This is a genomic window from Bacillus sp. FSL K6-3176 (assembly GCF_038003325.1).
In the GTDB taxonomy this organism is placed as follows: Bacteria; Bacillota; Bacilli; order Bacillales; family Bacillaceae; genus Bacillus; species Bacillus altitudinis.
Genome location: NZ_JBBOOX010000001.1, coordinates 3,104,141 through 3,219,483 on the forward strand (window position 1 = coordinate 3,104,141; position 115,343 = coordinate 3,219,483).

Here is a 115,343-nt window from a genome sequence, read left to right on the forward strand (position 1 = left end):
CTACAACGCCGTTTTTTCTCAACCCGCTGAAAAAGCCTAGTGGAATACTGACGCAAATTGCGATCAGCAGACTAGTGAACGCCAATTGAATCGTCGCAGGTATTCGATAGATCACCTCATCAAGCACAGGCTGATTGGTCATATACGACCGCCCAAAATCAAGACGGACGACTTTTTCAATCGTATGAAGGTACTGCATGTAAAAAGGTTCATCTAAACCAAATTCACTTCGTTTTTGGGCTAATACCTCATCAGTAGGCTGAATATGAGCCGCTGCTAAATATGCCTCCGCTGGATCAACTGGTGACAGATGAATCATGCCAGTTGTGAACAGTGTGGCTAGTAGAAATACAGGAATGATAGATAACATTCGTTTGATGATATAGCGGCTCATTTGCTTACCTTCCTTCTGTTACTTCAGCTTGATGCCTGTGAAAGGGTGTTCATCTCGATTCGCAGGGAAATCAAAGTCCTTCACATCTTTTTGATAAACAGCTGTCTTTTTAAAATAAGAGATTGGCACAATCGCCCCTTGATCTTGCAAGGAAGATAAGACGGACGAATAAAGTGCTTTGCGTTTGTTTTCATTTGTTGTCGATGGAATCTCCGTCATTTCTTTGATCAGCTTATCTTTATTCGGATACGCTGAGATCGCCTCTTTGAATCCAAAACCATCTGATGAGACAACGTTCATAAATGTATGCGGATCATACGGCGCTCCGTAATTGCTAAAGAAGTTCATATCAAATTTGTTCGCTTTAAACCGCTGAACCTGCGTCGCCAGCTCGACACCTTCAAGTTTGACGCCAACGCCAATGGTTGCCCATTCTGCCTGCAGTGTTTCAGCCATTGTTTTTTGAATCGATTCTGCTGAGTCATACATCATACTAAACTCAAGCGTTTTTCCGTCTTTTTCCCGTATGGTTTTTCCTTTTGGAAGCGTCCAGCCCGCTTCTTCCAGTAAAGCCTTCGCTTTGTCCACATCATATTGGAAAGATTTCACCCGGATGCCTGACGTATATGGCATGTTTGTCGGCAAGATGTGATCTGCTACATCCTCTAAGCCAGAGGTCACACCTTCCACCAATGATGTTTTATTGATCGCATACTGAAGGGCGTGACGCACTTTCTGATCTGACAGCTGATCGACTTTTGTGTTCATGACAAGCTGTCTTGTGGCTACAGGCTCTGACATCTTCGTTTCATACTTGCCGCTCGCCTCTAGTTGTTTAAAAGCATCAAGGCTAATCGTTCCTTCTCCATAAAGTAAATCTACATCGCCTTTTTCAAATGCCATCACTCTTGTTTCGGCATCTGGAATGACCTTCACTTTGATTTCTTTGACCTTTGGTTTCTCTCCCCAGTAGTGGTCATTTCGTTCAAAAATCGCGTAATCATCTTTTTTGTACGTCTTTAATACCCAAGGACCTGTCCCCACTGGTTTTTCGATTCCTTTTGATGTATCTCCGTTTTTCGGAAAACCTGCTTCTCCTAGGAAACGAACAGGGCGCACAACAGCTAACTCCTGAACAGTTGGATAATAAGGCTCAGTTAATGTGAGTTTAAACGTTTGCTTGTCCACTGCTTCTGTCTTTTTGATTTTCTTTATGACACCTAACCAGCTATGTACTTCTTTGTTTTTTAAAATCGTATCAAAATTCTTTTTCACAATGTTCGCATTAAATTTAGATCCATCTGAAAACGTGACATTGTCTCTAAGATGGAACGTATACACCTTGCCATCCTTGGAAACATCCCATGATTTTGCTAATTCAGGTTTAAGCTTTCCATTTTTCTGATAGCTCACCAATGGTTCGTAAATCATGGATTGGGCAAACAATTGTGATGGATTGTATATGTGTGGATTCATTTCGCCAATATCTCTTGGCCATGCCATGGTGATCATATCAGGATGATCCTTGTCTCCACCTGCTCCATTATTTGCTTGAGAACAGCCTACTAGTAAGAAGATCAGTAGGATAGGTAATATTGTATTTATTTTAATTTTCGGAAAATTACTCCAAATCGACATAAGTTGGTTGCTCCTCCTAATTGATGCTGATAATCATTTTCATTTTAAGGAGGAAGGACTCTGTTGTCAATATCATATTTGAAACGAAATAACAATATATATTCCTTATTATTCCATAAATTAAGGGATTTGTTAAAAAGAGAGGCAGGCTGCTGATGAACGAGCAGCCTATGAGGAGGGTAATGCTTTCTTTTGCAGGGCGTTGTACAGTGTATCAATGACCAGCTCCTGTTCCGCGTCTGTCATGCTTGTACCAGATGGCAGGCAAAGACCTGTCTCAAATAACAACTCAGATGCAGGGACTTCATCGGCTGTTGTATAAAAAGGATAACCATGAAAGAGCGGCTGCTGGTGCAGTGGCTTCCATACACGCCTTGCTTCGATCTGCTTTTGTTCTAAAGCATCTATCATCTCTACTGGAGACATCTGTGCATGATGATCAATGGTGAATGTGGTCAGCCAGCGGTTTGATGTGGTTTCTTGATATTCTGGCATAAATTGAAGGCCTTCAATATCGGCTAAAGCATCTTGATAACGCTCGAAAATGCGGCGTTTTTGCTGAACACGCTCCTCTAACACTTCCATTTGTGCAATTCCTACACCTGCGAGCAGGTTACTCATCCGATAGTTATATCCCTCCTCTTGATGTTCATAGTGTAGGGCATGTTCTCTTGCCTGTGACGCGAGAAATCGGCAGCGGTCGATGGCTGCTTCATCATCACTGACAAGCATTCCGCCTCCTGATGTTGTAATGATTTTATTTCCGTTAAAAGAGTACACACCGAACCTGCCCATTGAACCACTTTTTCTTCCTTTATATATACTGCCTAACGATTCAGCCGCATCTTCAATGATTGGCACATCATATGCCTCACACACCGCTATGATTTCATCCATTTTCGCACTTTGTCCGTATAAATGAACGACAATAACCGCACGGGGTCTTTTCCCAAGTCGTTTTGTTTCAGCAAAGGCTTTCTCTAACGCCAGTGGACACATATTCCATGTCTCTTTTTCTGAATCAATAAAAACAGGCGTCGCTTGTTCATATAAAATAGGATTTGCACTGGCAACAAATGTGAGAGTGGAACAAAAGACCATATCTCCCTTTTGAACGCCAAGGAGTTTTAAGGCAAGGTGAATGGCTGCTGTTCCTGAAGATAATGCCGCTCCACACTTCACGCCTGCATAATCCGCGACCACTTGCTCAAATTCATTTACAAGCGGTCCTAATGGTGCAATCCAATTGCTTTTAAATGCCTCCTCTATTTTCATCTGTTCTTTTCCACTCATATGAGGAGGAGATAAGTAGATTCGTTTCCTGTCTCTCATGATTTCCCACCTTCTCTTCGATCTTTGATCTCAATTGCAGGAACGCCTACGGCGACTTTCTGATCATGTATATCTCGGGTCACTGCCGCTCCTGCGCCGATCACTGCCCAGCTTCCAATGGTTCTGCCAGGTATGACAGCAGCCCCAGCTCCAATATGAGCACCCTCTCGCACAGAGACACAACCGGTGAGCACGGCTCCCGGGGATAGGTGCGTAAAGGATTCGAGAAAGCAATCATGCTCCACGATAGAACCGGTGTTGATAATGGCATGCTCACCAATCACTGCATCTGCTTGCACAACAGCCCTTGCCATCACAACCGTTCCCCGGCCAACCTTCGTTGACGAGCTCACAACTGCCTCTGGATGAATCAGTGTGGCAAATGCCCTCTCTTCAAATGCGAGACGTTCTTTGATCCCCTGTCTGATTTCGTTTTGCCCAATGGCGATCAGCCATTGCATATCAGGTATTTCCTCACTTACCTTTTGACTCATAGAAATCGGACCATACAGAATGCCGGTTCGAGTGTAAGCTTCCTCAAATCGATCGTCTAATACCGCACACAATGAGTAATCAGGATGCAAAAAAATCAACTCCTGAATGACCTTGCTGTGTCCGCCAGCCCCTATTAAGCCAATGGGCTGCTCTTTACGTATCGGTTCCTTTGAATTTTTCAGCTGTTGCATGATTTGGTTGCTGCACCCCTTCTGTTTTGATGACTTTCAGTAAGGTCATCCATAAGATTTTTATATCGAGCCAAAACGATTGGTGCTCTACATACCAGAGGTCATAGGTGAATTTCTCCTCCCAAGAGAGAGTATTTCTCCCATTCACCTGGGCCCATCCAGTGATACCAGGCTTCACAAGATGACGCTTCGCTTGCTCCTCTGTGTACATTTGTAAATACTCCATTAAAAGCGGTCTTGGTCCAACGAGACTGATTTCCCCTTTGAGTACATTGACAAGCTGCGGCAATTCATCAAGACTGAGCTTGCGAATAAAGGCGCCGGTTTTTGTTAATCGAAGATGGTCTGGAAGCAGTACGCCATGTTCATCGCGTTCCTCGGTCATCGTCCGAAATTTATAAAGCATAAACGGCTGTCCGTACAGACCAGGCCGTTCTTGTCGAAACACCACAGGAGCTCCGATTTTCCACCGAATGAGTCCATAGATGAGAAGGAAAAGAGGACTCCCTGCGATGAGCAGTGTCAGTGCCACGACCACATCTATTATTCTTTTCATCATTGCTTCTCCTTTCCACACTAGCGGGAGACAGCTCGTTCAATAGCAGCTTGTTTCACCTTACGCATGAGCTGTATCCGCTCTTGTTTTGTTCCTGCAAATTGATACAAATAGCCTAAGTAGAGAACGAAACATATTCCGCCAATACAAAATAGCTCCCACCATCTCGTCACATCATACACAGCCTGAATGCCGGCACAGATCCCCCATATGAATAGAGCCCCAAACAGCGGAATGACTGTATGTTTGTAAAAGATGGTGCTTTTCTGTTTCGTGATCTTGGCTGTATACAATGGGAGAAAAACGATATTTTTCATCAATAAAACAACGGCCCCTGCTGATGCAATGCCATATAACCCAAGCTGAAGTAGGTGAGTCAGTCCATAGGCTAAGAGGACATTGGAACCGCCTAATATGAGTGTCACAACCGCCGGCACTTTAAATCGGTTAAAGGCAGTCGGTACATAGGTCAGCGGTAAAAACATCAATGTGAAACACAAATAAGCCGCATGAATCATCAGCAGCCATTTCAGTTCCTCAAAGGCTGGTCCAAGCCATAACAGCATGAGCGGACCGGCAAGACCTCCTAACAGAGCTGCGGGGAATGCCACAAATAAACCACTCCATTTCATGGCATTGGCGGCGTATTGAATGAGCCCCTGCTCGTCTTGGTTTGAATATAATTTTGTGATCGTTGGCGCAAACACAATCGCAAGTGTCCCTGCAAGGGTGCGCAATAATAATGGAAATTGTAAAATGGCGGCATACTGTCCAGTCGCTTCTGCCCCAATCAGTAAGTTGGTCATCAATAAATCGATTTGTAAAAACAACAAAATGCCCATTTGCTCAAATGAATGCCACACCCCTGATCGAACCAGCGTGAGACTTGAAGATAAAGAAACGTACCGCCACTTAAACGAAAACCAAGGAATGAGTTTCTTAAAATAATAGAGACCCATTCCCAAAGCGGCGAGACTCCCCATAATGGCTGCAAGTGGAATATGCCAAATAGCTGGTGTCGTCACGGTAAATAACAGCACAATCACAAGCGCCCTGCCAAACATCTGAATGGCCTGTCCAACACTCGATACATATAATTTGTTCGCATAAAACGGTGCCGCCCCAATACCAGACATGACGAAATTGAGCATAAATAAAAGACCCCCTAACACAAAGGCGATCTGTGTATCTTTTGCAAGATGAGCAGGCACATGGAGCCAATCAATCAGCTGCTGAGACATGAATAGACAAAGTAAAAAAAGACAGATGGATAAAAAAAGAGAACTGACAAAATAGGAAGCGAGATAGCGCTGCGCTTGTTCCATCTCTCCTTTATGAGCGGCAACAGAAAAAAAACGCACCACCACAGCACTTAATGAAGCCGTAATGACCGATAAATAATTGATCATATTTTGCGTCAGATGAATCAGACCAAACGCTTCCACTCCAAGTGTATGAACAATGTAAGGCGTTAAACAAACAGACATCAGCATCATCAAGATAAACGTCATCACATTTGCACTGACATTGTAAAGAAACGCACGGTTCATGGTGATTTCACGCAGTGTTTAAGGGCCTTCATCCAGCTTCCTCTCCCTTTTGTCCGCTTGTTTTCATATGCTGATGAATGGCCTTTTTCACCGCTTCCTCCGTTGGTTCCTTCAAAAGGGTCATAAATGGCAAGTGCGCTACCCATTCATATCCTTCCATGACTTTATGATCAAACGACCTGATGACAACACACGGTGTATGTGTGATCGCACAAAAGATCATGCCATGCAGTCGATCTGTCACGACGACTTGTGCCTGTCTCAACTGCGTCCATAACGTAGATAATTCCTCTAAACGAGTCGTTCGATTCACTCGCTTCCCAATGGTTGTTGTGATAAAACCAACTTGATCATACGTTTCTTTGATATGCTCCTGCAGTTGTTCTCGTTTCTCTTTCGTGAGATATGCCTCCTTATCCTCACGCAGACAAAGCAGCACTCCTTTACGGGTTTGACTCTTTGATGTTTCGTCTAATGTCAGGACCATATCAGGCTGTTTCCACACCTCTTTATTAGGAAAATGCTGCTTCATCCATTGATAGGTGGTTTGATCTCTTGCCATCAAGAGAAGCCTCGGGTGTTGCTGATATGCTTGAATAGCGCGGCGTTCTTCTCTTTTCCCTCTCTTTGTTTCTGTAAAATGAGCAGTAGCGGGCAGCTGAATGACGGGATAGGACTTAAAGGCGTTCATGATAAATTGTCTTGTCCATTCTTCATATCGATATAAATCGCCCATGTTGCCCCCGCCGATGATACAGACAATGTCCTCTGGGTGCCGCGCGTGCTTCAGCGGACGTGCTAGACGATACATCTCCTGCATGTCTATTTCTATGATTTGATAGTCTGGAAAGTGCTTTTGTAGAAAACAGCAGCTGGCATAGGCAATCGCATGATCACCTAAGTTGTCATGTGCCGGCAGCAGCGTGAGAATGATTTTCTTCTGATGACGCAGCTCTGGCAGTCTTTGGCGGCTCAACCTATATTGAAGTGGATATTTGACCTTTAAGAGCAGCCACTCTGCGGCATGTGCTTTTAATTGCTGCAATGTCACACTCATCACCCCGATTTTCTCGTTTGATATTCAATCCATTTTTGATAGCTTGAAGCTGCGGCAGAGAGCGGATACACCCACTGCAGCCTAGCAAGGAATAAGATCATTCGCTTTCGCACAGTCAGCTTCGATGGTTCCACTTGTTTCACAGCCTTCTGAAAAGCTTCATGTGTCACCATTTCACGCATATGATCAAGCTTTTTTTGAAAGGAAAGGGAATTTTGGCTCTTCCATTCATTGAGCATACAATGCAGCGTATGATTCACGATAAAAAAATAAAAAGCCTTCTCATATGGTGTCAGCTCATCATGCTCTTTTAAAAACAAACGCTGCGCATCATAAAACGCCAGTCCATGCTGAAAATACTGCTTTTGATATCGCTGGACAATGGATGACAAATGAACCCGGTAATAATAAAGCGGCTCATGAACAAAGGCAATGACACGTGATAAAGAAAAACAGCGCAGCGTGACATATTGATCTTCAATATTCTCAAGCTCACCTCTCAACGGAAAACGGATATGATGCTTTTCGATAAATGCCCGCCGATACAGCTTGTTCCATGAGAATCCCGTGATCTCACCATGTAATAACGATTCTATTAAACTTGTCTTATCGGCTTCCTGCTGAGCTAACAGCGTCGTCGGTATGATCCGTTTTGACTGTTCAAACTGAATCCAATATTCACTGACAACAAGATCGGCACCGGTATTTTCGGCTTCTTGATATAAAGCCTCACAGTATTGAGGAGCGAGAACATCGTCTGAATCAACAAAGGCAAGATACGCTCCTCTTGCTTCTTCTATGCCCCTGTTCCTCACCGCTCCCAGCCCTTGATTGGTTTGGTGAATCACCCGAAATCGCTCATCACGCGCAGCAAACGCTTCAAGGATGTCTCCACTGTGATCGGTAGATCCATCGTTAATGAGGATGACCTCTATATCTGAAAAGCTTTGGTCTGCAATCGATTGAAGACACTGCTCCACATATTGACTAGTGTTATAGATTGCGACCAATAGACTGATAGCTGGCATGACAGCAAGCCCCACCTTTCTTCAAATCTACTTTGTAAAAATTGTTCGGTACGGTAAAACAGAAGAATCAAACGGCATCAGCATGATGCTGTACAAAATATAGCAAACCGCAATTCCGATATACATAAAGAAATTGGTTCGCTGATCAAAAATCCGTGTGAAATAAGGCAGTAAAATGAGCTGATACAGACCAAAGTAAATATGAAATCTTGCATAAATGACATCCTTCGTTGCAAGGATGCCAAACAAAAATCCAAGCAAGCAAAAATTCACAATATAATCACTCTCTGGCGTCAGCTCACGAAGTCGTTTTCGACAAAAGAACGCAAGCAATAACGGTAAAATCAAGACACCAATTTTCGTCACGTTCATTCCATTCGTATTCGTTGTCAGCCACTCCTCGTAATGACCATAAGAACTCCCTTGCAGCATCACCACAAACACGGAAACAAAGCGGTCATACAGAGCGGTTAAGCCGAGAAAAATCATGCATAACACAAGCATCATCCAAGACCATGCCTTTGTTCTGACGATGAAATAGACTGGAATCATAATGAGTGCCGAGGAATGAAACAGCGCGCATACAAGCACGAGCGGAAAATACCATTTCCACTGACCTTTGATGACAAATCGGATGGCATAAAAAAGAATCGCCGCCACCATATACTGCCGCATGCCATTAAACGAAGCGTAATAATGAAATGTGCCGAGAAATAGCAGCATACTAAGCTCAAATGGCCGTCCATATCGCACAAGTGTTTTGATAATAAAAAAATAGGTGATGATCCCAACTGTGATATACATGATTTGCGGCTCATGTGACAGTTGATTGAGCATCCACAAGATCAATGTAAAGCCCGGATCAGTGGCCGCCTTATCCACACCAAATCCAAAGATATGCCAAGGCTTGTCATAGTTGACGGAGAACTCATACATTTGTCCATAGGTGACGAAATCAGTTCCTACTTTGTAGCGTATGCCCGCCACAATACAAAGAAATAAAAATGGAAAAAACACCAGAAGCTTGTTCGGCCGCCAGCCGCTTTGTATGGTATCATCACGTCTGCCATAAAATGCAGCAAAGCTCGACCATAAATAGACCATGATCATGTTCACCAAATAAACCGCCATCTGCCAATCCTTCCTTATAATCCATACACATTCATCACACGGGTGATGTTCTGTTTCACATCAAATCCTCTAAGGCCAAGCTGAGAAATAATCGTCTCCTGAAGAGGAGGGTCTGCATGGTAGGCTTCTAGTATGGCTTTCATCCACTCATGTGCTGAATCTTGCAAGGATTTCCGTTTCACAAGCCCACAGCCTAAATCGACTTCCTTTGTGATATGATCTGAAATCACACATGGGAGTCCAGATGCCTGCGCTTCCACTAATACGAGAGGAAGACCTTCAAACAAAGACGGCATCACAAACACATCAAATGCTTTCATATACTTCGGAACCTCTGAGACAACGCCCGTAAACACAATGTCTTCCATTAATCCGGCTTTCACTGCATATGATTCAACCACTGGCCGGAGCGGCCCATCTCCTATGAGAACTAGCTGAAAGGAGACCCCTTGTTTTTTCAGTGTCTGCGCTAATTCGATGAAAAAAACATGGTTTTTCTGCTCATGAAATCGGCCAATATGTCCAATGATCAGTTTTCTCTCGTGAAGATGGAGGTCTTTTTTCATCATCACCTTCGCTTCTGGCTCCAACTGAAAAAAAAAGTCCAAATCAATCCCATTTGGTAAAATGTCCACTCGTCCATCGTGCATTCTTTTTTGTCCAAATAAAAAGACACCGGCATCTTCACCGCATGCAACAAGCTGCGTAGAAAAGGCAAAGATCAGCTGACGAAATCCTTTGAGCATCAAATGATCAACCCGGCTAGGAGACTGTTTCCAAGCCGTATTATGTGAATGGCAAATGCGTATCTTCACACCTGCGAGTTTCGCAGCAAGGGCAGAAAAGCCCGTTTGAAAATCTGTATGTGCATGCACCGCCTGATAAGGTCCCGTTTGCTTGATCGTCTTCGTCAACGTTTTGACAAACGTCCATGGAGAGGACGTTCCAATACTTGGGACATAAAAAATCCGCCCGCCAAGCTGATGAATTTCCTCATCGTAATCACAGACATCCTCCCGGTGGGTAATGAAATCAAATTGAAGAACATTTCGGTCGATTGCACGATAGATATTCATGATCATCGTTTCTGCACCGCCTCTGTTCATTCCGCCCACAACATGAAGTACACGCTTTGGCTCACTCATCCCGAATCGTCCTCCTTTTCACCATAGATCCTCCAAGTTTCCGCTGATGATAAAACCTCATGATCTTTGGTGACATACAGGCACGGATGACCGGCTTAAGCGCAAAGAGATAATCAAACGGCGACAATTTTAATTGCTTGCATGCTTTTAACACAAGCCAGGCATTGTCCATGGAATATCGGAATTTCCGGCGCTGAAAGGCCGCTTCATCCTCCCTTACAAGGTATAAGGGCTCTTGCAGATTAAAGCCTTTTCTCCCCCCAGCAAAAAAACGAATCCAAAGATCGATATCTTCCATCCGTCTGGTTGTTTTTACAGAACGATAGCCATTTAAAGCCTTGTAGGCAGACGCTCTCATCATAATCGTCCCATGACAAAAAGGCGTTCCTCTTGCTAGCACCCTTCGATCAGGCTCTGAGACAAGTGCTCGAACACCCTTCGCCCCTGACTCATCAAACACCGTCATCGCCGTCCCAACCACATCATATTCCGGATGTGCTTCAAGGAAATGAACCTGTTTTTCTAATCGTGTAGACACCGATATATCGTCGCCATCCTGTCTTGCAATCAGTTCTCCATTCGCTTCAGTGAGACAACGATTTAAACTGGCGGCAAGTCTTTGATTGTGTTCGTTTCGGATGAGGCGAATTCTATCGGGATCACGCATGGTATAGTGCAGCACTTTTTCATAGGTGCCATCTGTTGATGCATCATCACATATGATGAGCTCCCAGTTTTCATAGGTTTGACGGAGAATCGATTCAATGCTTTCTTCTACTGTCTCTTGGCAATTGTAAACACCCATGATAATCGATACTTTCGGCTGACGCATGCTCACATCACCTTCTCTTTTTGGTCCATATACGTTGTGTAAATTTCCTCCATTGCACTTACCGTCTGCTCCTGTGCAAATGCGTGAGCCATAGAACGTCCCGCTTTCCCCATTAGGTGAAGCTGGTCCTTTTTATGATAGAGCTGCTGTAAATAAACGGCTAAACCATTCACATCATGCGGTTTGACTAAAAAGCCGTTCACTCCATGTTTGACGAGCTCACAATGCCCTCTATTTTCTGTTGCAATCACCGGCTTTTCAGCAGACATCGCTTCAAGAAGATTCATCCCAAGTCCTTCTCTCAAGCTGGTTGATACACATACATCGCTCATATGCATCCAATCTTCGATGTGTTTGCAAAATCCCGCAAACTGTACATGTTCCTCAAGATTCAGCTGACAGACCAGCTTTTCATAGGACGACCGACTTGTCCCTTCTCCAGCAAATACAATTTTCACTTGTGGTATATTCCGATACACCTGCGCGCAAGCTTTGATGAGCATACCTTGATTTTTATTGTCATTTAATTCACCAGCACACAGCACGATAAAATCTTGCGTGGTAAAACCATATGCTTTGCGAAGGCGGTCTTTTTCTGTGTCATCAACTGGTGCAAACCGCTTCATATCCACACCCATACCGGGAACATAATGCACAGCTGCCTTCTCTTTTGACAGACGATCGGCTCTTTCATAGTCTTCTCCATTAATGGTGATGAGTGCATCTGTATATTGAACGAACCATCTCTCAACTGGATAATAAAGCAGCCAATTTTGAAGCGGTGCCCCCTTCCAAAAGTGAAAGCCATGCGCTGTGTAAAGAACTTTCGTCCCTTTTTTGCGCGCTCCTTTGGCCGCTAGCCTGCCAATGACACTCCCCATCGGTGTGTGACAATGGATGAACTGATAATGCTCTTTTTCTAACAGCTTTTTCAGCTTCACATAAGCAAGCCGGTTGTGCAGATGAAAAGGGGAACGCTGAATCGGAATGGAATGCGCTTGATCCACATACGGCAGCTCCAGCTGGCCATTTGCCGCTGTATGCACTTCCCATCCTTGTTCCTGAAACCATCTGAAATACGGGAGATGGAACGCCTTAAAATGATAATCAACCGTTGCGCAAAACAAGACTTTTTTCTTCATTAGCAAGTGGCTCCTCCTCTCGTTGCATCGGTTCAGGCAATACATCATGCGACTCAATGGCGGCAAACAAGGCCTGTCTTAATTGATCGTCACTCATCATGTTAAATTCGTGAATAAAGCGGTTCAGCACATACGGATCTCCATCCAAGGCATGGCCGATATGGATTTTTGGGAAAATTTGCTCCTGTGCTTTTTCATGCTGGTTGAGTAACTCCTCGTACATTTTCTCTCCGGGACGAATACCCGTAAATGTGATTGGAATCTGGTCTGTGGTGTAGCCTGAGAGGTGAATGAGGTTTTCTGCGAGGTCGACAATTTTGACTGGCTCCCCCATATCTAAAACAAAAATCTGCCTTCCTTCTGCTAGTGCACCAGCTTGAATAACAAGCCTTGATGCTTCTGGTATCGTCATAAAATATCTTGTCATGGCTGGGTGCGTGACAGTCACTGGCCCACCTTTTTCAATTTGTTTTTTAAAGATCGGAATGACACTGCCCCGGCTTCCGAGTACATTCCCAAACCGGACGGCGACAAATTTCGTTTCACTGCTTGCCCCCATTTGCATAATCACCATTTCAGCAAACCGCTTTGTGGCTCCCATCACATTGGCAGGGTTGACCGCTTTGTCAGATGAGATGAGGACAAATGTTTCAACTCCGTGCTCATGTGCAGCTTCTGCCACATTTTTTGTCCCGATAATATTGTTTTTTACCGCTTCTTTCGGGCTAATTTCCATGAGCGGGACATGTTTATGCGCGGCGGCATGATAAATCATATCCGGCTGAAAATGACCAACGATTTCACTCATTTTTTGTTTATCTTGAATATCCGCAATTTGTGGATATAGGCTAATGCTATCTCCATACAATTCTTTCAGCTCTAGTAAAATAGAATGAATGCTAAATTCTCCATGTCCCACAAGCACAATCGCCCGAGGGGCAAATACACAAATTTGACGACAGATTTCTGACCCGATAGACCCGCCAGCTCCTGTCACCATAATCGTTTTTCCTTTTAGGTGAACGGATAGACGGCTTGTATCTAATTGAATCGGCTCTCTTCCAAGCAAATCCTCTGGCTGTACATCCCGCAATTGATTCAGCGCATGGGTTCCTTTTAAAATCTGTTCCATTTCCGGCATAATCTGTGTTTTGATTCCAGTCGCTACACATTCCTTATACAGTCCTTTTAATGTGTGACTGCTTTTGGATGGAATGGCGATAATGATTTTTTGAATATCCATCATCGCAACAGCCGTTTGAATATGTTCTTTTCCCCCAAGAACAGGCAGCCCCATAATTTCAAGCTTATGCTTTGTTTTGTCATCATCAATGAAAGCGACTGGCTCAATATGTACATCACTTGACTGCTGAAGCTGACGAACGATAATGGTCCCGGCTGATCCAGCACCAATGATTAGTGCCCGCTCCTTTTCAACTTGATACCGCTTCGCACCATCATGAAACAGCCTGGATGCCATACGAGATGCACCGATGAATAACACATGGAAAAGCCAGACAATAAATAAAAAGCGAAATGGCCATGTCTGCACAAAAATGTACAGCATCGTCATGGAAAATAAAAATGAACACGCGAAGGTCTTCATTAAAGAAAATAGCTCTCTAACCCCTGTATAGGCCCATACTTGCTTGTACACGTGAAAAATATACGAAAACAAATGGTGCCCGATCAGTAGACTGAGCGAAGAAATGACGAGCATTTCAAATGTATATACGGTTAACGCTGCCTCTTGGACAAATTGAAAGCCAAAAAAGACGGCAACTAAAATGAGATATGAATCTAGTGCCACGATGATTGATAATCTTTGGGCGTAAGTCAACGCTCCTCCCCCTTTTTAAAGCATCACTATTCTTACATAAAATGGGCATCAAACCCGTCCTCACATCCCACTACCGATGACGAGCATCTAAGGCATATGTCATGCCCACAGCAGGATCGAGTGCCTCCGTTGTTAAAGATTAGGAGACATCACCTATCAATCTCTTTAATACATATAGTGCCTTCCCTTTTTCACTTTCTTGCCATTTAGCATCGCCCCAAGCAGTTTCCCTGTCGTCCCCTCTAATACTTCTTTTGATTTCTTCACAGCGGCAATCTTCGTTTTACCGCTTAAAACCACAAGAATGCTTCCATCCGTTCGGTTCGCTAATATTTTTGCATCGGCTACAGGCAGAAGCGGTGTGGAATCAACAATCACCATGTCATACTGCTGCTCAATCTCGTAAAATAGCTGCTTCATCACAGAGGAGGAAAGCAGCTCAGCGGGATTTGGCGGAATGGTCCCACTCGGAAGCAGCTCTAAATGCTCAATTGGTGTAGGCAAAATGGCTTCTTCCAAACTGCAATTATTTAATAGCACATTGGTCAATCCGGTGTGCGGACTCAGATCAAAATATTCATGAATGGCTGGTTTACGTAAATCAGCATCCATGAGCAAAACCCGTTTTTTCTGCTGTGCAAAAACAGCTGCCAAGTTTGCAGCCGTAAATGATTTTCCTTCCTTCGGCAAGGAGGATGTAACCAATATCGACTTCAGCCTCGTTTGAATCGACGTGAATTCGATGTTCGTTCGGATCGTTCGGAATTGTTCCGCAATGACAGAGTGAGGATTTAATACAGAAATACAGGATAAATCTCTTTTTTCTCGTTTTTTCCTCTTAAAAATCAATGTTCTGTCCTCCCGTTATGACGGACTGCTTGTCTTTTTTTGCCCTCCTGTCTGCCTGCATCTGATAGACACTGCCGAGCGACGGCAATCCGATCTCTTCTCTTATTTGATGTGTTCGTTTTACCGTATCATCGAGTAAATTCATTAAGAAAATGAGTGTCATTCCCCCTAATACAGAGGCGCCTAGTGCCAGAACGATGTGAACGAATTTACGTGAGTTCATCAGTATCGTGTTGGACAGCTTGGCTTCAGACAAAACATTAATGCGATCCATATTCATGGTTTTTTTGATTTCTTCTTGCAGCACCTCTGTGGCTGTATTCGCAATGGCTACTGCCTTCGCTCGGTCCTCATCTTGTACAGAAATATTTATGACCTCTGACTCATTTTCTGTACTTGTGGCAATTTTGTGTTTTAATCCTTCCGCCGATTCTGTAAGATTGAGTGTTTCTTTTACTTTTTCAATAACGATTGGACTTTTTAATAGGACTTGAAAGGTACGTGTATATTGAAGGTTCATCTGAATATCGTTTAAATTCGCTTGTGCATCATTGCTTCGTTTATGAACAAGAATTTGAGTGGTTGCCTGATATACAGGAGTCGAGACATAGAACTGATAGTAGGCTGAAATGCCCGTTACGATCAGGACAATCAGGATCAGAAGGGCCATTTTCTCTTTTATGACAGAAAACAGCTGCTTAAAACCTATATTCTCATTCATAGATACCTCCCGATTTCATCATAAAAAGGTTATATATGGTTTCTTTTTGTTAATGATTGGATTATAAAAGATAATACCCGCAAAGAAAAATGTCATAATAGGTCTTATAGTTCTTTTTAAAGAACGAAATCGTTCGTTTTCTTTTGTTTACTTCCTGTTTCTTACGTTTTTGAATTTTATAAAGAACAATTTATTTCTTATAATGAACGAAAAGGTCGCAGTACGATTCGCCGGGGAGAAGGGAGATCATATATCGAATGATAGGCAAGGTGATACGAATTTACCGAAAGAGGAAAGGATACTCAATCCAGCAATTGGCTGAAGATGCCCATGTCTCTAAATCGTATTTGAGTAAAATTGAGCGTGGTGTCCACCGTAATCCATCTGTCCAGTTTTTAAAAAAGGTATCCTCATCACTAGACATTGATTTACAAGAGCTGTTTGATGCAGAAACGATGATGTTTCATTACGCTGAGGGCGGTGAACAGGAGTGGCGGGATCATATCGTTCATGCCGTCCAATCCGGCATGCCTAAAGAAGAACTGTATCAGCTGCTCCAAACCTACAGAAAGGAGCAGGAAGGAAAGACGTTACATGTCCATCAGAGAAAGCTGACCGACTCAAATATGTCAGAATGGAAGCGTCTCATGAGTGAAGCAAAGGCCATTGGCTTAACCATCGAGGAAGTGAAAGCGTTTCTTACCAATATGGGAGAACACCGGGCGTAAGCCACTGAGATCAAACCAATTTGCGGGGAGAGGCGCTTGTCGCTTCGATGAAATAGAGCCTTTTTGTATGAAAAGGCTCTATTCAGTTTATGGACAAAGGGCTAAAATGAACTTATTTTAGCCCTTTGTCTTCTTTTCAGCGTGATAGCAGTCTAGGAAGGACAGCTACTTTTGCGGAGCGAATTTGACATTCGTGAGTACCCGCGCAGGACTGACACCGAATGCGAGGGTTTCTCTACACGCTGAGAGCCTTTTTGCATGAAAAGGCTCTGTTTTCTATTATTCTTCTTTTTTTGTTCGTGCTTTTTTCGTAATATCATTGTTCTTCCAATAGGCCCATAGTGATGTGATGCCAAGAAAGGCTAACGTAATGAATTGTTGCACACCTTCTTCATCAATTGGAATTGGGCTTTTTCCTGCAGCGGTGAGAGCGCTGTTCACAAGTGCCAATAAAAGCAGCACAAGCCTCGCTATAGTGCCTGCACTAATTTTTTGAACCTTCAACTGTAACCCCTCCCCTTGGACGATACTGCTCGTTCCCTCTCATATGTATGCAAAAAGCGAATGAATAGAAGAATGAATCAAAAAAAGAGACATCATTCCTAGATGCGGAATGATGCCTTGATTTATGTGCTGATTATTTAGAGAACATCTTTTTTGCTTCATCCATTGCCATTTTGTTGCCTAAAGCTGAATAATCTAGCCATGGCTGATCGGCAATCGGATACACTTGGTTTTTCTTCACAGCTTTTAGGCCTTTCCAAATCGGCGTCTGCTCTAACTGTTTGAATGCCTGTTGCGCCTTATCATCACGGTTCACGACGACAAAAATAGCATCTGCATCAAAGTCAGGAAGCACTTCTTGAGAAATGACTTCAAATGGACGTTTGCTGTCCAGTTTTTTCACACCATCTACAGGTGTCAGTCCTAAATCATCGTATAAAATTGGCCCCATCGGACGTTTCATACTAAATACTCGAAGCTCTTTTGCTGTTACACGAATTGCCATCACTTTTCCATTTCCAATCTTTTTCTGGATGAGTGATTTGACTTCTTTTGCTTCTTGATTGTAGTCCTTAATATATTGATCGGCTTCTTTTTCTTTATTGACGAGCTTGCCGATTTTTTTCAAATGATCACGCCATGTGCCATCATTTAAATTAAACACTTCGGTTTTGGCGATTTTCTTGTATTTTGATAAGTCTTGTCCAGCTAGTTCTTCATCGACGTAAATGACATCTGGTTTTAAAGCAAGCAATGACTCCATATCAGGATCTGCTGCAATGCCCAGCTTTTTCGTTTGGCTAAGCTGCTTTTTCGCATGTGGAAGGAAATCTTTTAAGTCTCCCCCTACAACAGAGCCAGCAGGTTTTATACCGAGTGCTAATAAATCATTTGTTAAATGAATCGACAAGGACGCAATCTTAGGTGTTCCGTTTTCATCTTGATTTGTTGTCTTCTTTGTTTCCTGTTGACCACAAGCGGCCAGAATCAAGAAACAGAGCGTTAAACCAAACACAAGTACTTTTTTCATGATGAGTTCCTCTTTCTTATTTTGTTTTTGTTAGTAAATAGAGAAAATAAGGTGCTCCGATAAAAGCCACAACCACACCCGCTGGGATGGCATTTGGGGCAAATATGGAACGTCCGAGTGTATCAGCACTGACCAAAATCAACAATCCAAGCAAGGCGCTCACTGGTAAAAAATATTGGTGCAGTGAGCCGACAAGACGCCTTGCCAAATGAGGTGCAACAAGGCCAATAAAACCAATTCCGCCTGTCATCGATACACTTGCACTCGCTAGACCAACAGCTAAGGTGAGAAGAAAAAGTCGTTTGCGCTCTACACGTACTCCGACACTTGAGGCGACGGCATCACCTAATGTTAACGCATTGAGTGTGCTGGACTGCATGAGCGTAAGCGGGACAAGACATACGATCCAAGGCAGGAGCGCAAGCACATGAATCCAGTCTCTTCCCCATACATTTCCCACAAGCCACCTTGAAGCGAAGGTGTATGTATCTTCATCCAGTTTCAATGACAAATATAACGTCAATGCACTAAACCCCGCAGCTACGGCAATTCCAACAAGGATCAGCCGGATAGGTACAAGCCCTTCATGCCTGTCGTACGCAAGAAGAACGATGACTGCCGCCGCAAGTAGGCCTCCACCAAATGTAAAGAGCGGAATGAGTAAAGATGGATTTCCTTCTAGTACGTGAAAATACGTCACAAAGATGATTAAGCCGAATGCGGCTCCTGCATTCAGACCGATAATCCCAGGATCGGCCAGTGGATTGCGGGATAAACTCTGCAAAATACCACCTGCGATACCTAGACCTATTCCAGCTAGTATCGTCACGACGATTCGAGGCAGACGATAATCAAACAGCACCGTCTCACTTTGGAAATCTCCAAAGCCAAATAACGTTTTGACGACAACGAGAGGACTGAGTTTCAGCGTGCCGGTATTTAAACTATACAGCACGACAGCCGCACTCAGACAAAGCAAAACGGCTGTCACGACAAGAGCACGCCGTTTCTCTTTCATGACAGGTTCCTCCCTTCTTTTCTGGCAATATATAAGAAGAAAGGAACACCAACAAGTGCCACCATGACGCCAATGGCAAGCTCTCTTGGCGGATTTACTGTCCGGCTGGCAAGATCAGCGAAGACGAGAAGCATTGCGCCTAAAATCGCTGACATCGGAATGACGAAACGATAATTGACCCCAACCAGCTTTCGTGCAATATGCGGAATGACAAGCCCGACAAACCCAATAGACCCAACCGCCGATACAGAAACGCCTGCCAGCAGAACCGCAGCTGCCATACCTAGTATTCGCACTTGCCGGGTTTTCACCCCTAAATTCGCAGCTACATCTTCACCAAGTGATAATAACGAGAGGGATCGTCCTAATAACATCGCCCAAACGATGACAATGAGAATGACTGGAGCAAGGATCATCAGCTGCGGCCATTTGACACCTGCCACACCCCCTGCATACCAAAAAGCTAGATCCTGACTGAGATCAAAGTAAATGGCGATACCCGAGCTTAGCGCATGCAGCAATGCGGCAACAACAGCTCCAGCTACAGTGAGCCGAAGTGGGGTCAGCACGCCGCCAGCCGCCCCAATGGCAAAGATCAGCAGCGTACTGAGAACGGCCCCAAAAAAAGAAAATAACATCAATGCGGAATAAGGCATTCCTGGAAAAAAAGCAAAACAGAGAGCGACTACAAACATCGCACCGCCGTTAATGCCTAATATCCCGGCATCTGCCAGCGGATTTCTTGTAATGCCTTGCATCAGCGCACCTGCCACAGCAAAGGCCGCTCCAACAAGTGCAGCTCCTAGCACACGCGGAAGCCTTATTTCATGAATGATCTGCTGCTCTGTCACATGAGACTGATAGTCAAACACAGCTGTCCAGACCGTTTGCAAAGACAATGACTTTGCACCGTATGAAACAGCCAAAAACATAGCCGCCAATAAACCAATGACCGCGAGAAAAAACAATAAAAAGAACAAAATAGGTGATGATCGTTTTTGTTGAGATGTTCGCTTATCCGGCAAAATCGGTGTCATCCTTTTCTTCATTAAAAGTCAGTTTGAAAATGAGAATCATAATCATCAAAATTATAGCCGTCAGCCTCTGAAAAATCAATGTGCGGCTCATTTTTTAATTATTGAAGGTATGTGTAGACGGCAAATAAGAGAATTCTTTCCTTCTGCTTTTTCTCGTTCTGAAAGACCTATCATTTTTTACAGTAGTTTAATAGGAAAATAGTTGACATTCCGCATGAAAATCCCCTAAAATTACAAAAGTAAGTCAATTGTTATAAAAATATTACAAAAAGATGTCAAAGGAATAAAGAATGACCCGTCATGAGAGGAGAATTGAAAGTTGTGTCAGTAAAGGGAAAATGGAGTATCATCCTATTTGCGCTTGCCATCGTCATTGGAGCAGTTGCATTCTTTCAAAATCAGCAAGCAAGCGGTACAGAGAAGAAAAATGTGAAGCAGGATACGAATTATAAAAATGTTGAAATTGTCACTCTTGTAAATGACGGGAAGTTTATGAGATATGCGGTGAACTATCCACTTTTTCATCAAAAAAAGCTAGATGACAAGATTCAAAGCTATGCGAATTCAGCATTAGAGCATTTCAAAAAGACATTTAGTGAAGCAAAGGACATTGATGAAAACAAACGGTTTGAACTGAATATTGACTATGACATGGTGCACTATGCAAAACAATCTGCGGCCATTTATTTTACGACCTACACATATACAGGTCAGCAAAATGGGACCACTCATCACGTCACAATCAATTTCGATTTTCAGAAAAAAGACTTTCTTGACACAAAAGATTTATTTCAACCAAAAAAGGACTATTTGAAAAAATTATCCTATATTACATACACGGAGCTTAAAAAAGATAAAACCTTGTCTAAGGATCTATCACTCCTTCAAAAAGGAACAGCCCCTACTGATCAAAACTTCAGTCAATTCGCCTTAAAAGAGAAATATATAGAGTTCTATTTCCCAGCTTCTCAAGTAGCCGCAAAGGACTTAGGTCCGCAAACGCTGGCGATCAAAAAGACGCTGCTAAAAGATATCTTGAAGCCTGAATATATGAATAAGACCAAAAATCAGAATGAAATCAAAGAACCGAATCCAAAAAGAAAAGCCGTCAAGCTGCCGCAAAAGCCAAAGCTTGATCCGAATAAAAAAGCCATCGCACTCACATTTGATGATGGTCCAAACCCAGCCACAACGTCAACCATTTTAGCAGCGCTGAAGGAAAATAAAGGACACGCCACCTTTTTCGTATTAGGAAGCAGGGTTCAGTATTATCCTGGAATGCTTGCCGACATTTTAAAGAGCGGAAATGAGATCGGAAACCATTCATATAACCATCCTTTATTAACGAGACTCCCTCTAAAAGAAGCGGTCAAACAAGTAAAAGACACGCAGAAGCTGATTGAAAAGGCCAGCGGTTATACTCCTACGCACTTTAGACCGCCATATGGAGGAACAAATCCCGACATCAATCAAGCGGTGGGCATGAACGTTTCATTGTGGGATGTCGATCCTGAAGACTGGAAAATTCGCAACAGCCAGCAGATCACAAGCCATGTTCTCTCACATGCAGCAGATGGCAAAACCGTACTCATGCACGATATTTATGACAGCTCTGCTCGAGCAGCAGTGAAGATCATACATGAACTCACCAAACAAGGCTACCAGCTTGTCACAGTCAGCGAACTTGAACAATTGAAAAAAGAACGAAACGAACAGACCCCTGTGCAGTAAACACAGGGGCTTTTTTTTATGACTCTAACAACTTCTTTCTTTTTAACAATGCTTGAAACGTCTCTTCAAGCTCACGAGAAGGCTCGATGCTTAAACGACTGAGCACTTCAGACAGCTGCATATCAATCAGCAGGAGCTCTTCTTCTTTCTTTGTAGCAGCTGGCTTTTCTTCCTTTTGTTTATATTCTTCATAGGTGCCATCAAAGCGTTCAATGGTACCCTCGTGCACATGAAGAATACGAGTAGCCACCTGCTCAATGAGCCTCCTGTCGTGGGAGACAAACACAACTGTGCCCGGGTAATCTTTTAAAAGTCCTTCAAGCGCTTCTACTGCCGCAAGGTCTAAAAAGTTCGTGGGTTCATCAAGCATCAGAACATTGGCATCACTGACGAGCAACTTTGCAAGCATCGTCTTCACCCGTTCCCCGCCGCTTAATACGTTCGTCAGCTTATACACATCGTCTCCCCGAAACCCAAGTCTCGCTAAAACGGTGCGAACGATCGTCTCATCTTGAATCGCCTGTTCCAGTGCATTTTGTAAGATCGATTCATCTAGATTCAGTCCTGAAAGATCTTGGCTGAAATAACCAATCTTCACGGCTTCTGAACGAAAAATCCCGGGATGTCCGTTTACAAGCATTCGGAGAAATGTCGTTTTACCACTCCCATTCTTTCCAATGATCGCGACTTTGTCTCCGCCTCTTACTTCTACATTCGCCTTTTTCCAAAGGACTTTATCTCCTGCCATGCCATCTACATGTTCGACACGAAAAATGGAGCGGCTTGCCACTTCCTTCATGGTGTGCTGCGTCATTTGAAGAGGCTGGACTTCCTTCACCTTCTCCACCTTTTCTAATTTCTCCATTCTTGTTTCAATAGATTTGGCTGTTTTTTGAAGCTTTTTTTGCTTGTTTGCATAATAAGGCTTCGCAATTTTAGGCCCCGAGGATTTCAGCTTTGGAGATGGCTTTGTCGCTTTGTCGGCCTTTTTCATTTTCTTTTGCATGGCATATTCTAACTGTTTTTTCTTTTGGGTATACGCCTCGTACGCCTCCACTTGCTGACGATGTTCGAGTTCTTTTTGCCGGGCAAAATCGCTGTAGTTGCCTTTGTATGGTTTGAGTTTCCCATCCTCCAATTCCCAAATGTCTGTACATAACGCATCTAAAAAAGCACGGTCATGCGAGACGACAATCAGAGCACCTTGATGATAACGAAGCTTTTCTTCTAGCCACTCAATATGCTCCGTATCTAAGTGAGTCGTGGGTTCATCGGCTAATAAAAGGGCAGAAGGCCGACTTAAAGCTCTCTCAATATAAGCTTGAGTCATCTCTCCGCCACTTTGTCTGCCATCTCCTGTCTTTAGTTGAGGAAGCAGCGTACAAGTTGTAGTGTGTGCAAATGTGCCGCTGTCTGGTTTTTCCCTACCCGCCAGTACATGGAGCAATGTCGTTTTCCCACTGCCATTCGTTCCCACAAGGCCGATTCGGTCCCCTGGATGAATGGCCAGCTCCTCTATATCAAATAACAAGCGATCCTTTCTAAATACTTTTAATTGGTGGGCTCTCAGTAACATCCAACCCTCTCCTTTCGTATCAGGAGACATGAAAAAGCCTCCTATTCTCAGAATAGGAGGCAAAATGGTGTACAAAAATAAGCGTATCGATACAGAATGACATGCGGTTCATCAAATGAGCACACATATCCCCCGTATCCATCACTTCAATCTTTGATTCCCAAGCTGTACCATCCTATTCCGAAGCTAAAAAATGAAAACGCAGCAAACATAGCAACACATATCGTTTGCTCACTGCCTTCGTTCTTTCATTTTGCTTACAGGTCATAGGATTAGTACTTCATTGCATTGGGTCACCCTTCCGTCATTTATTACGTATACGATAAAAGATTGGTTATTTTTTGTCAAGCTGAAAAGGCATGAGTGAGTCTATTAGCTTGAGCGTAAATGGATGAGTCGCTTCAAACAGCTGGTCACTTTTACATTCTTCCACAAGTTTTCCCTCATGTAAAAAAAGAAGTCGATCACATAAATAAACGGCTGCCTCTAGATCATGGGTAATCATGAGAATGGTCATATCTAACTCTTGCTTTAATGTCTCAAGAAGCTCCAATATTTGAACTTGGACAGAAACGTCAAGTGAGCTAAGGACTTCATCTAAGATGAGAATGGCTGGATTCGTCGATATGGCTCTTGCTATGCATACACGCTGGAGCTGACCGCCGCTTAGCTGATGAGCATATTGATTTAGCAAAGACGATGGAAGTCTTACTTGCTTGAGCAGGGACAACACTTTTTGGTTCATATTCATGTTTCGCTTTATTATTTGCATGGGTTCTGCTATGATCTCTTTCACTGTAAAGGAAGGATGGACAGAAGATAGATAATCCTGAAAAACAACACTCATTTCCCCCCGGTTCATCTTACGCCATGTATGAGCTGGCCATCCATCTATCTTTATCTCTCCGCCGTCTAATGTTTCTAAACCAAGCAGCGTACGTGCTATTGTACTTTTACCACTACCGCTCTCACCGACTAACCCGACACATTCACCTTCTCCAACCTGAAATGAAACCTGAGCTATACGTGCTATGGATTCCTCTTTATGAAAAAAGCGCCCTTTATCTTCTCCATGTTTAAGTAGTTGATTTGCTGTGATCAGCATGGGAATGCCCTCACTCTCTTCTGCTGCCTCAGTGCTTCAAGGGGTGCCGATAAGCGAAGCCTCGTTTCTAGTAAATGCCTCGTTTGAGGATGCTCAGGTGATGTAAATATCTCTTTTGCATGACGATGCTCAAGCATCTTCCCTTGGTGCATCACCAACAATTCATCAGCGATTGCCTGAACGACGCCTAAATCATGAGAAATGATGATCAAGGCAGCTCCTGTTTCTTCTTTCAGCCTCTGTAATTGTGTGATGACTTCGCGCCGGTTATATGCATCTAATGATGCTGTAGGCTCATCGGCAATGATCACGTCAGGAGAAAGCATGATCGTAATGGCAATCATGACACGTTGAAGCATTCCTCCCGACAGCTCATGAGAATATTTTTTCATTAACATATGCGGATTGTTTAAATGGACACGTTCTAGCCCAGTGATCGCATGTGCTGTCCCTTCTTTTCCACGTAAACCCAAATGCCGCTGGAACGTTTCAAGTATTTGATGACCAATTGTTTCAATTGGATTGAACGCATTCATAGCATCTTGTGGAATGTAGCCAATTCGCTTTCCTCTCCACTGCTGTGCAGTCTGACTTGTCAATTTTTCACCGTCAAACAAAATGGTCCCAATCATCTCTAGCGAAGGAGGGATAAGGCCAATTAATGCTTTTGCAACAGTTGATTTTCCGCTTCCACTTTCTCCAATAACGCCTAAACAACGTTGTCTATGTAATGTAAACGTGATATTTGCCACTAAATCCTTTTGTTGAATCGGATCATGTACGGACAGATTTTTTATCTCGATGAAAGGCAAACCGTCTCCCCCCTTTTTTGTTGGTAAGGTGCATGGCAGGGTTCATGACCTGCTGAAGACTGTCTCCTAAAAAATTCAGTGCCATGACCACAAATAAGATCGCAAGTCCAGGCGGAAGCATGTGAGCCGGGTGCGTCACCATGACATTCTTCGCCTCGTTGAGCATCATGCCCCATTCCGGTGTAGGTGCACTCACACCTAATCCAAGAAAAGACAGAGCAGAAATATTTAAAATGACCCAGCCTGCGTCAAGTGTAGCAAAGACAGCAATCTCTCCTGAGATGCGAGGAAATAGATGTTTTCGAAGGATATAAAAAGGTGAACCCCCAGATACTTTCGCAAACTGAACAGATGGTTCATTCGTATATTGCAGGACTGACGAACGAATCATCCTTGTATACCAAGCCCATTTTGCAAGGACATTGGCCAAAATAATATTGAAAAGCCCAGGTCCCATAATGCCCACAACGGCCAAAATCATCACCTCTGCTGGAAATGACAGCATGACATCACATATTCTCATTAGAGCTCCATCAACTTTCCCTCTAAAAAAACCAGCCATGAGTCCAAGTATCGTGCCAATGAGCATCGTGATACACATTGTCAGCACGGCAGCAAGCATCGTTGTCCGAATACCATATAAGAGCCGCGACAATACGCATCTCCCCAGCTGATCCGTTCCGAGCGGATATGTTAGACTCACACCGGCATATTTTTGAAGAATATTCGTGTCAGTTGGATCATGTGGCGCTAGCACTGGTGCAAACAGCCCAGCTAATGTGACAAGTGCCAAAAACCAAATAGACAGAATGGCTATGCGATCTTTTCTTAATCGATTCCATCCGGGCAAAGTTCTCAGACCTCCTTTCGCAACTGCGGATTCATGATCATTTGTATGACGTCCGCGATAAGGTTGCACACAACGAATAGAATTCCCATCACAAACAAATAGGCTTGAATCATAGGAAAATCGGCGTGAAAAATAGCTGTTACACACAAACGGCCAACCCCTGGCCAAGCAAAGAGATTTTCAATAATGACGGTTCCTGCAATGAGCTTTGGTATTGACATACCGAGTGCTGTTACCGCTAGTTGAAGGGCATGTCTCATCACCTTCAATTGAATGGTTCGTTCCTTTAAACCACGAGCTCTTGCATAAAAAACAAAGGGCTCGTGCTGAAACTTTAGGATTTGATTTCGAATGAGTCTCACATAGGTCGATAAGTAGCCAAACGATAGAGTCATCGCTGGCAAAAGAAGCGATTTAAACCCTTCCATTCCACTCGTGTTGACCCAGTTAAATTTGACTGAAAAAAGCCAGATAAATAAAATGCCCAACCAAAAACTAGGCATGGAAGCTGCAATAAACACAAATGCTCTCACGATTCGATCCAACCATGTATGTGCCGCATATGCACACACCATTCCGAATAACAAACTCAGCACAATAATAAACAAAAGGGACATCCCTGCAAGCTGTAAAGTCGCAGGAAGTGCCTCCATCATCAGGTCAAGTACAGGCTCATGTGTGACATAACTACTGCCAAAATCACCTGTTAATCCGTCTTTAAGCCATGTGACATAGCGTATGAAAAAAGGTTGATCTAAGCCTAACTCTTGACGCATAGATTCAACCATCTCTTCCGTTGGGGTTACTTGGTTCACACGTAAAGCGACCTCAGCTGGATCACTCGCACGCATCGCAAGTAGCACAAACGCAAAAAACGTAATGAATACAATGAGCGGCAAAAGAAGCAATAATCGTTTTATGATATAGCGTGTCATGTCTCAGCCTCCCATTTATGACGAAAAATACATTCGATCAAAGGGAATTTCATACTGAGATACATGAAAATCTACACCTTTGAGGCGCTTATTATAAACGGCCTTTGTCACAGAATAGGAAATAGGGATATACACATTTTCATCATGAATATACGTCAAAATATCTCGGTACATTTGTGCCCTCTTTTGCTCATCCGGCTCCACCAATACTTTCGTAATGGTCTCATCCAGCCACTTTTTCTTTTTCAATCCTAACTGAGCTTGATAATCAGCATGGGATGCAACACGGAATGAAGAGACGTATGTTTGAGGGTCATAAGGAAGTCCCCAAGATAGAGAGTACATAAGATCGAACTTTCCTGTTTTTTGACGATCTAAAAATGCCTGTTTTTCTTCACCTCTAATATCCAGCTTGATTCCAACCTGCTTGAAGTCCTGCTGAATCGATTCACTAATCGTTCTTTCACCTGCATTATCCGAATTATAATAAATGGTCACGCTGAGCGGCTTGTCTTTTTGATAGCGATAGCCGTCTTCTTTTAGCTTCCAGCCTGCCTCATCTAATAATGCCACTGCTTTCTTTTTTTGATAGGTTTTCTTTTTAAGCGGAATATCTGCGTAAGGGACTGATGGGGCGAGCAGTGTATGTGCCACCTGTTCAGTTCCATTTAAAATCCCTTCTGTAATCATCTCTTTTTGAATGGCATATTGAAATGCTTCTCTTACTTTTGGATCTTGTGTTATTGGTTCATTGGAGTTGATCACAATAGATCTTGATCCAACAGGAGGACTCACGGTTACCCCATATTGACCAGCTTCTTTTAAAGCCTGAAATGAATCTCCGTCGATCATGTCACCATCAGCTCCAAATAAGAGGTCGATCTCCCCTTTTTGCAGAGCGAGTAAAATCGTTTGGTGATCCGGCATGACCTTCCATTTCACTGTTGAAATCTTTGGCTTCTTTCCCCAATAGTGATGATTCACGTCAAAAATGGCATATTGATTTTTCTTATGTTCCTTTAACACATAAGGACCTGTACCTGCATAACCTTTGACGCCTTTTGATGTGGTGCCATCAATAAAGCTTTTGGGAGAAATAAAACGGAATGGACGTGTTAAACCAAGTTCTTCTAATGTTGGATAATAGGGCTCCTTCAATGTGAGAACAAATGTATGTTCATCTACAGCCTTTGTGGATTTAATTTCTGACACGAGATTGAGCCAAGCATTTTTTTCAATATTTTTGACAACTGCATCAATATTCATTTTGACAGCCTTCGCATTAAATGGCTCACCATCTGAAAAAGTCACGTTTTCTCGAAGATGAAATGTGTAGGTTTTTCCATCTTTAGAAATATCCCAGCTTTGGGCCAGGGCAGGTTGAATGCCTTTTTCCGTATTCACAACAAGCGATTCAAACACCATATTTTGAGCGGCCATCTCCCCGCCATATAGATGGGGATTAATGTCTCTTATATCTTTTGTACTTGCATACACCAGTTCATCATCTTCTCTTCCACTTAAACTGGAAGAAGTCTTATTTTCAGAACAAGATGCCAATAGAAAACAAGCCATGACTGAAAACAGCATCAAGGTATATGTCACAAAGGACTGCTTTTTCTCGTCCTTTTTCTTTATGTAAACAGGTTGATGATTCATATGTACTTCCCCCAAATGTTCATTTTATCGTAATCATTACGATTATTAATCGAAATGATTACGAATTGAATATTAGCATACAGATCTGGGAAATACAATGTCTTTTTTCACCGAAAAAACAGACTCATGATTGAGTCTGTTTCGCTTGCATAAGCTGATCAATGACACGTAATGCTTTTTCTGTTCCACCTGCTGTTTGGAAACTTTCTTCAATCTTTTCAATTCCAGCACGGTACGTGTCACTTCCCAGTACACTTTCTACAGTATCTCTCAACTGCTTTGCTGTCAGCTGGTCTTTATCGAGTGCACGAGCAGCAGAGAGATCCGTCAGTCTTTTTGCCACCATCGGCTGATCTTTGTCAACCGGGATGACAACCATTGGAACATGATAATGAATACCTTCATTGACACTGTTCATCCCGCCGTGGGTGACAAACACATCTGTCAGTTCAAGGACTTCAAGCTGCGGCACATAAGGCTCGATGAGAAAATGAGATGGCGCTTCTTTTAGGAGAGACATGTCGATTTTTTCACCAGTTGCGAGAATCACTTTTCCATCAAAGTCGGCAAAGGCATCAATACACATATTAAAGAATGCTTCAGTATCTCCAAGAACCGTTCCCATTGAAATAAAGACGACCTTCTCTCGCTCAAGCGTTTCTAACGGGAAATCATGCTGGTCAGCACGTTTTAGAAAGCTCGGTCCAATGAAGACAAACGAATCATCCAATGCATCAACAGACGGCTGAAAATATTCACTTGTATACACCATATTCAGTTCTCCGCGGTTTTTCATGAATTGCATCAAATGGGTTGGCTGAACGCCAAAACGTTCATGTATTTCTTCTAACAGATGAGCCGCCTTCTCATCTTTTCTGTATAGAGGTGTATCAAAATGTGCCTCTTGCAGCACAAAAGAAGGATTCGAACCGATGCCTGGAATCTGTAAGTAATCCCGCACAAGCTCACCTGCTCCAAACATATCAAAATAGACCAAATCAAATGAATGCTGTTGAGAAAGAGTTTCCACCACTTCTAAAATGTCTAATGACGTTTGTAGCATGGCATGAAAAAATGGCTGCATGGATTCCAAATCGTCTTCTTCCACACTTAATGTCCGAATATAATCTGGATGTATATGTATGTGAGCGCCTAAGCGTTTGATCCGCTTTTGATAATGTTCAGTTGTGACCACATGCACTTCATCACCTCGATCAACAAATGCTCTTATCATTCCTAACATTGGGTTCACATGTCCTTCAGCTGGGAACGTAATCATTAAAACCTTCGCCACAAGAATCCTCTCCTTATTGTCAATTCCCTTCCATGTTAATCTTATACAGTGATCGGGCTCAACAAATACGCCTGAAAAGAGCAGAAATGAGTCTTATGGCTAGTATTTTAAGAGGATAGCAGAAAAAAAGACAAAGCCTCCTGTTTAAGTGCTTTGTCTTCTTTTTATTAATTTTTAAGTAGCATTTGTTTAAACGCAGCAGACTGTTTTTCAATTGAGATTGGATCAGCATAGATAAATTCATTGATTGAATAGGATAAAACATGTCCTTGTTTCACTGCTTTATTCTTCTTCCATACACCGCTGCCTGTGATATCAGGATTCGGTGCTTTTCCATCCTTTGTTGGTACAAGTAAATAGTCACCTGTATACTCATTCATCTCTTCTAATGAAATACCGAGATACCCTTCTTTCGGAAGAGCCTTATCCGCTTTTTCAGGCAGGCTAAATCCATACCCTTGATAGATGACCTCCCCACCGCGGCCAAAGTCTGTACCAAATAAATACACTTGCTTAGGCTGCACATCCATGATGGAGAACGTCTTGTCTTCACCAATTTTTGCTTTGACCTCTTTGCCGTCTTTTTTCAGCTGCTCGTCCATTTCTTGTATTTGTTTTTTCGCTAACGATTCTTTTCCAAGAATCTTTCCGATTTCAATATGCATCTCTTTAAAGCTATGTTCACTTGTTGTGAAAGTGATTGTTTTTGCGATCTTTTTATATTTTTCAACTTGATCATTTTGTGAATAAGCAATGATGAGATCAGGCTTCAGTTTGGCGATTGCCTCCACATTTTCTATCGGCACCCTCTTCACACCTGTTTCATCTAAAAAGGATGATTTAGGATAAACATCTGTCATGCCAACAGGTGTCACACCTAACTTTTTAAAATTTCCAAGCTTTGCTGTTAACACAACAATTCGTTTAGGCTTGTCAGGAATGGTGATCTTTTCACCCGTTTCAGTTGTATATGTACGAGTATTTGATTCTTGTTCTTTATTGTCTTTCTGCCCACAAGCCACCAACAATACTGCCAGCAGACTCATAAGCCAAATCATTTTTTTCACTTACGAAACCACCTTTAATTGAGAATGATTATTAATTATAACATAAACAGTGTTAAAGTTTTAGAAGTGAGCGCCACTCACAAAAACCCTCTTCTGATGGAGAGGGTTCGAGAAACCTTTTTCTATCGTGAACCAGGTCAAATGCACACGTGGAGAATGTATCCCCCGACACGATAGGTGTTATTACAGGGTCTTATTAAAGTAAAACACCCTTTAGTTGAAGAACATCATTCAAACATTAAAATTTTGGGGTCTTGATTGTAACAGTGAACAAGCATAGCATGTAATTGTCCCCTATGATGATAAACATGTGCTAATATCTCTAACAACCATTCATACCTTGTATATGTCACACCCCAATAGGAAGTGGTACGAGACAGTAGTTCTGTGTCCGATAATTTCATATAATTATTTTTTAATGAATGAAAATTAGTCATTAAGCCTTTTTCTATCGACTTTACAGTTTTATATGATACATTAGCATAAAATTTTTCCATCTCTTCTTGGGTCGCCTCATTCGCAATACGCCAGTCAGCTTCACAAATAATCGCAATGTGTTCCAGCAACTCTCCGATAGACTGCTTATGAGGTGTTGGTCTTTTTCGTAAATCAGCTTCTTCTAATTGACTGACTATTTTTATTAATGTTTTAACAGCTACTTCAATTTGATGTAAAACACTTTCACAATTCATTAGTGCCTCCTTATTAAGGAATTCTGCCCTTTTCGTTGAACAAGCTTTGAGAATATTGATGCACTGACTTTATACTCCAATAATAGATTAAGTTTACTTGATTGCTATCATAAAGAAAATTTGTCTTTTTAACAATTTTAATCTGTGCTTTTCGATACAAAATGAACTCTCTAATAAATAGTGAAGTTCCTCTCAATTTACTCACACAATACCACTCATAAAAAACAAAAAAACCCTTTATATTTCAAAGGGTTTTCAGCTTTTTCACACATTATAAATCCAATCCTATCGGATACTATAGACGCGCTCGGAGGGATTCGAACCCCCGGCAGACGTGGTACCGGAAACCACCGCTCTATCCAACTGAGCTACGAGCGCACGATATGTTTTTTAAACGTCAGCATATCAAATTATAAGGGAAATGCTGCAAGAAAGCAATGATTAATCGCCAGCCCTGTCGATGTATCTTCTTCATTCCCATACATATAATCATATGATGGTTTGAAGTGAAAGGATTTTGGGGAAAATGGATAGGGGTATTTGATTTTAGGTCAGCATTTTGTTTGACCTTTATTGACCAAAAATGTATCATTGAATTACATACTTACCTAAAAGGTGAAGGAGGAACATTATGAATTTAATACCTACAGTCATTGAGCAAACAAATCGTGGGGAAAGAGCTTACGACATTTATTCTCGTCTTTTAAAAGACCGTATTATCATGCTTGGTTCTGCGATCGATGACAATGTTGCCAACTCCATCGTATCACAGCTTCTCTTCTTAGAAGCCGAGGATCCAGAAAAAGATATCTCTATCTACATTAACAGCCCTGGCGGTTCGATCACAGCTGGTATGGCCATTTATGATACGATGCAATTTATTAAACCAAAGGTATCAACTATTTGTATTGGTATGGCTGCATCTATGGGTGCGTTCCTGCTTGCTGCTGGTGAAAAAGGTAAGCGTTATGCCCTTCCAAATAGTGAAGTGATGATTCACCAACCACTAGGTGGTGCGCAAGGTCAAGCAACAGAAATTGAAATTGCGGCAAAACGAATCCTTTCTTTACGCGATAAACTGAACCAAGTACTTGCTGAACGTACTGGTCAGCCAATTGAAGTCATTGAGCGTGATACAGATCGTGACAACTTCAAAACAGCGGAAGAAGCACTTCAATACGGACTCATTGACAAAGTCTTGACCCGTAATACAGAAGAACAAAAATAATCACAAAACAAACCGTCTGCTCTTTGAACAGACGGTTTTTTGTTATGCATCTATTTTAAGACAGCTCCGTCCATTTCTGCTGAAGAGACGGTGTTTGATAGGAAGCCATCTGTGAAATCAATTCTTCCGGTTCTCCAGAGGCATGTAGCAATTGAAGGTGTGATTCATTCGAAAAACCTTCCTGTACACTAAACTTCACCATGTCTATGAGCGGATTGAAATAGTCATTCACTTGATACAATCCGATTGGCTTTTGATGGATGCCAATTTGCGCCCAGCATAGCACCTCAAATAATTCTTCATATGTACCAAAACCACCTGGCATGGCAATAAACCCATCGGCCAGCTCGCTCATTTTCGCTTTTCGTTCATGCATCCCTTTGACTTCAATGAGTTCAGTGAGCTCTTGATGCACAACTTCTCCTCTAAAAAGCCCTTTTGGCATGACTCCGATCACTTGCCCGCCGTTTTTCAATACCTCATCCGCTATAGCTCCCATTAAGCCAATTCGTGAGCCACCGTATACAAGGCGGATTCCTTGCTCTGCCATATAAGCCCCTAGCTCGACAGCTTTTTGTTTGTAGATGTCATTCACACCTGGATTCGAACCAGCAAACACACAAATCGTTTTCATCAAAACAGCTCCATCTCTCTCTATGATTTCTTCACCCACTCATTCTACTATAATTCATTGTAAAGAAACAGCCGCTCCATCTATATATAGTGTAAAATCAGAAGATGAACACCATATAAGGAGCTGTATAAAGAGAATGCAAACAACTGAAATGGAAAAATGGATCAAAGATTTCTACAAAATGAGAAATTGGACAGAATACGGGCCGTTTATCAGGTTAGGTTTCCTGATGGAAGAAACAGGTGAACTCGCTCGCGCAGTCAGGGCGGTCGAAATTGGACGCGATCGACCTGATGAGAAAACACAGGAGGATGCCGCGTTAAGAAAGGACCTTATTGAAGAAATGGGAGATGTCTTAGGAAATCTACTTGTTCTAGCTGATCTCTATGATGTAACAGTAGAAGAGGTCTTCTCTTCCCATCAACAGAAACTCACACAACGGTTTTCTAGTGAAAAAGAGCAGGTAAAAAGCACGTGACCGACATGTCACGTGCTTTTTTTAGCCTTTTATAGCTGCTGTGGTGTAATATCATCCGTTCGTTCAAAGAAATGCTGCTTTCCAATGTGATGGAAAAGACCGGTACGATGCAAAAGCTCTTTTGGCTGTGATTGAAGCCCTACAATCATCAATTTTCCATTGTGATGCTTTAAACGATTGGAAATGTTCATCAGAACCGCTTCTGCCGAGGTGTCCATATAATTCACTTTGTTCATAAGCAAAATGAGTGTTTTCGGCTTTGTCTGAACATGATCCAAAATCGAATTTTCCAATGAATCGGTTGTACCGAAAAAGAGTGGCCCTTCAATCGAATACATACTAACCCCTTTCTGATCGGTCTCCCTTTCTAAGGCAGCCGCCGTTTCGATTTGAGGAACAGCGACATTTGTGTGGATATTCGTTGTCTGGCTCATTTTTTTGATAAAGGCGATAAACGCTAAAATGAGACCTGCAGTCACCCCAATTATCAAATCACCGATGACCGTTAGCAGGAAGGTCACGACAAGCACAAGGGAATCCGCATTTTTGACTTTGACAATATTGATAAACTCTTTTTTCTCACTCATATTCCACGCCACAAACATCAAAATCGGTGCCATGGCAGCAAGTGGAATCATCGATGCATATGGTGCAAATAACATTAAGATGAGCAAGACAACGACACCATGCACGACTCCTGAAATGGGGCTTGCTCCACCATTTTTAATGTTTGTTGCCGTACGAGCAATCGCTCCCGTCGCTGGGATCCCTCCGAAAAGCGGTGCCGCCATATTGGCAATTCCTTGCCCGACAAGCTCCTTGTTGCTGTCATGCTTTGAGCCTTTCATATTATCAGCAACCATAGCTGACAAGATGGACTCCACGCCGCCTAAAAGGGCAATGACAATAGCCGGAGGCAGCAGATAAATCATTTTTTCAATCGTCAATTCAGGAAAAGCGAAAGTTGGCAGCTGACGAGGGATTTCGCCATATGCAGAGCCGATGGTTTCAACTTGTCCTTGAAAAAAGAGAACAGCTATAAATGTTGAAACGAGTAGACCTAATAGAGCACCAGGTATTTTGGGAATGTATTTTTGTGCCGCCAAAATCACGATGAGCCCAACAATCGCTGTGAGAATGGCGAAACTGTTTGCGGTACCAAGATGGACCACGATTTCTCTCATATTGAGGAAAAAGCTTTCATGCTTTTCAACACCCTTTAATCCGAGGAAGTTGGCAATCTGTCCTGAAAAAATAATGACAGCAATGCCGGCAGTAAAGCCGATGATAACCGGACGAGGAATAAATTTCATGAGCTTCCCTAGTTTGAATATTCCGAATAATACAAGCATACAGCCTGCCATAAAACCAGCAATGAGTAAGTTTTCAATACCGTACTGACTGACGATCCCGAATAAAATTGGAACAAATGCCCCGGTCGGTCCGCCGATCTGATACTTTGAACCACCAAACAATGAAATCAAAATGCCGGCAACGATGACTGTGTATAATCCGTATTCTGGTCCGACACCAGATGCAATGGCAAAAGCCATGCCTAAAGGAATTGCCACAACGCCCACGACAAGCCCAGCGATTAAATCGCGTCTAAACTTTGATGAATCATAACCTTCAAATCTTCCATAAAAACGCATGGTATGTGTTGGCCTCCTTCAAGTATGTGTAGATGATTTAGGTATACTGTGGGTCGATCTGTTTATCTTTTATAACGACATCCAGCTTTCCTGTTGCCGGATGAATCACTAGTCCATGAACAGCTACATCACTTGGCATGAGCGGGTGCTCTTTGACTAATTTCACACTTTGGGATACGCTCTCTTCCACTGAATCAAAGCCTGTCAGCCAGCCCTTTAAATCGACACCTGCGCTTTTCACAATGCTCAAACACTTTTCCTCAATTCCCCGTGCTTTTGCCTTTTCAAGTAAAGGGTCTGCCGCAAGGCCTGCCATTCCGCATTCATGATGGCCGACAATGCATACTTCCTCTGCTTTCAGCTCATAAATGGCTAGTAAAATACTCCGCATGACACTGCCAAATGGATGTGTGACGATGGCTCCTGCATTTTTAATGATCTTCGCATCACCATTACGAAGCCCCATGGATTGCGGTAATAATTCCAACAGGCGTGTATCCATACAAGTTAATATAACCAATTTCTTCTCAGGAAATTTTCCCGCCTTGAAAGGCTCATACTGTCTCTCTTTCACAAAATCTGCATTGTGCTGAAGAATCTGTTCTAATGTTGATTCCATCCTGTCATCTCCTATCTTTTTTAAGTGATTGTAACGCCTTACCTGGCCTCCTTTTCCCTTGTGTGTTCTCAAGCATAGAGAAGAAAAATGATAGAAAAAAAAGAAAAAAATGAGAAAACGATGAGAGAATATGTAAGCATTTTCTCTATTTTGCTCTTTGTTCCGCTTCAGCACAGGGGATATGCGGCTTTTGCTTACAAACGATGGCTCACATTTCACCAAAAGACGATGAAAAGGTTTAGTAGAAAATGACCGTCCCGTTTAATACACTGCAAATATAATAAATTTTCTATCAAAAAGTCTCGATCTATTTTCCAGTTTGTCAGATTATCTCCCGAAACATCTAGCATTTTTCTATGACTCATCTACTAATCACTCGTTTTTCTACATCATAAAAAGACATCAGATGGCCATGTCATTTACTCTTTCACTATAAAAATCTCTCCTTTTCCGTTATTTCAGTATATTAAATATTGAGCAGCTCATATTCAAACGTGTACTGCCAAAATGGTTGCTTTATAATAAAAAGAGAAAGATGACCATGTGAAAGGAGCGAGTTGATGATGAAACCACATATTTTTGTCGCCAAACCCTTACCTGCCACTTTTGAAGACATGTTAAAAGAACATTGTACATACGAGGTATGGCAGTCAAAGGACCCGATCCCAAGAGATCTATTATTTGAGAAGCTGCAGAAGGCTGATGGCCTTTTAACATCAGGTACGAAAATTGATCAAGATTTATTAGATCATGCACCTCAACTCAAGGTGGTAAGCAATAATTCAGTCGGCTATGACAATTTTGATCTAGAAGCCATGAGACAAAGAGGCGTGATTGGTACGCACACGCCTTATACACTCGATCATACCGTTGCTGATCTTGCCTTTTCGCTCATTCTCTCTTCTGCGAGGAGAATTGCCGAGCTTGATCGTTTTATCCGCAAGGGAAAATGGACAAAATTTGTTCAAGAGGAAGATATATTCGGCATTGATGTCCATCATCAAACGCTTGGGATCATTGGGATGGGACGAATCGGTGAGCAAGTAGCCAAACGAGCCGCTCATGGTTTTGATATGAACGTCCTCTATCACAACCGGAGCCGAAACGAGAAAGCCGAATCGGCCTATGGCGCTGTATATTGTGCACTGGATGACTTGCTAAAGCAAGCTGATATCATTGTGTTAATCACACCGCTGACGGATGAGACGTACCATATGATAGGAGAGCGGGAATTGAAATTAATGAAGCCGACAGCTTTATTCGTGAACATCTCCCGAGGAAAAACCGTCGATGAGAAAAGCCTCATTCAAGCACTGCAGGAAGGGTGGATTAAAGGAGCTGGTCTGGATGTGTATGAGCAAGAACCGCTTCAGGAAGATCATCCTTTCAAAGAGATGGACAATGTCACGCTTGCCCCGCATATCGGTTCCGCTACTGAAACGACAAGAGATCTTATGCTGAAACGAGCCATTCATAATGTGATTCACGGAATTGACGGTAAAGCCCCTGTTGATATTGTGAAGGAGCTTGCCTCATCTTAATTGAAAAAAGGCGCAGGGAACTGCGTCTTTTTGTTTACGTCATCTAGAGACAGTAGGTCAAAAAGCCTCATTTTTTCCAATCTCCTGATTCTTTACATTCTCTTCATATGCCGGTGCTATAATATGAGGTAGACAAGCATCAAGAGGACGGCATCCCATTTCCTTTTGAGGAGGATCAAGATGAAAAAAATAAGTTCGATTTTTACTCTGTTCGCTCTGATTGCTGCCATTCTGTTTTCTGGATTTATCCCGCAGCAAGTCCATGCAGAAACACCACTTACACCCACAGCCACAAATGAGACTGCTTCCGTACAGCTTGCACCAGACCTTCGTACCCTTGCCGTCATTAATACCTTTGATGGTGTAGCAGATTACTTAATCCGCTATAAACGACTACCTGATAATTACATCACCAAATCACAAGCGAGCGCCCTCGGATGGGTTGCATCAAAAGGAAATTTAGCTGAAGTCGCGCCGGGCAAAAGCATCGGTGGAGACGTATTCTCTAATCGGGAAGGACGCCTTCCATCAGCTAGTGGCCGTACATGGCGTGAAGCCGACATCAACTACGTCTCCGGTTTCCGTAATGCTGACCGCCTAGTATACTCAAGTGACTGGCTCATTTATAAAACAACCGATCACTATGCGACATTTACGAGGATTCGTTAATCATTGTAAAAAGACAGCCCTAAGTCAAAAGGGCTGTCTTTTTTCATATTGTTTACGGAAGCAGTTTTTGTACGTACTCCTCAAACGGTTGTGAGAGTGGTTTCTTCGATACTTCGTCCTGTTCATGTATCGTGACATGATCCTCTGTCACGATCACACGACCTGTTGGTGTCAGTTTGGATGCAAGCGGTCTTTTGTTAAAAGGAGAGGCTTCATTTTCATAAATCTCATGCCGCAATTGCACAAGTGTATCTTCACCGACTTCTTTTAATGTGAAAGCATAACCTGTTTCAGCACCCGCTCCCCTATCCAATTGGAGTAGATGGGTTCCTTTTTCTGTTTCCTCTTCGTTCACTCGAAAACGAAGGGACGGTGCTTCCACCCATTCACCTGTAAAAGGGACGGGCTGAAGGGGTAAATTCACACCAAATCCTGCATCAATGAGGTAGCGCTCATGGTGATGTTGAAGGACGATGGCTACATGCGTCCCATCCAGTGCCCACTTCTCTGCTTCTTTGTTATATACGGTCCCTTGAACGAGCTGTACAGCGAGACCTGCCTCTTTTAAGACATAATATAAGAGCGGATTGAGGTCATAGCAAAGCCCACCTCTGCTGCCTTCCAGAAGATGATGCTTCAAACCTTCTGGATCCAAAGCATAGGCGTGTTTACCCACCACAGATCTATTTTCAAAAGGAAAGGTATAAGCCATCTTCCTTAGTAAATCCGGCAATTGATCAAACGTAATGGACACGGCTTCGTATCCAATTTTCTGTAAAAAGGCTGATTGAATCACAACTTTCCCTCCTAAAAAAACTGAGCCCTTGAAGAGACTCAGTTTTCTTGATTGATAAAATCCGTTAACGCATCGATGGCTTCTTGTTCATCTGCTCCATCAGCTATTAGTTTGACGGTGACCCCAGAGCTGATCGCAAGGCTCATCAGTCCCATAATACTCTTCGCATTGACCTTTTTCCCATCTTTCTCTAGAAAAATATCAGCACCAAAACGATTGGCTTCTTGAACGAACAAAGCAGCCGGACGTGCCTGCAAACCCGTTTTCAGCTGAATTGTGACCGTTTTTTCCACCATATGATCTGCCTCCCTTTTTTATTTCCCTATTTGAGTGTAACAGCTTGTCCGTTTCTTAATTGTTCTGCAATCTGATCTAGCTTTCTTAAACGGTGATTAATGCCTGATTTGCTGATCTTGCCGCTTTCCACCATTTCGCCAAGTTCCTTTAGTGTGACTTCTTGGTAGTCAATACGCAGTTGCGCAATTTCACGCAGCTTATCTGGCAGAGCGTCTAATCCAATCTTTTCGTCAATGAATTGAATATTTTCAACCTGGCGCAGTGAGGCACCGATCGTTTTATTCAAGTTTGCTGTTTCACAATTGACGAGCCGGTTCACAGAATTCCTCATATCTCGGACGATGCGCACGTCTTCAAAACGAAGCAATGAGTTATGAGCACCCACAACACTTAAGAATTCCGTAATTTTCTCCGCTTCCTTCATGTATGTGATAAAGCCTTTTTTGCGTTCAAGTGTTTTACTATTAAGATGGAATTGATTCATGAGCTCACAAAGGGCATCATTATGTTCTTTGTATAGTGAAAAAATCTCAAGGTGATACGAAGAGGTTTCTGGATTATTCACAGAACCTCCTGCTAAAAAAGCACCTCTCATATAGGAACGCTTGCAGCATCTTTTCTTCACAAGTTCTTCTGAAATGTTGCGTTCAAATACAAATTGTTCACCTAATATCTTTAGGTCCTCTAAAATGGTTTTCGCTCGTTCTACCAGTCTGACAATATACACATTATTCTTTTTTAATCTCATTTTTTTACGAACGAGCAGCTCCACAGTCACATCGTATTTCTTTTTCAAAAGGGTATAAATACGTCTTGCAATGGCTGCGTTCTCTGTCTGTATATCTAAAATCAATTTTCGATTAGAAAAAGATAATGAACCGTTCATACGGATGAGGGCAGAAAGCTCTGCTTTTGTGCAGCAGTCCTTCACTTCCAGATTAGTCAGCTCTTTTTTTGTTTCGGATGCAAATGACATCCTTGCCACCCCCATTCCTATTTTTTCTGATGCAGCAAATCGACAAGCAGCGCAGCTACTTTCAGCGTATCATGACGAATCACATGCTGGTCATATGTAATGATTTCCCCAGGGATGACTTCTAGTCCCATGGCTTTGAGTACATCTGTGTCGAATTGTACAGGCTGCGCCTGTTCTTCTGCATATTTTGCTTTGATTTCTTCTGGAATTTCTTTATTGTTCACAAATATCGTATCGATAAATGGTCGGTCCATATGATCGTTTAGTGCCTGCACATGATCAGCTGCACTGTAGGAAAGCGTTTCCCCCGGCTGTGTCATGACATTGCAAATATAGACTTTTTTCGCCTTAGAACGAATCACTTCTTCGCCAATATGCGGTACAAGCAAGTTTGGCAAGATACTTGTATACAAGCTGCCAGGTCCGAGGACGATCAAGTCGGCTTCACGAATGACTTGAATCGATTCTGGGAGCGGTTCAATCGTATCGGGTGTGAGGAACACTCGTTTAATTCGCTCACCATAGGTTGGGATTTTTGATTCTCCTGTTACCACTTGCCCATTTTCTAATTCAGCATGAAGAACAACACTTGAATTCGCTGCTGGCAATACTTTTCCTCTCACATTTAAGACCTTGCTCATTTCTGTGACGGCATGAAAAAAATCACCGGTTATATTCGTCATAGCCGCAAGAATGAGATTGCCGAGAGAGTGGCCTGTTAAGTCATTCCCTTTATTAAAACGGTGCTGAAATAAATCTTCTACAAGCGGTTCGACATCAGAAAGTGCCGCAAGGACATTCCGAATATCGCCTGGAGGCGGAATATTCAAATCATGTCGCAGTCTGCCTGAGCTGCCTCCATCATCAGCAACCGTTACAATAGCGGTAATATCCACTGGCTTTGTTTTTAGCCCTCTGAGCAAAACAGATAAGCCAGTGCCTCCGCCAAGAATGACCACCTTTGGAAGTGTCGTCATCTATTTTCTGCTTCTCTTTTCAATGTCCCGGTGAGTGACATGAGTATAGTAGTCATTTTTAAAATACTCCGATAAGTAGTTCGCTAGCGTCACTGATCGGTGCTGTCCACCTGTACAGCCAATAGCGATCACCAGCTGACTTTTCCCTTCTCGTTTATAGGACGGAAGCATAAAGCTGAGAAGGTCGATTAATTTCTCTGTGAACTTTTGCGTTTCACTCCACTTCATGACATAGGAGCGTACTTCTTCATCATTTCCAGTCTGTGGACGCATGCTCTCTATATAGTAAGGATTCGGCAGAAATCTCACATCAAATACAAGATCAGCATCAATTGGCAAGCCGTACTTAAAGCCAAATGACATCACATTCACTGTAAACACTTGCCCCTGATTCGTAGCAAAGTGTGTGACAATCTTTTCTCGAAGCTGTTTCGGTTTCAAATCCGATGTATCAAAAATCATTTGAGCTCGGCCTTTTAACTCTTCTAACAGATCGCGTTCCATCGCGATTCCTTCGAGCGGCAAACCTGTTGTCGCAAGAGGATGCGAACGTCTCGTTTCTTTGTATCTTGAGACAAGTACCTTATCGTTTGCATCTAAGAATAATATTCTTGGTGTGATCCAACCAAGATCACTCATTTCATCTAAGGCTGCAATTAAGCTATCAAAGAATTCGCGTCCGCGCAAATCCATCACAAGGGCCACCTTGCTCATCTTTGAATTGGATTCCTTCATAAGCTCTAGAAACTTCGGTAAAAGTGATGGCGGTAAGTTATCCACACAAAAGTAACCTAAGTCTTCAAAGCTTTGGATGGCAACGGTTTTCCCCGCACCTGACATCCCTGTAATAATCACAAGCTGAATATCATCTTGTTTGTGCGTATTCATGCCTGCTCCCTCTCCTTCTTTATGAAAACGGTTCATTTATTAGTCTCCTTGAGGATCTAATCGATAAGCAATCAGCTCAAAGTCTGGTGTATACGTAAAAGTGCCGTGGAGAAGTCCTTTCCCTTTCAACATGAAGTCAAGAATATGGGAATCTCCTGGAGCCATCGGCAAGCTGGGTACATCTTTTACATCATGCCATTTTAAAATGCCTTCCTCCGACTCTGATACGTTTTTTCCTGTAAAGGAATCTGCCATAAAGGTGAACATCATCCACTCTTGAACGATTTGATCGCCTTCTTTTATGATAAAGGTAAACACGCCTTTTAGCTGCGGATTTAAAATATAAATGCCTGTTTCTTCTCTAAATTCTCGAACGACTGAATCCTTGACCGATTCTCCGCTCTCCATTTTGCCGCCAGGTGCTACCCACCAGCCTCGTCTTGGCTTTTGCAGCAAGAGAACTTGATCTTCGTGATGCAGCACACAATTGGTTACTCGTTGCATCAGCTGTCACCTACTCTTTTATGTCTTTTTCTTATTATACAGGTTCATCATGACTCCCACAATGAACATGCCCGTTCTTCACTGAAAACAGACAGGTTTTCGTATGAATATGGTGACGGGCACTTTCTCTATTCTTTATTTTACAACATCTAACGGTTCTCCATGCGTCATTTGTGAACATCTCGTGAATTTCTGATTTTAAGCAAAAAAAAGGACACGGATTCACATCCGTGCCAAACATGTATTCCTTATAAAAGGGGGTCAATTACTAGTTTCATCATAACGGATAATTGTTTCACCCGTGTTACATTCCAGTTAAAAGCCCGTGACGCAATATTAAGGATTTACGACAGCTGTTTATTTCATTGCTTTTAGCTTTTCAGCAAGCTCTTCTACATAATGCTGTGCACTCTGTGCTGCAATACTTCCATCACCTGTTGCTGTGACGATTTGACGAAGGGTTTTTTCACGAATGTCGCCAGCTGCGAAGATTCCTTCAACTTTTGTTTCCATTCTTTCGTTTGTCTCGATGTAGCCCTCTGCATTTGTAATCCCTAGATTTTCAAATGGTTTAGACAGCGGCAGCATACCGATGTAGATAAAGACGCCGTCTGTTTTGAAGTCTTCTTCCTCACCTGTCACGGTATCAATTAATGTCACACTGCCGACTTTCCCGTTCTCTTCATTGATTTCTTTGACGGTTTTGTTCCACATAAAGTCGATTTTTTCATTATCAAATGCACGTGCTTGTAAGATGCTTTGGGCACGCAGTTTGTCGCGTCTATGGACAATTGTGACTTTAGACGCAAAGCGAGTGAGGTAAACACCCTCTTCTACTGCTGAGTCTCCTCCGCCAATCACCACAAGCTCTTTGTTTTTAAAGAAGGCTCCATCACATACAGCGCAGTATGATACGCCGCGGCCGCCAAGTTCTTTTTCGCCTGGTGCACCGATTTTTTTGTATTCAGCACCTGCCGCAATAATGACAGAGCGTCCTTTGTATTCTTTTGAACCAGCTTTGACGATTTTGTACTCTTCACCATCTACAATTTCTTTAATATCGCCATACGCATACTCGGCACCGAATTTCTTTGCATGCTCAAACATTTTATTTGAAAGTTCCGGCCCTAAGATGCTTTCAAAGCCCGGATAGTTCTCGACATCTTCCGTATTCGCCATTTGGCCGCCTGGAATTCCTCTTTCAATCATCAGTGTTGAAAGATTTCCCCGTGATGTATAAACAGCGGCTGTCATTCCGGCAGGACCCGCTCCAATGATGATCGTATCGTAGATTTTTTCTTCTGACACAACTGTCACTCCCTCTTCAATTGCTGCTAGCATTTCTTATTAGAATGCCCTTGGGTGATGCTTCCATTCATGACAGAGAGCATCATTTCCACTCTTAGCTTTTATTCCTTACCCATATCCTATTAAATCTGCGGATAATAAGCGAATCATTTGCTCATATCTTCAAAAAAAGAAAAAGCTTCCTTAAACTGCTGTTTAAGGAAGCCTGTTTACGGTTATATAAGAAGTAATGATTTATTCAACGACTCTTCTGACAACGCCATTGAAATATCTCTTCCAATAAGGATTACTCATTGAATCAACTGAAACGCCATGGGAGCTATTATCGTTCAAGAATGTACCGTTTCCTAAGTAAATACCAACGTGTCCATTTACTTTATACGTATCAAAGAACACAAGGTCTCCGCGTTTCATGTCAGATGCACTTACAGCTCTTCCTTTACCTACAAGCGTATCTGTTGTTGTACCGCCAACTGGTCCAAGGTTGATGCCTGCTGATGCAAATGCCCAGCGAACGAATGAAGAACAGTCAAAACGACGTGCGTCAATATCGGCTTGTGATCTGCCGCCGCCCCATTTATATGGAGATTGTCCTACAATGGTAGAACCTGTGCTGATCGCACCTTCGATTCCGCCTACGTTATTGCTGACAGGTGATCCACCGCCAGAAGATGGCTTCTTGCTCGGTGAACTGCTGCTATTGTTATTTGAAGATCCACTGTTATTTGAAGAAGAACCGCTGTCGTTATTAGAGCTGTTGTCTTCAGCTTGAACAGCTGCTTGACGCTGCTGTTGTCTTTGTGCTTTTTCTTCTTTTGCTTTTTGAGCAGCTTCTCTTGCTTCTTTTTCAGCTTGTTTTTGAGCAGCGATTGTTGCGTCTTTTTCAGATGCAATGCTGTTTGCCTCAGTATTTAACTCGCTGATTTGAGAAGAAGCACTTCCTTTTTGCTTTTTCACTTGCTTGAATAGCTTGTCTTTCTCATCAAGCTGTTTATTTAAGTCAGTTTGAAGTGTTTCAAGCTTTGCAAGCGTCTTTTGAACATCTTCAAGCTTTGTGTTTAATTCGTTTTCAGACTTTTGTAATTCCGCTTTGTCTCTTTCTTGTTCTTTAATGATTTCGCTGTCTGCGTTGATTAATGTAGATACAGCACCTGCACGACTGATGAAATCGCTAAAGCTTTTTGCTCCTAGTAATACATCTATGTATTTCGTAGAACCACCGCTTTCTTGAAGCGCACGTACACGCTTTTTCAAGAATTCGTTTCTTTCTTCGATACGTTTTTCTGTATCAGCAATTTCTTTTTTCAGTGCTTTGATTTCTTTTTTTGTTTTTTCGTTTTCTTTTTGTTTTTCTTCGATTTGATCACTTGTTTTTAAAGCTTTTTCGTCAATTTCTTTTAGCTTTAGCGCAAGTGCCTCTTGTTTTGCCTCAAGCTTTGAAAGCTCTTCTTTTTTCTTTTGAAGATTCTTGTTTACCTCTGACTGCTTGCTGTCTAGTTCTTGTTTCTTTTGTTCAAAGTTCTGTGCATTTGCTTCATGAGTAAATGGAATAAATAAACCGCTCGCTCCAATCACCGAAGCTAAACCGAAAGTAATAAACTTTTTCACGTATAGTTCCTCCTTTGACAATTTCCCAAGCGACATGAGAAAGCAGCAAATTCTCTGCGACCAATCTGTGCTTCCTGTGTCTTTCTTCCTGATGATTCAGTCAGATGTTGACCAGATTGTTTCTATCACTAGGTGTTGCATTATGTATAGTAAAATATTTAAATATATGTCTTTGTTTTAATCCACGAGTTTCATTATACATGACACATCGACAAAATGAGCTAATATTTTTATTACATTTATGTTTCAAATAGATGTCGAGATTGTCATACTTCGCCAAATCCTAGCAAATCCCACCTTTTTATCCAAGAAAAAAGCATGACCTTTTCGGCCATGCTGCTGTTATCTGAATCTATTTACCTATTCAAACCATGAACGTACAAATAACATTCTCATATTTTGACAGCGTTTGAACGCTGATCTGAAAAGAAGCTGCGATCTCTTTTTTGCTGACAGCTGATTCTTCTTGTTCATTCATCCATAGATAATAAGAAGCTGCTGCCCATGCAATGGCATTTTTCTTCTCTACGCCTGAAGCGCGTGCTTGCTGAATAATATGGAATAACCAAAAATATGGCATGTGGCTATCAGGCTGCACAGCTTCTTCCAAAGCAGATGCCGCCTGTTTTGCGAAGACCGCATCTTCTGAAAACGATCGTTCTTCCATTTGACCTTCATATAAAAGTAACTCAATAAACTGCTGTTCAAAGGCCGTTTTCGCAGCGCGGGAATCCAGAACAGATTGCAAGACGTCACGTTCACCTTTTTGTTTGCTGACATAGTAGGCAGTGAGTCGTTCCTCAATTGAAACCATTGGCTCAGACTCCTCTGGTTTGTCTTGCCACGGCTTGATTTCATCTGCATCAATATCTTCTTCCACCATCTTATCCCAGACGGTTTGCGCCAGCGTTTTGTGACCCGTATAATAGGCCGCACTTGCTAGCCAGTATAAAAACGTACTATCGCCTTGGAAACCCGTTTTATACAAAGAATAAAGCCATTTAAATGCCCATTCAAATTCTCCAACAAGGGCAAATGTCGCGCCAAGCTTATAACGCTGTTCACTTAATATTGGATACACGTGCGTTAATTGCTTCGCTAACAGATTGACCTTTTCTTCTTCTTTTTCATAATGATAGAAAACAAGCTGATTACAAAGGGCATGCAGATTACCGGGATTTTCATGAAGGACCCGGTTCAACATTTCTTTTGCCTGATCGATTTGGCCAGAATAAAAATAGGCCAAAGCGAGATTATTATACGCTGACCAAAACTCTGGATACTCAACAAGCATCTGTTCCAGCATCTCGATTGCTTCATCCAGCCTGCCGCTTTCTAGCAAATGGTTGGCTTGATCCTGCTTTACAATCAGATCATCCTGATCATAAGGAAAATCTTCATCAACATCGTCACTCATATCAAGCAGATCGAGGAGATCGTCATTTTCATCTGCAAATTCCCCGTCTTCTTCCAGCGCAGCATAAGCAGTGGCGCATCTATATGCCTCTTGAAACAAACCGAGATTCGCATAATTATTGGCTTTAAAGTAGTGACACTCTGACATATTCTCATCCAAGTGTTCAAGGATAAAATCAAGCAGTTCATTTGATTGTTGGTAATGACCCATTTCAGTATAAATAATGGCAAGTTGCGACAGCATTTCTACATTTTCAGGCTCAAGTACGATGGCCCGCTGTATCAGCTTACTTGCCCTAGACAGATTTCTTTCTCTATATGCTTTTAGACCTTTATGAAAAAAGTAATGCCCATCTTGGAATAGCTGTACGACTTGTGTGTGATTATTTTGAGAAGTGTATTTACTCACCGATACCCTCCATTTCGAACAGTGTACCGTGTGTAGTATAACATACTTCATGAGTCGTCACATAGAACAAAAGGAAAGGAAGGATTTGTTTTTCATTTAAAAGCAAAAAGCCGGGGGTACCCCCAGCTTTTCATTCCGCTTGATGACGCTTTTTCAATACCTTTAATACATCATCAAGAGGCAGCTGCTGTTCACGTAATAACACAAGAAGGTGATAAAGGAGATCTGCTGTTTCCCATTTCAATTCTTCTTGATCACGGTTCTTCGCTGCAATGATGACTTCAGAAGCTTCTTCCCCTACCTTTTTCAGGATTTTGTCGACTCCTTTTTCAAAGAGATAGGTTGTATAAGCTCCTTCTGGCATTTCCATCTGACGCTTCGCAATGACCTGTTCAAGTTCATTTAGAATGGCAAAGCGGTCTTGTTCTCCCCTTTGCTGTTTCACGCCCTCTTCCGAAAAACAGCTATAGCTGCCAGTATGGCAGGCTGGACCGCTTGGTGTCACTAGAACAAGCAGGGCATCTTGATCACAGTCATAGCGAATGGATGTGACACGCTGGGTGTGTCCAGATGTGGCTCCTTTGTGCCAAAGCTCATTTCTCGACCGGCTAAAAAACCATGTTTCCCCTGTCTCTAATGTTTTTTCATAGGATTCTTGATTCATATACGCCAAAGTAAGAACTTCCTTGCTTTGAGCATCCTGTACAATGGCAGGAATGAGACCTGCATCATTAAAGGTTAATTCGTTTGCCTGTTTCATCTTACCTTCACCCCGTGTTCTCTCAAATATGTCTTCACCTCTTGAATGGAGGTTTCTTTATAATGGAAAATAGAGGCTGCGAGTGCGGCATCAGCTTCACCTTTTGTAAAAGCCTCCAGCATATGCTGCGCATTGCCAGCACCTCCTGAAGCAATAACTGGCACTGTGACTGCTTCTGATACAAGCTTCGTCAAACGATGCTCAAAGCCCGTTTTCTCACCATCGGCATCCATGCTAGTCAGCAAGATCTCGCCTGCTCCTCTTCGCACGGCTTCTTTCGCCCAGTCACTCACTTCTAAATCCGTTTGACGGCGTCCTCCGTGCGTATAGACCATGTATGCTTGTTTCTCTTCATCGTATTTCGCATCAATCGCAACAACTATGCACTGTGAACCAAAAAAGTCGGCTCCTTCTGTTATTAGCTCCGGTCTTAAAACAGCCGCTGTGTTCACAGACACCTTGTCTGCCCCCGCTCTTAATATACACTTCATGTCATCAAGGTGGTTAATCCCGCCGCCCACCGTGAACGGGATAGCGAGAGTGGATGCCACTTGTTTGACCACATCCACCATCGTTTTTCGGCCTTCATGAGAGGCAGATATATCAAGAAAGACGAGTTCATCCGCACCTTCCTCGTCATAGATCTGCGCTAATTCGACCGGATCACCAGCATCCTTCAACCCTAGAAATTGGATACCTTTGACCACACGCCCTTCCTTTACATCAAGACATGGAATGATTCGTTTTGTCATCATATGCTGTCAAGCCCTTCAAACGCTTCAGCTAAAGTAAATTGCTTTGTGTACAGCGCCTTGCCAATGATTGCACCAGACACACCTGTCTGCTTTTGTGCTGACAGCTTTTGCAGATCACTCACTGCACTGACACCACCTGAGGCAATGACTTGTTTGCCAGTTGCTTCTGCTAATCGAACCGTACTTTCCACATTTGGACCAGACAGCATGCCATCCATTTGAATATCCGTGAAAATGAAGACCTCTGCGCCTTCCTTTGCCAGTTCCTGACCAAGTTCCTCCGCCTTCACTTCCGACGTTTCAAGCCAGCCTTCAGTCGATACAAAACCGTTTCGTGCATCAATGCCAATGGCGATTTTCTCTCCATATTGCGCCAGCATTTTTTTCACAAAAACCGGGTTTGACACCGCTGAACTGCCAAGAATGACTCTCGATACGCCATTGTTTAAATAAAATGCAACATCTTCTTCTGTCCGAATGCCGCCGCCAATTTGGACATTCACATCTAATGAGGAAGCAATCGCCAGCACATGCTCATGATTCACGCGTTTTCCTGCTTTTGCGCCATCTAAATCAACGAGGTGTATCCATTTTGCTCCTTCATTTGCAAACAGTCTCGCCATGTCTAACGGTGAATCTCCATAAATGGTTTCTTGGTCATAGTCTCCTTGCACAAGTCGTACACATTTGCCATTTCTCATATCAATTGCTGGATATAATGTAAAATCACTCATTTGCTCACCCTCTGTTCGTTTGCTAATTGAATAAACTGTTTCAACAGTGCCATTCCTGTTGTACTGCTTTTTTCAGGGTGAAACTGCGTTCCAAACACATTCCCCTTCCCAACAACGGCAGGTACTTGCACACCATAGGGTGCACTTGCCAATAGGTCTTCTGGATTCATGCCACTCACATAATACGAGTGAACAAAGTATGCAAATCCTTCTGGCACACCTTTAAACAATGGAGAGGGCTGATGAAATGTGAGCTCATTCCAGCCCATATGAGGCACCTTCAGCCTTTGTCCATCCTGATCACGATCCTTCAAAAGAACGACACGTCCTTTTAAAAGGCCTAGCCCTTTTGTTTTTCCTGCTTCTTCACTTTCTTCAAACAACAACTGCATGCCAAGGCAAATGCCAAATAACAGCTTTCCTTCCTGCACGACTTGGTGGATAAACGCCTCAAGTCCTGTCTGTCTTAACAGCTGCATCGCATCACGAAATGAACCGACTCCTGGCAAAATATACGCATCTGCCTTTTTCAGCTCCTCTGCTTCAGAAGACACGATATAAGACGCTCCTGCTCGTTCCAGTGCTTTTGATACGCTAAACAAATTTCCCATTCCATAGTCAATGACGCCAATCATTAGAGCATCCCCTTTGTCGACGGAATCCCTTTCACACGCGGATCAATGGTTGTTGCTTCATCTAAGGCGCGTGCCATCGCTTTAAAAATGGCTTCAATCATATGGTGGGTATTGGTTCCATAGTGAACGATCACATGCAGATTGATTCGTGCTTCAAGGGCAAATTTCCAAAGAAACTCATGAACCAGCTCCGTATCAAAGGTGCCGACCTTCTGACTAGGGAAATCGGCTCTCATTTCCAAATGAGGACGATTGCTTAAATCCACGACTACTTGGGCGAGTGTTTCATCCATTGGAACAAAACTAGAGCCGTAGCGCTTAATTCCTTTTTTATCACCGAGCGCTTCTTTAAACATCTGCCCAAGCACAATGCCAATATCTTCTGTTGTGTGGTGATCATCGACATCTGTGTCTCCTTTTGCATCTACAGTTAAGTTAAAATGTCCATGCTTCGTGAATAAGTCGAGCATGTGCGTCATAAAAGGGACATCTGTCTGAATATCTGCTTTTCCTTCGCCATCAATCTCTAGCGCTAACGAAATGTTCGTTTCATTTGTCTGTCTCGCTGTTTCCGCCTGTCTCATTTTGATTCCTCCCGCTTTCTCGCTTCAATCGATCTGGCATGTGCTTCAAGCCCTTCTAATCTTGCAAAAGCCGCAATGCTTTCCCTATGTGTTTCAAAGGCTTCTTTACTATATGAAATGATGCTCGTTTTCTTTTGGAAATCCGTGACGCCGAGCGGACTAGAAAACCTTGCCGTCCCGTTTGTTGGCAGCACATGGTTCGGTCCTGCGAAGTAATCCCCTACCGGCTCTGGGCTGTAACGCCCTAAGAAAATTGCTCCAGCATGCTTGATTTGACCAAGTAGTGATTCTGGATACGCCGTCAGCACTTCTAAATGCTCTGGGGCTAACTGGTTCACGATATCAACTGCACGATCCAAAGATTCTGTTACGTAAATATAACCATGGTCTTGAATAGATTGTGCTGCAATTGATTTCCTTGGCAAAGTATCAAGCTGCGCTTGCACCTCCGCTTGCACTCTTTCAGCCAATCCTTTAGATGGTGTCACCAAAATACTGGATGCCAATGCATCATGCTCTGCCTGTGAAAGCAAATCAGCTGCCACCTCATGTGCAGTTGCCGTTTCATCTGCTAAAACAGCAATTTCACTTGGACCCGCAATCATATCAATGTCTACTTGACCAAATACTTCCCGTTTGGCAAGTGCTACATAAATATTTCCTGGACCGGTGATTTTATCAACAGGCTGAATACTTTCCGTTCCATATGCAAGAGCGGCTATCGCCTGAGCACCGCCCATTTTGTACATTTCTGAAATGCCCAACTCCTTCGCAGCTACTAGCACAGCGTCAGACAGACGGCCGTCATTTCCTGGCGGTGTCACAAGGACAATTCGCTCAACGCCGGCAACAAGTGCTGGGATCACATTCATTAAAACAGATGATGGATAGGCGGCCGTTCCCCCTGGGACATATACACCGACCGCATCAAGCGGTGTTACTTTCTGACCTAGCATTGAGCCGTCCTTTTGGTGATAAAACCAAGAGGAGGTTAGCTGACGCTCGTGGTATGTTCGAATATTCCGGATCGCCGTTTGGATGATTTGGATCATCTCCGGGTCCAAACGTTCGTAGGCTTTTGTCTTTTCATCCTCCGTCACAAGTGGCTGTTCAATAGAGACACCGTCAAATTGCTTCGTGAAAGACCGTACGGCTTCGTCACCATTTTTTCTCACTTCTTCGATAATCCGCTGAACAGCCAGTCGCTGCTCTTCCGTTCCTGTATCTAGAGAACGCTTGAGTGAGAGAGTGTCTGTCTCACCTTCTTGTATGTAGGTGATGTTCATGATGTTTCCTCCCCTTCTCCTTCGATGATTCTTGCCAGACGCTGCGCCATTTCATCGATTACCGCATCCTTCATTCGATAGCTCACAGGATTGACAATAAAACGTGACGTAATGTCACAAATATGTTCCGTTTCGACAAGCCCATTTTCCTTAAGTGTTTGACCGGTGGAGACAATGTCAACAATTCGATCGGCAAGTCCGATGAGCGGTGCTAATTCAATGGAACCATTTAGCTTAATGATCTCCACCTGCTCACCTTGTTCTCTAAAATAAGAAGAAGCGACATTTGGGTACTTTGTGGCCACACGCGGCGCAACACCGCCCCAGCTGGCTCCCGGCAAGCCCGCTACAGCTAAATGACATTTGCTAATGTTTAAATCGAGCACTTCGTACACATCCCGTGCTTCTTCAAGCATGACGTCTTTCCCTGCAATGCCCACATCCGCTACACCATGCTCTACATATGTCGTCACATCCATTGGCTTCGCTAAAATAAAGCGGAGATTTTCTTCCGGTACATCAATGATTAGTTTTCTTGAATCTTCAAATTCCTCCGGCAGCTGATATCCAGCCTGTCTTAATAGCCCTGCTGCTTCTTCAAATATCCGCCCCTTTGGCATTGCCATTGTCAACACTTTACCCATTTTGCTCTTCCTTTCTAGCGCCGATAAAATAAGTCACTTGCTCAAATGCCTTGGTCATGGCATCGATATTTTCAATACCTGCTAAGTCTTGGAGAACAATCCTTTTGCCCTTTGTCCGCTCTTTTTCTGCAAAATCAAATGCTTCAAGCCGTTGTTCTTTACTAAAAATCACAGCCTCTTGGGGCTCATTTATTTCTTTTGCGTCGAGTGCCTCAAGAAGACGGTCTAATCGAAGTCCGAAGCCTGTAGCGGGTGCGGGTGCATCAAAGTGAGCAAGCAATTGATCATACCTTCCTCCACTTCCGATCATAGACCCAACATGATCTGCAAATACTTCAAACAAAATTCCCGTATAGTAGCTCATATGACTGACCATGCTTAAATCCAAACGGATATATTCTGTACAGCCGTAATCTTCAAGTGTCTCCCACAGCGCCTTTAACTCCGCCAGCACTTCTTTTCCCTCTTGTGACACCACAATTTCTTCAGCCTGCTGGGTCACTTCTTGACCGCCGCGCAGCTCTAAAAGCTGGAGCAGCCTTGTTTTATCGATGGATGAGAGCGGCAATTGTTTGACATGCTGTCTGTATCCCACATAATTCTTTTCATATAAAAATCGGCGCAATACGTTCGCCCGCTCTGTATTCCCTAGTACATCTAAAAACAAGGTCTCAGCCAAAGCCACATGCCCGATCGCAATTTTGAAGGATTGAAGTCCAGCATTTTTTAATGCAAACACAACAAGCGCTATGACTTCAGCATCTGCACTAATCGAACCATCACCGATCAATTCAATACCGACCTGCTCAAATTCAGAAGGTCTTCCGCCTTCTCTTTCCTGTGCCCGAAACACGTTGGCTGCATAACCGACTCGAAGCGGATATGCCTGTTCGTGAAGCTTTGAGGCCGCCACTCTCGCAATTGGTCCCGTCATATCAGGTCTAAGCACAAGGGTTTGACCATTTTGATCAAGAAGCTTAAACAGCTGCGTATCTGTAATCGCCGATTGAACACCGACTGTATCGTAAAATTCAAGCGTTGGCGTTTCCATTAAACGATAACCCCAACCATTCATGACCTCTGTTAAAGAATGCCTGACTCTTTTCTTCGTCTCATACAATCCTGGTAATGAATCTCGCATACCATATGGTTTTTCAAACATGAACATGTTCTTCCGCACCTCCAACACATTAAAACAAAAAATTCCGAATCCTTTAGTTCGCTAATATGATAATATGCTAACAAAATAAAGTGATTAAATCAATCATTTTTATTTTCCCCTTTTTTTCCTTAATCATTTGTTCATATATTACATTAAAATGACACCTAATCCTTTTTGATCTCTTTGCTTTAGGAACATGCTATAATACTTAAAAATATTGAATAACACAGGAGATTACAGTGAAATTCATCCAGACATTAATCTTAACTTTGTTGTGCGCATGTCTTGTTTATTTCGGCTTTATTTACGTTTCACAATTCGACCAAGTCAAGAAAACAACGTCACCGCAAGAAGCCAAAGAAAAAGAAAATGATACCGCACTAGCAGCAGAAGAAACACGTTCTACGAAGAAAACAGAAACGACACATTCTAGTTTAAAAGGAAATAAAAAAGCCATGGACGTCATCCTCTTTAATCAAATGGATGCACCAAAGCTTTATAACGGATGCGAAGTCACGAGCTTAGCCATGCTTCTTCATTACAGCGGCTATGAGCATATAACGAAAAACGCATTGGCAAACGAGATGAAGCGTATCCCACTCAATTATGAGAATGGCTTAAAAGGAGACCCTCATGACGGGTTTGTAGGCGATATGGAGAATGGGCCAGGTCTTGGTGTGTACCATGAACCCATTTATCAGCTTGCGAAAAAATATGCAGGTAATCAAGCGGTGGACTTGACCGGCAAGCCAGTTAAAAAAGCCATTTACCAATCACTTGAAAAAGGTTATCCTGTCTGGGTCATTACAACTTCGACCTTTGCCAAAACAGATAACATTGAAACATGGAATACACCAAATGGAAAAATAGATATCAGCTTTAATATGCATAGCGTGGTCATCACTGGCTACGACAAAGATCATGTCTACTTAAATAACCCTTACGGAGAGAAGAATCAAAAAGTCGATCGTGAACAGTTTGAGGATTCTTGGAAACAGATGGGTAGCCAGGCGATTATCATTATATAATTAAACAGAAAAAGACAGTGAATACTCATCGTGGAGCTTTCACTGTCTTTTATTTATAATGTATTTTTAAATGACTTTCTAGGCATAATCTCAAGTAAATTAATAAAATCATTGGGACTTGTTACAAAAAAAGTATATAGTTGTCTTTTTTGCCCACCCATTGAAGCTAGATAAATCTCATGATTAGGTGCTTTATCATGACTACCACTTATCACCAAAGTTGAATTTGTCATCGTAAGTTTCCAATTTGAATCAATAGAAGGATAAGAAACACCAGGAAAATTTGTATTAAATGGGATTTTCGCAGAATGATAAAACTTAAACCCTAATTTTTTACTACTTGTGTCAGTTACATCTATAAAGATTGCCTTATTAGACGCAACTGCACTTTCTATAACTTTTTTACATGCAGCATCTGAGCATCTATAGGATCTGCCAATTTTTTTTGTTGGCATCCATATAGAAAGGGGATTCTGAAATTGCAAGTTTACTACTGAATGTGTACGACTACTTGTAGCATTTATGTTAAATCCCCGATTATCACCCTTTAAATAGCCTCCTTTTATGAAGTTTGGATCTTTAACAGATTTATATGGGATGAATGTGTTATAAATAATACTATATGCATCATTTTTTGGAAAAGATGCTTTTGTTGATAAAGCTTTAGACTTTCCTTGTTCTCCTTTACTTGTTAATAACCCAAGTGGAGATTTTAATGAGTCCTCTGTCAACTTTGGGATTTCAACAATGCTTGAAAACTCTGCACTAATATTATAGAGTTTTGATTTTTCACTTTTAGATAACTTAGATTTATTAATTTTCCTTTTAGCTAACAACTCGTTCACTTTATTTTGAGACTTCTTGCTTAGTGGAACATTCGTCTCGACTTTATATGTATAATTTTTTCCAGGTGTCACATTAGAATCAAAATAGGTTTTTGACTTTGTCTTTTTCAAAAGTTTGTTATCTCTGTATATAGAGTAAACTCCATTATCTCCTTGTATTTTCCCCCACTTCAGGCGAACACCATCTGAGCTTGAATGAGTATCTAACCCATTTTGATTAATTGAGTTATCTACTATTTCTTGTTCAGGATATAACTCATTTTCATTGTTAGACGAAAAAGCTTTGCTTTTCATATAACTTTTTGACTGTTTTGGTTCCAAATAAGAACTATTGTCGATTTTGATAGCTATTACTTTTTTTAATTTGTTACTTTTATAGACACCCAAATTATATTTTTGTATTTCATCTTTAATTTTCACTTTTATTTCATCTTTTTTACCTTCATAAACTAATTTATCATTATCATAGAGCTTATAATAATCTCCCTTTTCTTTAGCAACAATAGTTGCATAAGTACTATTCTTGCGAATAGATATACCTTGTTCATTAGACGCATAAGCATGTTGGGAAACTAAACAAACAGCAATCAAAACACTAAAGTAAAATATTATTTTTTTCAACATTAGAACACCTCAATTAAGCTTAATATGTTACAATTATTACGTTACCATAATTTAATTTATATTACAATAATTCCTAAGGAGAATAGCGTATGAATAATGACAAGTTTTTCAAAATATTATCTATAATTTTTAAATTTATTTCATGTATGATAATTAGCTCTATTGCATTAAGCTTATTTATAACTATCTATCAATATTTATTTAATGGATTGAGCATCTCCTATTTTATAATTTATTTACCATTTATATCTCTATTTTATTTAATCTTTTGTGTTCCTCTACAATTAATACTTTATAATAAAGTAACAAAATACAATTTGAAGTACCTTCTAATTTATATAATAATATCAGCTATCGTAAATGTATTAATTATTGATGCAACATTTAGAAACAAATTTGAGGTGATATTAACCATAATAGTTAGTTCACTTATTTATTGGTTTTTTGATTCATTATTACTTAGAAAAAAAAAATAAAAAAGCACCTATAGAAATAGAAGATTCTTGGGAACAGATAGGCAGTCAGGCGATTATCATTAAAGCGTAAAAAAACAACCTCTATTCACGTAGAGGTTGTTTTTAATGCTTCATTTTTCTAGTAATTCTTTCTATAATTCCTTCAGGTGGTCTTCAAGCTTTTCAACCGTCATTGCACCTCCGCCTAGGCTGAAGTATTCATCCCCTCTTTTTAATAAAAGTGTAGGATAGCCGTTCACATGAAGTTGATGAACCTTCGCAAAGTCGGCATACGCATCGTTGATCCCTTCTTTTGTTTTCATGCGTTCAATGACTGCCTCAGGATCAAGACGATGCGCCAAAGCGATCTCCCGATACGTTTCTTCATCACTTAGGCTTTTTCCGTCTTGATAAAAGGCCTTTTGCATAGATGAAGCCAAGTACAATGCATGCTCTGGTGCGATGGATCTTAATGCTGAAAATCCAATTGCAGCAGCCTCAGAGTCTAAAATGAATGTTCCGTTTTCTAGCAACTCTTCGTAACGGTCTCCAAATTCGACACCTGTCAGCTGACTGATACGCTCATTTGCTTCTGAAATGTGTGGATAATTCTTTATCGGTAGACGACGCTCTCCTACAAATAAACCGCCCGATACAAGTGTCAGTGGTATCTCAGGGTGATTTTCGTGTAAAGTACGGATGCTGTTTGAAAATCCATAACACCAGCCACAATACGCATCCCATACATAGATAAAAGATTTTTCTTGATCATTCATAAGACAGACTCCTCACTCATCGTTTTTTAGCGACAATGAAACGCATGTTATTCTACTTATTCTGCTTCAGAAACCACAGTAAAACGTTCTCCAACATGAGCAGCTTGTTCTATCTCATCGACAAGCGCAACGGCGTAGTCAGCATAACTCACATAGCTTTCACCCTTCGAATTGACGATAAGATGGTCTTTGCCTTTCACATAAGCACCTGTCCGTTTGCCTGCTGGATCAAAGAAGGCTGCTGGACTTAAAAATGTCCATTTTAATCCTTCGGTCTTTTGAAGATCTATTAAATTTTCTCCTTGCTGTGAAGCAGTAGCAAAGTATTCCTTTGGAAACTCCGGTGTGTCCATCAGTCTAGTTGTTTTGGCCTCATCTACAAATAAACTTCCAGCACCTCCCACGACGATTAAACGCGTTTCTGGTGTCTCTTTCAAGAGATGAATGAGTTTTTTCCCTGCTTCTACATGAAGGTGCTCTTGTCCTGCTGGTGCACCAAATGCGTTTACGATCACATCAAAACCTTTGACGTCTCCTGCCTCTAAGTGAAAAACATCCTTTTCTAAAACAGCTGCTGATGAATTGGTCACTTTTTGTGCATCTCGAACGATTGCCGTTACTTCGTGCCCTCTCGATTGAGCTTCTTTTAAAATGTGTTGTCCTGCTTTACCTGTTGCGCCAATGATTCCAATGTTCATGTAAATTCCTCCTACAATATATTGTTATTTTGATCACTTAAGATGTAACCAAAATGGTTACAACAGAGGTAAAAAAAATTGAATAGATCATCCAATTTTTTTGATTAAAACCTGCGTTAATTCACTTAATTTGATCTCAGCAAGCACTTGCTCCATCGCACTTTGAGCACGGCACAAAATTAATTCTAGTACAGCTTGAATATTTGCACCGATCGGACAGTCAGGGTTTGGGCTTTCATGAATTTGAAACAACTCTCCCTCATCCACCACTTCAACCGCTTTATACACATCGAGCAGTGTAATGTCATCCTCACTTCGGTTTAATTGAGAACCGCCTTTGCCAAGACTCGTTGAGATTAGGCCTGCTTTTTTGAGCTTACTCATGATACGGCGAATGACCACTGGATTTGTATTGACACTTCCTGCGATATCCTCCGATGTCTGTAATGATCCTTTTTCAAGTGATAGCAAGGCCAGAATATGGACAGCGACAGTAAATCTGCTGCTGATTTTCATGTTTTCTCACCTCTGTTGTAATCATTATAGTTACACCATGTTAGAATGTCAACAAAAAAGTCTGCCGAGCTACTCAGCAGACGTAGATTGACGTGCTTCCATTTCCTCTTTTGTATATATCATCCGCATTGGATTACCTCCAACAAAGGAGCCTGCCGGAACATCTTTGTTCACAAGAGTTCCTGCCGATACAATCGCACCATCACCAATTGTCACTCCAGGTAGAATCGTTGAATTTGCCCCAATTAAGACTTCATCACCAATATAGACTTCCCCAAGCCTATACTCTTTAATCAAATACTCATGGGACAAAATGGTCGTGTTATAGCCAATCACACTATTTCGACCGACAGTGATTTTCTCAGGAAACATGAGATCGACCATCACCATTAAAGCAAACGCCGTATCCTCCCCGACTTTCATTCGAAGGAAGGTGCGATAAATCCAATTTTTCATTCCCATAAAAGGCGTATACCTTGCCATTTGAATAAAGATAAAGTTTTTCACAACCTTGAGAAAGGGGACCGTCCGATAGACTTGTCTAAGCGAATTGACCCCTTTGACAGGATAACGATCTGTTTTTCTCAACTTAATCAGCTCCAACAATCGCCAAGAGATCACTCATTTTCTGCAGCATATAATCAGGTCGATGCTTTAACAGGGCTTCTTCTCCCTTAATAGACCAAGCAACACCTGCTGTTTTCGTCCCTGCCGCTTGACCAGATAAAATGTCGTGATAGTTATCGCCAACCATGATCGCCTCATGCGGATCACTGCCGAGCTTGGATAATGCCAGCTGGACTGGTTCTGGATGCGGCTTTTCATTTTGTACATCATCAAGTGTGACAATGACCTCAAAAAAAGGCTCCAAACCAGTCAGCTTTAATCCCATTAAAACCGTATCACGTATTTTTGTAGTCACAATACCAAGCTTAAACCCTCGATCCTGAAGAATTTTCAACGTATCTAACACCGTCTCGTACTCCGTCACAAGCAGGTCATGCTGTTCATGATTAAACGTTCGATACATCTGAATCATGTCATCTGTCAGATTCGGATCCATTGCAGAGAATGTATCAAATAATGATGGACCAATGAAATGAAGGATATCCTCACGGCTGTATTGACCAGGGTAATAATGATCAAGCGTATGCTGAAATGAAGCAATAATTAATTCATTTGTATTGATTAATGTGCCATCTAAATCAAATAGCACTGTGTTAATAGTTGATTGGTTCATATAGCTTCCTTTCTAACAGCTGAATGTTCGCGCCTCCGCCAGATATAGCTGATGGCAGCTGTCAATAAAATAGCAGAAATAAGGCGAATAAGAAGAAGCGGCCAGACTGGAATACCTAAAGGAATGAAAATGAGTGTATCTTCGACCACCGCATGACACGCCACAAGGAAAATGAAAGCAAGCGTTAAATCCTTTTTGCTGACACCGTCCTCTTCCACTGCCTTCATCATGACGCCTGCCCCGTAGGCAAGACCAATGGTTAAACCAGCCACCATCGTCATAGACGTATTTTCTTTCATTCCAAGCATTCTCGTAAAAGGAGACAGCCACTTAGACAGCGTATGGAGCCACCCTAAGTCTCTCATAAATTGAATGATGATCATGAGAGGAATGACAATACAAGCCAGCTGCAGCACACCAAGAACAGCTTTCTGTAAAGCAAGAAGTACGATCATATACCAGCTAGAAGGCACATCAGCCGACTGAGCAGCTGTCAGCAAACCATATTGCGCCGGCTCCTCGCCTCCCTGCCAAACGAGGTGAATGACAATTGCTGACACGACGGCAAGACTGATTCTCACCAGCAAAATGACAGACACCCGCAGCCCAACCTTCGCCGCCACTGTTGATTCGATGATCAAGTTGTGACAAAAGGAGAGCATGACCGCTAAAATGAACACTTCCTTCACAGGCAGCTCTAATGTCAAGATGGCTGCAATACCCGCATACAAGTTCAGCATATTTCCTAAAACAAGCGGAATGGCCGCTTCCCCTGAAAGACCAAACAGGCCCATAAAAGGACGGATGAATTGTATCATCCAATCCATCACAGGTGTATGCTGCAAGATACTAACGAGAATGGTAACCGGAAAAATGACTTTTCCAAGTGTCCAAGTTGTCGATAACCCTGCTTTCAAGCCGTTTTTCCATGTCTCACCCATCTCTTATCCCCCTTGCTTAATTTGATGAGTTGTTCTCTTTATACCGTATAGATGCATATCCCTTGATTCTTCTAAACACAATCAGCAAAACAGCCACTGCAAATATGGCAATCGAAATCATCTGTGCAATTCGAAGATGCTCAGTCAGCATTAAGCTGTCTGTTCTCATTCCTTCAATGAAGAAACGACCGATTGAATACCAGATTAAATAAGACAAGAAAATTTCGCCTCGACGCAATGATGTTCTACGTAATAAGATTAATATCAAAACGCCTGCGATATTCCATAATGATTCATATAAAAACGTAGGGTGATAGTAGGTCCCGTCAATGTACATCTGATTAATAATAAACTCAGGCAGGTGCAAATTTTCTAAAAAGGCTCTTGAAACAGCCTCACCATGCGCTTCCTGATTAATAAAGTTCCCCCAGCGCCCGATGGCTTGCCCTAGTAAAATACTAGGCGCTGCGACATCGGCGATTTTCCAAAAGGACACCTTTCTCACTTTAGTAAAGACAATCGCTGTCAGCACCGCCCCTATCAGTCCGCCATGTATGGCAATTCCACCATTCCAAATCTTGATGATTTCATTTGGGTGCTGCTGATAATAATCCCATTCAAAGGATACATAATAAATTCGTGCACAAATAATGGCGATAGGAATGGCAAATAAGATGAGATCAATAAACATATCTTTATTGATGCCTCTTTTTTCACACTCCCTTAATGCGAGCCAGAGTCCAAGCAGGGCTCCGACCCCAATAATCACACCATACCAATGAACCGAAATAGGTCCGAGCTGAAAAGCAATCGGATCAATTGGTTGAATTGCTTCATTCATATAGACAGCTCCTATTCATCCTGGCCATTGTCTTCAATGACATCGGCAAGTTTACTTGTAAATTGTTCCGCTGCATTATGTCCCATTCGTTTCAATCTGAAGTTCATAGCAGCTACCTCGATGATGACCGCTAAATTTCGTCCCGGACGTACAGGGATGGTCAGCTTTGGTACATCTGTATCGATGATCCGCATTTTTTCTTCCTCAAGTCCTAAACGGTCATACTGTTTGCCTTGTTCCCAAAGCTCAAGGTTCATAACAATCGTAATTCTCTTATAGCTTCTGACAGCGCCCGCTCCAAATAAGGTCATCACATTAATAATGCCTAATCCACGGATTTCTAGAAGGTGCTCAATCAGCTCTGGTGCGCTTCCAACTAACGTATCCTGATCCTCTTGCCTGATTTCCACGCAATCGTCTGCAACCAGCCTGTGTCCTCTCTTCACCAATTCTAAAGCCGTTTCACTTTTTCCTACGCCACTTTTTCCAATTAACAGTACACCTACACCATATACATCTACGAGTACGCCATGAATCGCAGTCGTTGGTGCAAGCTTGCTTTCTAAGAAGTTCGTTAATCGACTCGAAAGTCTTGTCGTTTTTAAGCTTGAGCGTAAAACCGGCACTCCATTTTCATTTGAAGCTTCGATCAATTCCTTTGGTACTTCACGATCTCGTGACAAAATGATGGCAGGGGTAATATCTGTACAAAGAGACATCATTCTCTGCTTTCGTTCGCGTTCTGGGAGCTGTTCAAAAAAAGAAAGCTCTGTCTTCCCTAAAAGTTGAACTCTTTCTTTTGGGTAATATGTAAAATATCCAGCCATTTCAATACCTGGTCTGGAAAGGTCACTGATTGTAATGGGACGATTAATCCCTTCTTCCCCACTTACCAGTTCAAGATGAAATTGTTCCATTATGTCCTTCGTACGAACTTTCGGCACGCTTCTTCCTCCTTTTATCACAGGCGTTTCAGAAATACAGCTCTATTTTATCACTTTCAATGATGAACCCAAAACAGTATTTTATCCTGATCCTGTTTCAACACATTTACTGGTATAGACAACTATACTTAAAAAAGGTAAACTGAATCTAACGACGAGAATAAGGGGGCACAATCATGAGCAGTTCTTTATTGCTCTCCAATATTCATATTGTGACAAAGACAGAAATCATTAAAAACGGTTTTGTCGGTTTACGCGATGGCAAGATCGACTATATTTCAACATCACCGCCGACAGGAAATTATGAAAAAGTATATATTTCCCGGGAAAACTTTTATTTACTCCCCGGAATGATTGATATTCACATCCATGGGGGATATGGTGCAGATATGATGGATGCGACACCAGAAGCCATGAATACGCTTGCTGATCACTTACCCGCAGAAGGAACGACAAGCTTTTTAGCAACAACCATTACACAAAATCATCAAGAGATTGAGCAAGCACTTAAAAATGTCGCACAGTGGAGACCCTATAATGAAAAGCAAGCTGGAAGGCAGGCACAATGTTTAGGCATTCATCTAGAAGGTCCTTTTATTTCTAAAGATAAAGCTGGAGCGCAGCCTGCCCAATGGATTACACAGGCTAACCTTCCTCTTTTTGAGAAATGGCTGAGTGCATCTGATCAGCTGATTCGAATTGTCACTTTTGCACCTGAGGAAGATACTGATTTTGCATTTCTTTCCCTGCTAAAAGAAAAAAATATCATTCCTTCTATTGGACATACAAATGCTCCTCATGACATGATTGAACTAGCAGCAAAGCACGGTGCGCGTCATGTCACGCATCTTTATAATGCGATGAGTTCATTTCAGCATCGTGAGCCAAATGTTGCAGGGGCTGCGCTTACAAACGAAAAGCTTTTGACTGAGCTGATTACAGATGGCATTCATTCACATCCTCTTTCCGTAAAGCTTGCGTATTTGGCTAAGGGAAGTGAACGTTTGATCATGATTACAGACTCAATGCGTGCAAAAGGACTTGGAGAGGGAACCTACGAATTTGGCGGACAGACTGTGACAGTCAGCGGTGAAAAAGCATTGCTAGCAGATGGAACACTTGCAGGATCGATTTTACAAATGAAAGATGGGGTCAAACGTATGAGACAGATCACACAATGTGGATGGACAGAAATTGCTCAAATGACCTCAACAAATGCAGCCACTCAGCTCGGGATCGATCATCAGCTCGGTTCGATCGAAGTTGGAAAACTGGCAGACTTGGTCATTTGGGATGAATCTGGCGAACTCATGATGACGATCTGCCATGGACAAATCGTTTATGAAAAAAAGGAGGCCACACACTGATGAACATCATCGAATTTGCAGATAAAGATCAATTAGGAAAAGCAGCAGCTGCTTTCATTGCACGTACCATTGAATCAAAAACAGATGCGGTTCTCGGTCTGGCAACTGGCGGTACACCAATTGATACTTATAAAGAGTTAATTCAGTTGCATCAAACAGAACAATTGTCTTTCAAACAAGCAAGAACAGTGAATCTGGATGAGTACGTGGGAATTGATCCAAATCATGAAAATAGTTATATGACTTACATGAAGCGTCATTTATTCGACCATATTGATCTCCCATCAGATCAATATTTCCTCCCCAATGGTGCTGCTGCTCACTTGGAAGAAGAGTGCTTAAGGTATGATCAGCTCATTGAAGATTTAGGGGGCATTGATCTTCAGCTACTTGGTATCGGACAAAATGGACATATCGGGTTTAATGAACCTGGTACTCCTTTTGACTCAAAGACGCATGTCGTCCAATTAGATGAACACACTCGCCAAGCCAATGCAAGGTACTTTTCTTCTATTGATGAGGTGCCTACACATGCCATTACAATGGGAATTGCAAGCATTCTTTCAAGTAAAAAAATTCTCCTTCTCGCATTAGGAAAATCAAAAGCGGACGTGATACAATATTTAGAACGAACTGAGATTCACCCAGACTTCCCTGCATCTGCTCTGAAACTTCATGAAGATGTGACGATTTTTATTGATCGAGAAGCTGGTTCACTACGCTAAACACGAGAGGATTTTCACATGTTTATTGATAAGCAGTCACCTATCCCCATGTACCATCAGATTATGGAGAACTTGAAAAAGCAGATTGAGGATGGAACGTTAGCACCTGATACACTCATTCCTTCTGAAAGAGAATATGCCGAACGCTTTGGTATTAGCCGAATGACTGTCAGACAAGCCTTATCGAACCTTGTGAACGAAGGATATTTATACCGGCAAAAAGGAAAAGGAACATTTGTTAGCCGAAAGAAATTTGAACAACCGCTTCAGGGCTTAACAAGCTTTACAGAAGATATGCGTCAACGTGGGCTCAAACCTTCAAGTCAGTTGATTGATTTCAAAAAAGTCACATGTCCAGAGCACTTGCTGCAATCATTACAGCTGTCGAACAGTGAAGATGTCTATGAATTAAAACGAATCCGCCTTGCAAACGATGAACCAATGGCTATTGAAACGAGTTATATACCTGAAAAATTTGCTGGCGAGCTCACAAAGGAACATTTAACTGGATCTTTATATGAATATATAGAAGCGAACACAGGTCTAACCATCGCTCATGCCAAGCAGGAGCTTGAAGCCAATGTTGCTTCAAAGGAAGAGGCTAACGTGCTGTCTATTTCATTAGGGGACCCTGTTCTCTCCATTGCAAGAACAACTTATTTTCAAAATGACCTTCCATTCGAGTATGTCATGTCCGTTTATAGAGGGGATCGATACAAGCTCACTCACACAATGGAAAGATAAAACTGTGCTCCTGAAAGCACAGTTTTTTATTTCCTAAGAAATGTTGATTGATCATCATTTTTTGTATGAATTTTCCATATAGGAGAAATCGCTTTCCCTTCGAAACGGTCTTTTGCGACAGTGTACCAATAATATTCTTGATTTGGCTTTAACCCTTTCCATTCAAAGCTTGCTTTTTTACCACTTTTCACACCTTTGACCTCTCCAAGAAGAACGTTTGTGTAGACATTCAATTCAAAATAATTGGTTTTAACGGATTTCATTTTTGGTGTTAAATCGACATCAATTGAAAATTCATCTTGATCTCCATACGTTTTTGGATCATAGAAATGTTCTTGATTCAAGTAGGGTGAGTATGTGGTGAAATGAAGCTGATTTTTTTCTTGATCCGCAGTGATCAGCCGCATAAAACCTTGACCGCCTTCAGGACCTGACTGGTAATCTGCAAGGATTTGATATACTTTTCTGTCCACTTTTCCATCATGATCATCGTCAATCTCATCTACTTTTCGGCTGGCTCCGTGGTAGTGACCACTAAATACTGCGACAATATTCGGGTGACGTTTTACCACTTGATGGAAGATCAAATCTCCAATTGGGCTTCGATTGCCGCTCACTAACAAATACTCATGGAAATTTAAAATGACAATGCGATCTGGATGTTCAGAAATGACTCGATTTAACCAGTCAATCTCATTTTGCTTAATCCCCCAGCCCATATACACCATCATATAATCATTGCCACCAGCAGAGATAAGATCATAATGACCTCGATTATTTTGATAGGATTCACCGTAATATGGCTTGTCTTCAAAGCGTTTCGCTCCAAAGTATCTCCCATATTCCCTATAATGGCCGTCTTTGTGTCTGACATCATGATTACCAGCTAATACACCGTAAGGAATCTGATGCTGATCTAACACACGCATAAACGTATCGGCACGATTCCATTGCTTATCCTTTGAATCATCCACAATATCACCTGTATGGAACACATATTGAATATTTAATGGGTCCCTTTGATCTCTGATCCACTCGACCATTTTTTTAAAGATATGAGGATAACTTCTGGCATAATATTGAGTATCAGACATCCACACCATCTTATAAGGCTTTAACGCCTTACTGATTTCATCTTGTACAAGCAAATCAAACGTTTGATTTTTCATATACTGTCTGACTGACAGCAGCCCTTTCAAGTAAAATTCCTTTTCATCCTTGGCAAAGTGATGAGTGATTTTATCCCACTTTTCTTGCTGATGATTCCAAGCATACATCGTTACCTTTCTCCCTGATAATGAGCTTCCTTTCCATACAGCCTCGACAACATCCTTTTCACGTACATCGTGATGAACCTTGATTTGAAAGCGATGATAAGGAAAATGCTGTAGATCTTTCGTTTCCACTGATTTACCATCAGCAAATGCAATGCGATTTCTTTCTCGATCAGAAAAAATCATTTCCCCTGTTTCATTTAAATGTTTTGGCGGCTCTGTTTCCGCTGCAAATTTGAAAATCTTCATGGACGGATGCAGCGATGTATATTGATAGGCACGGTAAAAGGAGTAATCTAACTGATCATTAGTAGGATCATTGGTTAGCACTGTTTGCTTAGATGATTCCTTTTTTGTCCTATCTGACACTCTCTCTGGCGTCTCAGGGTGTTCATGTACCGTCTTAAAAACCTTTTTCAAAGTTGATTTGTTTCCAGCGGCATCTTTTGCTTTTATCTTCAATGTGTGCTCCCCAGGGTTTAATTCGCTAGAGGACGTTTGATAAGGCAAAGAGATCGGTTTTCCATCTAAATATGCCTTCATCTCCGCTATATCACTCCAACGATCCGTCACCTTTGCCTTTAACGTAAAGACGCCTTTATATTGGTCATTTTCCTGTATATTACTCTTGATTTTCGGACCCGTGTTATCGACTTTCACACGTACAGATTGAGATTCGTCTGCGGTTTTAGCCTGAACAACATGTACTCCTTCTTTCAGCCTTCTTGTATCCCACTGAATATAGCTTGAAGCATATGCTTGCTTCGGGATTTGAAACTGAAATGCTCTTACCTTCTTAGCGCTGCCACCGTCGCCCATTTTCCATTCCTCATGCTGGCTCGCATTTAGAGGCAGAATTTGAGTTCCATTCGATAAAATCATCTGGACATTTTTCAATTCAAAATCATCGTGATTTTCTCCAGGAAATCGGTCAAACGGCGATGACTTCGTCCCAGCATGGAATGATATTGTTTGTGGACCTGCCTTTTCTAAGTGTTTTTCTGGTATTGGTATCGTATAGGTGCGATACACTTTTGTCGAATCATCAAAAATGGAAAGTAAGTGCTTACCTATAGACACACCATTCTTAAAATATAAATTTGTCCCTTTGACATCAAATGCAAGATATGGATCTGCTTCAAGTGCAGGGAATACTTGTCGAATCGGTTTTCCATCTATCATTAATTTTATGCTTTTTTTCTGATCTGCTGTCGCTTTTAAGTGAAATACGCCAGAAACCGTATCTCCTTCTTCTACATTCAATCGAAGGCCGTGAGCTTTGCTTACTTGTTCCACATCAATTGTTTTTTTCATTGTCATTGCTTGATTTTCGCCGTCTGACGCTTCAATCTGATATTCCAATCGTTCTTTACCGATGAGCTCAGGTGAATAAATAATATGGTGAAACAGCCGATCATTATGATCCTTTTGAAGCAGCACCTCTTTAAAATCTTCATGACGATTGGTTCGATATCGCAATTTGACCGTTTTGACGGACTGATCATCCTGCACATCTGCCTTCAGTTCAATGCCTTCAGTTGGTTTTATCGGTTGATTGTCTGTCATATCTTCAATCACAGGTTTATGAACATCTTGTGATATTTCTTTTTTTTCAGTTGGAATTTGTGCTTTTAATACTTTTCCGGGTGTCGGCTCTTCCTCCACTTTCGAGATCAGCTTCATTTGTGTCGTACCATCCATTGGATACTTGAACAGTAACGATCTGTGCTCGCTAAACAATGAAGGCTTTAAACGATAGGATGCCGACGATACCTCTTCTCCTATATTTGTTGTGATAGAAACAAGGCGGGATTTAGAATTGGACAATCCTTTGCTCTCGATTACAGATAGATGCTCGCCCTCTTTTAAATGACTTTTGTACATCGCATTAAAGTCCGCTACCGTTAAATGCTCCTGCCCTTTTTTTCTAAGCCAAAATACATACGGTTTTCCAGGAGAAATGGTGATAGGACTTGTGTGGAATGAATATATATCATCCATCTCCACGCCTTGCGCTGGATTGCGATAGCGAAGCTGGTAATGTCGAAGTGAAATGGGTGCATCTGTTGTGTTATACACCTCGATGAATTCAAAAGCATCCTTGCCTTTGCGGTTTTTTGAATTCACGACGATTTCTGTCATCAATAGCTCAGGAATCTGTGAGAGATCCTCTTCAAATCCATTTAAGTGAACTGCTTGTTCGGTTGTTTTGATGACAGACTTCTGCGTCAAGAATTCTGTATAGTAATGAACTGTTGGATTCCACAATTGATCTGTCGGGATTTTCGCTGTGAATTCTGGTTTCATCCCCGGCAATCGTTCCATTGGGATCAATCGATATCCTAGTTCATCACTCTGTTTATAGTACAAGTTTGCAGACAAAATTTGCTCTGACTGACTAATAGATGCCCGAAATTGAAGATCACGTTTTTTTCCTTGAACCGGACGGACATCTACTTGAAATTGATCAAAGATAAAAGGTGAAAAGGGCTTATTTCGTATGTTCACTTGTGTTTGTGTCAAAGATCCTGCTGAAGCAGGCTGACTGAAACAAAAAAGAATGCTCAAAAAAAGCAAAAGAATGATTTGTCTGCTCACATTCACCATCGTGCACCGCCTCCCTTCGGATATTGTGTCTCCTGAAGACGGTTTTTATGACAGATGGAACGGGGAAACGATATAAATTCACACAAAAAAACCGTTAGCTTTTTTTCGCTAACGGTTCCATGATTCCTTTCTGTATGAGCAGATGGAAAATGGATAAAATGACAGCCATCCAAATGGCCGTTCCAAACCCATCAATGTTAAAACTATCTCCCATAAAGCTTGAGGTCATCATCAGTGTGATGGCATTAATGACAAAGAGGAACAATCCTAGTGAAAGTACTGTCACTGGCAGCGTTAAAATGATCAAAAACGGCTTCACTAAAATATTGAGCAAGGACAAAATAATACTTGCTACAATCGCTGCGCCAAAGCCTTCAATATACACACTACCAAGGCCTGGCAGAATGCCTGAATCAAAATATCCAGCAATGACGATTAAAAGTAATGCATTGACGAAAATACTAACGATCCATCTAAGCATTTAGTTAGTGCCTTCTTCCGGAACAACAAAATACCAGATGAAGTAGATCAAGAAGATCGGCATAAATGCTGTCATAAATCCGATGATCACCGTTAAAATACGAAGCAGGGATGCATCGACACTTAAGTATTCAGCAAGTCCACCGACAACACCCGCTATTTTTTTATCTGTCGCTGAACGATAAAGCTTCTTCATGTAGAATCACTCCTTGTCTGATTGGTGCTTTACTTGGATTGAGCCTGTTTTTGTTTCTGCAAAAATGGATATATTGTGCTCCGCCTGTTGATTGGCTTTGATCATTTTCTCTTTTTGCAGCGTTTCATTTTTCTCTTTAATCATATTTGCATCAAGCAGCTCATGAGAGATCGATCCGAGATTGCTTTTCAGCTCCGCAGTCACTGCACAAGCACGCGGAATCTGAACGTCTACACTGCCTGTTGTCGTTTTTGCATAGATCGAACGGCATTTCTCATCTGACAGCTGAACAGCAATGTTCCCATTGAAGCTCTGGGCATCAATTGATTCACTTTTCCCGCGCAGGTCAATGAGCCCATTAATGGTTTCTACTTCAATCATACCACACTCGTGATCAGCCAGTTTGATTTGTCCATTTGCTGTTTCAATTCCAACTTTTTCTGCTTGTAAAGAGGCAAAAGAGACGACGCCATTTGTTGTTTTTGCAGCCAGTTCTTTTGTCTTTAGCTTTTCCCCGCGAATCGGTCCATTAAACAGTTTGACTTTGATCTTATCGTATTGGATACGAGGTACATACAGGGTGACATTGACCTTCATGGTCTTCTTTTCAGTTCGGATAAAAAATTTGTCCCCTTCAAGCCCGCAATCCAGATGTTGAAGAAATTGCTGTCTTGCCTGCTCTCCATCCTCTGCACGGTAAATTTTCGCATGACACTCTGCCCGAACATCCCCATCATCCCAAGGCATCAAATTGAGACTGCCGTTTGCCAATTGAATATCTAAATGAGATAGTGCCGCGTCTTTGAATTGAAAAATGTGTTCAACGTCGACGGACTGTCCAAAGTTCAAATCAAGATCTACATCTTTGACCTTTTTCACCGCCGAATCTAACCATCCAAACAGCTTTGCACCGAGGTTTTCAGTACCAGTTCCTTTATTCTCTGTGCCAGCTTTTTCTTCATGAAAGGTATGATCAGCCGTTGATTTTTCTAGTGAAATGGACTGATTTTCTTCTAATTTTTCAAGTAGCGTAATTGCTTCTTTTGCAGATAATGTCCCGTCTTCTACTAATTTTAAAATGCGTTCTTTTTCATTCATACAAAGCCCTCCTACGATTTGATGGATTGAAGCACTTTAATACCTTGAATGATATTCCAAATGACAGAGATCAAAAAGCCAATGGCGACTAAAAAGGACAAGATAAGTACGGTGAACACTGGAACGAGTGAGTCGCTTGCCTGTGTCGTCAATAAAAAGGGGATAGCTCCAAAAACCAGCAGCACACACGCTGCGACTGGCAAAACATGTGACCACAATGCACGCAGCGAATGCCGTTTCGTTTCCTTTTGATCCACTACAAAATATGCCACGATCGGTACAATAAACGGCATGAAAAATACACTAAAATAACAAATAGATGCAATGATCGACTGATCTCTGTTCATATATATTCGCTCCTTCATGATGAAAATTCCTTTCTAACTCATACGTTTATGGCGTATAAAAAGTTTCAAACTCATTCGATTTACATATGACCTTAGACACAAATTATTTCTTTTTGCACCTAAGTGTAGATTCTTCATGGATTACCCTTTAAAATATGTTGAAAAGATGGTGATTATCATTATAGGGGGTAATTATTTTGACAGATCATCATAATGCTAACCACACGGCACAAACGCTTTTAGACCTTATACAGAAACAGAAAAGCATGAACAGCGATATGATCAAGGAGCTAGAGGCCATTCATCCGTCTCATCCGAAGTATGGTGATATCCGTTATTTAAAAGTACTGCTCGATAGTAGCAGCACTCATATTTTAAAGGATTTAACGCACCTCAGTAACTTAATGCCAAAGGAAGATGTGCAATAAAAGGAAAACCCCTCTTTTCCGAGGGGTTTTTCTTTATGAGGATGTCACACTTTCTGTTTCTTTGACTAACTGTTTCATTCGCTCACGGTCACGCTCTAAAATCGGTTTTAGGTATCGACCGGTGTAAGAAGCTTCTTCTTTAGCAATGTGTTCAGGTGTTCCTGAAGCAATAATCGTTCCTCCACCAGCACCGCCTTCTGGTCCTAGATCAACAAGGTAATCGGCTGCCTTAATAATATCAAGGTTGTGCTCAATGACCAATACCGTATCCCCGTTTTCGACCAAGCGTTGGAGCACTTTTAACAACCTAGCAATATCATCCACATGAAGACCGGTTGTCGGTTCGTCTAAAATATACAAGGATCTTCCGTTTGAACGGCGATGAAGCTCAGATGCCAATTTCACACGCTGCGCCTCTCCACCAGACAATGTCGTGGCAGGCTGCCCAAGTGTAATGTATCCTAATCCAACATCAAAGATCGTTTGCAGCTTCCGCTTAATTTTCGGGATATTCTCGAAAAATTGAAGTGCGTCCTCTACCGTCATTTCAAGCACATCGGAAATATTTTTCCCTTTATACGTGACCTCTAGCGTCTCGCGGTTATAACGTTTCCCGTGACACACTTCACAAGGCACATATACATCAGGTAAAAAGTGCATTTCAATTTTAATAATGCCATCTCCACGACACGCTTCGCAGCGTCCACCTTTCACGTTAAAGCTGAATCGCCCTTTTTTATAGCCTCGTACCTTCGCTTCATTGGTTTGCGCAAAAACATCCCGCACGTCATCAAATACACCTGTATACGTAGCAGGATTGGATCTTGGTGTACGGCCAATTGGAGATTGATCAATATCAATGACTTTGTCTAAGTGATCCATTCCTTTGATTTCTTTGTGCTGTCCTGGCTTCGCTTTTGCTCTGTGCAGTTTTTGGGCAAGGGATTTCAATAAAATTTCATTCACAAGTGTACTTTTCCCTGATCCTGATACACCCGTCACAGCGGTAAAGACACCTAAAGGAAACTTCGCATTCACGTTTTTAAGATTGTTTTCTTTTGCCCCTTTAATTTCAATGAAGCGCCCGTCAGGCTTTCGTCTCTCAATCGGAAGCGGGATGAATTTCTCACCAGATAAATATTGTCCAGTCAACGATTTTGGGTCCTTCATGACTTCTTCTGGCGTTCCAGCTGAAATCACTTCTCCTCCATGAACCCCTGCTCCTGGTCCAATATCAATGAGATAATCAGCGGCAAGCATCGTATCTTCATCATGTTCTACGACAATCAGTGTGTTTCCGATATCACGCATGTTTTTCAATGTCCCAATCAACCGGTCATTATCCCGTTGATGCAGACCAATCGATGGTTCATCTAAAATATAAAGAACGCCTGTCAGTCTTGATCCGATTTGTGTCGCCAAACGAATCCGCTGCGCCTCCCCGCCTGATAATGTGCCAGCAGACCGGCTTAATGTCAGATAATCTAATCCGACATTATTTAAGAAGGATAAGCGCTCTTTGATTTCACGTAAAATGAGCTGGGCAATCTGCAAATCTTTCTCAGACAACTCAATTTTCTTATAGAAATCAAGGGCATCAGATACAGACAAATCGGTCATTTCTCCGATATGTTTGCCATTGATGAGAACCGCAAGCGTTTCTTTTTTCAGGCGATATCCTTTACAGGTCGGGCATGGCTGATTGGCCATATATTTTTCCATTTGCTCCCGAATATAATCGGAGCTCGTTTCCTTGTAACGCCGTTCAATGTTACGAAGCACACCTTCAAACTCGATTTCATTTTCACGGACCTGGCCAAAATCATTTTCATATTTAAAATAAATCAGCTCAGAGCCGCTGCCATATAAAATTTTATCAAATAAATGCGTCGGGATATCTTTTACTGGAATATCCATGTCAATTCCATAGTGTGTACATACGGCCTCAAGAAGCTGCGGGTAATATTGTGAGCTTTGAGGCTCCCATGGGGCAATGGCATGCTGCCGTAAAGTCAAATCCTTATTCGGAATCACAAGCTCTGGATCTACTTCTAGTTTAGAACCAAGCCCATCACAGCTTGGGCAGGCACCGAAAGGGCTATTAAACGAGAACATTCTTGGCTCAAGTTCCCCAATAGAGAATCCGCAGTGCGGACAAGCATGATGCTCACTAAATAACAGCTCCTCTTGTCCAATCACATCAATCATCACACGACCTTCACCAAGTCGGAGTGCCGTTTCAAGAGAATCAGACAACCGTGCCGCCACGCCTTCTTTCACGACAATTCGATCAATCACCACTTCAATGGAATGCTTTTTATTCTTTTCAAGCTCGATCTCTTCTGACAGGTCCTCCATCTCGCCATCAACTCTGACTCGAACGTAGCCCTGCTTCCGAATTTGATCAAGTACTTTCACGTGTGTTCCCTTACGTCCAGATACGATCGGAGCAAGCACTTGTAGTTTCGTTCGTTCTGGATACTCTAAAATACGGTCTGTCATTTGCTCAATCGTCTGTGATGTAATTTCGATCCCATGAATAGGACAAATCGGTTTTCCGACTCGAGCATATAATAGACGCAAGTAATCATAAATTTCTGTAACAGTCCCAACGGTTGATCGAGGGTTCCTGCTTGTCGTTTTCTGGTCAATACTAATCGCTGGAGAAAGCCCTTCAATCGCATCTACATCTGGTTTGTCCATTTGACCGAGAAATTGACGTGCATAGGCTGACAGTGACTCAACATACCTACGCTGACCTTCTGCATAAATGGTATCAAAGGCAAGCGACGATTTTCCCGAACCAGATAAACCCGTAATGACCACTAGCTGATCGCGCGGGATATTGACATCAATATTTTTAAGGTTGTGGGCTCTTGCCCCTTTCACCTCTATTCGTTCCATAGCCATCAGGCATTCATCCTTCCGCTTTTAGCTCTAGCAATAGATCTCTTAATTCTGCTGCTTTTTCAAAATCAAGCGCTTTTGCTGCATCTTTCATTTCCATCTCGACGTTTTCGATCACTTTTTCTCGTTCTTTTTTGCTCATTTTTGACAACTTGGGTGCTGCTTTTGTTTCGTATTCTTCTGAATCCTCATGTACTTTTGTTGCCTTGATCACATCTCGAATCTTCTTATGGATCGTTTGCGGAGTGATACCAAATTTCTCATTATACGCTTCTTGCTGCTCACGTCTCCGCTTTGTTTCTTGTATGGCAATGTCCATTGATTTCGTCATATTGTCTGCATACATAATAACCCGGCCTTCTGCATTTCTTGCAGCACGGCCAATCGTCTGGATGAGGGATCTTTCTGAACGTAAAAAGCCTTCTTTATCCGCATCTAAAATCGCCACGAGCGACACCTCTGGAATATCCAAACCTTCTCGAAGAAGGTTGATCCCAACAAGCACATCATATTTTCCGAGACGTAAATCACGAATAATCTCAATCCGCTCTAGTGTCTTAATTTCTGAGTGCAGATAATTGACCTTGATTCCGATTTCTTTCAGATAATCTGTCAGATCCTCAGACATTTTCTTCGTTAAAGTCGTCACAAGCACACGCTCATTTTTCTCAACCCTTGCATGAATTTCCCCAATTAAGTCATCGATTTGTCCTTCAATCGGACGGACTTCAATGATTGGATCAAGCAAACCGGTTGGACGAATAATTTGTTCCACAACCTCTGGCGTTTTCTCAAGCTCGTATGGGCCAGGTGTTGCGGATACATGCACAATATGGTTAATGTGCTTTTCAAACTCATCAAATGTGAGTGGTCTATTATCAAGTGCTGAAGGCAGACGGAACCCATGATCAACAAGCACTTGTTTTCTTGCCTGGTCCCCATTGTACATGGCGCGAATTTGCGGGATAGTCACGTGTGACTCATCGACAACAATCATAAAATCATCCGGAAAATAATCAAGCAATGTGTAAGGTGTAGAACCAGGCGGACGTAAGGTGAGATGTCTTGAGTAGTTCTCAATCCCTGAACAAAAGCCCATCTCTCTCATCATCTCTAGGTCATACCTTGTCCGCTGCTCAAGACGCTGTGCTTCAAGCAATTTTCCGTTTTCACGAAGCTTTTCCAACTGTTCCTCAAGCTCTTTTTCAATATTAATAATCGCTTTTTCCATCTTTTCTTCTCTTGTGACGAAGTGAGATGCTGGGAAAATAGCAACGTGGTCACGATCACCGAGAATTTCTCCAGTGAGAGCATCTACTTCACGAATACGTTCAATTTCATCACCGAAAAACTCCACTCTGATACAATGCTCATCTCGTGAAGCAGGAAAAATTTCAACGACGTCTCCTCGAACTCTGAAGGTTCCGCGCTGAAAATCTATATCATTACGAGAATACTGAATATCCACAAGCTTACGCAGCAGCTGATTTCGTTCAATTTCCATTTCAGTTCGTAAAGACAGCACAAGCTCTCTGTATTCTTCAGGAGAACCTAAGCCATAAATACAGGACACACTGGCAATGATGATGACATCTCTCCGCTCAAATAATGAGGATGTGGCGGAGTGCCTTAGCTTATCGATCTCATCATTAATGCTGGCATCCTTTTCAATAAATGTATCAGTTTGAGGCACATACGCCTCAGGCTGGTAATAATCATAATAACTCACAAAATATTCGACAGCATTATTCGGAAAGAATTCCTTAAACTCGCTGTATAATTGTCCGGCAAGTGTCTTGTTATGCGCAATGACAAGGGTTGGTTTGTTCACTTCTTTGATCAGGTTGGATACAGTAAAGGTCTTTCCCGTACCTGTAGCACCTAACAGCGTTTGATGCTGTTTCCCCTGATGGATGCCCTCCACAAGCTTTTCAATGGCTTTTGGCTGATCCCCTTGGGGCTGATAGTTAGAAACTAATTCAAAGCGGTCACTCACATCAAAGCCTCCGTTTCGTTACGAAATCTATCTAATGAATATATTATCATAAAAGAACACAAAAATACGAACTAAAGTTCGTGTCTGACTTGATTTTTATTTCCAATACAACCATACCCTCTCTGCCGTGGCTCATAACCCTCTAAAGAAACCTTCCTTTCAGTATGGAACATTTTGGAGTGAGATATTCGATCAGCAGAAAAACCACAAAAAAGAAAGCTGCACTCACTAGAAATCGTAAGCACAGCTCCTGTAATCAAAAACATTTTCTTTTCATCAAGAGGGATCACATCAATGATGTTTTTCAGCCTTCTCTCTTTTTTCGACTTCTTTCTTGGCCATAAACAATGCCCCGGCCACTAAAGAAATAATATCTAATCCTACGATAAAGTAGGTTTCTGTATAGCCTTTCATATACGAAGCAAATAAAAGCGCTGCTGTTAATGCAATGCCAACGTAATGATTATAAGTAACCTTTGAAAATAAAATAACGAGCAAGAAAGGAAAAACAAGTGCAAATATGGCTTTTGTAATCACAAAAACCCTCCCTCTACATGGTCTACTTCCTTGATTATAGTAAAGATTGGCATAATGAACAATTCACAGTTTTCGATTTCAGCTTTTTTTCTTCTCGGGTGAAGACTTTTGATATAGATGAAGAGGAAAATTAGTGAAAACGTCCCCTTTCTAAAGATAGGTCTTTACGTCTTTGACAGTTACATCCAATAAATTCTATGATGAAAATGATAGTGCGCACTATCATTTAAAAAAACAAAAAGAGACAAATGAAACCATTGGCTATTTGGATAAGGGGGCATTCCCATGTATTCAGTATTATTTCATGCGGCTGAAGAATCCGCATCACTCGCAGGGGCAAAAGGCGTGAATTTAATTAAATTAAACAATCACGGACTGCCAGTTCCAGATGGATTTATTATTAAAACGAACAGCTTTGCAAGCTTTCTTTCATATCACAATTTCCATCCAACTGATCAAAACCTTGCCCGAAAAATCACAGAAGCTTCGTTTCCTTCACAAATGGAGACAGAATTACTTTCATCCTTTCAATCATTGTTGAAAACATATCCATCCGTTGCAGTGCGATCCTCTTCTGTTGCGGAAGATCTCGAAGGCGCCTCCTTTGCAGGTCAATACGAGACCTATTTAAATATCAAAACAAATGAAGAATTCTTGCAAGCCGTCAAAGAATGTTGGTCGTCTTACTTCGCAGCAAGAGTCACAGAATATAAGGAAGAGATGATTGAGAACGAGGAAGAGATGCCGCTCATGGCTGTTGTTGTACAAGGATTGATCCATTCTGACATCTCTGGTGTCATCTTTAGTGAGAATCCTGTATCAGGAAAAACAAACGAAGTCATGATGACTGCAAGCTATGGACTAGGAGAAGCCATCGTCTCCGGTCTTGTGACGCCAGATACATTTATTGTAAACAAAGAAACGTACTCTATTGAAAAATCACTAGGAACAAAAGAAGTGCAAATTGTTCCCTGTCAAGAGGGCGTCATTGAACAACCCGTAGGTGAGGAGATGGCTGGCCAATTTTGTCTTCGAGATGATCAATTGATCCAAATCACGAAAATGACAAAACAAGTAGAAGAACTTTATGGACATGGAGTAGATATCGAATTCGGCATGTCAAATGGTACTTTTTATTTACTTCAAGCAAGACCGATTACTGCTGCTTTTACCAATACAGCAAATGGCTCCTCAGGTGCATCCTTTCAAATGAAACCTGAAGAGCTGCAAGACTTCTGGATTTCAATGGACGATCATATGCCTGGACCCACAAGTCCTCTTTTTTCAAGTTTGATCATACCTGCTTTAAAAAACGGGATGAAGAAAATCGGAGAGAAGTATCAAGTACCAGACCTTAATATTAAAGATATCAAGCTTTATAGAGGCCATTTGTATTCTTCACCGTCTATGCCAGAAGCAGAAGTGGTAGCCGAACCAGTTTTTGACGAGAGCCTATTCGAACTGTTTCCTCGTTTAAGCGAAAGAATGTATCGCATTTTAGAGCAAAACTTGTTCCCATTATACGAAAAACTTGATCGGCAAATCACTCAATCGCTGACAATTGATGAAGCCATTAATGGCTTTCAAGAATTAAAAGAGATTTATCTAAGAGCGTATGACGACCATTTTGACATTGTCATACCTCAAGTCATTCTATCAGGAATCATTGAAGACATGCTTGTCTCATATGCTGGCGATCAAACACAAGTCGTCCTGTTGCATGAAATGATGATAGGTGTGATGAACAAGTCTCTTGAAACAGATCAAAAGCTATCTCACTTGGCAAAAGACGTCCTTCAAGATTCGGAACTTCTTCAGGCATTTACCGATCATTCAGCGAATGCTGAACTATTATATGCACTCAATCATACAGAAAAAGGGAAAAACTTCATTTCCAAAGTAGAAGATTTTCTCCAAGTCTATGGTTGGCGGTCTGTTAAAAGCCATGATTTCACAGAGGAAACATGGGTGGAAAATCCTGAATTTGTCTTGGACATCATTAGAAACAACATTCGGTACCAATCTGATTTTGATGAAGAATTTGCACAAGCCGTGATCAAAAGGCAAGAAACGTATGAACAGTTTATCAGTCAAGTGACAGATGAAGCGTTTAAAACAAAATTTGAGGAACTTTATCATTTTGCACTCCATGCAGCCAATATTCGAGATGATCATCACTTTTACATTGATGCCATGTTAGATGCAAAAGCGAGACTCTATCTCTTAAAAATTGGTGAACTTCTTGTTCAAAAAGGAGCGATCCCTCATCAAGAAGACCTTTGGTATCTTTACGATGATGAAGTACTCAATGCGCTCACAACTTCGACCACATACGATTCGATCATTCAGCAAAGAAAAATTGAAATGAAGGAAAATGAATCCATCCAACCACCAGCTTATACAGGAACGCCTTCTGAAGCTGAATTACAGCAAGTAGAAAGAATGCTCGGTTCGCTAAGGGAAAATGAAAACAACACAGACGATGCAATCTATGGAATTGGTGCATCTAGCGGCATTACTTCTGGAAGAGTCAGAGTCATTACATCTGCTGATGAATTTTCACAATTTGAAAAAGATGACATTTTAGTTTGTAAAACAACGACACCTTTATGGACCAGCTTATTTAGAGACGCAAAAGCAGTCATCACCGATTCTGGCGGCATTTTGTCCCATTCCGCTATTATCGCTAGAGAATATATGATACCGGCTGTCCTAGGTACACGGATCGCAACTGAAAAACTAAAATCCGGTGACCTCGTGACAGTAGATGGAGCCAATGGGCGTATCCAGTTATTAAATCAGCATTCACGGGCATAGTCGTCACTGTTTGAATCATATTGGCGGTCACAGATTTTATCGGTATACTTACTTTGTTGCAAACACATTCATAACCTGAGGTGAGTATGCTTGTTAAAATCAACAAATCAACGGATCATTCGCGCAACAATGGAATTATTGTCTGAAAAGGGCTATCAAAAAACAACGACAAAAGAAATTGCGACAAAAGCGAATGTAAGTGAAGCGACAATTTTTCGTAACTTTAAAAACAAACGCGGCGTGATTGCTGCCATTATGAAAAGGAAATCAACACCGACCAAAACCCTTGAAGCAGAATTTAAAGACGATTTATACACCGATTTAAAATTTCTCGGTAGCTATTTCCTTGAAGATTTGACTTCAAAAAAAGAATTTATCTATATCAGCATGAGAGAACCCGCTATGTTTAAAGATTTAACAGACCATGAAAAAATTTATCCTCAAGAATTGAGAGACATGCTGATTCATTATTTCAAAAAAATGAGTGCTCAGCATCGTGTATTAGAAGGAAAAGAAGACATCTATGCAGATATATTTATTAGTACGTATTTTGGCTTTTTCATTCAACAGCTAGAGCAAGACATTCAGCTTGTTTTAACACAAAAAGAAGACTTTATTGAGACATGCACACACATTTTCATGAGAGGAATTTCCCCCACTTAATTGGGTGAAATTCTTCTTTTTTACAAAGGTGGTAAACACATTGAATCTTAAAAAAGAGAACTTGATCATTTATTCTTTGCTGCTTGGAGCTATTTTAGTTCCAGTCAATTCAACCATGATCGCAGTCGCTCTATCATCCATATCAACTTATTACGATCAATCCATATCAAACATTACTTGGGTGGTCACGATTTATCTAATTGTCATGGCAGTCACCCAACCTATTGCGGGTAAGCTGGGAGATATATACGGCCACCGCAGCATGTATTTAGCTGGTGTGATACTCTTTTTGATTGGCTCCATTGGATGTGCTTTCGCACCTAATCTTGCTTTTCTTATTAGCTTCCGATCAATTCAAGCGGCAGGCGGAGCTATATTAACGCCGAACAGCATTGCTTTAATTCGTGCAACAGTATCACATGAAAAGCTTTCTAAAACTATGGGTTTTTTCGGTTTTGGAGCGGGAATTGGTGCCGCACTTGGACCTTTTATCGGCTCTATTCTCATTCAGAGCTTTGACTGGCATTCCATTTTCCTAGTGAATATACCATTTTTGATTCTCACACTTGTGACAGGCGTTTTTATGATTCCGAAGATGAAACATACACGTTTACAAGCCAATGTAGATATCATCGGTTCGTTATACTTAACAATCGGGATCGCCACACTCATTTTGTTTACTAAAAGCCAAGTATTAAACGAATACATGATCTATGGCGTTCTAGCGGTAATTTCCATTCCTTTATTTTTCAAACACGTACGGAAAGTTACAAATCCCATCATTGATTTGACACTATTTAAAAACAGTACTTTTACGAACGCTAACATTTCTATCATGCTTAGTAATTTTGTGATGTACGCGATTCTTCTCATCATGCCGCTGTTTATGGAGCAAAAACTCGCGCTTTCTCATACACAAAGCGGGATTTTCCTTTCGATCTTTTCACTCTGTATGTCTATTAGTGGATTACTCGGAGCAAAACTCCATCCAATAAAAGGTGCCAAAAAAATGATTCGATTTTCATTTCTATGCCTTACTTTATCCGGTGTTATGCTGATCACACTAAGCAGCTACCCAAATTTACCACTCCTTATCATCACATTAGTCGCTGGGGGGATCTCATCAGGTATTGGCATGACTAGCATGCAGATGGCTTCTTTAACATCTGTTGATCAGAGTTTATCCGGCTCTGCATCTGGGATTTTTTCTACCTTTCGATATTTCGGAAGTATCATTTCATCTACTTTAATTGGTATATTAAGTGGTTTTCAATCTTTATTTATCGTATTAATGGGCGCAGGTATTCTTGGTTTCCTCCTCTCTCATCGTCTAAAAACGAAACCCACTTCTCATTCATCTGAACACTCTGCTTAATGACTCCCTTCGCTCTATTTAGGGCGGGGGAGCTATGATTATTTGTTACTTTAACCGATTATGGATACAATGATCAAACTGTGAAAATGATCTTTTACTCATGAAAAAATGTCATATGAATAAACGAAAAAGAAATTTCAACTTTCATTCAACTCTACTTCCCCACCTAAAAACTTCTTTTCATATCTTCCAGCATTCATAACTTCGATTTTTTTTCACAATTTTTGTGTTATGCTTTTTGAAAATAGAGCACCAAAGGAGCAGAAGGATGAAACGAGTGAAATATTTTTTAATATGCTTGTCAGCTCTACTATTTTTCCTAGCAGGCTGCGGAAAAGACCAGCAATTTACGCCACCTGGCAGCTCTCAATCAATTGCTGTCATTTCTCAACTAAAAAAAGCCTCCTTTTCAATCGTTGATTTACAAAAAAATAAAATTGTCTCTTCCGTTGATTTAAAACATCCTCTCACTGATCTTGTTCACATCAACAAAGATGTGATCATTGCATCAAGTAAGGAGGGACAATCTCTTATAGAAATCAATCTAAAAAAAGGAACAGCAGCGGACTATATGGATGTGAATAAAGGTCTGACTTCACTTGCGTATGATGCGGAGACCAACACTTTACTTGTGACCGATTCAGAGAAAAATGTCGTTTATTTTATCGATACAGTGCACAAGAAAATAAAAGCAACTGTGAAGACCGGGACATTACCCTCTTCTATGGCGTTGTCTTCTTCAGGAACGTTGTTTGTTTTAAATGCAAAAAGTCATTCTGTTTCAGTCATTGATATTGAAAAGAAAAAAAAGATACGAACGATTTCCGTCCTAGAACGGCCATCTGGCATTCATTTTGATGGGCATTCCATTTGGGTTGGAGGACACGGTAAACCGGGCACATTAAATAAGAGCATTTTTGCTTACGACCCTAAAACAGGTAAAAAACAGCGAGAAATCAAACTAGGTGTTATGCCAGTCGCATTTTTTTCAGAAAAAAACTCTTCTACTTTATATGTATTATGTCATGGAGACCATACACTATATAAAGTAAATACCGAGAAAAACAAACTGCTTTCCTCTGTTGAGACCGGTCAAAATCCGAATTATATCACTGCTGATTCCTCATCTATATATGTCAGTAACTTAGATGACAATTCAGTATCCGTCATCGACAAACATACATTCATGTTGAAGAACCGACTGAACATCCCAGCAGGACCTTATGCTATCATGTTGGAGGAAAAGAAATGAAAGAACAGATGAATATTTTAATAGTAGATGATGAATTAGATATGCTTGAGTTAATCGGATCCTTTTTGCAGAGACAAGGCTTTCACGTGATAACTGCAAATAATGGCACGGGCGCCTTACATCAGCTTGAAAAAGAGGCCATTGACCTTGTTGTATTGGATATTATGATGCCAGATATGGATGGATTCGAAGTCTGCCAGCGCATCAGGCAAACCTCCCAAATCCCCATTTTATTTTTAACAGCTAGAAGTTATGAAGAGGATCGCATTAAGGGGCTGGAAATTGGAGCAGACGACTACATCATGAAGCCTTTTAGTCTACGTGAGCTTGCAGCTAGAATTGAAACGACATTAAGACGAATTAGAGGTCTTTCTTTAAAGCGCAGTCGAATCATGATTGGTGACTTGGAGATCGATCAAGACGGCAGACAAGTCTATCTCAAGCAAGAGCCCATCAATTTAACAAGAAGAGAATTTGATTTACTTATGTTTCTTCTGCTCAATCAAGGCCAAGTCTTTTCCCGTGAACAGCTCTATCAAAAATTGTGGGAATCACACTCATCTAGTGGCTCTTTAAGAACAGTCGATACACATATTAAAACACTAAGACTGAAATTAAAGGAAGCGGAACGGTATATTAAAACCGTTTGGGGTGTCGGCTATAAGTTTGAGGAGGACAAATGAAGCCATTATCTATTAAAAGGAAAGTGCTTTTCTTAATCCTTTCCGTTATAGGCATCGTTGCTGCCTCAGCTCTTGCCCTGACTTATTACTTATACCAGCACTTATATATAGATAAACAGATTGACTCTTTAAGTTTACAAGGAAAGAAGCTGGCAGAAATCTATCACAAACACGGGAAAGACACGTATTTTACTGACAGAATGAAGTGGGCAAATGACTCAAGTCAGGCAAGTGTTATTTTTACTGATGATCCTATGGAGCTTTCAAGCGGTATTCCTTTCGATACGAATACAAACGATAACCTCATTACGTTTAAAGAACGCCAAAAGCTTCTTCAGGGGAAAACAGTTGTGTTAATTAGAGAACACCCCCAGTTTCATCAAGATATTCTCGGGATTGCCATCCCTGTGTTCTCAAACAAAAATGATTTATCAGGAACCATTTTCCTCTCTATGCCTTTATCTGATGTGTATGAACCGTTTGTTCAAATTCGATTAACGCTTGGCATCTCTATTTTAATTATCCTGCTTTTGATTTTCTTTATTGGATATAAAAGTTCTAATAAAGTCGTAAGGACGATCAATCAAATGAAAGAAATTGCAATGGAAATGGAATCTGGTGATTTTTCAAAACGCATGGCTGTGACCAAAAAAGGGGATGAGCTAAATCAGCTGAGCCGTTCCTTTAATAAACTGTCCTCTACGTTAGAAAAAGTTGAACAGCATCGCAGAGAGTTCCTTGCTAATGTCTCTCACGAACTGAGAACGCCTTTAAGTTATATGAAAGGCTATGCCGAAGGAATTGAAGAAGGCATTATTGATCAAAAGAAAGGCATGCAGATTATTCAAGACGAATCCACACGATTAAGCAGGCTCGTACATGATCTTCTTGATCTCGCGCAGTTAGAGGGGGAATCTTATCCACTAACGATGGAACCAATCGTCTTTGCGCAGCTTATTCATGATGTTCTTGATCAAATGACATTCATTACTAGTCAAAAGGGAATCTCGTTCAACCGAGAACTCGAAGAAGATTGTATTATTTATGGTGATAGCGATCGACTTGAGCAAGTCGTTCGTAATTTATTGGACAATGCCATCCATTACACGCCATCAGGAAAATCGATTTCGATTGAATTATTCGTTCACCAACAAACTGCTGAATTGAGAATCACAGATGAAGGCAGCGGAATTCCAAAAGGAGATCTCCCTCATGTTTCTGAGCGTTTTTATCGAGTGAATAAAGCCCGCACAAGAAAAGATGGCGGCTCTGGTCTTGGACTAGCCATTGTTTATCAAATTATAAAAAAACATCGTGGCACGTTCGTTCTTCAATCTGAACAAGGCCTAGGTACGACCGCTATTATACAATTACCAAGTACAGAGAGCACTGAAACTCCTCCTGTCTCCTCATAAAATAAGATGACATCTTAAACAAAACAGCTCTTTTCTAGAGCTGTTTTTATTCAACAGAAAAATAAAGAATTGGCCTTTTTTTATTAACAATTTATTCATATTTGCTTGTTACACTTTTTTCAAGTTAAGAAAAAGGAGTGACAAGCTTTTGATTAGACGCTTTCAGAAATTTGATCTTTATTTATTTTTCATATTGATTTTATCTGCCATTTTAAACATTTATAACATTTGGAACGACGATACGGTGAACGCTTATTATACAGCGGCGGTCACAAGTATGATGCAAAGCTGGCATAATTTCTTCTTTGCTTCGTTCGATCCCTCAGGTTATGTCACGGTGGATAAACCACCGCTCGCCTTCTGGCTGCAAACGATCAGTGCCAAAATTTTCGGCCTGCATGGCTGGAGTGTGATCTTACCCCAAGCTTTAGCTGGCATTGGATCTGTTTATTTAATCTACCGCCTAGTCAAACCTACATTTGGCCAGGCTGCAGCAAGACTGTCAGCACTCATTATGGCGTGTACACCAATCGCAGTTGCTGTATCTCGTACAAATAACATTGACAGCTTACTCGTCTTTATTCTTTTACTCGCAACAGCCATGATGTTCAAGGCTGTGAAACAGCAGAAAGTGCTTTGGGCGATTGCTTCTTTTGCAATGATCGGTGTCGGTTTTAATACAAAAATGCTACAAGCGTATATGATTGTACCGGCTCTCGTTCTGTTTTACATCATTGCCTATCGAACGACATGGAAGAAAAAGTTGTTATCACTGATGATTTCAATGATTGTTCTTTTAGGTGTATCTGCTTCATGGTCTATAGCGGTTGATCTCACTTCCAAAGACAATCGTCCTTATATGGGATCAAGTCAATCGAACTCAGCACTAGAATTAGCCTTTGGTTACAATGGTCTGCAGCGGTTGACTGGTCAACAGTCTGGCGGAGGCGGCACAAATCAAGGTGAGGGACAGCCACCTTCACAGCAGGGTGATCAGCAAAATGACAATGATTCATCCACCATGCCTCAGCCGCCATCAAATGGAACTCAAAACAACTCAGACAATTCAAACCAATCATCCAGTCAGGAACAGCCTTCAATGCAAGGACCACCAAGCAATGCAAACGGCACAACACCACCTGATATGCCTTCAGGCGGTAATGGTGATGGACCGCCAAATGGCGGGGGCGGAAAAATGGGAAATGGTTCTGGCATGTTTGGAACAGGAACAAAAGGGCCATTACGTCTGTTCCAATCTGAACTGTCCGATCAAATCAGCTGGCTGCTTCCATTTGCGCTCTTCGGTGCGATTGGTATCTTCTTCTCGACAGCCTTTGAAAGAAGACGCCTCAATACAAAACAAAAAGAAACACTATTTTGGTTAGCTTGGCTTATACCTGTTGCTGCATTCTTCAGTGTAGCTGGATTTTTCCATCACTATTATTTAATCATGCTGGCACCGCCAATTGCTGTCTTAGCAGGAGCCGGATGGGTTTCTATGACTCAATTGTTTCAAACGGGAACTGGCTTTAAAAAATGGCTACTGCCAATTGCGATATTCGTCACAACCGCATTTGAAATCTTTATCCTATCCACTTTTACAAGCACGATCGGTCTTGGACTAAGCATTGCAGTCGGTATCATTGGTGTTGGAACCACCCTTTCTCTACTCTTGATAAAAGGGAAAGAAAAACTAAAACAATTCATGTCTCTCATTGCCATCCTTGGGATGCTGATCGCACCACTATACTGGGCAAGCACACCTCTTCTTTACGGAGGAAACAGTATGCTGCCAGAGGCTGGTCCTCAGCTTGCAACTTCAAGTGGCAGCATGAGTTCACAAGTCAATGAAAAGCTGATCAGCTATCTTGAGAAAAACAATACGGGAGAAGAATTCCTATTCGGGACAACAGATGCAACCACTGCTTCGCCTTACATTATTAAAACAGGAAAAGCTGTTATGGCATTAGGTGGATTTAGTGGATCTGATAACATTCTCACGCTTAATGAATTCAAACAGCTCGTTAAAGACGGCAAAATCAAATACTTCTATCTTTCTGGTATGAGAGGCGGCAGCTCTGACATTCTTACTTGGATTCAAAAAAATGGCAAAGAAGTAACTGCTTCTAAATGGCAGAATAGCTCTACATCCAAAACGAACCAGCAAACAGGCAGCCAACAATCCGAACAAAATGATCAGTCAAATGGACGAATGGGCGGAATGGAGAGCGGTACTCTTTATGAACTATCCGTTGATTAATTCATCTATTAAAAGGGAGGAACGATGACTGATGGAAAAGAACATACAATACTCTGTTGTAGTCCCAGTGTATAATGAAGAACTTGTGATCCATGAATCGTATCAGCGCCTCAAGACCGTCATGGATTCGACGGGAGAAGCATATGAGCTTCTCTTCGTCAATGACGGCAGTATGGATCGAACAGCTGAACTGATTAAAGGGTACTGCCAGACTGATCCGCATGTGAGACTTATTGATTTTTCTCGTAACTTTGGGCATCAAATTGCCATTACAGCGGGAATGGATTATGCAAAGGGAGAAGCTGTCGTAGTGATTGATGCGGATTTACAAGATCCACCTGAATTGATTTTAGACATGATTGAAAAATGGAAGGAAGGCTATGAGGTCGTATACGCGGTCCGCACGCAACGAAAAGGCGAAACAGCTTTCAAAAAGTACACGGCTTCCCTTTTCTACCGAGTGCTACGTCAAATCACCGAAGTAGATATTCCTATTGACACCGGCGACTTTAGATTGATGGATCGTAAAGTGTGTCATGAAATGAGAAAAATACGCGAGAAAAACCCATTTGTCCGCGGATTAGTGAGCTGGGTTGGCTTCAAACAGATTGCGGTAGAATATGTTCGGGATGAGCGGTTGGCAGGAGAAACAAAGTACCCTCTCAAAAAGATGCTCAAGCTCTCGATGGATGGGATCACATCTTTTTCTTACAAACCTTTAAAGCTGGCCAGCGTGGCAGGCATTGTCCTTTCAGCTATTGGCTTCATTTCGATGTTTCTTGTCTTATATTTAAAGCTTTTTACTAACAGCACCATCACCGGCTGGAGTTCATTAATTGTCATTCAGCTATTCTTTAGCGGGATCATCCTCTTTATGTTAGGCATGATCGGAGAGTATATCGGCCGAATCTACGATGAAGCCAAGGACCGGCCGCTTTATATCGTCAGGGAGAGCTATGGCCTTCAGGCAAAGCCACATCCCGTTCAATCCCCTGTCCATTTCAAGCAATATAAACAGCATTAAAAAAAGCGTGCGAGACCCTTCAGAAGGTCCTGCACGCTTTTTAATAAATTAGACGGCTGTTTCAAACCGTTTTCTGTTAATAAAGAAAGAAAGTGTAATGATTAAATAAATGCCCATTGTGACCAGCGTTTGAACAATTGGTGTATTGAATACAACGCCGACAAAAATGGCCATGATCGCAATAACGGAAAACCACGTTGTGAAAGGATACAGCTTCACGCGATATCCGCCTGGCTGTGCGATGCTTCGAGATTTCAAATGACCGACGGCAATGATAAACCAGATGAATAGAACTGTGTAACTTAAAGAGCCCATCAAGTAATTAAACGTTTGACTTCCTACAAAAAGAGAAATCAATACAGCTGCATACAAAGTAGATGTACATACAAGGATGGCTCGAACAGGCACCTGCTGTTTTGACAGCTTGGAGAATCCTTTCCATACACGGCCATCCATTGCCTGTGTATAAAGCACCCGTGATGAAGCATACAAGCCAGAGTTCATAGAAGACAAAATCGCTAGTAAGATAATACCATTCATGATGTCACTGGCATACGGTACTCCGATCGTTGCAAACACTGTCACAAATGGACTTACTTGCTCATTGTTTACTTGATTCCAAGGGATTAAGCTGACAATGATAAAGAACGGCAGTACATAAAAACCGATGATGCGTACAAACGTACTTTGAATGGCCTTTGGTATGACTTTTTCAGGGTTTTTTGTTTCTGCTAAAGTGACCCCAATCATCTCCGTCCCACCATATGAATACACGACAACCAGCATTGCTGCAATTAATCCGCCAGTACCATTTGGGAAAAATCCACCGTGATCCGTTAAGTTAGACAATCCAGGTGCTGCATGCTGTCCGAATGAGACAAATAGCATGGTGAATCCAATGATAATAAATAAGATGATGACAGCAATTTTAATAGAAGCTAACCAATACTCTGTCTCAGCAAACATTTTGACTGAGCAAACATTAATGATTGTGACTACAAGTGAAATGATTAACACAAGCATCCAGATTGGCACTTGTGGGAACCAGTACTGAATAAAAATGGCCGACACAATCGCTTCTGCTGCAATGTTCAGCACCCACATCTTCCAATAGATCCAGTCTAAGAAATAGGCCGGATATTTTCCTAACACAGGTTCAATCAAGTCACGGAATGTTCTTGCTCCAGGTCGTGCAACGGTCATTTCGGCAAGTCCTTGCATAATAAATAATAAAATAAGACCACCAATCATGTATGCCAAAATGACAGCAGGACCCGCAATATCAATGGCAGAACTGCTTCCTTTAAACAGACCAGCACCGATGGCACCGCCAAGCGCAAGCATCATAATATGCCTTGATGTCATTGTTCGTTTTAACTGCACATGTTCCTTTTCCATTTTCTATAGCTCCTTTAAATTTGAATCTTCAGACAAATATGAGATAAAAGCATATAAAAAGGCCAGCCATCTCCTGGAAGAGACGACTGACCTTGCAACCGCGTTACCACTCTTATTGATTCAGCCATGGCTGAATCCAACTTAAAACCCGATAACGGAGGTCACACGTAAAGACTTACTATTCATTCAGTCTTACCGCTCTTTGAGCGAGTTCAATGATTCGTTTTACTGCGTTGCACCGACCCGCAGCTCTCTTAAAAAACGGATGTTCATTTACTATTCTCAAGTCAAAGCGTTTATAGTCAAATTTGTATATTCGTCAAAGATTTTATTTTTTAAATATACTGACTAACCACGCAATTGTCAACAGCCTTTTTCAGACAAACAGCGATTAACGAATCCAAACAGCTACTTCATCCATCGGGCGACGTGTTTTGCCGCGTTTTGGCTCAGTGACACGATAACCAAAGGCTGCCATGACAGAGATGTCGTATTGACCATCCTCCAGTAACCCTTCTTCTTCTAAGATACGATGGATGTGATCGTAGCTAAATCCTTCAACTGGGCATGAATCAATGCCGATCTGTGCCGCAGCTGTCATCATGTTACCTAAGGCAATATACGTTTGTTTTGAAGCCCAATCAAATAATGTACGGTCATTTTCTAGCAGATGAAGATCGTTCTCTTGGAATTCTCTGTAGCGCCCCTTGACCATTTCAAACGTTTCGTCTGTCATTCCTTTGATTTGCTTGTTGATGTATTCTGCATATGCTGAATCATAGCGGGCATCTGTTCTTGCCAAGATGATCACAAAATGGCTGGCAGTTGGAAGCTGCTTTTGCGCCCCCCATGTATACTCTTTTAATTTTTCTCTGAATGCTTCATTTTGAACAACGAGGAACTTCCAAGGCTCAAACCCTACAGAGCTTGGAGAAAGTCTTCCTGTTTCTAAAATAAATGCAAAATCATCCTCTGGAATCTTTTTCGCTGGGTCAAACTCTTTTGTCGCATGACGGAATTCATACGCCTCAATGATTTCTTTTTTTAACTGCTCTTTGTCTCGCATTTTATTCATCCTTTCTAATGAACAGGTGTGTTCTCACAATCCAATTTCTTTCCATTCCCTCATAGAAATTGTTATGATAGGAAAACAAACAACCCGAATGTGTGATGTCCTATCTCTATGGTAAAAGAAAAGCTTCCATTGATTCAAGTACGCACATTTTTGTTCGTTAGGTACAAACATGTTCGTTTATGACCATTTTCGTTTAAGAAAGGAATGTTGAGATGAGTGCACCATCCAATCCAGTCAGTATTGTGAATCATGGCTGTCCCGTGTCTATCACTACAAATGTCATCGGAGGGAAATGGAAAGGCGTCATCCTTTATCATTTGACTTGCGGTCCAAAGCGTTACAACGAAATACGCCGGCTTCTGCCAAGAATTTCGCAGCGTGTCCTGACGTTGCAATTACGAGAACTTGAACAAGACGGGATTGTTCACCGTGAAGTCTATGAGGAAGTTCCTCCTCGTGTCGAGTATTCACTGACTTCTCTTGGAAATACGTTAAAGCCCATTATCTTTGCCATGCGTGAATGGGGCGAATCCTATGGGAGAGAAACGCGCCCAAAAGAAAAAAGCTGCCATCTCTAGCAGCTTTTTTTAAGATGAAATCGCCGTTGGCTCTTGCTGTGGATCGTCCTTCACAAACAAGATACCAAGCTGGTGATGCTCCCCTTCGTAAGAGGCGCGTTTCTCAAACCTTGTCTGACCATTGAGACCAATGATCTCAAGCTTTGTCAGAGCACGATTGGTTTGTAGTGCTTCATAAAATTCTGAAACGGTTTTGATCTCGATTCCATTGACCTTTGTAATCATTTCTCCGATCTCAAGCTTTAAATCAGCCGCAGGGGTATTCGGAATGATACCAAGCACCATAAGCCCTTGATTCCGCTTAGAGAAAAAGAATGGTGCAGCGTTGTCATTCGCCCTCTGCTTCCATGATAAAAAGGCTCTTCCTGCAATCGCTAGAACAACAGCTCCCCACGCAATCGGCTCAAACCAAATACTTGCCGCACCTACTGCAGCAACAGCTAGACCGAGCATCATAATTCGGCGTGACGTAATTTGAATACTCACAATTGGCAGCGATCCTTGAATACGCTGGCCAAAGCCGATGATGTACGGGATCACAATAAATGAAAAGCTTTGATCGTGCACTTGAAGCACAGGCCACCATGGCAGAGAAGAAGTCCATTCACCTGCCGGCATCAGCAAAACAAGTGGTAGAAGCCACAGACGGTTTGCTCGCTGCTGGCCGATCAAAAGTCCTCTCGCACTCATCACCATTGCAGGCGATGTACGTAAATGCGCCGTTCGATAGGCTAACATGCCTTCAGTCATTAACAGTAGCCCTAACAGGATCACAACGGCTGATGCATTCATCATTGAAAGCTGCGGCAGCCAGGAATGGCTCACTTGAACAGACATCAATCCAAATGCCGCAATAAAACTGAAACCGAGTGTGTATGCAGACGAAAGCGCACTCGCCTTAAAGAATAGAGAGAAAACGATGGTCATCGCTGCAATCAGCACGATGAATCCAGGCGGAAGGGAAATCCCTAAGCCTACAGATATGATCGATAGACAAATTCCTGGAACCCATCCCTTTGAATATGTAAATTTCAGTTCATCGTAAACATCTTCTATTCTTGTTTGAAACGCTTTTCTCTCCCGCTTTACGCGGATGTAGCCATATAATAGGCTGATTAATACCATAAAATAAAAAAGAGGATGGATTAAAAACAGACCGACCGCTTTTAATCCGGCTCCCATCCACTCCGAGCTCATTATCGTTCACCGCCCAAGTCAAGCATTTTCTCTTATTCTATCAAATAAATCGATGCTTGACATCAGGTTTATTTCTCCTGATTCATCCAAAGTGTGACATTCGACAGTGAAAAATCTTTTAAATAGTGATTCACATCTACATCTAGTATGCCGCCGAGAAGCTGCATGGACCTCTTGATGTCGGTTAAGTTTATACCAAGTCTCTTATGATTATCCATTAAATAATTGAAGTATATCTCAGCACAGTCTTCATCGATCTCGTCGACTGATTCTACCGTTGTGTAATTGACCAAGTACCTGCTTAACAGCATGAGTAGACTTAATGCCTTTGTAGCCGAAAACGTCACATCTTTCGTACGACTCTTAAGCTCCTCTACCAACTCGTAATATTTTTTCTCTCTCACAATACTTGCCCTTTTCAATTGTGTACCCCCATTTACTAGTTCTTTTAAGAAAAGCGCAAACCTCGGTACAGCTCAATGCTTAAGCTGAATATCCGCAAAAAATAAAATATTTAAAATGAGTGCTACTTTTTATTGTAAGAATTATTTATGTAACATACAACTTTCAAAAGTTTCATTTTCATGACATGTTTAAATCAACAGAAAGTCTCTTATATAAATATGTTATCGGGTAAATTCGAAGGAATGTTATGTTTTTTGTAAAATAAATGAATATATTTCTCGATATAATATATTTTTAAGAATAAATTATTACATGTTCGTAACACTTATGAACCAAAAAAAAGAGGCATTTATTCGCCTCTTTATTTTTTGAGATATAGTGCTTTTAGTGCAGTTTGCAGCTGAAGATCATTCTTTTCATAAGATTTCACTTCATCTACCATCTTGTTCATCATTTTCGCTGTCTTTAAATCAATCACACCTGATTTATCGAGATTGTATGTGCTTTGAAATGCGAGTACAGCTTTTTTCGTTTCTTCGTCAAAATATCCATCTACTCTGCCAGGGTCAAATGATAACCCTTTTAACAATGTCTGTGCTTGTCTGACTTCTTCATTGTTCATATCAAGCTGAAGCGGTTCTTTCAGCTGGAGCGGGCCAACGGTGAAGTAATCTGGTTGATGAATCGCAATGGTCGGCACAACGCCTTTTTTGTGAATCCAATTCCCTTTCGGTGTCAGCCACTTATACAGCGTTAATTTAATGTTACTTCCATCTCCCATTGGTACCGCCTGCTGCACAGTTCCTTTACCAAAGGAAACGTCACCTACCACTTCATACTTGCCTGCTTCTTTCAAAGCACCAGCCAGAATTTCAGAAGCGGATGCACTTCCTTTATCAATTAAGACATTGACCGGGTATGGTTTTTGTTCTTTTCGTTTTGAAAAATATCGTTTTCGATCGCCATTCCGTTCTGCAATTTGAATATATGGCTGATCCTTTGTGATAAAATGTTTCAAAATATCTTCCACACTTTGTAGATAGCCGCCAGGATTTCCTCTCACGTCCAGCACAAGGCCTTCCATGCCCTTTTTCTCGAGCTTATTCAAGCTTGCCGTGAAATCCTTCGCCGTATCTTCAGAGAAGCTAGAGATCGCGATATAGCCTGTTTTATGACCATTGACCTCTTTCATTGAAGCCGTTACGGTTTCAAGCGGGATTTCTTCTCGTTTGATATGGAATGTTAGCTCTTTTTCAATTCCATTTCGTCTGATTTTCAAGGCGACAGACGTTCCCTTTTTTCCTCTTATTTTCAGTACAGCATCGTTTAGGCTTTTTTCTTTCATCGTCTCACCGTCAATGCTGATGATTTCATCTTTCGGTTTCAGACCCGCCTTTGCTGCAGGGGATTTTTTAAAGGCAGAGACAATGATAATCTTTCCTTCATCCATTCCAACTTCTGCCCCAATTCCTTCAAATGAGGAATCAAGTGAATCCGAAAATTGCTTTGCGGTTTGCTTGTCCATGTATACTGAATACGGATCATTTAAGGTTGAAAGCATTCCTTGAATGGCACCTTCAAGCAGCTTTTGACGATCCACTTCCTCTACATATTCATTCGAAATGAGGTCATAGGCTTTCTCAATTTTCTCCATTCCGTTTTCCTTCGCTCGATCACTTGATTGAGCTTGTCCAGCCACTGCAGCAGCCGCTTTCGGTGACTCCGCCTGAGTCGCCTCTTTATGCGTCACAACCCCTGCACTGATGATGAGAATGACACTTGCCATGATGGATGCGATTTGTTTTTTCATATTTGGCCTCCTTCTTCAACTCTTCCTGATGACCTGAGTTATTATATGCCAGAAGAAGGGATTTCATGTAAAGACATTCTCCTAGGGAGGCTTGACTAATCATTTCATTAGGTGTAATTTTTATTTTGTTACGATCGAGAAGGAGTCATCGCTATGTATATTATATTGACTATGCTTTTATTAGGAATTTTACTAGGGTTTGTAGGAGCTGGCGGGGCTGGTTTTGTCATCGCATTGCTGACGTTAATCTTTGATGTACCAATCCATACTGCACTTGGGACATCTTTAGCTGCTATGGCATTTACGACTTTATCTGGTGCATACAGCCACTACCGAGAAGGAAATATTCAGCTCAAATCAGGTTTGATTGTCGGTGCACTAGCTTGTATTGCTTCATTTGCCGGAGCAAAAGTGGCTCCTTTTATTCCAGAGGATAGCCTGCACTATTTAACAGCTGGTATGCTCTTTTTATCTGCTGTTTTTATGATGATCAAATTGTTTGTCCTAAAAGAAGATGCTGAGCAGCAGCCGCTTTCTTCACGCCAATTGCTGATCAGGGGCATTATATTAGGCCTTGTATCAGGGATGCTTTCAGGGATGTTCGGTATCGGATCAGCACCATTTATTCAAGTGGGGCTTTTGATTTTGCTGAAGCTGTCTATTAGACAAGCTGTTGGCACAACGATGCTAGTGATTATTCCAATCTCTATTGGCGGTGGGATTGGTTATATTTCAGAAGGCTATGTTGACTTTATCCTGCTCGTTCAGATCTTAATCGGTACCGTATTAGGGGCTTTTATTGGGGCAAAATTTACACGCCTTGCGCCAAAACTTTTATTAAAATCCGCTGTGCTTTTAACACCTATTATTGCCGGATTACTGCTGTTATTTTAATTTCATCTACATGAAAAAAGCCGATAACATGATGTTATCGGCTTTTTGTCAGCGGATATATTGTGCTGGATTGACTGCATTTGATTTCGCGCCATTCCATAATCCTTTATGAATTTCAAAATGAAGATGCTGGCCATAAGACTGACCTGTGTTGCCCATATATCCAAGGAATTGACCTTGCTCGACTCTTTGACCTGTTGACACACTTCTTGTTGAAAGATGAGCGTATACCGTTTGATACGTTTGGCCATTGATGTTATGTGTAATGAACACCACATTCCCATAACTCGACGAGTAGCTTGAGTTCGTGACTGTGCCAGATGCGGCTGCAACGACAGATACAGTGCCTTTTGCAGCGATATCTAATCCGTAGTGCTGTCCGCCAGAACGCCCGCCAAAGCCTGATGAGAAACGGCCTGCAGCTGGTTTAATGAAACCTGAGCTACTTGCTGGTGTATCTGACACTTGATCAGATCCTCCACTTGGTGCAGGTGCACTTTTTTCAGCAGCTGCTTGTTCTGCTTTCTTCGCTTCTTCTTTTTGACGGCGTGCTTCTTCAGACTTTACCGCCGCTTTCTGATTCGCTAGAATTTCTTGTTCATTTTCAAGCTTTCCTAGTTCATCATGTGCATGTTCTTTTTCTTCCGTTACATGACCAAGGACTTTTCCTTTTTCTTTTTGCTGTTTAGATAGGTCCTTTTTCAACGTTTCAAGCTCTTTCAAAGATGTTTCAAGTCCACTTAGCTGTTTATTTAGCTCTGCTTCTTTTTGCTCCACTAGCTCCAAATCATTTTCGTGTTCTGTAATCATGTCTTTATCTGCTTCGACGATGGTTGTAACAGCTCCCACACGACTGACAAAATCACTAAAGCTACGAGCACCTAGCAGCACATCTAAATAGTTGATTGTACCGCCACTTTTTTGCATAGAACGAATTCGATCTTTGAAAATCGCTTTTCTCTTTTCAATTCGCTCGTTGATGACTTCAATCTCTTTTTTTAGTTTTTTGATCTCTTGTTTCGTCTGTTTGACCTCTTTTTCTTTTTCAGCGACTTTTTCAGTTGCGGCACTTACTTTTTGGTCAATTTTTTCAATTTCTTGCTTTAGCTTTGATTCTTTCTTTTCAAGCTTTGCCAGTTCTGATTTCTTTTTCTTCAAAGTTGATTCAGTCTTCGATGTTTTCTCTTCAATTTGTTGACGTTTTTGATCTAGGTCTTCGTATGCGAATGCACGATTTTCGTTCCCTGGAATGTATAGCCACGTTGTTCCAATAAACGCTGCCATTCCAGCCATCATCAGCTTTCTTTTCAAAACGATATTCCCCTCCCATGACAACTGCCTGCATAAAGAGTCGACCGGATGAATTGGATCAACCGGTCACATCTTCTATAGAATCCTCGAGTGCTGCCATCAATATAAATAGATTTATACTTTCAAGAATTTACGGATGGACGTTAAACTTCCCCACACACCGATAATGGCACCGATCAATAGAAGGACCAGTGATACTTGATAGACAAACGGATTGTATGGAAGCATTGTAATAAATGAACCTTGTACCCTTGGCGCCACCCAGCCGACAGCATATTGATACGTGCCAAGCAATACAGCGATTGGTATAATCGAGCCAAATACACCAAGTAGTAATCCTTCGATGAAGAACGGCCAGCGGATAAACCAGTTCGTTGCACCTACTAGTTTCATAATCTCAATTTCTTTACGTCTAGCAAAAATCGTAATTTTGATCGTATTGGAAATCAAGAACATCGCTGTAAATAAAAGCCCAATAATAAGTGCGATGCCGACATTACGCGCCACTCCGACAACATTAAAGAGTCGGCTGACCTCTTCTTTTCCATAAGTGACTTTATACGTCCCTTTTAGGTTTTCTAATTTCTTCGCTACTTTTGGTGTATCGTGGGGATCTGTTGTTTTCACAATAAACGCATCATTCAATGGATTTTCTTGATCAACCAGTCCCATAGATTGTCCATTTTCACCAAAGCTTTTAATCAGTGCTTTTAGTTCATCATCCTTGGATGAGTATTTCACATCACTGATTTCAGGAATCTTCTCAATTTCTGCTTTTAATTCATCCTGCTGCTTTTGATTCGCAGTTAAATCGATGAGAACTTTTACTTCTACTTCTTTCTCAGCGTTCGATGCCATGTTATTCAAGTTGAGCATAATGACAAGAAAAACCCCAACTAAAATCAATGTGACAGTGACCGCACTAATTGATGCAAATGTCATCCACGTGTTTCTTCCAAGTGAACGGAAGCTCTCACGTAAATGCCGCGAGAGAGTTTTAATCATAAATTCCGTACTCCCCTCTTGCTTCGTCACGCACAATCATTCCATCTTCGATTGCGATGACGCGTTTCTTCATGCTGTTTACAATCTCTTTGTTGTGTGTCGCCATGACGACTGTTGTTCCGCGGTTATTAATCTCTTCGAGCGTCTTCATGATTTCCCATGAAGTATCTGGATCAAGGTTTCCTGTCGGTTCGTCTGCAATGACAACCTCAGGATGATTGACGATCGAACGAGCGATCGATACACGCTGCTGTTCACCGCCGGAAAGCTGATCTGGAAATTGACGAGCTTTGTGCTTTAATTGCACCAAATCAAGTACCTCAAGCACTTTTTTCTTAATAATACTTGGCTGTTCACCAATGACTTCAAGAGCAAATGCCACGTTCTCAAAGACCGTGAGACTTGGAAGTAATTTAAAATCTTGGAATACTACGCCAATTTCTCTTCTCACGTAAGGAATTTCTTTTTCCTTCATCGAGCCTAAATCTTTGTTATTAATTAAGATTTTCCCTTTGGTTGGCTTCTCTTCACGATACATCATTTTAATGAACGTGGATTTACCAGCGCCACTGGGACCAACAACATACACAAACTCTCCTGGATGGATAGAGACATTGATTCCATTGATCGCCTTTACACCATTAGGATAGATCTTATAGACTTCCTTCATTTCAATCATGTAATCACCTAATCTTTTCTTATTCGCTGTCAAACAGCTTATCATGATGTTCTGACACTTCTCGTCAAAAAACGTTATGTATGGTCACGCACATACCCTTCGATACGCACAAGCAATTTATGTCCTTTTCATCCAAAAAGATGAAAAAATTGAATCGTCTAAATTTCAACAACTCCAATTATACGTCATGAATCGACGCAATGGTATTACATTTATATTTCAAAACTTATAAATAAAAGGTAAATAGAGCAACCAAAACCGAAAAGCATGTCTTTTTACCCTTATTTTTTAAATAAAATTTAATATAATACGTTTTCATACTATCCAAAAGTCTTTTTCTACAAATAGAAAATAAAAAAACCTTGTCGATTAGACAAAGGTTTTATTTTTTCTCTGCAAGCCATTTGGCGACTTCTTTTGCTTGTTTTTCATCTACCATTCCGCTTGGCATAGATCCTTTACCGTTCTGGGCAATATCTGCAATTTGGCTTTCATTATATTTCTTCCCGACTTCTTTCAGGCTTGGGCCGCCTCCGCCAGATAAGTCTTTTCCATGACAGCCAATACAGTTTTGCTGATAAATCTCTTCACCACTGCTCACATTTGAAGCACTTTTACTGCCTTCTTTGTCACTGCTGCTTGAATTTCCTCCACAGGCCGCAAGTACAAAAAGCATAGCGACAAAAAGAAGCGTTAATCCGCTCTTTTTCATGTATTTCCCTCCCTTACAATCATTTGGTCAACGTTATTATATCCTTGTTTACGCCCTTTTAAAACCCTCACCCAGCACCTCTTTTGCATCCATGACGATGACAAACGCTGATGCATCGATCGCTTTTACCACTTGTTTCAACTTTGTGAATTGTGACTGCCCTACAACACACATTAAAATAGGCCGGTCATGGTCGGTGTACCCACCTACTGCTGAAATCTTCGTTACACCACGATCAATTTGATCAAACACCGCCTGTCTAACCTCATCCTCATGACCCGTAATAATCATGGCCATCTTCGAGTGACTAAAGCCAGCCTGTACGACATCAATCGTCTTACTAGAAATGAACACTCCGATCACAGCGTACAGCCCTTCTTCAATCCCAAAAACAGTCATGGCCCCCAAAACAATCAAACCGTCCATCATCGCTAAACAAGTACCTAACGTCAGCCCTGTATATTTATTGATGATTTTGGCCGCAAGAGCCGTTCCTCCCGTTGAACCATTGCCGAGGAAAACGAGCCCAATTCCGATCCCAATCACTACACCGCCAAATATTGCGGCGAGCAGTGCTTCATGGGTGACAGGAGCAATGTGTCTTGTTAAGAACACCATTAAAGGTAAAAAGACAGAACCAACGAGCGTTTTTACCCCAAATGTTCCACCTAATAAATAAAAGCCTGCGATAAAGAGCGGAATATTGAGACCCCATTGTACATATGCAGCTTCAAAACCGAATGATTGCATAATGGTACTGATTCCACTCACACCGCCAGCAGCAATCTGATTTGGTAATAATAACGTATTAAAGCCAACCGCTACGATAGCTGATCCTATTAAAATGAGTACATAATTTTTCACTTCAATCCAAAATTGAGAATGTTCCTGCTTCATGTCTTTCTTCCTCCGTTACTTCTGAATGCACACCTATTTTAAGCCCTCTCATTCGGATTGTAAATAACAGCCAAATGCAGTGCTAATGGATTAATACTTTATCACACAGCCGGATCAGCGTACTTGCCGTTTGGCAGAAGAGTAAATGATGGTATATTTAATATGTACATGAGAAAGAAGGGACATACGATGAAGAAAATACTGAAGATCACCGGTATTACATTACTTGCACTCATCATCTTAGCTTTTGGTGCTTTCTATACATGGAGCCGCTTTACATATGGACCATCGGAAGCGTTAAAAAAGCAGATGAACATTGAGCAGGTCGATCATAAAAACGGGGTATATTCATTTGAAGCATCGAAAAGCGATACTGGCATCATTCTATATCCTGGGGCAAAAGTTGAACCTCTTGCGTATGCCTATCTTGGGAATGCGCTGATGAAGAAAGGCTATTCGGTCTTTATCCCAGACATGCCATTTTCCTTCGCAATATTTAATACGAAGAAAGCAGACGATATCCTCAAAAGTCATCCGGCCATCAAGCATTGGTACATTGGCGGACATTCGCTAGGCGGAACAGCTGCCGCTATGTATGCAGTGAAAAATCAAAGCAAGCTGGACGGCCTCTTTTTCCTTGCCTCCTATCCTGCATCAGATGATTTGAAACAGGCTTCCTTGCAAGTATTATCTATATCAGGCGAAAAAGATGGTCTCGCAACACGAGAAAAAATCAAAAAATCGAAAAAGCAGCTGCCTTCTCAAACGGTGTATCATGAGATAAAAGGCGGTAATCATGCTCAATTTGGCATGTATGGCAAACAAAAAGGGGATCAGCCTGCAGACATTCCAGTCCTCACGCAACAAAAAGACATCGTTCAGACGATGCTGGAATGGGTAAAACCAGCAAAAAAGCTCCCGTAATGGGAGCTGCCAGATTGTTGACAAAGGGCTAAAATGAACTTGATTTTAGCCCTTTGTCTTCTTTTCAGCGTGATAGAAAACCTTTGCAGTCTAGGAAGGACGAGCACTTGCACGGAGCGAATTTGACATTCGTGAGTACCAGCGCACAGGACTGACACAGAATGCGAGGGTTTGTCTACACGCTGAAGCTCCCGTAATGGGAGCTTTTCATCTTTTATGCCTTCGTCGCTTCTAAAAACTCTTCAGCATCTGCGACAGCCAGTGAAATGGCCTCTTCCCAAAATGCTTTTTGAGTCAGGTCGACACCTAGGTGCTTATATGCCAAATCTTCTACAGTCATTGACGCTGTATCTTTTAATAGCGCAATATATTTCTCTTCAAATGATGCCCCAGCCTGCAATGCTTTTGCATAAATACCTAACGAGAACATGTACCCGAAGGTGTAAGGGAAGTTATAAAACGGGACACCTGTAATATGGAAATGCAGTTTAGACGCCCAGAAATGCGGATGGTATTCATCTAAAGAGTCGCCAAAGGCTTCCTTCTGTGCTTCTACCATCAACTCATTCAAGCGGTCAGCTGGCACTTCTCCTTGTTTGCGCTCTTCATAAAAACGTTGTTCAAATAAGAAGCGTGATTGAATATTCATAAAGAATGCCACACTGCGCTGCAGCTTATCCTCTAGCAAACTGAGACGCTCTTCTTCATTGGCCGCCTCTTTTAATGAAGCATCTGCCACAATCATTTCAGCGAATGTCGACGCAGTTTCAGCTACATTCATCGCATATTTACGATTCAACATCCGAACATCCTGCATGACTTCCTGATGGAACGAATGACCAAGCTCATGTGCTAGTGTCGCTACATTGGATGGAGTCCCTGAGAAGGTCATAAAAATACGTGATTCTCCGCTATCAGGGAAATTCGTACAGAAACCGCCCACTCGTTTGTTTGGGCGATTCTCAGCTTCTACCCAGCGTTCATTAAAAGCTTTTTCAGTAAAAGCAGCAAGCTCTTTTCCAAACCCTGCGAAATGCTTGATAATAAAAGCGGCTGCGTCTTGATAAGAATAGGTCTTTGTCTCACTTCCAATAGGTGCTCCCACATCAAACCAGCTCAGTTTATCAACCCCAAGCATGTCAGCTTTACGTTGTAAATATTCAATGAATGGCTGTTTATGTTCATCAATGACAGACCACATTGTATCGAGCGTCTCTTGTTTCATCCGGCAAATATCAAGAGGCTCTTTTAATATATGATCCCATCCTCTGGCTTGATATACTTGTAGACGAAAACCAGCGAGATGATTGAGTGTGCTTGCAAACAAATGTTCATCCTGTGTCCATGCATGTTCTAAATTATGATACACGGCTTTTCTCACTTCACGGTCTGAATCATCCATCGCATTTTCTGCTTGGCCTACAGAGATCATTTGTGTTTCACCATTTTGCTCAAATGGAATGGTAATTTTGTTCACCAAGCTAGAATAAAGTTCATCCCACGCATGATACCCATCTACTGCTAGCTTTTGAATGAGTGTTTCCTGTTCAACAGGCAGTTGATCTTTCACATGTTCTCTTCGTTCATTTAATATGTAACGAACATCTGAAAAAGCGGCTGAATCCATTAATTCTTCCCACTGGCTAGTGGGAATCGCAGCAAGTGATTGATCAAACCCGGCTAGAATGGTTCCTAATTCAGCTTCCAGCTTGGCAATGGACCCCCGGAGGCTGCCCGCCTTCATATCCTTTGTATTTTGAGATTGTAAACAGGATACAAATGAACCTGCTTGTGCTAGTTTTTTATATGTGATTTCATACGTTTCAAGGACAACTGTTAACTTTTTTTCAATTTGTGTATTTTCTTTTGAAAAGGCATCTACCTTTTGTCGTAACTCATCTAATAGCTGCTGTATATGCTCTAAGTATGTGATAAATTCTGATGAAGAACTGCCTCCTTTAAAAAAGGCATCTAAATCCCACGTCTCTTGTAATGGTTTTAATCCCAAATTATTTCCCCCTTTAATTGCTAATTTCATCATACAAAGGATATAGAGTCAGTATGGCATATGTATTCCTTTATATTCATTATATTTTCTCACAATTAAAAAAACCCGGCAAGAAGCCGAGTTTTTATGATAATTTTGAACGTAAATACGCATCGATAAAGGAATCTAAATCTCCATCCATCACCGCTTGAACATTTCCCATCTCCGTGTTGGTACGATGGTCTTTTACAAGGGAATATGGGTGGAAGACATACGAGCGAATTTGGCTTCCCCAGCCAATTTCTTTCTGTTCTCCTCTGATTTCATCCAATTCCGCCTGTTGTTCTTCGATCCGTTTTTGATAAAGCTTAGATTTCAGCATTTTCATTGCACGTTCTCTGTTTTTGATTTGGGATCTTTCCGTTTGGCACGTCACGACGACATTTGTTGGGATGTGTGTGATACGAACCGCAGAGTCCGTCGTATTGACGTGCTGACCCCCTGCACCACTTGCACGATACGTATCCACCTTAATATCCTCTGTACGAATATCGATATCAATTTCTTCATTAAATTCTGGCATGACATCACAGGAAACGAAAGATGTGTGTCTACGGCCAGATGAATCAAATGGAGAAATACGGACTAAACGATGGACACCTTTTTCTGCTTTTAAGTAACCGTAAGCGTTATGTCCTTTAATCAGCAATGTCACAGACTTAATTCCCGCTTCATCCCCTGGAAGATAATCAAGGGTTTCAACTTTAAAGCCTCTGCGCTCTGCCCAGCGGGTATACATTCTGAGGAGCATCGATCCCCAGTCCTGTGATTCCGTTCCACCTGCACCCGGGTGAAGCTCAAGAATGGCATTGTTTTTGTCATACGGTTCACTTAAAAGAAGCTGCAATTCAAACTCGTTAAATTGTTTTGTTAAGTTCTTCAGCTCTTTTTCAAGCTCTGCATGAAGATCCTCATCGTAGTCTTCTTTTAATAAATCATGCGTCATTTGCAGCTCATCATGAGATTCACTGAGCTCATGATATGTATTCACATAATCCTTCAGTGCATTGGCTTCATTAATGACACCTTGCGCTTTTTGCTGGTCATTCCAAAAGTCAGCCTCTGACATCGTGGCCTCAAGCTCTGCAATTTTCGCTTCTTTTATATCGAGGTCAAAGAGACCCCCTAAAATCAGCTAGCCTGCTAGCCATATTTTCAAGCTCTTGTCTAATTTCTACTAATTCCATATCCTTCACCTCATAGATGTATGGGGGCTGACATGAATAGAAAGAGGTTTTCACCTCTTTCCATTACTTATTCTGTCTTCCCATGACAATTTTTATATTTCTTGCCGCTTCCGCAGTGACATGGTGAGTTTCTTCCGATATCCACCACTTTACGCACCGGCTTTTTCTTCACTGTTTTCTCCTCATCGCCTTCTTGAGGCTGATGAGCAGTTGTTTGTCCTTGAACGACTTCTTCACGTTCTAGGTTGTTTTGGATTTCTGATTTTAGCACATATTTAGCGACGTCATCTTCAATTGAAGCGACCATATGCTCAAACATCGCAAACCCTTCCATTTGATACTCACGAAGCGGATTGGTTTGTGCATATGCACGTAAATGGATTCCTTGACGCAGCTGATCCATTGCATCGATATGATCCATCCACTTCGAATCTACTGCACGAAGAACGATGACTTTTTCAAATTCACGCATTTGTTCATCGCCAAATGTCTCTTCTTTTGCATCATATTTCTCTTTAATCCGCTCCATGATGAATTCGGTGATCTCATCTGCTTCTTTACCGAAGATATCTTTGACCGAAATGGCACCTTCATCTAAATAGTTCGTGTTGATTAATTCAACAAGACCATCTAATTTCCATTCTTCTGGAAGTTCTTCTTTCGGCGTGTAAGATCCAACAGCCCGCTCAATAGATGATTGAATCATATTGATCACAATCGATTTCAAGTTATCAGAATCGATGACTTCAAAACGCTGTTTGTAAATGACTTCACGCTGTTGACGAAGAACATCATCATATTGCAGAAGCTGCTTACGGGAATCAAAGTTATTCCCCTCAACACGTTTTTGAGAAGATTCAACAGCTTTTGAGACCATTTTACTTTGAATTGGAGTAGAGTCATCCATACCGAAGCGATCAAGCATCGCCATTGTCCGCTCTGCACCAAATCGGCGCATCAATTCATCTTCCATTGAGAGATAGAATTGAGTAATCCCTGGGTCTCCTTGACGACCAGAACGACCACGGAGCTGGTTATCAATACGGCGTGATTCATGACGCTCTGTCCCAATAACAGCAAGACCGCCTAGTTCTTTCACACCTTCGCCAAGCTTGATGTCTGTTCCACGTCCCGCCATGTTTGTCGCAATTGTGACGGCACCTTTTTGTCCAGCTTCCTCAATAATTTGTGCTTCACGCTCATGGTTTTTCGCGTTTAACACTTGATGAGGGATGCCTTTATTTTTAAGCAGTTTTGAAATCAATTCAGATGTCTCAACCGCAACAGTTCCGACAAGGACCGGCTGTCCTGTCATATAACGCTGTGCGACGTCTTCAGCTACTGCTTTAAATTTGCCATCCATTGTGCGGTAAATTAAATCAGGTCTGTCATCACGCACAACCGGTTTATTGGTTGGGATTGTGACAACCTGCATATTGTAAATGTTACGGAATTCCTCTTCTTCCGTTTTCGCTGTACCTGTCATACCAGATAGCTTTTCATACATACGGAAGTAGTTCTGGAACGTAATGGTTGCAAGTGTCATGCTTTCATTCTGCACTTCAAGACCTTCTTTTGCTTCAATGGCTTGGTGCAGACCTTCACTATAGCGACGCCCTTTCATTAAACGTCCTGTGAAGGAGTCAACGATGACGACTTGACCATCTTCCACAACATAATCAACGTCTTTTTGCATCGCAACATGCGCCTTAAGAGCCTGCGCGATATGGTGGTTAAGAGCGACATGTTTGACATCAAACAAGTTCTCAATGCCGAATGCTTTTTCCGCCTTCGTCATTCCGCTTTCCGTCAGCTGTACACTTTTTGTTTTAATATCATAAGTGAAATCGTCTTCTATTTTTAACGTACGAACAAAGGCATTTGCTTGTACGTAAAGTTTCGTCGATTTTGCAGCTTGTCCAGAAATAATAAGAGGTGTTCTCGCTTCATCAATTAAGATGGAGTCAACTTCATCGATGACGGCATAATGAAGTGGTCTTTGAACCATTTGCTCTTTGTACAGCACCATGTTATCTCGTAAATAATCAAAGCCAAGCTCATTGTTTGTTGAATACGTGATATCAGCAGCGTACGCTTCTCTTTTTTCATCTTTGTCTAAACTGTTTAAGTTCAAGCCAACCGTTAATCCAAGAAATTCGAAAATCTTGCCCATTTCCTCTGCATCACGGCTTGCCAAATATTCGTTGACTGTCACAATGTGGACGCCTTTTCCAGAAAGAGCATTCAAATAAACAGGCATCGTTGATGTCAACGTTTTCCCTTCACCTGTTTTCATCTCAGAGATATTCCCTTCATGTAGGGCGATCCCCCCCATGAGCTGCACCTTAAATGGGAACATTCCTGTCACGCGGCGGGAAGCCTCACGAACCGTTGCAAATGCTTCAACCAAAAGGTCGTCTACAGATTGTCCTTTTTCAAGTTTTTCTTTAAATTCGATCGTTTTATTTCGTAAAGCCTCGTCAGATAATTTCTCGAAATCTTGAGCGAGAGCTTCGATTTCATTTGCCTTTTTTTCATATCGGCTGATCGTACGTTTCGTAGGATCAAACACTTTGTTTAAGATTCCAAGCATATAATAACGCTCCTCTATTTCATGCAATTTTTCGGCATGTCCAAAAGTTTGACAGGTCCATATTTACCTGCATTTATCATACCATACCTTCCTTGATTTCCAAAGAATTTGCAATGATTTAGCACAAAAAACCCGCCCCTAATGAAGGGAGCGGGTTTACTTTTTTTAGGTCATTTTCGGATCAAAAGGAACGAATGATTAAGCGTTCGGCTCAATGAGTCCATATTTACCGTCATTTCGGCGGTATACCACATTGGTCAAATTTGTCTCAGCATTTGTGAAGACAAAGAAACTGTGACCTAACATGTTCATTTGGAGAATGGCCTCTTCGCTATCCATTGGTTTTAGATTGAAGCGTTTTTGTCTGACGATTTCTGTTTCATCAATTTCTTCGTCATCTTGAACTGCTACTTCGGAAGCACCGTTTCCTCCAGCAAATAAATGCTTTTTCGCACCTTGCTCACGGAATTTACGGTTCACTTTCGTTTTATGTTTTCTAATTTGACGTTCTAATTTACTGGTTGCTAGGTCTACTGCATTGTACATATCCTCATTATGCACCTCTGCTCGAAGTGCTAGATCAGTCATTGGAATGGTAACCTCAACTTTAGATTCTTGATCGTTGTAAAATTTCAAGTTCACGTTGACTGAAGCATCAACATCTGACTCAAAATAACGCTCCAACTTTCCAATTTTTTTCTCGACATGATCTCTTAGTGCAGGTGTTACTTCGATGTTTTCTCCTCGGACATTGTAATTCATGTAAAGAACGCCTCCTTTAAAATTAAGGATATGTAAACTTATTTCTACTTTTCCCTCCTTTTCTCCTGCTCAAACGTAAAAAAAATGTGAATTTTTATTGAAATTTGTCGAATCCTGCGGTGCTTCAGCTTTTACTTGATAGGTGATGAATATATATTCGATTGATTCTTGAAAAAGACCATGGCGCTGTTAAATCTTGAAAGATGAAATAGATGTTTTCAGTGATTGAGACAAAGATTTTAAATCTTCCGCAGCTGCTTTCATTTCCTCATTCGCCGCTAGTGATTCTTCAACAGCCGCCGACATGTACTCTGTTTCCTCAGAATTTCGCTTGGCTCCTTCTTCTATCACACCAACTGTTTGAGAAATTTCTTCTGTACTAGCTGAGATTTGCTCTGTCGTGGCAGAAAGCTCCTCTGCTTTCATCGAGATATCACGGATGGATTCCAGAATTTCTTGAAAGCTCTGTTCAGACAATTGCGATACTTTCACACCTTCTGCTACATCTCGTTCCACTTTCGTCATAGATTGAGACGATCTTTCAGTATCTTTGTTCACGTTGGCGAGTAACTGACTAATTTGATCAGTCAGCTGACTTGATTCTTCCGCCAGCTTTCTGACTTCATCTGCAACAACCGCAAAACCTCGTCCATGTTCCCCAGCCCTTGCTGCTTCAATGGCTGCGTTTAAAGCAAGTAAATTTGTCTGATCTGCAATGGCATGAATATTCCCCAGCAGGCCTTGAATACCGGTAAACTGTACTTGTACATTGGCCATTGTAGAATGATGTTCATTCACAGATTCCTTAATAGAACTCATTTGTTTCACAAATTGTTGAATGAGGGATGCGCCCTCTTCAGCCTTTTCAGTCACTGAAATTGAGTGACCCGAAACATCAGACGTATGTTCAGCCGCATTATGCATACCAGTCGAAACTTCTTGAATCGCCGAAGCTACTTTTCCTACTGCATCAGATTGTTCACGTGAAGCTTCACTGACCTGTTCAATCGAGCTAGACGTCTGTTCACTAGCCGAAATGGTTTGACTGATGGTTTCTTCAAATTGAGCAGCAGAATCAGCTAATTGCCTTGACCCGTTTTGCACCTGTAAGATGAGCTGACGCAAATGAGCTGTCATTTGGTTAAAAGCCGTACCGAGCTGGCCAATTTCATTTTTAGAGGTTACTTCAATCTCTTCAAGTGTGAGGTCACCATCTGCCATTCTTCTTGCTGCATGTGTGACAGAGACAATCGGTTTTGTCATACGATGAACAAACCTTGTGCCAATGACTAAAAAGCCGACTATAATCGCTGCGCTAACGAGAATGAGCGTCAGCAATAATTGGTTACTTTCTTCATTGAGCTGACTGATTTTTTGATCACGCTGTTTCAATTGTGTTTGAGCAAATTCTTTTGTAAAGGTATGTATTTCTTGTTCGATAGGTTGTAATTCTTGACTGAGGCGGGTGTTGAATTCTTTTTGATTTTGCATATTCAATGAATTAAATAATCGATTTGTTGAGGTGTAGTAAAGATAATTTTTTTCGGAAATTTGATCTAACAGATTTTTTGCTTGTTTAACGGTGCTCATTTTTGATGCTTCAGTTGTTTTCTTATTGATTTCTTCATATGTTTGCTCAATCTTCTGTAAATTTTCAGCATCTTGAACAACCACGTACGTTTTAATTTGTGCTTCCTGTTTTTGTAGCAGTGTCTCTAATTCCAGTGAGGTCTGGTACAGCTTTACTTCTTTGGTGAGGAGTGCTTTATACGATTGATCTGTTTTGTAATAGATAAAGCTAGAAAATCCCAAAATACTGACAAACAATACACATATGACAATAAGCCCAAATAAAAATTGATTTTTTAGTCTCATAAATTCCTCCGAATGGTCTGAATTAAACAAAAATTAATGAATGACATACGGCCTCATACAGGCATGTATTTCATCCATCCACTTTCTATATTCAGGTATAAAATATGATGTAAGGAATGACTGGAAGTGATTTGAAGGGAATGTATAGAAAGCTAGTATATCGAAACTTAAAAAAATTTGGTCAAACGATCGAATCGTCTTGGCAAAGTGCTCATTTTCAATAATTGAAAGCAGAAGCGGGTGTGTTGTCTCTAAATGAAAGAAGGCATGGATCAGATCATTAAAGATCCGATCCCCTTCTGTTTTAGCGAAATCCTTCTCAATTTCATCTAAATATTTTAGACTCTCTTCTATCGTATATAGAAGGTCATAATATGTGGTTAATAAAATATAGTCATCTGAACGATACGCCACAGGTCTCACCTATTTATTTCCGTTTATCGTAGTATACGCCGTCACTTGTCATGGGCTGATACGGATTTTGATAATTCAGCTGTTTTGTTTTCTTACGTTGAATGGCTTGAATATCCGCCTTGATCCCATTTTGAATCTCCGTTAATTGCTTGGCCATCAGTTGATCTGTTTGAATGATTTCTTTGATTTTCTCTTTTTCTTGAACGGAAAGCTCATGTTGAATATCTCTCATTAGTTCGTCTCTCTCAACTAAAAAAGCATCAAAGTCTTCAACGAGTGTTTCGCTTTGCGGATTGGCCTCTATTTCCGCTGCCATTTTTAACGTTTGGTCGTGCAGTTGGTCCACAATACTCATAGAGATCCCCCAATAGAGTGGTGACGCCCTTTTCGATCGGTTTGAATGACTTCCTTCCAAGCATCTCGGAAATCAGTCACATATTGCTCTACTTCATTCAGGATCTCTTCGTCATTTTGCAGATTGGCTTCAATCAGTCTTCGATAGATGTAGTCATACATACTTGCCATGCTCTTTGATACATCATACGTACGATTTAAGGTGACATTTAATTCTTGGATGATGTTTTGAGCCTTTTTCAGGTTCAAGTTTCTCATTTCAGCATCTTCTTTTTGAATGCCATGCTTTGCTAGTCTAATAAACTTTAAGCATCCTTCATAAAGCATAAGCGTTAACTCGGCCGGTGTTGCGGTCTCAATAGAATTTTTCTGATAGGCGGCATAAGGGTTCTGAATTGCCATATGTTATAAACCTCCAATTATTGTCCAAGCAGTTGAGAAAGATAGCCAGATTGGTTGTTTAGCTTTTGAATCGCACTATCCATGGCGTTAAACTTTTTGTAGTAACGAGCTTCCACTAATTTTAAACGATCTTGGAATGTATCCATTCGTTTTGCCAAAGAATCTAAATCCTTACCAAGTCCATATTCTTTTAGCTCCATTGTTGTACTACCAGCTTTTGTTTGAATACTCTTTGTGAAGGCTGATAAGGAATTTTTGACGCGATAGATGATTCCTTGTTCTTTATATTGCTGCTGTGCTTTGTCTTTGTCTTTAGAATCAACATTTAAAGAACCAGAGATAAACATTTGTCTTATCTTTTCTGGGTCTTCTTCAATGGCTTTTTTTAATTTCTCTACTCCATTAATATTAATTAGTTCAAGCTTCCCGCCATCTTTATACGAGGATGAAGTAGAAATACCGATTTGTGTCATGTGAATCTTATTTCCATCACTTGTCGTAATATCAGCATAAAAATCACTTCTTATTTTAGAGGCACCAGCTCGTAAAATAGAATCACTTCTCAGTAAGCCAGACTTAGCGGTTGTTTCCCATAACTCAATTTCTTTTTCAGACATGGCTTTTTTCTCTTCAGCCGTTAATGGTTGATAGTCTCTATTTCGCTTTTCATTCACTTTACCATTGACCAATTCAACGAGTTCGTTGTATTTATCAACAAATTGTTTAATTTTATCAAAGATGGCATCAACATCTGTTGAAACGTTCAAGCTGACAGGCTTATCTGTTGTTCCTTTCAGCTCATATGTGATACCAGCCTGCGTGAAGGTATTATTGTTATTTTCCATTTTGAGACCATTAATTTCGTATTGCGCTTTCTGCCCTTGAGTAGTCGCAACTAATTTATTATCTCCATCCACTTGGAATCCTAATTGCGTTAAAAATGAAGCAGAATTGCCATCTGCTGCCTTAATACTGACACCTTCACCAGTCGTACGCGAAGTCAGAGCGATCGTATCTACGTAGTTGGTTCCATCAAAGATCTGGCCTTTATAAGCCGTGACACCTAGTTGAGCGTTGTTCAATTTTGACACGATTGAATCAAGGGTATCTGTATCAGTTGTATTAATGGTCACTGTTTTAGGTGTTGTAGAATCTGGTGTCGTCACCTCAAACGTAAACGTACCGTTTGAAGCAGTAAACCCAGATGGACTAGAAGATTTGAATACGGATGCTGTCGCTAGTTGGGTCACATTAATCGAGCCAGAGGTAGCATTTGTTGAGCCAGTTGCTGTGACAGCAGATTCATTGGAGCTTGTGACCTTTTTTGCGCCATAAGTACTCGGATATGTTAAATTTAGTTTGGCAATGAGATCATCTAATTCTTTGACCTTTGAATTGACCTCGCGGTAGCTGTCTCTTTGCCATTCAAGTGTTTGTTTCTGACGTGTCATTTTATCAAGTGGTGCTTGCTCAGTTTTCATTAGCTTTGAGACGATTTCATCAATATCAAATACATTTGAAAATCCAGTAATTCGATTAACCATGGTTTATGTTCTCCCTTCACATTCTTTTATCGACAAATAAACCGACAATCTCTGTCATTGCCGCATAGAAATCAAGCCATTCTTTGGAAGGAATCTCTCTAATGACTTCTTCGGTTTGGTTATCTACGACTTTGACATAATATTCATTGAGTTTTTCATGCAATTCAAATTGAAGATGAAATTGAGTAGGTTCAATCAGCTTATTTGCTCCTTGAAGCGTTTTCTCAATTTCTTCTTTTGAAACGACTTTTCCATTTGCTTGTAAATCAGTGTTTGCATTGTCATTTTGATGATTCGTAACACGGGTTTGAAATGCATCAATCAGTGGCTCTAGCGAAGTCAACTTACCAACAGACATAGTTATTCAGCTCCTGTGCTTTAATCTATCTTTTATATCGGCTTTGAATTATTAAATTAAATATAGATGGACCGATTTGTTAAAGTTTCATATAGATGGTGTACTTCTATGGTTTCACACGGAGGAGGATAGACAAATAGGATAAAAAAATCCTCACTTTTTTTGTGAGGATAATTGAGAAAGTAGATCAAAGGACAAGCTAGCAGCACGGCTGTTTTCTTCTTGAATAGACAGGTATACTTCCTTCCTGTGAATATCAATATGCTTAGGAGCCTCAATTCCAACTTTTACTTGGTCGCCTTCAATTGCAATAATTTTAACTTCAATATCGTCGCCTATTTGAATCGATTGATTTAATTTACGAGATAGAACTAACATGAGGAAGCCACCTCTAGCAAATGTTTTGTATGATAGGCTGAATCATGCAAAATGACCTGCTTGGCTTTCATGTTTTTCCGATTCACAATAATAGGCGCTCTTAAATTGGCTGTCGTTTTTTCAATAGAAGATCCCATTGTTAAAATAACCATGACTTCCACATCATTGGCATCTTCCACCTCAAGAATGTCTACAACCGATTCTTCTAAGTCAAATTCATATTGATTGAAGAATAAAAATGGGCTGCTGACAATAAAGCCTAGTTCTGCATTTTCCAAAGATTGGAGAACTAAAAATGGAGATTCCTCTGATAAAGGTAAAATGACAAATTGTTTTTGATCCAGAAATCCTGGTATCCCATTAGAGAAGTGAATGATTTGCTCCTCTTTAATCGTCACTTCACCATGGTATTTTGTTTGAATGATCATAATTCACGACCTTTTTCATTTTTCTTAATTATACCTTATCACCATTTTGACCTGTTTCGTCAACTTCTATTTTTAATTCTGGGTATTGTAACATATCAATATGAACTTTACCTGGCTGGTAGTTAACAATTGGTTTATGAGGTGTTGCCTCTATAATAGCTTTTTGTGGCTCCACATCAATTTTAAGTTCAGATGGCTGATAGTGAATTTTCACACTAAAAAATGAAGGAATCACACCGATGTTGAATTGTTTTGCTGGAGGACTGCCATTGATTTTCGCAAACTCAGCAATCGCATTCCCACCATTCTCGATCTTGATGAGTTCACTTCCTTCTTCCGCTCTACGCCCCATTCCTTCTCCAATCGCACGTTTCCCCTCCGCAGCCCATTCCTCTGAACGTCTAAAAATCGACTTAATATCCATATCGGCAAATGCCTCGGTTTGATCTATGGTTAATTTCGACGGTGTCCTTGTGATATTCATGACAGCTCTTGGCTGCTGAATCTCAAGCTC

General features: G+C 41.4%; 110 protein-coding genes, 1 tRNA gene, 1 pseudogene and 1 other annotated feature (2 of these 113 running past the window's edge). Of the genes and pseudogenes, 23 read left to right on the forward strand and 89 right to left on the reverse strand.

The features are described 5' to 3' along the window. From nikB to MHB38_RS16320, 15 genes are all read right to left on the reverse strand, one after another. Positions 1-394, reverse strand: partial view of a nickel ABC transporter permease subunit NikB gene (gene nikB, locus MHB38_RS16250; RefSeq protein WP_202734211.1) — the 5' end (the start) only. Its footprint begins 551 nt before the window's first position; the window shows 394 of its 945 coding nt (coding positions 1-394); its start codon is at positions 392-394; its stop codon lies beyond the left edge, outside the window. Between the two features lie 18 nt (positions 395-412). Continuing rightward, positions 413-2,032, reverse strand: coding sequence for a nickel ABC transporter substrate-binding protein (nikA, locus tag MHB38_RS16255; protein WP_108610991.1), 1,620 nt, complete (start codon positions 2,030-2,032; stop codon positions 413-415). Positions 2,033-2,200: 168 nt separating this feature from the next. Further along, positions 2,201-3,364, reverse strand: a complete 1,164-nt coding sequence (locus MHB38_RS16260) for a DegT/DnrJ/EryC1/StrS family aminotransferase (protein WP_116306243.1) — start codon at positions 3,362-3,364, stop codon at positions 2,201-2,203. Further along, positions 3,361-4,050, reverse strand: a complete 690-nt coding sequence (locus tag MHB38_RS16265; protein WP_060781437.1) for an acetyltransferase — start codon at positions 4,048-4,050, stop codon at positions 3,361-3,363. The genes MHB38_RS16260 and MHB38_RS16265 overlap by 4 nt, the downstream gene beginning before the upstream one ends. Further along, positions 4,013-4,606, reverse strand: coding sequence for a sugar transferase (locus MHB38_RS16270; protein WP_060781438.1), 594 nt, complete (start codon positions 4,604-4,606; stop codon positions 4,013-4,015). The genes MHB38_RS16265 and MHB38_RS16270 overlap by 38 nt, the downstream gene beginning before the upstream one ends. Before the next feature lie 20 nt (positions 4,607-4,626). Beyond that, positions 4,627-6,156 carry an MATE family efflux transporter gene (locus MHB38_RS16275; protein WP_251186085.1) on the reverse strand — a complete coding sequence of 510 codons (1,530 nt, stop codon included), beginning with the start codon at positions 6,154-6,156 and terminating at the stop codon, positions 4,627-4,629. Between the two features lie 28 nt (positions 6,157-6,184). Beyond that, entirely contained in the window at positions 6,185-7,213 is a 1,029-nt protein-coding gene (locus MHB38_RS16280; RefSeq protein ID WP_341003981.1) for a polysaccharide pyruvyl transferase family protein, read from the reverse strand. Next, a complete protein-coding gene (locus tag MHB38_RS16285; RefSeq protein WP_202734208.1) occupies positions 7,213-8,241 on the reverse strand; it encodes a glycosyltransferase family 2 protein in 1,029 nt (342 codons plus the stop codon). The genes MHB38_RS16280 and MHB38_RS16285 overlap by 1 nt, the downstream gene beginning before the upstream one ends. A gap of 27 nt (positions 8,242-8,268) precedes the next feature. Further along, positions 8,269-9,372, reverse strand: a complete 1,104-nt coding sequence (locus tag MHB38_RS16290) for an EpsG family protein (protein WP_035701465.1) — start codon at positions 9,370-9,372, stop codon at positions 8,269-8,271. A gap of 14 nt (positions 9,373-9,386) precedes the next feature. Next, positions 9,387-10,517 carry a glycosyltransferase family 1 protein gene (locus tag MHB38_RS16295; protein ID WP_202734207.1) on the reverse strand — a complete coding sequence of 377 codons (1,131 nt, stop codon included), beginning with the start codon at positions 10,515-10,517 and terminating at the stop codon, positions 9,387-9,389. Beyond that, a complete protein-coding gene (locus MHB38_RS16300; protein ID WP_202734206.1) occupies positions 10,510-11,349 on the reverse strand; it encodes a glycosyltransferase family 2 protein in 840 nt (279 codons plus the stop codon). The genes MHB38_RS16295 and MHB38_RS16300 overlap by 8 nt, the downstream gene beginning before the upstream one ends. Positions 11,350-11,351: 2 nt before the next feature. Then, complete coding sequence (locus MHB38_RS16305; protein WP_202734205.1) at positions 11,352-12,491, reverse strand: glycosyltransferase family 4 protein; 1,140 nt, start codon at positions 12,489-12,491, stop codon at positions 11,352-11,354. Then, a complete protein-coding gene (locus tag MHB38_RS16310; RefSeq protein WP_019743108.1) occupies positions 12,457-14,331 on the reverse strand; it encodes a polysaccharide biosynthesis protein in 1,875 nt (624 codons plus the stop codon). Before MHB38_RS16310 ends, MHB38_RS16305 begins: the two co-directional genes overlap by 35 nt. Before the next feature lie 165 nt (positions 14,332-14,496). Further along, positions 14,497-15,180, reverse strand: coding sequence for a CpsD/CapB family tyrosine-protein kinase (locus MHB38_RS16315; RefSeq protein ID WP_008347761.1), 684 nt, complete (start codon positions 15,178-15,180; stop codon positions 14,497-14,499). Then, the gene (locus tag MHB38_RS16320) at positions 15,170-15,901 is read right to left on the reverse strand and encodes a YveK family protein (protein ID WP_108610999.1); all 732 of its coding nucleotides are present in this window, start codon (positions 15,899-15,901) and stop codon (positions 15,170-15,172) included. The genes MHB38_RS16315 and MHB38_RS16320 overlap by 11 nt, the downstream gene beginning before the upstream one ends. 257 nt (positions 15,902-16,158) lie before the next feature. On the opposite strand from MHB38_RS16320, the gene slrR reads away from it, so the two are divergent. Then, the gene (slrR, locus tag MHB38_RS16325) at positions 16,159-16,629 is read left to right on the forward strand and encodes an HTH-type transcriptional regulator SlrR (RefSeq protein ID WP_045034019.1); all 471 of its coding nucleotides are present in this window, start codon (positions 16,159-16,161) and stop codon (positions 16,627-16,629) included. Positions 16,630-16,908: 279 nt separating this feature from the next. Here slrR and MHB38_RS16330 read toward each other — a convergent pair whose 3' ends face one another. The 4 genes from MHB38_RS16330 to MHB38_RS16345 all read right to left on the reverse strand — a co-directional run bounded on the left by MHB38_RS16330 (position 16,909) and on the right by MHB38_RS16345 (position 20,113). Further along, complete coding sequence (locus tag MHB38_RS16330; protein ID WP_008347764.1) at positions 16,909-17,133, reverse strand: phage holin; 225 nt, start codon at positions 17,131-17,133, stop codon at positions 16,909-16,911. 133 nt (positions 17,134-17,266) lie between these two features. After that, positions 17,267-18,163, reverse strand: a complete 897-nt coding sequence (locus tag MHB38_RS16335; RefSeq protein WP_007500130.1) for an iron-hydroxamate ABC transporter substrate-binding protein — start codon at positions 18,161-18,163, stop codon at positions 17,267-17,269. 16 nt (positions 18,164-18,179) lie between these two features. Next, entirely contained in the window at positions 18,180-19,181 is a 1,002-nt protein-coding gene (locus MHB38_RS16340) for a FecCD family ABC transporter permease (protein ID WP_025208010.1), read from the reverse strand. Next, a complete protein-coding gene (locus MHB38_RS16345; RefSeq protein ID WP_341004316.1) occupies positions 19,178-20,113 on the reverse strand; it encodes a FecCD family ABC transporter permease in 936 nt (311 codons plus the stop codon). The genes MHB38_RS16340 and MHB38_RS16345 overlap by 4 nt, the downstream gene beginning before the upstream one ends. Positions 20,114-20,539: 426 nt before the next feature. On the opposite strand from MHB38_RS16345, the gene MHB38_RS16350 reads away from it, so the two are divergent. Beyond that, entirely contained in the window at positions 20,540-21,949 is a 1,410-nt protein-coding gene (locus MHB38_RS16350; protein ID WP_060781445.1) for a polysaccharide deacetylase family protein, read from the forward strand. Between the two features lie 16 nt (positions 21,950-21,965). Here the strand turns inward: MHB38_RS16350 and abc-f are convergent, their stop codons facing one another. The 10 genes from abc-f to MHB38_RS16400 form a co-directional block, all read right to left on the reverse strand. Next, the gene (gene abc-f / locus MHB38_RS16355) at positions 21,966-23,525 is read right to left on the reverse strand and encodes a ribosomal protection-like ABC-F family protein (RefSeq protein ID WP_341004318.1); all 1,560 of its coding nucleotides are present in this window, start codon (positions 23,523-23,525) and stop codon (positions 21,966-21,968) included. Positions 23,526-23,859: 334 nt separating this feature from the next. Further along, positions 23,860-24,630: an ABC transporter ATP-binding protein gene (locus MHB38_RS16360; RefSeq protein ID WP_046527391.1), complete on the reverse strand. Its 771-nt coding sequence runs from the start codon at positions 24,628-24,630 to the stop codon at positions 23,860-23,862. Next, on the reverse strand, positions 24,624-25,442 hold the full coding sequence (locus MHB38_RS16365) for an ABC transporter ATP-binding protein (protein WP_073412770.1): 819 nt from the start codon (positions 25,440-25,442) through the stop codon (positions 24,624-24,626). Before MHB38_RS16365 ends, MHB38_RS16360 begins: the two co-directional genes overlap by 7 nt. Then, positions 25,405-26,292 (reverse strand): nickel/cobalt ABC transporter permease, encoded by an 888-nt coding sequence (gene opp1C / locus MHB38_RS16370; RefSeq protein ID WP_073412772.1) that lies wholly within the window; start codon positions 26,290-26,292, stop codon positions 25,405-25,407. The genes MHB38_RS16365 and opp1C overlap by 38 nt, the downstream gene beginning before the upstream one ends. A 5-nt stretch (positions 26,293-26,297) precedes the next feature. After that, complete coding sequence (gene opp1B, locus MHB38_RS16375; protein ID WP_017368098.1) at positions 26,298-27,227, reverse strand: nickel/cobalt ABC transporter permease; 930 nt, start codon at positions 27,225-27,227, stop codon at positions 26,298-26,300. 15 nt (positions 27,228-27,242) lie between these two features. Beyond that, on the reverse strand, positions 27,243-28,886 hold the full coding sequence (gene nikA / locus MHB38_RS16380; RefSeq protein ID WP_202734201.1) for a nickel ABC transporter substrate-binding protein: 1,644 nt from the start codon (positions 28,884-28,886) through the stop codon (positions 27,243-27,245). A 124-nt stretch (positions 28,887-29,010) separates the two neighbouring features. After that, entirely contained in the window at positions 29,011-30,180 is a 1,170-nt protein-coding gene (locus MHB38_RS16385; protein WP_202734200.1) for a macrolide family glycosyltransferase, read from the reverse strand. Positions 30,181-30,347: 167 nt separating this feature from the next. Further along, positions 30,348-31,238, reverse strand: coding sequence for an ABC transporter substrate-binding protein (locus MHB38_RS16390; protein ID WP_234922864.1), 891 nt, complete (start codon positions 31,236-31,238; stop codon positions 30,348-30,350). A gap of 236 nt (positions 31,239-31,474) precedes the next feature. Next, entirely contained in the window at positions 31,475-31,939 is a 465-nt protein-coding gene (locus tag MHB38_RS16395) for a DinB family protein (RefSeq protein WP_073412777.1), read from the reverse strand. A 302-nt stretch (positions 31,940-32,241) separates the two neighbouring features. Further along, positions 32,242-32,317 (reverse strand) — tRNA-Arg (locus MHB38_RS16400). A 253-nt stretch (positions 32,318-32,570) separates the two neighbouring features. Between MHB38_RS16400 and clpP the strand changes: the two genes are divergently transcribed. After that, positions 32,571-33,167 (forward strand): ATP-dependent Clp endopeptidase proteolytic subunit ClpP, encoded by a 597-nt coding sequence (clpP, locus tag MHB38_RS16405; protein WP_007500118.1) that lies wholly within the window; start codon positions 32,571-32,573, stop codon positions 33,165-33,167. A 55-nt stretch (positions 33,168-33,222) separates the two neighbouring features. On the opposite strand, the gene MHB38_RS16410 is transcribed toward clpP, so the two are convergent. Then, positions 33,223-33,801 (reverse strand): LOG family protein, encoded by a 579-nt coding sequence (locus MHB38_RS16410; protein ID WP_017368101.1) that lies wholly within the window; start codon positions 33,799-33,801, stop codon positions 33,223-33,225. A gap of 136 nt (positions 33,802-33,937) precedes the next feature. On the opposite strand from MHB38_RS16410, the gene MHB38_RS16415 reads away from it, so the two are divergent. Continuing rightward, positions 33,938-34,279 (forward strand): MazG nucleotide pyrophosphohydrolase domain-containing protein, encoded by a 342-nt coding sequence (locus MHB38_RS16415; protein ID WP_017368102.1) that lies wholly within the window; start codon positions 33,938-33,940, stop codon positions 34,277-34,279. A gap of 29 nt (positions 34,280-34,308) precedes the next feature. On the opposite strand, the gene MHB38_RS16420 is transcribed toward MHB38_RS16415, so the two are convergent. Then, positions 34,309-35,931, reverse strand: a complete 1,623-nt coding sequence (locus tag MHB38_RS16420; RefSeq protein WP_060832675.1) for a SulP family inorganic anion transporter — start codon at positions 35,929-35,931, stop codon at positions 34,309-34,311. Positions 35,932-35,968: 37 nt separating this feature from the next. Beyond that, a complete protein-coding gene (locus MHB38_RS16425; RefSeq protein ID WP_017357909.1) occupies positions 35,969-36,550 on the reverse strand; it encodes a beta-class carbonic anhydrase in 582 nt (193 codons plus the stop codon). A 563-nt stretch (positions 36,551-37,113) separates the two neighbouring features. Here MHB38_RS16425 and MHB38_RS16430 point away from each other — a divergent pair. Both MHB38_RS16430 and MHB38_RS16435 read left to right on the forward strand, forming a co-directional pair. Continuing rightward, a complete protein-coding gene (locus tag MHB38_RS16430) occupies positions 37,114-38,091 on the forward strand; it encodes a 2-hydroxyacid dehydrogenase (protein ID WP_026050151.1) in 978 nt (325 codons plus the stop codon). 342 nt (positions 38,092-38,433) lie between these two features. Then, positions 38,434-38,760 (forward strand): annotated as a pseudogene (locus MHB38_RS16435) (ribonuclease); the annotation flags it as partial. Between the two features lie 52 nt (positions 38,761-38,812). On the opposite strand, the gene MHB38_RS16440 reads toward MHB38_RS16435, so the two are convergent. From MHB38_RS16440 to MHB38_RS16520, 17 genes are all read right to left on the reverse strand, one after another. Then, positions 38,813-39,556, reverse strand: a complete 744-nt coding sequence (locus tag MHB38_RS16440) for an arylamine N-acetyltransferase family protein (protein WP_017368107.1) — start codon at positions 39,554-39,556, stop codon at positions 38,813-38,815. A 38-nt stretch (positions 39,557-39,594) separates the two neighbouring features. Beyond that, positions 39,595-39,852: an HPr family phosphocarrier protein gene (locus tag MHB38_RS16445; RefSeq protein WP_008348124.1), complete on the reverse strand. Its 258-nt coding sequence runs from the start codon at positions 39,850-39,852 to the stop codon at positions 39,595-39,597. Between the two features lie 26 nt (positions 39,853-39,878). After that, positions 39,879-40,829: a DNA-binding protein WhiA gene (gene whiA, locus MHB38_RS16450; RefSeq protein ID WP_008348125.1), complete on the reverse strand. Its 951-nt coding sequence runs from the start codon at positions 40,827-40,829 to the stop codon at positions 39,879-39,881. 17 nt (positions 40,830-40,846) lie between these two features. Continuing rightward, complete coding sequence (locus tag MHB38_RS16455; protein WP_008348128.1) at positions 40,847-41,806, reverse strand: gluconeogenesis factor YvcK family protein; 960 nt, start codon at positions 41,804-41,806, stop codon at positions 40,847-40,849. Continuing rightward, positions 41,807-42,694: an RNase adapter RapZ gene (gene rapZ, locus MHB38_RS16460; RefSeq protein WP_025208027.1), complete on the reverse strand. Its 888-nt coding sequence runs from the start codon at positions 42,692-42,694 to the stop codon at positions 41,807-41,809. 39 nt (positions 42,695-42,733) lie between these two features. Next, complete coding sequence (locus MHB38_RS16465; protein ID WP_008348133.1) at positions 42,734-43,198, reverse strand: 8-oxo-dGTP diphosphatase; 465 nt, start codon at positions 43,196-43,198, stop codon at positions 42,734-42,736. A 357-nt stretch (positions 43,199-43,555) separates the two neighbouring features. Further along, positions 43,556-44,506 (reverse strand): thioredoxin-disulfide reductase, encoded by a 951-nt coding sequence (gene trxB, locus MHB38_RS16470; protein WP_024719880.1) that lies wholly within the window; start codon positions 44,504-44,506, stop codon positions 43,556-43,558. Positions 44,507-44,740: 234 nt separating this feature from the next. Beyond that, positions 44,741-46,114 (reverse strand): C40 family peptidase, encoded by a 1,374-nt coding sequence (locus MHB38_RS16475; protein WP_008348136.1) that lies wholly within the window; start codon positions 46,112-46,114, stop codon positions 44,741-44,743. Between the two features lie 364 nt (positions 46,115-46,478). Continuing rightward, positions 46,479-47,939, reverse strand: a complete 1,461-nt coding sequence (locus tag MHB38_RS16480) for a tetratricopeptide repeat protein (protein WP_202734198.1) — start codon at positions 47,937-47,939, stop codon at positions 46,479-46,481. Between the two features lie 130 nt (positions 47,940-48,069). Beyond that, positions 48,070-48,699 (reverse strand): bifunctional phosphoribosyl-AMP cyclohydrolase/phosphoribosyl-ATP diphosphatase HisIE, encoded by a 630-nt coding sequence (gene hisIE, locus MHB38_RS16485; protein ID WP_019743394.1) that lies wholly within the window; start codon positions 48,697-48,699, stop codon positions 48,070-48,072. Beyond that, the gene (gene hisF, locus MHB38_RS16490) at positions 48,696-49,454 is read right to left on the reverse strand and encodes an imidazole glycerol phosphate synthase subunit HisF (RefSeq protein WP_202734197.1); all 759 of its coding nucleotides are present in this window, start codon (positions 49,452-49,454) and stop codon (positions 48,696-48,698) included. The genes hisIE and hisF overlap by 4 nt, the downstream gene beginning before the upstream one ends. Continuing rightward, complete coding sequence (gene hisA / locus MHB38_RS16495; protein WP_007500079.1) at positions 49,451-50,188, reverse strand: 1-(5-phosphoribosyl)-5-[(5-phosphoribosylamino)methylideneamino]imidazole-4-carboxamide isomerase; 738 nt, start codon at positions 50,186-50,188, stop codon at positions 49,451-49,453. Before hisA ends, hisF begins: the two co-directional genes overlap by 4 nt. Next, positions 50,185-50,823 (reverse strand): imidazole glycerol phosphate synthase subunit HisH, encoded by a 639-nt coding sequence (gene hisH, locus MHB38_RS16500; RefSeq protein ID WP_046344538.1) that lies wholly within the window; start codon positions 50,821-50,823, stop codon positions 50,185-50,187. Before hisH ends, hisA begins: the two co-directional genes overlap by 4 nt. Then, on the reverse strand, positions 50,823-51,407 hold the full coding sequence (hisB, locus tag MHB38_RS16505) for an imidazoleglycerol-phosphate dehydratase HisB (protein ID WP_017368110.1): 585 nt from the start codon (positions 51,405-51,407) through the stop codon (positions 50,823-50,825). The genes hisH and hisB overlap by 1 nt, the downstream gene beginning before the upstream one ends. Then, positions 51,404-52,693 (reverse strand): histidinol dehydrogenase, encoded by a 1,290-nt coding sequence (gene hisD, locus MHB38_RS16510; RefSeq protein ID WP_050826641.1) that lies wholly within the window; start codon positions 52,691-52,693, stop codon positions 51,404-51,406. Before hisD ends, hisB begins: the two co-directional genes overlap by 4 nt. Continuing rightward, the gene (gene hisG, locus MHB38_RS16515) at positions 52,690-53,337 is read right to left on the reverse strand and encodes an ATP phosphoribosyltransferase (protein WP_007500071.1); all 648 of its coding nucleotides are present in this window, start codon (positions 53,335-53,337) and stop codon (positions 52,690-52,692) included. Before hisG ends, hisD begins: the two co-directional genes overlap by 4 nt. After that, positions 53,330-54,505, reverse strand: a complete 1,176-nt coding sequence (locus tag MHB38_RS16520) for an ATP phosphoribosyltransferase regulatory subunit (protein ID WP_202734196.1) — start codon at positions 54,503-54,505, stop codon at positions 53,330-53,332. The genes hisG and MHB38_RS16520 overlap by 8 nt, the downstream gene beginning before the upstream one ends. Before the next feature lie 233 nt (positions 54,506-54,738). On the opposite strand from MHB38_RS16520, the gene MHB38_RS16525 reads away from it, so the two are divergent. After that, positions 54,739-55,527 (forward strand): C39 family peptidase, encoded by a 789-nt coding sequence (locus tag MHB38_RS16525; protein WP_099496856.1) that lies wholly within the window; start codon positions 54,739-54,741, stop codon positions 55,525-55,527. Positions 55,528-55,580: 53 nt separating this feature from the next. Here MHB38_RS16525 and MHB38_RS16530 read toward each other — a convergent pair whose 3' ends face one another. Further along, positions 55,581-56,996, reverse strand: coding sequence for a hypothetical protein (locus MHB38_RS16530; RefSeq protein ID WP_019743399.1), 1,416 nt, complete (start codon positions 56,994-56,996; stop codon positions 55,581-55,583). A gap of 146 nt (positions 56,997-57,142) precedes the next feature. Here MHB38_RS16530 and MHB38_RS19605 point away from each other — a divergent pair, with 146 nt between their 5' ends. Next, positions 57,143-57,472, forward strand: coding sequence for a UPF0715 family protein (locus tag MHB38_RS19605; protein WP_366205830.1), 330 nt, complete (start codon positions 57,143-57,145; stop codon positions 57,470-57,472). 131 nt (positions 57,473-57,603) lie between these two features. Here MHB38_RS19605 and MHB38_RS16535 read toward each other — a convergent pair whose 3' ends face one another. From MHB38_RS16535 to hprK, 8 genes are all read right to left on the reverse strand, one after another. Continuing rightward, on the reverse strand, positions 57,604-58,227 hold the full coding sequence (locus tag MHB38_RS16535; protein ID WP_008348161.1) for a DsbA family protein: 624 nt from the start codon (positions 58,225-58,227) through the stop codon (positions 57,604-57,606). Positions 58,228-58,283: 56 nt separating this feature from the next. Beyond that, on the reverse strand, positions 58,284-58,925 hold the full coding sequence (locus MHB38_RS16540; protein ID WP_008348162.1) for an NAD(P)-dependent oxidoreductase: 642 nt from the start codon (positions 58,923-58,925) through the stop codon (positions 58,284-58,286). Between the two features lie 87 nt (positions 58,926-59,012). Then, positions 59,013-59,441 (reverse strand): Rrf2 family transcriptional regulator, encoded by a 429-nt coding sequence (locus MHB38_RS16545; protein ID WP_003213266.1) that lies wholly within the window; start codon positions 59,439-59,441, stop codon positions 59,013-59,015. Between the two features lie 69 nt (positions 59,442-59,510). After that, positions 59,511-60,029 carry an acyltransferase gene (locus MHB38_RS16550; protein WP_017368116.1) on the reverse strand — a complete coding sequence of 173 codons (519 nt, stop codon included), beginning with the start codon at positions 60,027-60,029 and terminating at the stop codon, positions 59,511-59,513. A 1-nt stretch (position 60,030) separates the two neighbouring features. After that, a complete protein-coding gene (gene ppaX / locus MHB38_RS16555) occupies positions 60,031-60,681 on the reverse strand; it encodes a pyrophosphatase PpaX (RefSeq protein WP_017357895.1) in 651 nt (216 codons plus the stop codon). After that, complete coding sequence (locus MHB38_RS16560) at positions 60,678-61,622, reverse strand: nucleoside recognition domain-containing protein (protein ID WP_046344549.1); 945 nt, start codon at positions 61,620-61,622, stop codon at positions 60,678-60,680. The genes ppaX and MHB38_RS16560 overlap by 4 nt, the downstream gene beginning before the upstream one ends. A 16-nt stretch (positions 61,623-61,638) precedes the next feature. Further along, positions 61,639-62,463 carry a prolipoprotein diacylglyceryl transferase gene (lgt, locus tag MHB38_RS16565; RefSeq protein WP_017368118.1) on the reverse strand — a complete coding sequence of 275 codons (825 nt, stop codon included), beginning with the start codon at positions 62,461-62,463 and terminating at the stop codon, positions 61,639-61,641. Between the two features lie 11 nt (positions 62,464-62,474). Beyond that, a complete protein-coding gene (hprK, locus tag MHB38_RS16570) occupies positions 62,475-63,407 on the reverse strand; it encodes an HPr(Ser) kinase/phosphatase (protein WP_003212943.1) in 933 nt (310 codons plus the stop codon). 176 nt (positions 63,408-63,583) lie between these two features. Here hprK and nagA point away from each other — a divergent pair, with 176 nt between their 5' ends. From nagA to MHB38_RS16585, 3 genes are read left to right on the forward strand one after another with little or no spacing between them, the layout of a single operon-like run. After that, positions 63,584-64,774, forward strand: coding sequence for an N-acetylglucosamine-6-phosphate deacetylase (nagA, locus tag MHB38_RS16575; RefSeq protein WP_035701539.1), 1,191 nt, complete (start codon positions 63,584-63,586; stop codon positions 64,772-64,774). Continuing rightward, complete coding sequence (nagB, locus tag MHB38_RS16580; protein WP_283931127.1) at positions 64,774-65,499, forward strand: glucosamine-6-phosphate deaminase; 726 nt, start codon at positions 64,774-64,776, stop codon at positions 65,497-65,499. Before nagA ends, nagB begins: the two co-directional genes overlap by 1 nt. A gap of 18 nt (positions 65,500-65,517) precedes the next feature. Further along, positions 65,518-66,243 carry a GntR family transcriptional regulator gene (locus MHB38_RS16585; RefSeq protein WP_008348177.1) on the forward strand — a complete coding sequence of 242 codons (726 nt, stop codon included), beginning with the start codon at positions 65,518-65,520 and terminating at the stop codon, positions 66,241-66,243. A 26-nt stretch (positions 66,244-66,269) separates the two neighbouring features. Here the strand turns inward: MHB38_RS16585 and MHB38_RS16590 are convergent, their stop codons facing one another. The 5 genes from MHB38_RS16590 to MHB38_RS16610 all read right to left on the reverse strand — a co-directional run bounded on the left by MHB38_RS16590 (position 66,270) and on the right by MHB38_RS16610 (position 72,245). Next, entirely contained in the window at positions 66,270-70,124 is a 3,855-nt protein-coding gene (locus MHB38_RS16590) for a metallophosphoesterase (protein WP_341004013.1), read from the reverse strand. Positions 70,125-70,218: 94 nt separating this feature from the next. Continuing rightward, positions 70,219-70,605, reverse strand: coding sequence for a phage holin family protein (locus MHB38_RS16595; RefSeq protein ID WP_008348181.1), 387 nt, complete (start codon positions 70,603-70,605; stop codon positions 70,219-70,221). Further along, positions 70,606-70,800, reverse strand: a complete 195-nt coding sequence (locus MHB38_RS16600; protein ID WP_008348183.1) for a PspC domain-containing protein — start codon at positions 70,798-70,800, stop codon at positions 70,606-70,608. A 6-nt stretch (positions 70,801-70,806) separates the two neighbouring features. Further along, a complete protein-coding gene (locus tag MHB38_RS16605; RefSeq protein WP_007500040.1) occupies positions 70,807-71,898 on the reverse strand; it encodes a DUF4097 family beta strand repeat-containing protein in 1,092 nt (363 codons plus the stop codon). 11 nt (positions 71,899-71,909) lie between these two features. Further along, complete coding sequence (locus MHB38_RS16610; RefSeq protein WP_008348186.1) at positions 71,910-72,245, reverse strand: hypothetical protein; 336 nt, start codon at positions 72,243-72,245, stop codon at positions 71,910-71,912. A gap of 197 nt (positions 72,246-72,442) precedes the next feature. Between MHB38_RS16610 and MHB38_RS16615 the strand changes: the two genes are divergently transcribed. Continuing rightward, positions 72,443-72,673 (forward strand): hypothetical protein, encoded by a 231-nt coding sequence (locus tag MHB38_RS16615; RefSeq protein WP_008348188.1) that lies wholly within the window; start codon positions 72,443-72,445, stop codon positions 72,671-72,673. A 33-nt stretch (positions 72,674-72,706) separates the two neighbouring features. Here the strand turns inward: MHB38_RS16615 and uvrA are convergent, their stop codons facing one another. From uvrA to MHB38_RS16630, 3 genes are all read right to left on the reverse strand, one after another. Continuing rightward, a complete protein-coding gene (uvrA, locus tag MHB38_RS16620) occupies positions 72,707-75,583 on the reverse strand; it encodes an excinuclease ABC subunit UvrA (RefSeq protein ID WP_099496862.1) in 2,877 nt (958 codons plus the stop codon). Between the two features lie 7 nt (positions 75,584-75,590). Further along, the gene (gene uvrB, locus MHB38_RS16625) at positions 75,591-77,576 is read right to left on the reverse strand and encodes an excinuclease ABC subunit UvrB (protein WP_035389639.1); all 1,986 of its coding nucleotides are present in this window, start codon (positions 77,574-77,576) and stop codon (positions 75,591-75,593) included. Positions 77,577-77,867: 291 nt separating this feature from the next. Further along, positions 77,868-78,113, reverse strand: a complete 246-nt coding sequence (locus MHB38_RS16630; RefSeq protein ID WP_008348197.1) for a CsbA family protein — start codon at positions 78,111-78,113, stop codon at positions 77,868-77,870. Between the two features lie 285 nt (positions 78,114-78,398). On the opposite strand from MHB38_RS16630, the gene MHB38_RS16635 reads away from it, so the two are divergent. The 8 genes from MHB38_RS16635 to MHB38_RS16670 all read left to right on the forward strand — a co-directional run bounded on the left by MHB38_RS16635 (position 78,399) and on the right by MHB38_RS16670 (position 89,602). Further along, positions 78,399-80,930 (forward strand): PEP/pyruvate-binding domain-containing protein, encoded by a 2,532-nt coding sequence (locus tag MHB38_RS16635; protein ID WP_341004017.1) that lies wholly within the window; start codon positions 78,399-78,401, stop codon positions 80,928-80,930. A 90-nt stretch (positions 80,931-81,020) separates the two neighbouring features. Then, on the forward strand, positions 81,021-81,593 hold the full coding sequence (locus tag MHB38_RS16640; protein ID WP_202734194.1) for a TetR/AcrR family transcriptional regulator: 573 nt from the start codon (positions 81,021-81,023) through the stop codon (positions 81,591-81,593). A 40-nt stretch (positions 81,594-81,633) separates the two neighbouring features. Then, positions 81,634-82,968 carry an MFS transporter gene (locus MHB38_RS16645; protein WP_048001941.1) on the forward strand — a complete coding sequence of 445 codons (1,335 nt, stop codon included), beginning with the start codon at positions 81,634-81,636 and terminating at the stop codon, positions 82,966-82,968. Between the two features lie 268 nt (positions 82,969-83,236). Next, the gene (locus tag MHB38_RS16650; protein WP_017357882.1) at positions 83,237-84,220 is read left to right on the forward strand and encodes a YncE family protein; all 984 of its coding nucleotides are present in this window, start codon (positions 83,237-83,239) and stop codon (positions 84,218-84,220) included. Beyond that, positions 84,217-84,903: a response regulator transcription factor gene (locus MHB38_RS16655; RefSeq protein WP_048001940.1), complete on the forward strand. Its 687-nt coding sequence runs from the start codon at positions 84,217-84,219 to the stop codon at positions 84,901-84,903. Before MHB38_RS16650 ends, MHB38_RS16655 begins: the two co-directional genes overlap by 4 nt. Continuing rightward, positions 84,900-86,318 (forward strand): HAMP domain-containing sensor histidine kinase, encoded by a 1,419-nt coding sequence (locus MHB38_RS16660; RefSeq protein WP_048002899.1) that lies wholly within the window; start codon positions 84,900-84,902, stop codon positions 86,316-86,318. Before MHB38_RS16655 ends, MHB38_RS16660 begins: the two co-directional genes overlap by 4 nt. Before the next feature lie 148 nt (positions 86,319-86,466). After that, on the forward strand, positions 86,467-88,578 hold the full coding sequence (locus MHB38_RS16665; protein ID WP_017357879.1) for an ArnT family glycosyltransferase: 2,112 nt from the start codon (positions 86,467-86,469) through the stop codon (positions 88,576-88,578). 31 nt (positions 88,579-88,609) lie between these two features. Further along, positions 88,610-89,602: a glycosyltransferase family 2 protein gene (locus MHB38_RS16670; RefSeq protein WP_008348213.1), complete on the forward strand. Its 993-nt coding sequence runs from the start codon at positions 88,610-88,612 to the stop codon at positions 89,600-89,602. A gap of 48 nt (positions 89,603-89,650) precedes the next feature. On the opposite strand, the gene MHB38_RS16675 is transcribed toward MHB38_RS16670, so the two are convergent. Further along, entirely contained in the window at positions 89,651-91,000 is a 1,350-nt protein-coding gene (locus tag MHB38_RS16675; RefSeq protein ID WP_007500022.1) for an amino acid permease, read from the reverse strand. A gap of 75 nt (positions 91,001-91,075) precedes the next feature. After that, positions 91,076-91,300 (reverse strand) — a binding site (T-box leader). Between the two features lie 91 nt (positions 91,301-91,391). Beyond that, positions 91,392-92,066, reverse strand: coding sequence for an NAD(P)H-dependent oxidoreductase (locus MHB38_RS16680; protein ID WP_008348217.1), 675 nt, complete (start codon positions 92,064-92,066; stop codon positions 91,392-91,394). 221 nt (positions 92,067-92,287) lie between these two features. On the opposite strand from MHB38_RS16680, the gene MHB38_RS16685 reads away from it, so the two are divergent. Further along, positions 92,288-92,653 carry a winged helix-turn-helix transcriptional regulator gene (locus MHB38_RS16685; protein WP_017357877.1) on the forward strand — a complete coding sequence of 122 codons (366 nt, stop codon included), beginning with the start codon at positions 92,288-92,290 and terminating at the stop codon, positions 92,651-92,653. Between the two features lie 9 nt (positions 92,654-92,662). Here MHB38_RS16685 and MHB38_RS16690 read toward each other — a convergent pair whose 3' ends face one another. The 3 genes from MHB38_RS16690 to ctpB form a co-directional block, all read right to left on the reverse strand. Next, the gene (locus MHB38_RS16690; RefSeq protein WP_026050152.1) at positions 92,663-93,850 is read right to left on the reverse strand and encodes a PDZ domain-containing protein; all 1,188 of its coding nucleotides are present in this window, start codon (positions 93,848-93,850) and stop codon (positions 92,663-92,665) included. Positions 93,851-93,918: 68 nt separating this feature from the next. Further along, positions 93,919-94,272, reverse strand: coding sequence for a swarming motility protein SwrAA (locus MHB38_RS16695; protein WP_007500014.1), 354 nt, complete (start codon positions 94,270-94,272; stop codon positions 93,919-93,921). A 344-nt stretch (positions 94,273-94,616) separates the two neighbouring features. After that, positions 94,617-96,065, reverse strand: coding sequence for a carboxy-terminal processing protease CtpB (gene ctpB / locus MHB38_RS16700; RefSeq protein ID WP_008348221.1), 1,449 nt, complete (start codon positions 96,063-96,065; stop codon positions 94,617-94,619). Between the two features lie 153 nt (positions 96,066-96,218). On the opposite strand from ctpB, the gene MHB38_RS16705 reads away from it, so the two are divergent. After that, complete coding sequence (locus MHB38_RS16705) at positions 96,219-96,959, forward strand: sulfite exporter TauE/SafE family protein (protein ID WP_008348223.1); 741 nt, start codon at positions 96,219-96,221, stop codon at positions 96,957-96,959. Positions 96,960-97,007: 48 nt separating this feature from the next. Here MHB38_RS16705 and MHB38_RS16710 read toward each other — a convergent pair whose 3' ends face one another. From MHB38_RS16710 to MHB38_RS16730, 5 genes are all read right to left on the reverse strand, one after another. Further along, the gene (locus MHB38_RS16710) at positions 97,008-98,270 is read right to left on the reverse strand and encodes a murein hydrolase activator EnvC family protein (protein WP_008348225.1); all 1,263 of its coding nucleotides are present in this window, start codon (positions 98,268-98,270) and stop codon (positions 97,008-97,010) included. A 114-nt stretch (positions 98,271-98,384) separates the two neighbouring features. After that, positions 98,385-99,275: a permease-like cell division protein FtsX gene (ftsX, locus tag MHB38_RS16715; protein ID WP_202734193.1), complete on the reverse strand. Its 891-nt coding sequence runs from the start codon at positions 99,273-99,275 to the stop codon at positions 98,385-98,387. Then, a complete protein-coding gene (gene ftsE / locus MHB38_RS16720) occupies positions 99,268-99,954 on the reverse strand; it encodes a cell division ATP-binding protein FtsE (protein ID WP_008348229.1) in 687 nt (228 codons plus the stop codon). Before ftsE ends, ftsX begins: the two co-directional genes overlap by 8 nt. A 382-nt stretch (positions 99,955-100,336) precedes the next feature. Further along, complete coding sequence (cccB, locus tag MHB38_RS16725) at positions 100,337-100,666, reverse strand: cytochrome c551 (protein ID WP_007500002.1); 330 nt, start codon at positions 100,664-100,666, stop codon at positions 100,337-100,339. Positions 100,667-100,714: 48 nt separating this feature from the next. After that, a complete protein-coding gene (locus MHB38_RS16730; RefSeq protein ID WP_202734192.1) occupies positions 100,715-101,563 on the reverse strand; it encodes a YitT family protein in 849 nt (282 codons plus the stop codon). 189 nt (positions 101,564-101,752) lie between these two features. On the opposite strand from MHB38_RS16730, the gene MHB38_RS16735 reads away from it, so the two are divergent. Then, a complete protein-coding gene (locus tag MHB38_RS16735; RefSeq protein ID WP_202734191.1) occupies positions 101,753-102,487 on the forward strand; it encodes an alpha/beta family hydrolase in 735 nt (244 codons plus the stop codon). Positions 102,488-102,701: 214 nt separating this feature from the next. Here the strand turns inward: MHB38_RS16735 and MHB38_RS16740 are convergent, their stop codons facing one another. The 13 genes from MHB38_RS16740 to MHB38_RS16800 form a co-directional block, all read right to left on the reverse strand. Next, entirely contained in the window at positions 102,702-104,495 is a 1,794-nt protein-coding gene (locus MHB38_RS16740; protein ID WP_341004021.1) for a M3 family oligoendopeptidase, read from the reverse strand. Positions 104,496-104,619: 124 nt separating this feature from the next. Beyond that, positions 104,620-105,721 (reverse strand): peptide chain release factor 2 gene (gene prfB, locus MHB38_RS16745; RefSeq protein WP_202734190.1). Its coding sequence is split into 2 segments (ribosomal slippage): positions 104,620-105,648 and positions 105,650-105,721, totalling 1,101 coding nucleotides; the frame shifts between segments, so codons are not numbered across the junction. 67 nt (positions 105,722-105,788) lie between these two features. Continuing rightward, complete coding sequence (gene secA, locus MHB38_RS16750; protein WP_035701569.1) at positions 105,789-108,314, reverse strand: preprotein translocase subunit SecA; 2,526 nt, start codon at positions 108,312-108,314, stop codon at positions 105,789-105,791. A gap of 198 nt (positions 108,315-108,512) precedes the next feature. Beyond that, positions 108,513-109,076, reverse strand: coding sequence for a ribosome hibernation-promoting factor, HPF/YfiA family (hpf, locus tag MHB38_RS16755; protein WP_007499992.1), 564 nt, complete (start codon positions 109,074-109,076; stop codon positions 108,513-108,515). 189 nt (positions 109,077-109,265) lie between these two features. After that, entirely contained in the window at positions 109,266-110,951 is a 1,686-nt protein-coding gene (locus MHB38_RS16760) for a methyl-accepting chemotaxis protein (protein WP_202734189.1), read from the reverse strand. Between the two features lie 33 nt (positions 110,952-110,984). After that, positions 110,985-111,365: a hypothetical protein gene (locus tag MHB38_RS16765; protein ID WP_008348244.1), complete on the reverse strand. Its 381-nt coding sequence runs from the start codon at positions 111,363-111,365 to the stop codon at positions 110,985-110,987. 13 nt (positions 111,366-111,378) lie between these two features. Beyond that, positions 111,379-111,720, reverse strand: coding sequence for a flagellar protein FliT (locus MHB38_RS16770; RefSeq protein WP_008348246.1), 342 nt, complete (start codon positions 111,718-111,720; stop codon positions 111,379-111,381). Continuing rightward, positions 111,717-112,121 carry a flagellar export chaperone FliS gene (gene fliS / locus MHB38_RS16775; RefSeq protein WP_008348247.1) on the reverse strand — a complete coding sequence of 135 codons (405 nt, stop codon included), beginning with the start codon at positions 112,119-112,121 and terminating at the stop codon, positions 111,717-111,719. The genes MHB38_RS16770 and fliS overlap by 4 nt, the downstream gene beginning before the upstream one ends. A 17-nt stretch (positions 112,122-112,138) precedes the next feature. Further along, the gene (locus tag MHB38_RS16780; protein ID WP_057078994.1) at positions 112,139-113,665 is read right to left on the reverse strand and encodes a flagellar hook-associated protein 2; all 1,527 of its coding nucleotides are present in this window, start codon (positions 113,663-113,665) and stop codon (positions 112,139-112,141) included. 16 nt (positions 113,666-113,681) lie between these two features. Next, positions 113,682-114,023 (reverse strand): flagellar protein FlaG, encoded by a 342-nt coding sequence (flaG, locus tag MHB38_RS16785; RefSeq protein WP_007499987.1) that lies wholly within the window; start codon positions 114,021-114,023, stop codon positions 113,682-113,684. Between the two features lie 153 nt (positions 114,024-114,176). Beyond that, entirely contained in the window at positions 114,177-114,401 is a 225-nt protein-coding gene (csrA, locus tag MHB38_RS16790; protein ID WP_008348252.1) for a carbon storage regulator CsrA, read from the reverse strand. Then, complete coding sequence (fliW, locus tag MHB38_RS16795; protein ID WP_108611023.1) at positions 114,395-114,829, reverse strand: flagellar assembly protein FliW; 435 nt, start codon at positions 114,827-114,829, stop codon at positions 114,395-114,397. Before fliW ends, csrA begins: the two co-directional genes overlap by 7 nt. 28 nt (positions 114,830-114,857) lie before the next feature. After that, a protein-coding gene (locus MHB38_RS16800) for a DUF6470 family protein (RefSeq protein WP_035701576.1) crosses the window boundary here: on the reverse strand, positions 114,858-115,343 show its 3' portion. 93 nt of this gene lie beyond the right edge of the window; 486 of the gene's 579 nt are visible here — the last part of the coding sequence; its start codon lies off the right edge, out of view; its stop codon occupies positions 114,858-114,860.

Bases quoted from the DNA above. Each gene is read 5' to 3' on its own strand.
- MHB38_RS16360 (WP_046527391.1), bottom strand. From the start codon at position 24,630: ATGCTGATCACAGCAAATCAACTACTTAAACATGGAGAAGATAAAGGG.
- MHB38_RS16520 (WP_202734196.1), bottom strand. From the start codon at position 54,505: ATGTTCATGTTTGAAAAACCATATGGTATGCGAGATTCATTACCAGGA.
- MHB38_RS16455 (WP_008348128.1), bottom strand. From the start codon at position 41,806: ATGACGACACTTCCAAAGGTGGTCATTCTTGGCGGAGGCACTGGCTTA.
- MHB38_RS16610 (WP_008348186.1), bottom strand. From the start codon at position 72,245: ATGAACAGAGATCAGTCGATCATTGCATCTATTTGTTATTTTAGTGTA.
- ftsE (WP_008348229.1), bottom strand. From the start codon at position 99,954: ATGATTGAAATGAAGGAAGTCTATAAGATCTATCCTAATGGTGTAAAG.
- opp1B (WP_017368098.1), bottom strand. From the start codon at position 27,227: ATGACACGCTATATCATAAAACGATTATTGCTTCTTTTGCCGCTCATT.
- MHB38_RS16285 (WP_202734208.1), bottom strand. From the start codon at position 8,241: ATGCCAGCTATCAGTCTATTGGTCGCAATCTATAACACTAGTCAATAT.
- MHB38_RS16670 (WP_008348213.1), top strand. From the start codon at position 88,610: ATGGAAAAGAACATACAATACTCTGTTGTAGTCCCAGTGTATAATGAA.
- MHB38_RS16265 (WP_060781437.1), bottom strand. From the start codon at position 4,050: ATGCAACAGCTGAAAAATTCAAAGGAACCGATACGTAAAGAGCAGCCC.
- MHB38_RS16595 (WP_008348181.1), bottom strand. From the start codon at position 70,605: ATGCTTAGATGGATCGTTAGTATTTTCGTCAATGCATTACTTTTAATC.
- MHB38_RS16320 (WP_108610999.1), bottom strand. From the start codon at position 15,901: ATGAATGAGAATATAGGTTTTAAGCAGCTGTTTTCTGTCATAAAAGAG.
- MHB38_RS16430 (WP_026050151.1), top strand. From the start codon at position 37,114: ATGAAACCACATATTTTTGTCGCCAAACCCTTACCTGCCACTTTTGAA.
- csrA (WP_008348252.1), bottom strand. From the start codon at position 114,401: ATGTTAGTTCTATCTCGTAAATTAAATCAATCGATTCAAATAGGCGAC.
- MHB38_RS16635 (WP_341004017.1), top strand. From the start codon at position 78,399: ATGTATTCAGTATTATTTCATGCGGCTGAAGAATCCGCATCACTCGCA.
- MHB38_RS16780 (WP_057078994.1), bottom strand. From the start codon at position 113,665: ATGGTTAATCGAATTACTGGATTTTCAAATGTATTTGATATTGATGAA.
- MHB38_RS16675 (WP_007500022.1), bottom strand. From the start codon at position 91,000: ATGGAAAAGGAACATGTGCAGTTAAAACGAACAATGACATCAAGGCAT.
- MHB38_RS16590 (WP_341004013.1), bottom strand. From the start codon at position 70,124: ATGGTGAATGTGAGCAGACAAATCATTCTTTTGCTTTTTTTGAGCATT.
- nikA (WP_202734201.1), bottom strand. From the start codon at position 28,886: ATGAATCATCAACCTGTTTACATAAAGAAAAAGGACGAGAAAAAGCAG.
- nagB (WP_283931127.1), top strand. From the start codon at position 64,774: ATGAACATCATCGAATTTGCAGATAAAGATCAATTAGGAAAAGCAGCA.
- clpP (WP_007500118.1), top strand. From the start codon at position 32,571: ATGAATTTAATACCTACAGTCATTGAGCAAACAAATCGTGGGGAAAGA.
- MHB38_RS16445 (WP_008348124.1), bottom strand. From the start codon at position 39,852: ATGGTGGAAAAAACGGTCACAATTCAGCTGAAAACGGGTTTGCAGGCA.
- MHB38_RS16545 (WP_003213266.1), bottom strand. From the start codon at position 59,441: ATGAAAATCAGCAGCAGATTTACTGTCGCTGTCCATATTCTGGCCTTG.
- MHB38_RS16295 (WP_202734207.1), bottom strand. From the start codon at position 10,517: ATGAGTGAGCCAAAGCGTGTACTTCATGTTGTGGGCGGAATGAACAGA.
- ppaX (WP_017357895.1), bottom strand. From the start codon at position 60,681: ATGAACCAATCAACTATTAACACAGTGCTATTTGATTTAGATGGCACA.
- MHB38_RS16605 (WP_007500040.1), bottom strand. From the start codon at position 71,898: ATGAATGAAAAAGAACGCATTTTAAAATTAGTAGAAGACGGGACATTA.
- MHB38_RS16585 (WP_008348177.1), top strand. From the start codon at position 65,518: ATGTTTATTGATAAGCAGTCACCTATCCCCATGTACCATCAGATTATG.
- MHB38_RS16465 (WP_008348133.1), bottom strand. From the start codon at position 43,198: ATGCAACGAGTAACCAATTGTGTGCTGCATCACGAAGATCAAGTTCTC.
- hisG (WP_007500071.1), bottom strand. From the start codon at position 53,337: ATGGGTAAAGTGTTGACAATGGCAATGCCAAAGGGGCGGATATTTGAA.
- MHB38_RS16340 (WP_025208010.1), bottom strand. From the start codon at position 19,181: ATGAAAGAGAAACGGCGTGCTCTTGTCGTGACAGCCGTTTTGCTTTGT.
- cccB (WP_007500002.1), bottom strand. From the start codon at position 100,666: ATGAAAAAGAGCGGATTAACGCTTCTTTTTGTCGCTATGCTTTTTGTA.
- nikA (WP_108610991.1), bottom strand. From the start codon at position 2,032: ATGTCGATTTGGAGTAATTTTCCGAAAATTAAAATAAATACAATATTA.
- MHB38_RS16390 (WP_234922864.1), bottom strand. From the start codon at position 31,238: ATGATTTGGCTTATGAGTCTGCTGGCAGTATTGTTGGTGGCTTGTGGG.
- fliW (WP_108611023.1), bottom strand. From the start codon at position 114,829: ATGATCATTCAAACAAAATACCATGGTGAAGTGACGATTAAAGAGGAG.
- MHB38_RS16680 (WP_008348217.1), bottom strand. From the start codon at position 92,066: ATGCGAGACAAAGAGCAGTTAAAAAAAGAAATCATTGAGGCGTATGAA.
- MHB38_RS16290 (WP_035701465.1), bottom strand. From the start codon at position 9,372: ATGGCGGTTTATTTGGTGAACATGATCATGGTCTATTTATGGTCGAGC.
- lgt (WP_017368118.1), bottom strand. From the start codon at position 62,463: ATGAATGAAGCAATTCAACCAATTGATCCGATTGCTTTTCAGCTCGGA.
- rapZ (WP_025208027.1), bottom strand. From the start codon at position 42,694: ATGAATACGCACAAACAAGATGATATTCAGCTTGTGATTATTACAGGG.
- MHB38_RS16655 (WP_048001940.1), top strand. From the start codon at position 84,217: ATGAAAGAACAGATGAATATTTTAATAGTAGATGATGAATTAGATATG.
- uvrA (WP_099496862.1), bottom strand. From the start codon at position 75,583: ATGGCTATGGAACGAATAGAGGTGAAAGGGGCAAGAGCCCACAACCTT.
- MHB38_RS16425 (WP_017357909.1), bottom strand. From the start codon at position 36,550: ATGGAATCAACATTAGAACAGATTCTTCAGCACAATGCAGATTTTGTG.
- MHB38_RS16415 (WP_017368102.1), top strand. From the start codon at position 33,938: ATGCAAACAACTGAAATGGAAAAATGGATCAAAGATTTCTACAAAATG.
- hisF (WP_202734197.1), bottom strand. From the start codon at position 49,454: ATGATGACAAAACGAATCATTCCATGTCTTGATGTAAAGGAAGGGCGT.
- MHB38_RS16600 (WP_008348183.1), bottom strand. From the start codon at position 70,800: ATGAAGAAGCTTTATCGTTCAGCGACAGATAAAAAAATAGCGGGTGTT.
- MHB38_RS16705 (WP_008348223.1), top strand. From the start codon at position 96,219: ATGTATATTATATTGACTATGCTTTTATTAGGAATTTTACTAGGGTTT.
- slrR (WP_045034019.1), top strand. From the start codon at position 16,159: ATGATAGGCAAGGTGATACGAATTTACCGAAAGAGGAAAGGATACTCA.
- flaG (WP_007499987.1), bottom strand. From the start codon at position 114,023: ATGTCTGTTGGTAAGTTGACTTCGCTAGAGCCACTGATTGATGCATTT.
- MHB38_RS16335 (WP_007500130.1), bottom strand. From the start codon at position 18,163: ATGAAAAAAGTACTTGTGTTTGGTTTAACGCTCTGTTTCTTGATTCTG.
- MHB38_RS16305 (WP_202734205.1), bottom strand. From the start codon at position 12,491: ATGAAGAAAAAAGTCTTGTTTTGCGCAACGGTTGATTATCATTTTAAG.
- MHB38_RS16275 (WP_251186085.1), bottom strand. From the start codon at position 6,156: ATGAACCGTGCGTTTCTTTACAATGTCAGTGCAAATGTGATGACGTTT.
- MHB38_RS16535 (WP_008348161.1), bottom strand. From the start codon at position 58,227: ATGAATGATCAAGAAAAATCTTTTATCTATGTATGGGATGCGTATTGT.
- MHB38_RS19605 (WP_366205830.1), top strand. From the start codon at position 57,143: ATGATAATTAGCTCTATTGCATTAAGCTTATTTATAACTATCTATCAA.
- MHB38_RS16770 (WP_008348246.1), bottom strand. From the start codon at position 111,720: ATGAGTATTGTGGACCAACTGCACGACCAAACGTTAAAAATGGCAGCG.
- MHB38_RS16540 (WP_008348162.1), bottom strand. From the start codon at position 58,925: ATGAACATTGGAATCATTGGCGCAACAGGTAAAGCAGGACAACACATT.
- MHB38_RS16300 (WP_202734206.1), bottom strand. From the start codon at position 11,349: ATGCGTCAGCCGAAAGTATCGATTATCATGGGTGTTTACAATTGCCAA.
- MHB38_RS16760 (WP_202734189.1), bottom strand. From the start codon at position 110,951: ATGAGACTAAAAAATCAATTTTTATTTGGGCTTATTGTCATATGTGTA.
- nagA (WP_035701539.1), top strand. From the start codon at position 63,584: ATGAGCAGTTCTTTATTGCTCTCCAATATTCATATTGTGACAAAGACA.
- hisB (WP_017368110.1), bottom strand. From the start codon at position 51,407: ATGAGACAGGCGGAAACAGCGAGACAGACAAATGAAACGAACATTTCG.
- MHB38_RS16260 (WP_116306243.1), bottom strand. From the start codon at position 3,364: ATGAGAGACAGGAAACGAATCTACTTATCTCCTCCTCATATGAGTGGA.
- hisA (WP_007500079.1), bottom strand. From the start codon at position 50,188: ATGAGTGATTTTACATTATATCCAGCAATTGATATGAGAAATGGCAAA.
- hpf (WP_007499992.1), bottom strand. From the start codon at position 109,076: ATGAATTACAATGTCCGAGGAGAAAACATCGAAGTAACACCTGCACTA.
- hisIE (WP_019743394.1), bottom strand. From the start codon at position 48,699: ATGAAACAGGCAAACGAATTAACCTTTAATGATGCAGGTCTCATTCCT.
- MHB38_RS16735 (WP_202734191.1), top strand. From the start codon at position 101,753: ATGAAGAAAATACTGAAGATCACCGGTATTACATTACTTGCACTCATC.
- hisD (WP_050826641.1), bottom strand. From the start codon at position 52,693: ATGAACATCACCTACATACAAGAAGGTGAGACAGACACTCTCTCACTC.
- MHB38_RS16410 (WP_017368101.1), bottom strand. From the start codon at position 33,801: ATGAAAACGATTTGTGTGTTTGCTGGTTCGAATCCAGGTGTGAATGAC.
- ctpB (WP_008348221.1), bottom strand. From the start codon at position 96,065: ATGAAAAAACAAATCGCATCCATCATGGCAAGTGTCATTCTCATCATC.
- MHB38_RS16345 (WP_341004316.1), bottom strand. From the start codon at position 20,113: ATGTTTTTGGCTGTTTCATACGGTGCAAAGTCATTGTCTTTGCAAACG.
- secA (WP_035701569.1), bottom strand. From the start codon at position 108,314: ATGCTTGGAATCTTAAACAAAGTGTTTGATCCTACGAAACGTACGATC.
- MHB38_RS16660 (WP_048002899.1), top strand. From the start codon at position 84,900: ATGAAGCCATTATCTATTAAAAGGAAAGTGCTTTTCTTAATCCTTTCC.
- MHB38_RS16685 (WP_017357877.1), top strand. From the start codon at position 92,288: ATGAGTGCACCATCCAATCCAGTCAGTATTGTGAATCATGGCTGTCCC.
- MHB38_RS16730 (WP_202734192.1), bottom strand. From the start codon at position 101,563: ATGAAGCAGGAACATTCTCAATTTTGGATTGAAGTGAAAAATTATGTA.
- MHB38_RS16560 (WP_046344549.1), bottom strand. From the start codon at position 61,622: ATGGGTGAGACATGGAAAAACGGCTTGAAAGCAGGGTTATCGACAACT.
- whiA (WP_008348125.1), bottom strand. From the start codon at position 40,829: ATGTCATTTGCATCCGAAACAAAAAAAGAGCTGACTAATCTGGAAGTG.
- MHB38_RS16650 (WP_017357882.1), top strand. From the start codon at position 83,237: ATGAAACGAGTGAAATATTTTTTAATATGCTTGTCAGCTCTACTATTT.
- fliS (WP_008348247.1), bottom strand. From the start codon at position 112,121: ATGGCAATTCAGAACCCTTATGCCGCCTATCAGAAAAATTCTATTGAG.
- MHB38_RS16270 (WP_060781438.1), bottom strand. From the start codon at position 4,606: ATGAAAAGAATAATAGATGTGGTCGTGGCACTGACACTGCTCATCGCA.
- MHB38_RS16280 (WP_341003981.1), bottom strand. From the start codon at position 7,213: ATGAGTGTGACATTGCAGCAATTAAAAGCACATGCCGCAGAGTGGCTG.
- MHB38_RS16690 (WP_026050152.1), bottom strand. From the start codon at position 93,850: ATGAGCTCGGAGTGGATGGGAGCCGGATTAAAAGCGGTCGGTCTGTTT.
- ftsX (WP_202734193.1), bottom strand. From the start codon at position 99,275: ATGATTAAAACTCTCTCGCGGCATTTACGTGAGAGCTTCCGTTCACTT.
- MHB38_RS16395 (WP_073412777.1), bottom strand. From the start codon at position 31,939: ATGAATTGTGAAAGTGTTTTACATCAAATTGAAGTAGCTGTTAAAACA.
- MHB38_RS16530 (WP_019743399.1), bottom strand. From the start codon at position 56,996: ATGTTGAAAAAAATAATATTTTACTTTAGTGTTTTGATTGCTGTTTGT.
- hisH (WP_046344538.1), bottom strand. From the start codon at position 50,823: ATGATTGGCGTCATTGACTATGGAATGGGAAATTTGTTTAGCGTATCA.
- abc-f (WP_341004318.1), bottom strand. From the start codon at position 23,525: ATGTTACTGAGAGCCCACCAATTAAAAGTATTTAGAAAGGATCGCTTG.
- MHB38_RS16420 (WP_060832675.1), bottom strand. From the start codon at position 35,931: ATGCGTTTTTATGGAAGATTTGAAGGTTATGATTCATCAAAGTTTAGA.